Origin of the sequence: Robiginitalea aestuariiviva, from assembly GCF_029537735.1 — a bacterium.
Classification (GTDB): domain Bacteria; phylum Bacteroidota; class Bacteroidia; order Flavobacteriales; family Flavobacteriaceae; genus Robiginitalea; species Robiginitalea aestuariiviva.
Window position 1 is genome coordinate 1137949 of the sequence record NZ_JARPUQ010000002.1, and the last position, 115343, is coordinate 1253291.

The 115343-nt window shown below is 55.5% G+C and carries 106 protein-coding genes and 1 other RNA gene (2 of these 107 only partly in view); 54 read left to right on the top strand and 53 right to left on the bottom strand.

The annotated features are described in order from the left end of the window. The 3 genes in view from OZ410_RS11880 to OZ410_RS11890 are tightly spaced (at most 3 nt apart) and all read left to right on the top strand, a layout consistent with a single transcriptional unit that may run on beyond the window. Positions 1-689 carry the 3' portion of a dihydroorotase gene (locus OZ410_RS11880; protein WP_277708187.1) on the top strand. The gene continues 568 nt to the left of window position 1, outside the view, so only the last 689 of its 1257 coding nucleotides appear in the window; its start codon lies off the left edge, out of view; the stop codon is at positions 687-689. Then, positions 686-1015, top strand: coding sequence for a DUF4870 domain-containing protein (locus tag OZ410_RS11885; protein WP_277708188.1), 330 nt, complete (start codon positions 686-688; stop codon positions 1013-1015). Before OZ410_RS11880 ends, OZ410_RS11885 begins: the two co-directional genes overlap by 4 nt. A gap of 3 nt (positions 1016-1018) precedes the next feature. Continuing rightward, positions 1019-1678, top strand: coding sequence for an alpha/beta hydrolase (locus OZ410_RS11890; RefSeq protein ID WP_277708189.1), 660 nt, complete (start codon positions 1019-1021; stop codon positions 1676-1678). A gap of 1 nt (position 1679) precedes the next feature. Here OZ410_RS11890 and OZ410_RS11895 read toward each other — a convergent pair whose 3' ends face one another. Together OZ410_RS11895 and OZ410_RS11900 are read right to left on the bottom strand one after the other, a co-directional pair. After that, complete coding sequence (locus tag OZ410_RS11895; protein ID WP_420917758.1) at positions 1680-2087, bottom strand: hydrolase; 408 nt, start codon at positions 2085-2087, stop codon at positions 1680-1682. A gap of 84 nt (positions 2088-2171) precedes the next feature. Further along, positions 2172-2936 (bottom strand): MBL fold metallo-hydrolase, encoded by a 765-nt coding sequence (locus tag OZ410_RS11900; protein WP_277708191.1) that lies wholly within the window; start codon positions 2934-2936, stop codon positions 2172-2174. An 88-nt stretch (positions 2937-3024) separates the two neighbouring features. Here OZ410_RS11900 and OZ410_RS11905 point away from each other — a divergent pair, with 88 nt between their 5' ends. Continuing rightward, a complete protein-coding gene (locus OZ410_RS11905; RefSeq protein WP_277708192.1) occupies positions 3025-4485 on the top strand; it encodes a TonB-dependent receptor in 1461 nt (486 codons plus the stop codon). A gap of 45 nt (positions 4486-4530) precedes the next feature. Here the strand turns inward: OZ410_RS11905 and bcp are convergent, their stop codons facing one another. Further along, on the bottom strand, positions 4531-4986 hold the full coding sequence (gene bcp / locus OZ410_RS11910) for a thioredoxin-dependent thiol peroxidase (protein WP_277708193.1): 456 nt from the start codon (positions 4984-4986) through the stop codon (positions 4531-4533). Positions 4987-5030: 44 nt separating this feature from the next. Between bcp and nth the strand changes: the two genes are divergently transcribed. Continuing rightward, positions 5031-5696: an endonuclease III gene (nth, locus tag OZ410_RS11915; protein ID WP_277708194.1), complete on the top strand. Its 666-nt coding sequence runs from the start codon at positions 5031-5033 to the stop codon at positions 5694-5696. A gap of 15 nt (positions 5697-5711) precedes the next feature. On the opposite strand, the gene OZ410_RS11920 is transcribed toward nth, so the two are convergent. The 4 genes from OZ410_RS11920 to OZ410_RS11935 all read right to left on the bottom strand — a co-directional run bounded on the left by OZ410_RS11920 (position 5712) and on the right by OZ410_RS11935 (position 7583). Continuing rightward, positions 5712-5855, bottom strand: coding sequence for a hypothetical protein (locus OZ410_RS11920; protein ID WP_277708195.1), 144 nt, complete (start codon positions 5853-5855; stop codon positions 5712-5714). A gap of 63 nt (positions 5856-5918) precedes the next feature. Then, the gene (locus OZ410_RS11925; RefSeq protein ID WP_277708196.1) at positions 5919-6503 is read right to left on the bottom strand and encodes a sigma-70 family RNA polymerase sigma factor; all 585 of its coding nucleotides are present in this window, start codon (positions 6501-6503) and stop codon (positions 5919-5921) included. A gap of 279 nt (positions 6504-6782) precedes the next feature. Beyond that, positions 6783-6926 (bottom strand): hypothetical protein, encoded by a 144-nt coding sequence (locus OZ410_RS11930; protein WP_277708197.1) that lies wholly within the window; start codon positions 6924-6926, stop codon positions 6783-6785. A 72-nt stretch (positions 6927-6998) separates the two neighbouring features. Then, complete coding sequence (locus OZ410_RS11935; RefSeq protein WP_277708198.1) at positions 6999-7583, bottom strand: RNA polymerase sigma factor; 585 nt, start codon at positions 7581-7583, stop codon at positions 6999-7001. A 245-nt stretch (positions 7584-7828) separates the two neighbouring features. Between OZ410_RS11935 and uvrA the strand changes: the two genes are divergently transcribed. Both uvrA and OZ410_RS11945 read left to right on the top strand, forming a co-directional pair. Then, positions 7829-10615, top strand: a complete 2787-nt coding sequence (gene uvrA, locus OZ410_RS11940; RefSeq protein WP_277708199.1) for an excinuclease ABC subunit UvrA — start codon at positions 7829-7831, stop codon at positions 10613-10615. Positions 10616-10784: 169 nt separating this feature from the next. Next, positions 10785-12005, top strand: a complete 1221-nt coding sequence (locus OZ410_RS11945; protein ID WP_277708200.1) for a hypothetical protein — start codon at positions 10785-10787, stop codon at positions 12003-12005. Positions 12006-12052: 47 nt separating this feature from the next. Here OZ410_RS11945 and OZ410_RS11950 read toward each other — a convergent pair whose 3' ends face one another. The 4 genes from OZ410_RS11950 to OZ410_RS11965 are packed head-to-tail and all read right to left on the bottom strand — an operon-like array spanning position 12053 to position 17508. Then, positions 12053-13522, bottom strand: a complete 1470-nt coding sequence (locus OZ410_RS11950; RefSeq protein ID WP_277708201.1) for a lipopolysaccharide biosynthesis protein — start codon at positions 13520-13522, stop codon at positions 12053-12055. Next, positions 13507-14793 carry a glycosyltransferase family 4 protein gene (locus OZ410_RS11955; RefSeq protein WP_277708202.1) on the bottom strand — a complete coding sequence of 429 codons (1287 nt, stop codon included), beginning with the start codon at positions 14791-14793 and terminating at the stop codon, positions 13507-13509. Before OZ410_RS11955 ends, OZ410_RS11950 begins: the two co-directional genes overlap by 16 nt. Beyond that, on the bottom strand, positions 14793-17231 hold the full coding sequence (locus OZ410_RS11960) for a glycosyltransferase family protein (RefSeq protein WP_277708203.1): 2439 nt from the start codon (positions 17229-17231) through the stop codon (positions 14793-14795). Before OZ410_RS11960 ends, OZ410_RS11955 begins: the two co-directional genes overlap by 1 nt. Before the next feature lie 19 nt (positions 17232-17250). Continuing rightward, on the bottom strand, positions 17251-17508 hold the full coding sequence (locus OZ410_RS11965) for a DUF4834 domain-containing protein (RefSeq protein WP_277708204.1): 258 nt from the start codon (positions 17506-17508) through the stop codon (positions 17251-17253). A 78-nt stretch (positions 17509-17586) separates the two neighbouring features. Here OZ410_RS11965 and OZ410_RS11970 point away from each other — a divergent pair, with 78 nt between their 5' ends. Together OZ410_RS11970 and OZ410_RS11975 are read left to right on the top strand one after the other, a co-directional pair. Beyond that, complete coding sequence (locus OZ410_RS11970; protein ID WP_277708205.1) at positions 17587-18636, top strand: transporter; 1050 nt, start codon at positions 17587-17589, stop codon at positions 18634-18636. 70 nt (positions 18637-18706) lie between these two features. Continuing rightward, on the top strand, positions 18707-19825 hold the full coding sequence (locus OZ410_RS11975; protein WP_277708206.1) for a GTP cyclohydrolase: 1119 nt from the start codon (positions 18707-18709) through the stop codon (positions 19823-19825). A gap of 56 nt (positions 19826-19881) precedes the next feature. Here OZ410_RS11975 and capB read toward each other — a convergent pair whose 3' ends face one another. From capB to OZ410_RS11990, 3 genes are all read right to left on the bottom strand, one after another. Continuing rightward, the gene (capB, locus tag OZ410_RS11980; RefSeq protein ID WP_277708207.1) at positions 19882-21141 is read right to left on the bottom strand and encodes a cysteate-C-fatty acyltransferase; all 1260 of its coding nucleotides are present in this window, start codon (positions 21139-21141) and stop codon (positions 19882-19884) included. Positions 21142-21297: 156 nt separating this feature from the next. Further along, the gene (gene capA / locus OZ410_RS11985) at positions 21298-22338 is read right to left on the bottom strand and encodes a cysteate synthase (RefSeq protein ID WP_277708208.1); all 1041 of its coding nucleotides are present in this window, start codon (positions 22336-22338) and stop codon (positions 21298-21300) included. Between the two features lie 56 nt (positions 22339-22394). Next, complete coding sequence (locus OZ410_RS11990; RefSeq protein WP_277708209.1) at positions 22395-24470, bottom strand: S9 family peptidase; 2076 nt, start codon at positions 24468-24470, stop codon at positions 22395-22397. A 129-nt stretch (positions 24471-24599) separates the two neighbouring features. Here OZ410_RS11990 and OZ410_RS11995 point away from each other — a divergent pair, with 129 nt between their 5' ends. Both OZ410_RS11995 and OZ410_RS12000 read left to right on the top strand, forming a co-directional pair. Then, positions 24600-24926, top strand: coding sequence for a YbaB/EbfC family nucleoid-associated protein (locus tag OZ410_RS11995; RefSeq protein WP_277708210.1), 327 nt, complete (start codon positions 24600-24602; stop codon positions 24924-24926). Between the two features lie 3 nt (positions 24927-24929). Continuing rightward, entirely contained in the window at positions 24930-25247 is a 318-nt protein-coding gene (locus OZ410_RS12000; protein ID WP_277708211.1) for a YegP family protein, read from the top strand. Here the strand turns inward: OZ410_RS12000 and OZ410_RS12005 are convergent. Continuing rightward, positions 25236-26264 carry a threonine aldolase family protein gene (locus OZ410_RS12005; RefSeq protein ID WP_277708212.1) on the bottom strand — a complete coding sequence of 343 codons (1029 nt, stop codon included), beginning with the start codon at positions 26262-26264 and terminating at the stop codon, positions 25236-25238. The two genes, OZ410_RS12000 and OZ410_RS12005, sit on opposite strands and share 12 nt — an antisense overlap. Further along, on the bottom strand, positions 26255-28675 hold the full coding sequence (locus tag OZ410_RS12010; RefSeq protein ID WP_277708213.1) for a zinc-dependent metalloprotease: 2421 nt from the start codon (positions 28673-28675) through the stop codon (positions 26255-26257). Before OZ410_RS12010 ends, OZ410_RS12005 begins: the two co-directional genes overlap by 10 nt. 178 nt (positions 28676-28853) lie before the next feature. On the opposite strand from OZ410_RS12010, the gene OZ410_RS12015 reads away from it, so the two are divergent. The 7 genes from OZ410_RS12015 (at position 28854) to OZ410_RS12045 (ending at position 36747) form a co-directional block, all read left to right on the top strand. Beyond that, a complete protein-coding gene (locus OZ410_RS12015) occupies positions 28854-30335 on the top strand; it encodes a circularly permuted type 2 ATP-grasp protein (protein ID WP_277708214.1) in 1482 nt (493 codons plus the stop codon). Next, positions 30325-31269, top strand: coding sequence for an alpha-E domain-containing protein (locus tag OZ410_RS12020; RefSeq protein ID WP_277708215.1), 945 nt, complete (start codon positions 30325-30327; stop codon positions 31267-31269). The genes OZ410_RS12015 and OZ410_RS12020 overlap by 11 nt, the downstream gene beginning before the upstream one ends. Before the next feature lie 50 nt (positions 31270-31319). Beyond that, positions 31320-32168, top strand: a complete 849-nt coding sequence (locus OZ410_RS12025) for a transglutaminase-like domain-containing protein (protein ID WP_277708216.1) — start codon at positions 31320-31322, stop codon at positions 32166-32168. 70 nt (positions 32169-32238) lie between these two features. Further along, a protein-coding gene (gene prfB / locus OZ410_RS12030) for a peptide chain release factor 2 (RefSeq protein WP_277708217.1) occupies positions 32239-33334 on the top strand; the annotation gives its coding sequence in 2 pieces (ribosomal slippage) (positions 32239-32292 and positions 32294-33334; 1095 coding nt in all). Between the two features lie 10 nt (positions 33335-33344). After that, positions 33345-33692, top strand: a complete 348-nt coding sequence (gene arsC, locus OZ410_RS12035; RefSeq protein ID WP_277708218.1) for an arsenate reductase (glutaredoxin) — start codon at positions 33345-33347, stop codon at positions 33690-33692. Positions 33693-33791: 99 nt separating this feature from the next. Then, complete coding sequence (locus OZ410_RS12040; protein ID WP_277708219.1) at positions 33792-34262, top strand: hypothetical protein; 471 nt, start codon at positions 33792-33794, stop codon at positions 34260-34262. A gap of 4 nt (positions 34263-34266) precedes the next feature. Next, a complete protein-coding gene (locus tag OZ410_RS12045; protein WP_277708220.1) occupies positions 34267-36747 on the top strand; it encodes a TonB-dependent receptor in 2481 nt (826 codons plus the stop codon). A gap of 67 nt (positions 36748-36814) precedes the next feature. On the opposite strand, the gene OZ410_RS12050 is transcribed toward OZ410_RS12045, so the two are convergent. Then, positions 36815-36982 carry a hypothetical protein gene (locus OZ410_RS12050; RefSeq protein ID WP_277708221.1) on the bottom strand — a complete coding sequence of 56 codons (168 nt, stop codon included), beginning with the start codon at positions 36980-36982 and terminating at the stop codon, positions 36815-36817. Between the two features lie 139 nt (positions 36983-37121). Here OZ410_RS12050 and fumC point away from each other — a divergent pair, with 139 nt between their 5' ends. Beyond that, positions 37122-38519, top strand: a complete 1398-nt coding sequence (gene fumC, locus OZ410_RS12055) for a class II fumarate hydratase (protein WP_277708222.1) — start codon at positions 37122-37124, stop codon at positions 38517-38519. 77 nt (positions 38520-38596) lie between these two features. Here fumC and OZ410_RS12060 read toward each other — a convergent pair whose 3' ends face one another. Further along, complete coding sequence (locus tag OZ410_RS12060) at positions 38597-39484, bottom strand: hypothetical protein (protein WP_277708223.1); 888 nt, start codon at positions 39482-39484, stop codon at positions 38597-38599. Between the two features lie 176 nt (positions 39485-39660). Between OZ410_RS12060 and OZ410_RS12065 the strand changes: the two genes are divergently transcribed. The 3 genes from OZ410_RS12065 to OZ410_RS12075 all read left to right on the top strand — a co-directional run bounded on the left by OZ410_RS12065 (position 39661) and on the right by OZ410_RS12075 (position 43349). Beyond that, positions 39661-40479 (top strand): MBL fold metallo-hydrolase, encoded by an 819-nt coding sequence (locus OZ410_RS12065; protein WP_277708224.1) that lies wholly within the window; start codon positions 39661-39663, stop codon positions 40477-40479. Between the two features lie 84 nt (positions 40480-40563). Continuing rightward, positions 40564-41958: a M16 family metallopeptidase gene (locus tag OZ410_RS12070; protein ID WP_277708225.1), complete on the top strand. Its 1395-nt coding sequence runs from the start codon at positions 40564-40566 to the stop codon at positions 41956-41958. Between the two features lie 2 nt (positions 41959-41960). Continuing rightward, positions 41961-43349, top strand: a complete 1389-nt coding sequence (locus OZ410_RS12075) for a M16 family metallopeptidase (protein WP_277708226.1) — start codon at positions 41961-41963, stop codon at positions 43347-43349. A 56-nt stretch (positions 43350-43405) separates the two neighbouring features. Here OZ410_RS12075 and ettA read toward each other — a convergent pair whose 3' ends face one another. From ettA to OZ410_RS12090, 3 genes are all read right to left on the bottom strand, one after another. After that, the gene (gene ettA, locus OZ410_RS12080; protein WP_277708227.1) at positions 43406-45097 is read right to left on the bottom strand and encodes an energy-dependent translational throttle protein EttA; all 1692 of its coding nucleotides are present in this window, start codon (positions 45095-45097) and stop codon (positions 43406-43408) included. Between the two features lie 24 nt (positions 45098-45121). Then, positions 45122-45307 (bottom strand): CAL67264 family membrane protein, encoded by a 186-nt coding sequence (locus tag OZ410_RS12085; RefSeq protein ID WP_277708228.1) that lies wholly within the window; start codon positions 45305-45307, stop codon positions 45122-45124. Positions 45308-45370: 63 nt separating this feature from the next. Further along, complete coding sequence (locus OZ410_RS12090; RefSeq protein WP_277708229.1) at positions 45371-46351, bottom strand: Gfo/Idh/MocA family protein; 981 nt, start codon at positions 46349-46351, stop codon at positions 45371-45373. Positions 46352-46428: 77 nt separating this feature from the next. On the opposite strand from OZ410_RS12090, the gene OZ410_RS12095 reads away from it, so the two are divergent. Beyond that, the gene (locus OZ410_RS12095) at positions 46429-48057 is read left to right on the top strand and encodes an acyl-CoA carboxylase subunit beta (RefSeq protein WP_277708230.1); all 1629 of its coding nucleotides are present in this window, start codon (positions 46429-46431) and stop codon (positions 48055-48057) included. Position 48058: 1 nt separating this feature from the next. Here the strand turns inward: OZ410_RS12095 and OZ410_RS12100 are convergent, their stop codons facing one another. The 8 genes from OZ410_RS12100 to OZ410_RS12135 form a co-directional block, all read right to left on the bottom strand. After that, positions 48059-49192, bottom strand: coding sequence for a carboxypeptidase-like regulatory domain-containing protein (locus OZ410_RS12100; protein ID WP_277708231.1), 1134 nt, complete (start codon positions 49190-49192; stop codon positions 48059-48061). A 2-nt stretch (positions 49193-49194) separates the two neighbouring features. Continuing rightward, positions 49195-50943, bottom strand: coding sequence for a carboxypeptidase-like regulatory domain-containing protein (locus OZ410_RS12105; RefSeq protein WP_277708232.1), 1749 nt, complete (start codon positions 50941-50943; stop codon positions 49195-49197). 195 nt (positions 50944-51138) lie between these two features. Beyond that, positions 51139-52881 (bottom strand): carboxypeptidase-like regulatory domain-containing protein, encoded by a 1743-nt coding sequence (locus tag OZ410_RS12110; RefSeq protein ID WP_277708233.1) that lies wholly within the window; start codon positions 52879-52881, stop codon positions 51139-51141. A 255-nt stretch (positions 52882-53136) separates the two neighbouring features. Next, positions 53137-54981: a carboxypeptidase-like regulatory domain-containing protein gene (locus OZ410_RS12115; RefSeq protein WP_277708234.1), complete on the bottom strand. Its 1845-nt coding sequence runs from the start codon at positions 54979-54981 to the stop codon at positions 53137-53139. A gap of 119 nt (positions 54982-55100) precedes the next feature. Beyond that, positions 55101-56456 (bottom strand): M24 family metallopeptidase, encoded by a 1356-nt coding sequence (locus OZ410_RS12120; protein WP_277708235.1) that lies wholly within the window; start codon positions 56454-56456, stop codon positions 55101-55103. 22 nt (positions 56457-56478) lie between these two features. Then, positions 56479-57561: an AMP-binding protein gene (locus OZ410_RS12125; protein ID WP_277708236.1), complete on the bottom strand. Its 1083-nt coding sequence runs from the start codon at positions 57559-57561 to the stop codon at positions 56479-56481. Next, entirely contained in the window at positions 57558-58490 is a 933-nt protein-coding gene (locus OZ410_RS12130) for a CPBP family intramembrane glutamic endopeptidase (protein WP_277708237.1), read from the bottom strand. The genes OZ410_RS12125 and OZ410_RS12130 overlap by 4 nt, the downstream gene beginning before the upstream one ends. After that, positions 58481-59530 (bottom strand): o-succinylbenzoate synthase, encoded by a 1050-nt coding sequence (locus tag OZ410_RS12135; protein ID WP_277708238.1) that lies wholly within the window; start codon positions 59528-59530, stop codon positions 58481-58483. Before OZ410_RS12135 ends, OZ410_RS12130 begins: the two co-directional genes overlap by 10 nt. Before the next feature lie 49 nt (positions 59531-59579). On the opposite strand from OZ410_RS12135, the gene OZ410_RS12140 reads away from it, so the two are divergent. Beyond that, positions 59580-60371, top strand: a complete 792-nt coding sequence (locus tag OZ410_RS12140) for an SDR family oxidoreductase (protein WP_277708239.1) — start codon at positions 59580-59582, stop codon at positions 60369-60371. On the opposite strand, the gene OZ410_RS12145 is transcribed toward OZ410_RS12140, so the two are convergent. From OZ410_RS12145 to OZ410_RS12190, 10 genes are all read right to left on the bottom strand, one after another. Next, on the bottom strand, positions 60372-61052 hold the full coding sequence (locus tag OZ410_RS12145; protein ID WP_277708240.1) for a metal-dependent hydrolase: 681 nt from the start codon (positions 61050-61052) through the stop codon (positions 60372-60374). A gap of 113 nt (positions 61053-61165) precedes the next feature. After that, the gene (locus OZ410_RS12150) at positions 61166-63130 is read right to left on the bottom strand and encodes a sensor histidine kinase (protein WP_277708241.1); all 1965 of its coding nucleotides are present in this window, start codon (positions 63128-63130) and stop codon (positions 61166-61168) included. 547 nt (positions 63131-63677) lie between these two features. Continuing rightward, positions 63678-64436 (bottom strand): LytR/AlgR family response regulator transcription factor, encoded by a 759-nt coding sequence (locus OZ410_RS12155; protein ID WP_277708242.1) that lies wholly within the window; start codon positions 64434-64436, stop codon positions 63678-63680. Between the two features lie 35 nt (positions 64437-64471). Then, positions 64472-65380 carry a 1,4-dihydroxy-2-naphthoate octaprenyltransferase gene (gene menA / locus OZ410_RS12160; RefSeq protein ID WP_277708243.1) on the bottom strand — a complete coding sequence of 303 codons (909 nt, stop codon included), beginning with the start codon at positions 65378-65380 and terminating at the stop codon, positions 64472-64474. A gap of 2 nt (positions 65381-65382) precedes the next feature. Then, complete coding sequence (locus tag OZ410_RS12165) at positions 65383-65982, bottom strand: SPOR domain-containing protein (protein ID WP_277708244.1); 600 nt, start codon at positions 65980-65982, stop codon at positions 65383-65385. Between the two features lie 101 nt (positions 65983-66083). After that, positions 66084-66923 carry a CvfB family protein gene (locus OZ410_RS12170; RefSeq protein ID WP_277708245.1) on the bottom strand — a complete coding sequence of 280 codons (840 nt, stop codon included), beginning with the start codon at positions 66921-66923 and terminating at the stop codon, positions 66084-66086. 58 nt (positions 66924-66981) lie between these two features. Beyond that, positions 66982-67323 (bottom strand): DUF2853 family protein, encoded by a 342-nt coding sequence (locus OZ410_RS12175; protein ID WP_277708246.1) that lies wholly within the window; start codon positions 67321-67323, stop codon positions 66982-66984. Positions 67324-67326: 3 nt separating this feature from the next. Then, positions 67327-69111 carry a 2-succinyl-5-enolpyruvyl-6-hydroxy-3-cyclohexene-1-carboxylate synthase gene (gene menD, locus OZ410_RS12180; protein ID WP_277708247.1) on the bottom strand — a complete coding sequence of 595 codons (1785 nt, stop codon included), beginning with the start codon at positions 69109-69111 and terminating at the stop codon, positions 67327-67329. 47 nt (positions 69112-69158) lie between these two features. Beyond that, entirely contained in the window at positions 69159-70229 is a 1071-nt protein-coding gene (locus OZ410_RS12185) for an isochorismate synthase (protein ID WP_277708248.1), read from the bottom strand. After that, on the bottom strand, positions 70207-70632 hold the full coding sequence (locus tag OZ410_RS12190; RefSeq protein ID WP_277708249.1) for a PaaI family thioesterase: 426 nt from the start codon (positions 70630-70632) through the stop codon (positions 70207-70209). Before OZ410_RS12190 ends, OZ410_RS12185 begins: the two co-directional genes overlap by 23 nt. 42 nt (positions 70633-70674) lie before the next feature. On the opposite strand from OZ410_RS12190, the gene OZ410_RS12195 reads away from it, so the two are divergent. After that, positions 70675-71352 carry an alpha/beta hydrolase gene (locus OZ410_RS12195; RefSeq protein ID WP_277708250.1) on the top strand — a complete coding sequence of 226 codons (678 nt, stop codon included), beginning with the start codon at positions 70675-70677 and terminating at the stop codon, positions 71350-71352. After that, positions 71339-71890, top strand: coding sequence for a GNAT family N-acetyltransferase (locus tag OZ410_RS12200; RefSeq protein WP_277708251.1), 552 nt, complete (start codon positions 71339-71341; stop codon positions 71888-71890). The genes OZ410_RS12195 and OZ410_RS12200 overlap by 14 nt, the downstream gene beginning before the upstream one ends. Here OZ410_RS12200 and OZ410_RS12205 read toward each other — a convergent pair. Continuing rightward, the gene (locus tag OZ410_RS12205) at positions 71880-72836 is read right to left on the bottom strand and encodes a hypothetical protein (RefSeq protein ID WP_277708252.1); all 957 of its coding nucleotides are present in this window, start codon (positions 72834-72836) and stop codon (positions 71880-71882) included. The genes OZ410_RS12200 and OZ410_RS12205 overlap by 11 nt on opposite strands. Before the next feature lie 108 nt (positions 72837-72944). Then, positions 72945-74852 (bottom strand): molecular chaperone DnaK, encoded by a 1908-nt coding sequence (gene dnaK, locus OZ410_RS12210; protein WP_277708253.1) that lies wholly within the window; start codon positions 74850-74852, stop codon positions 72945-72947. A gap of 181 nt (positions 74853-75033) precedes the next feature. On the opposite strand from dnaK, the gene OZ410_RS12215 reads away from it, so the two are divergent. Then, positions 75034-76458 (top strand): L-serine ammonia-lyase, encoded by a 1425-nt coding sequence (locus OZ410_RS12215; RefSeq protein WP_277708254.1) that lies wholly within the window; start codon positions 75034-75036, stop codon positions 76456-76458. A gap of 13 nt (positions 76459-76471) precedes the next feature. Here the strand turns inward: OZ410_RS12215 and OZ410_RS12220 are convergent, their stop codons facing one another. Continuing rightward, positions 76472-76945 carry a nuclear transport factor 2 family protein gene (locus OZ410_RS12220; protein WP_277708255.1) on the bottom strand — a complete coding sequence of 158 codons (474 nt, stop codon included), beginning with the start codon at positions 76943-76945 and terminating at the stop codon, positions 76472-76474. Between the two features lie 91 nt (positions 76946-77036). Here OZ410_RS12220 and panB point away from each other — a divergent pair, with 91 nt between their 5' ends. Genes panB through OZ410_RS12235 form a run of 3 tightly spaced genes read left to right on the top strand, consistent with a single transcriptional unit; the run spans position 77037 to position 79066 of the window. Continuing rightward, a complete protein-coding gene (gene panB / locus OZ410_RS12225) occupies positions 77037-77855 on the top strand; it encodes a 3-methyl-2-oxobutanoate hydroxymethyltransferase (RefSeq protein WP_277708256.1) in 819 nt (272 codons plus the stop codon). A gap of 12 nt (positions 77856-77867) precedes the next feature. Further along, the gene (gene lspA / locus OZ410_RS12230; protein WP_277708257.1) at positions 77868-78365 is read left to right on the top strand and encodes a signal peptidase II; all 498 of its coding nucleotides are present in this window, start codon (positions 77868-77870) and stop codon (positions 78363-78365) included. A gap of 2 nt (positions 78366-78367) precedes the next feature. Then, the gene (locus OZ410_RS12235; RefSeq protein ID WP_277708258.1) at positions 78368-79066 is read left to right on the top strand and encodes an RluA family pseudouridine synthase; all 699 of its coding nucleotides are present in this window, start codon (positions 78368-78370) and stop codon (positions 79064-79066) included. Positions 79067-79068: 2 nt separating this feature from the next. Here OZ410_RS12235 and OZ410_RS12240 read toward each other — a convergent pair whose 3' ends face one another. Then, positions 79069-80613, bottom strand: coding sequence for a hypothetical protein (locus OZ410_RS12240; RefSeq protein ID WP_277708259.1), 1545 nt, complete (start codon positions 80611-80613; stop codon positions 79069-79071). A gap of 147 nt (positions 80614-80760) precedes the next feature. Between OZ410_RS12240 and OZ410_RS12245 the strand changes: the two genes are divergently transcribed. From OZ410_RS12245 to pheT, 3 genes are all read left to right on the top strand, one after another. After that, positions 80761-81933, top strand: coding sequence for a 2-isopropylmalate synthase (locus OZ410_RS12245; protein ID WP_277708260.1), 1173 nt, complete (start codon positions 80761-80763; stop codon positions 81931-81933). Then, positions 81933-83051, top strand: a complete 1119-nt coding sequence (gene leuB / locus OZ410_RS12250) for a 3-isopropylmalate dehydrogenase (RefSeq protein WP_277708261.1) — start codon at positions 81933-81935, stop codon at positions 83049-83051. Before OZ410_RS12245 ends, leuB begins: the two co-directional genes overlap by 1 nt. 112 nt (positions 83052-83163) lie before the next feature. Beyond that, entirely contained in the window at positions 83164-85593 is a 2430-nt protein-coding gene (pheT, locus tag OZ410_RS12255; RefSeq protein WP_277708262.1) for a phenylalanine--tRNA ligase subunit beta, read from the top strand. Here the strand turns inward: pheT and OZ410_RS12260 are convergent. Next, complete coding sequence (locus OZ410_RS12260; RefSeq protein ID WP_277708263.1) at positions 85590-86096, bottom strand: fasciclin domain-containing protein; 507 nt, start codon at positions 86094-86096, stop codon at positions 85590-85592. The two genes, pheT and OZ410_RS12260, sit on opposite strands and share 4 nt — an antisense overlap. Positions 86097-86294: 198 nt before the next feature. Here OZ410_RS12260 and OZ410_RS12265 point away from each other — a divergent pair, with 198 nt between their 5' ends. Next, complete coding sequence (locus OZ410_RS12265) at positions 86295-86981, top strand: hypothetical protein (RefSeq protein ID WP_338156657.1); 687 nt, start codon at positions 86295-86297, stop codon at positions 86979-86981. Here the strand turns inward: OZ410_RS12265 and OZ410_RS12270 are convergent. Continuing rightward, positions 86978-88606 (bottom strand): ABC-F family ATP-binding cassette domain-containing protein, encoded by a 1629-nt coding sequence (locus tag OZ410_RS12270; protein ID WP_277708264.1) that lies wholly within the window; start codon positions 88604-88606, stop codon positions 86978-86980. The two genes, OZ410_RS12265 and OZ410_RS12270, sit on opposite strands and share 4 nt — an antisense overlap. Positions 88607-88777: 171 nt before the next feature. Here OZ410_RS12270 and OZ410_RS12275 point away from each other — a divergent pair, with 171 nt between their 5' ends. Further along, a complete protein-coding gene (locus OZ410_RS12275; protein ID WP_277708265.1) occupies positions 88778-90169 on the top strand; it encodes a transaldolase in 1392 nt (463 codons plus the stop codon). 36 nt (positions 90170-90205) lie between these two features. Here OZ410_RS12275 and fsa read toward each other — a convergent pair whose 3' ends face one another. The 3 genes from fsa to ffs form a co-directional block, all read right to left on the bottom strand. Continuing rightward, a complete protein-coding gene (gene fsa / locus OZ410_RS12280) occupies positions 90206-90865 on the bottom strand; it encodes a fructose-6-phosphate aldolase (RefSeq protein ID WP_277708266.1) in 660 nt (219 codons plus the stop codon). 50 nt (positions 90866-90915) lie between these two features. After that, entirely contained in the window at positions 90916-91728 is an 813-nt protein-coding gene (locus tag OZ410_RS12285) for an SDR family oxidoreductase (RefSeq protein WP_277708267.1), read from the bottom strand. A gap of 76 nt (positions 91729-91804) precedes the next feature. Then, positions 91805-91903: signal recognition particle sRNA small type (gene ffs, locus OZ410_RS12290), an RNA gene on the bottom strand. Between the two features lie 108 nt (positions 91904-92011). Here ffs and OZ410_RS12295 point away from each other — a divergent pair. From OZ410_RS12295 to OZ410_RS12325, 7 genes are all read left to right on the top strand, one after another. Next, positions 92012-93055 carry a glutaminyl-peptide cyclotransferase gene (locus OZ410_RS12295; RefSeq protein ID WP_277708268.1) on the top strand — a complete coding sequence of 348 codons (1044 nt, stop codon included), beginning with the start codon at positions 92012-92014 and terminating at the stop codon, positions 93053-93055. Next, positions 93052-93438: an acyl-CoA thioesterase gene (locus tag OZ410_RS12300; protein ID WP_277708269.1), complete on the top strand. Its 387-nt coding sequence runs from the start codon at positions 93052-93054 to the stop codon at positions 93436-93438. The genes OZ410_RS12295 and OZ410_RS12300 overlap by 4 nt, the downstream gene beginning before the upstream one ends. A 125-nt stretch (positions 93439-93563) precedes the next feature. Further along, a complete protein-coding gene (locus OZ410_RS12305) occupies positions 93564-94295 on the top strand; it encodes a LytR/AlgR family response regulator transcription factor (RefSeq protein WP_277708270.1) in 732 nt (243 codons plus the stop codon). A 148-nt stretch (positions 94296-94443) separates the two neighbouring features. Beyond that, the gene (locus tag OZ410_RS12310) at positions 94444-94695 is read left to right on the top strand and encodes a hypothetical protein (protein ID WP_277708271.1); all 252 of its coding nucleotides are present in this window, start codon (positions 94444-94446) and stop codon (positions 94693-94695) included. A 111-nt stretch (positions 94696-94806) separates the two neighbouring features. Further along, positions 94807-96858: an ATP-binding protein gene (locus OZ410_RS12315; protein ID WP_277708272.1), complete on the top strand. Its 2052-nt coding sequence runs from the start codon at positions 94807-94809 to the stop codon at positions 96856-96858. Positions 96859-96871: 13 nt separating this feature from the next. Then, the gene (locus tag OZ410_RS12320) at positions 96872-97555 is read left to right on the top strand and encodes a response regulator (RefSeq protein ID WP_277708273.1); all 684 of its coding nucleotides are present in this window, start codon (positions 96872-96874) and stop codon (positions 97553-97555) included. Between the two features lie 143 nt (positions 97556-97698). After that, positions 97699-98358 carry a hypothetical protein gene (locus tag OZ410_RS12325; RefSeq protein WP_277708274.1) on the top strand — a complete coding sequence of 220 codons (660 nt, stop codon included), beginning with the start codon at positions 97699-97701 and terminating at the stop codon, positions 98356-98358. Positions 98359-98382: 24 nt separating this feature from the next. Here the strand turns inward: OZ410_RS12325 and glyA are convergent, their stop codons facing one another. After that, entirely contained in the window at positions 98383-99657 is a 1275-nt protein-coding gene (gene glyA / locus OZ410_RS12330) for a serine hydroxymethyltransferase (protein WP_277708276.1), read from the bottom strand. A gap of 171 nt (positions 99658-99828) precedes the next feature. On the opposite strand from glyA, the gene fahA reads away from it, so the two are divergent. Then, positions 99829-101109 carry a fumarylacetoacetase gene (gene fahA, locus OZ410_RS12335; RefSeq protein ID WP_277708278.1) on the top strand — a complete coding sequence of 427 codons (1281 nt, stop codon included), beginning with the start codon at positions 99829-99831 and terminating at the stop codon, positions 101107-101109. A gap of 128 nt (positions 101110-101237) precedes the next feature. Continuing rightward, on the top strand, positions 101238-102425 hold the full coding sequence (locus tag OZ410_RS12340; RefSeq protein ID WP_277708279.1) for a hypothetical protein: 1188 nt from the start codon (positions 101238-101240) through the stop codon (positions 102423-102425). A 29-nt stretch (positions 102426-102454) separates the two neighbouring features. Here the strand turns inward: OZ410_RS12340 and ytxJ are convergent, their stop codons facing one another. Then, positions 102455-102853: a bacillithiol system redox-active protein YtxJ gene (gene ytxJ, locus OZ410_RS12345; protein WP_277708280.1), complete on the bottom strand. Its 399-nt coding sequence runs from the start codon at positions 102851-102853 to the stop codon at positions 102455-102457. A 110-nt stretch (positions 102854-102963) separates the two neighbouring features. Here ytxJ and clpB point away from each other — a divergent pair, with 110 nt between their 5' ends. Further along, positions 102964-105564: an ATP-dependent chaperone ClpB gene (gene clpB / locus OZ410_RS12350; RefSeq protein WP_277708281.1), complete on the top strand. Its 2601-nt coding sequence runs from the start codon at positions 102964-102966 to the stop codon at positions 105562-105564. A gap of 115 nt (positions 105565-105679) precedes the next feature. Further along, positions 105680-106279: a TetR/AcrR family transcriptional regulator gene (locus tag OZ410_RS12355; RefSeq protein ID WP_277708282.1), complete on the top strand. Its 600-nt coding sequence runs from the start codon at positions 105680-105682 to the stop codon at positions 106277-106279. A gap of 7 nt (positions 106280-106286) precedes the next feature. Here OZ410_RS12355 and OZ410_RS12360 read toward each other — a convergent pair whose 3' ends face one another. Beyond that, positions 106287-107684, bottom strand: coding sequence for a PorP/SprF family type IX secretion system membrane protein (locus OZ410_RS12360; protein ID WP_277708283.1), 1398 nt, complete (start codon positions 107682-107684; stop codon positions 106287-106289). Between the two features lie 96 nt (positions 107685-107780). On the opposite strand from OZ410_RS12360, the gene OZ410_RS12365 reads away from it, so the two are divergent. After that, positions 107781-108326 carry a SixA phosphatase family protein gene (locus OZ410_RS12365; RefSeq protein WP_277708284.1) on the top strand — a complete coding sequence of 182 codons (546 nt, stop codon included), beginning with the start codon at positions 107781-107783 and terminating at the stop codon, positions 108324-108326. Here the strand turns inward: OZ410_RS12365 and OZ410_RS12370 are convergent. Beyond that, on the bottom strand, positions 108304-109065 hold the full coding sequence (locus OZ410_RS12370; RefSeq protein ID WP_277708285.1) for a DUF6503 family protein: 762 nt from the start codon (positions 109063-109065) through the stop codon (positions 108304-108306). The genes OZ410_RS12365 and OZ410_RS12370 overlap by 23 nt on opposite strands. Positions 109066-109157: 92 nt before the next feature. Here OZ410_RS12370 and smpB point away from each other — a divergent pair, with 92 nt between their 5' ends. After that, a complete protein-coding gene (smpB, locus tag OZ410_RS12375) occupies positions 109158-109622 on the top strand; it encodes an SsrA-binding protein SmpB (protein ID WP_420917755.1) in 465 nt (154 codons plus the stop codon). On the opposite strand, the gene OZ410_RS12380 is transcribed toward smpB, so the two are convergent. After that, on the bottom strand, positions 109623-110264 hold the full coding sequence (locus tag OZ410_RS12380; RefSeq protein ID WP_277708287.1) for a protein-L-isoaspartate(D-aspartate) O-methyltransferase: 642 nt from the start codon (positions 110262-110264) through the stop codon (positions 109623-109625). It lies immediately after the preceding gene. A 166-nt stretch (positions 110265-110430) separates the two neighbouring features. Between OZ410_RS12380 and OZ410_RS12385 the strand changes: the two genes are divergently transcribed. The 6 genes from OZ410_RS12385 to miaA form a co-directional block, all read left to right on the top strand. Further along, a complete protein-coding gene (locus tag OZ410_RS12385; RefSeq protein ID WP_277708289.1) occupies positions 110431-111417 on the top strand; it encodes a Gfo/Idh/MocA family protein in 987 nt (328 codons plus the stop codon). Between the two features lie 8 nt (positions 111418-111425). After that, entirely contained in the window at positions 111426-112313 is an 888-nt protein-coding gene (locus tag OZ410_RS12390) for a 3-hydroxyacyl-CoA dehydrogenase family protein (RefSeq protein WP_277708291.1), read from the top strand. 6 nt (positions 112314-112319) lie between these two features. Continuing rightward, positions 112320-112979, top strand: a complete 660-nt coding sequence (locus OZ410_RS12395; RefSeq protein ID WP_277708292.1) for a YggS family pyridoxal phosphate-dependent enzyme — start codon at positions 112320-112322, stop codon at positions 112977-112979. An 11-nt stretch (positions 112980-112990) separates the two neighbouring features. Next, entirely contained in the window at positions 112991-114103 is a 1113-nt protein-coding gene (locus OZ410_RS12400; RefSeq protein WP_277708293.1) for an exonuclease domain-containing protein, read from the top strand. Positions 114104-114181: 78 nt separating this feature from the next. After that, a complete protein-coding gene (locus OZ410_RS12405; protein WP_420917759.1) occupies positions 114182-114958 on the top strand; it encodes an ion transporter in 777 nt (258 codons plus the stop codon). Further along, on the top strand, positions 114958-115343 hold the 5' end (the start) of the coding sequence (gene miaA / locus OZ410_RS12410) for a tRNA (adenosine(37)-N6)-dimethylallyltransferase MiaA (RefSeq protein ID WP_277708295.1). It continues 526 nt past the right edge of the window; 386 of the gene's 912 nt are visible here — the first part of the coding sequence; it begins with the start codon at positions 114958-114960; the stop codon falls past the right edge of the window. The genes OZ410_RS12405 and miaA overlap by 1 nt, the downstream gene beginning before the upstream one ends.

Here is a 115343-nt window from a genome sequence, read left to right on the forward strand (position 1 = left end):
AGGGACAGATGCACGAAGGAGAAACCTCCGTGCGCCTGGGCCTTAAAGGCATTCCGGCCCTGGCCGAAGAACTGCGCGTGGCACGGGACCTGCGTCTCTTGGAATACACCGGGGGCAAGTTGCATATCCCCACTATTTCAACTGCCCAGTCCGTGAGCCTTATAGCGGCAGCCCGGAAAAAAGGGATGGATGTAAGCTGCGGGGTGGCCCTGCACCACCTGTTTTTTACGGATGAAGAACTATCCGGTTTTGACAGCCGATTCAAAGTCCTGCCGCCCCTCAGGGGCAAAGCAGACGTAAAAGCCCTGCGCAAAGCCCTGGCGGAAGGCACCATAGATTTTGTAACCTCGGACCACAGCCCCAAGGATATTGAAGAAAAACGTTTGGAATTCGACCGGGCAGCATTCGGGTCCCTGGGCCTGGAATCTGCCTTTGGCATTCTCAGCCGGATTTATCCCCTGGAACTATGCGTGGAAATCCTGACCCGCGGGCGGGAACGTTTCGGATTGCCAGCCGTGGCGCTGGAAGAAGGCCAGCGGGCCAACCTGACCCTCTTTAACCCGGAAGGGACGAGAACGCTGCAGGAGGCAGACCTGGCCTCCACCTCCAAAAATTCCATGTATATCGGACAGGAACTTCAGGGCTCGGTGTACGGCGTGGTGGTGGGCGATAAAACCCAACTGGCATGAGCCGCCCCCCGGCCGAGGCCCGCACCATAGCCGTGGTGGCCTACCTGACCCTGATCGGATCCCTGATTTCCATGAGCATGAACGCCGAACCGCGCCACGATTTCGGGCGCTTCCATACCCGACAGGCCTTTGGGCTTCACCTGTCTTTTATTCTGGTTATGCTTTTTCTGAGTATCGTCTGGTTCCATCCCTACGCCTGGATCGGTTTCTATATCTGTTATTTTGTGCTCTGGATCTATGGCTTTATCGGCGCCTTGCAGGGTCGTAAATACCTGGTGCCTGGAATTGGCCCCTATTTTCAACAATGGTTCACCTTTATCCCCTGAGGCATGGAACCCAAAGCCCTTTCCTTCCACCACCTGATCCGCCCACCCAAAACAAAGGAAGGCAAGCCCCCTGCGCTGATCATGCTGCACGGGTATGGCAGTAACGAGGAAGACCTGTTCTCCTTTGCCCCCGAACTGCCTGATGACCTGTTTGTGATTTCGCTGCGGGCCCCATATTCCTTACAGCCTTTCGGACATGCCTGGTACGCCATACACTTTGAGGCGGAACAAGGAAAATGGAACGATACGGCGCAGGCTATCGACTCGCGTGAAGCGCTTAATGCTTTTCTGGAAGAAGCCGTTAATGCATATGATCTGGATGCAGAGCGCGTCAGCCTCCTTGGCTTTAGCCAGGGGAGTATCCTGGGTTATGCCCTGGCCCTTTCCTACCCGGAAAAGATCCGCTCCCTGGTTGCCCTTAGCGGATACCTGGACCCCGCCATGCTGGGAGAAGGATATCGGGAAAAGGACCATTCCCACCTGGAAATCTATGCCTCTCACGGCCAATTGGATATGGTGATCCCCCCCGCCTGGGCCCAGCAGGCGGCAGCCTTTTTAACCGAAATGGGAATTGAACACCGTTATGAGGAATTCCCGGTGGGGCACGGGGTTTCTCCCGAAAACTTCCATGCATTCCGCACCTGGCTCCGGGGCCGGTATTGAATCAGCGGGCGTAGAGCAAATGATCCATGGGTGTAAAATCCACGCCCAGGTCATCGCGTATTTCGTAGGCGATCAGTAACTCTCCCCAATACTTGCCATCGGAGTAATCTGCCAGGATCCATCGGTGGTTTAGAACCTTGATCTTGTTGATTTTAAAATTGCTCTCCATCCCTTCGTAGGGCACCAGGGGGTTATCGCCGGGGCGTTCATTGGTCTCCAGCAATTTGTCCCGCACATACCCGGCAGGGTCCTCCAGGTTCAAGTGGTCAAAATACACGAGGGCATCGTCATTGTTTTCAAGGCTGAAGTACTGCATGTCCAGCACGTCCAGGCGCGCCTGCGTAAGGGAGTCCTTCCACTGCTGTTCCCGCTCCTGATATCGGTCGATATCCCGCGTCAGTGTTGTCATCGTACGGCTGCTGCCCACAGCCAGGTAAAGCGCAATCAGTGCTGCAAAGACAAAGAGGTAAAGGAAAATGTTTTTCTGCATGGGTTAAATCGTTAGGGTAAGGTTGTCATAGGCCAGGTGCACATGGGCTGGAAGGCGTTCCTCTACCCGGGCGTGAAACCCAAGCTTATGGCTGATGTGGGTCAGGTATGCCGCCTCGGGGGCTACCCGGTCGATAAACGCCAGCGCTTCTTCCAGGTTCAGGTGGGAGTGGTGGGGTTCTTCCCTTAGGGCGTTAACCACCAATACCTTGAGGCCCTCCAGGTGCCTTTCCTCCTCCGGCTCTATGGTTTTCATATCTGTCAGGTAGGCGAAATCCCCTATCCGGAACCCGAAAACCTGCAGGCGGTTATGCCAGACTTCCACCGGGGTAATGAGCTGTTTTCCAATGCGGAAGGGGTGGCCCCGTTCCACTTCATGGATCCGCACGGCCGGAGCGCCGGGGTAACGGTTCTGGTCGGCAAAAATATAATCGAAGCGTTTTTGAAGGGAGGCCACTACCCGGGGATGCGCATAAATGGGGATGTCCCCCTGGCGAAAAAAAAACGGTCGGATATCATCTATGCCGGCGGTATGGTCTGCGTGTTCGTGGGTAAAAAGGATGGCATCCAGGCGGGGAATGGGGTTGGAAAGCATCTGTTGCCGGAAATCCGGCCCGCAGTCGATTACCAGGTTCTGCCCCTTCACCTGCACCAGCACCGAGACCCTCAGGCGCTTATCCCTGGGGTCTTCGCTAAGACAAACCGGATCGTCACTGCCGATAACCGGGACTCCCTGGGATGTGCCTGTGCCGAGAAAAGTAATCTTCAACCGCTTGTCTGTTTTATCCAAATTTATAACATATTTATTATTTGGATCGCCCCATCTTTTTATCTTTGTTTCGAGTAAAAATGCCGACATGCCCTCCGTTCAGAAGAATGAATTCGCTTTCGAAAACGTCCCCTCCATTAAGGCCAAAACCCTGCGGATCAACCTGAATCCGGATATCTACGGCACTTTTGCCGAAATTGGCGCCGGGCAGGAAACCGCCCGCCATTTTTTCCGGGCGGGGGGTGCCTCCGGAACTATTGCCAAGGCCATGAGCGCCTACGACAAGGACTTCAGCGATGCCATCTACGGCATGGAGGAAGATGGCCGGTATGTGACCCAGAGTCGTTTGCAGAAGATGCTCAACCACGAGATGAAGCTCATGGAGGAGCGGATCAGCCGGGAACATCACCCGGATCGCCTCTTTTTTTCCTATGCCAATACCGTAGCGACCATCGACTTTTCCAAGCGCTACAAAGGACATGGCTGGGTAGGGATCCGCTTCCAGCTGGATCCCCGCCAAAAGGAATTCGATGAGATTATCCTGCACATCCGTTTTAAGCAAAACGAGGCGCGATTACAACAGGAAACCCTGGGTATCGTGGGAGTAAACCTGATTTACGGGGCTTTCTACAAATATCACAAACCCCGCAAACTGCTTAAATACCTGTACGACCACATTGATCAGGACACCCTGGAGATCGATATGGTGAATTTCTCCGGGCCCAATTTTTCCCATGTGGACAACCGCCTGATGAGCCTGCAGCTCATCAAAAACGACATGACGGATGCTGTTATGTTTGGCCCGGACGGTAACAACCTGCTTCCGGCAGCGGTACTTTACAAGAAGAACATCCTGGCACTTCGGGGAAGTTTCCGACCCGCGACCAAGGTTAACATGGACATGTTCCAGAAGTCCTATGACATTTTTATCCGGGAACAGACCGTGGACCAGGAAAACGCCATCGTGATCTTTGAGATCACCCTGTCCAACCTGAAATCCAGCGGGGAAATTGACGAACAGGATTTTATGGACCGGGCAGAGCTCCTCTGCTCCCTGGGCCATATGGTGATGATTTCCAAGTTCTCGGAATACTACAAGCTGGTGGAGTATTTCAACAATTACACCAAGAACCGCATTGGCCTGACCATGGGGGTAAACAACCTGGTGGACATCTTTGATGAAAAATATTACCGCCACCTGAGCGGTGGTATCCTGGAGGCCTTTGGAAAACTATTCTTTAAAGACCTTAAGGTATACCTCTACCCCATGAAAGACCCGGAAACGGGTCAGATCATGACCAGCAACAACATCAAGGTCCACCCGAGGATGAAGGAGCTCTACAAATTCTTCAAATACAACGGGAAGGTGATGGACATCATCGATTACGACCCGGATATCCTCCATATATTCTCCAGGGATGTGCTTAAGAAAATCACCCAGGGAGAAGAAGGATGGGAAGAAATGCTGCCGGAAGGGATTGCGGAAGTCATCAGGGAAAAGAAACTCTTCCTGCCCAAAAAGAATCCGGCATCTCACCTGCTGGAATAAAAAAAGCCGGGATTTCCCCGGCTTTTTTTTGTTGATATTCCCGGATTAAAACGCCAGGATCTGTGCGGCGTGGTCTTTGGTGTTGACTTTGTCGATCACCCGGGTAACCACCCCATTTTCGTCCATGATAAAGGTTTTGCGGTGGATACCGTCAAATTCCCGGCCCATAAATTTCTTTGGGCCCCACACCCCGAAGGCTTCAATAACCTGCCGGTCTTCGTCGGCCAGCAAGGGAAAGGGAAATTCGAATTTATCGCGAAAATTGCTTTGTTTCTTCTGGGAATCCGCACTTACACCCAGCAATTCGTACCCGGCATTTTGTAGTTCGGCAAAATGGTCACGGAGATTGCAGGCTTCTGCCGTGCAGCCCGGGGTGTTTGCCTTGGGATAAAAGAAAACTACCCACTTTTTGCCCTGGTAATCTGCAGGGGTAATGGTATTTCCGTCTTGGTCGAAGGCTTTAAATTCCGGTACTTTGTCCCCGGGTTGGAGCGTATTCATATCTGAGGTTTTGTTTATTTTTAACTTTGCAAAATTAAACATTAATGACCAAAAAAGAAAAAGCGGCCTTTGTGATACAAACCCTGAACCGGTTGTACCCCGAAGTGCCTATCCCCCTGGACCACCAGGATCCCTATACGCTGTTGATTGCAGTGCTGCTGAGCGCACAAAGCACAGACGTTCGAGTAAACCAGACTACCCCTAAGCTGTTTAAACGGGCGAACAGTCCTGCGGAAATGGTACGCCTAAAGGTGGATGAAATCCGTGAAATCATAAGGCCTGTTGGCCTTTCGCCCACCAAAGCCAAAGCCATCCATGCGCTTTCCCAAATCCTGTTGGACCGTTACCAGGGCCAGGTACCGCCAGATCTCGAAGCCCTGGAAACCTTACCCGGCGTAGGGCACAAAACCGCCAGCGTGGTGGTTTCCCAGGCATTTGGGATCCCTGCATTCCCCGTAGACACGCATATCCACCGCCTGATGTACCGGTGGGGATTATCTACAGGCAAGAATGTGGTGCAAACGGAAAAAGACGCCAAACGGTTGTTCCCGGAAGCTTCCTGGAACAAATTGCACCTACAAATTATCTGGTATGGGAGGGAATACTGCCCGGCACGGGGCTGGAACCTGGAACGAGATGAAATAACCCGTACCATTGGCCGCAAGTCCGTACTACGGGAGGTAGCAGCCAAAAAAAAGGCCCGCTCGTAAAGCGGGCCCTGTTTCTTAATTCAAATTTGCCTCGAATGTGAAGTCCTTGTACTCCACCAGGTGCAGCGTTCTGGAGAACTGCAACAACCGGTCTACAGTCGCCTTCCCGGCTTGAATGACCTCACAGGTTTTGGCCTGTTCTGAGTAAACTTTTTCCATATGCTTCAGGTTCGTTACACTAGTATAACGCAACCCGAAGCGGAATATTGCTCGACTGAAATCTCAATAATTGGTCAGGACGATATTGTTCTTCTGGATGATTTTCCGAAGGTTGATCAGGGCATACCGCATACGGCCCAGGGCGGTGTTGATGCTAACGCCGGTGGACTCGGATATCTCCTTGAAGCTCATGTCTTTATAGATACGCATGATCAGTACTTCCCGTTGGTCGTCCGGGAGTTCGTCAATCAGCAGGTTCAGATCGCTGTCGATTTGGTCCTTGATCAGCTGGCGTTCAATGTTGGGGCGATCGTCTCCGATTACGGAGAAAATATTGAAGTCTTCTCCCCCTTCGAATTTGGGCATCCGCTTGTTTTTGCGGAAGTAATCGATAATCAGGTTGTGGGCGATGCGCATCACCCAGGGAAGGAATTTCCCCTCCTCGCTGTAATTTCCTTTTTTCAGGGTTTTGATCACCTTAATAAAGGTATCCTGAAAAATGTCCTCGGCCGCGTCCCGGTCCATGACCTTGGAGTAAATAAAGCTGGTAATGCGTTGGTTGTGGCGGTGGATCAGGGTTTCGAGCGCGCGCTCGTCCCCGCTGATGTAGTCCTGTACCAAGGCTGAGTCGTCGATCTGTAATTCCATAGAGCGTAAATTTTGGTTCAGTTAAGCCTAGTTGGCAAATTTAGATTGGGGTTAAGTGCCTGTTGTTTCAAACACATTCTAAAAGTAGCCAAAGGCCATGCCCGTGGAAAAAGTATGTTGTAAAAGGGTGGATTCTTGATGTAAAAGCCGGGAATTAGCTTTTTAACCCTTTGAGCGAAGGCAACGAAAAGTCTCAGGAAGTATTGTGTAGCCCTGCAAAATGCGCCCCGTCAGGGTATCAACGCCTGCGGAACAAGCACTTACCTTAAAAAACCGGAATCAGTTCAGGTTATTCTCTATGGTCATGCCGTCGGCTTCCACAATGGAAAGGGACTTAGAGTAATCCAGCAGGAACCGGACCGTTTCCTCGGAAGCGGTCACCAGTTTGCATTGGGGGGAAGTTTTGGTGTAAAGTTGCTCCATAGCGCTGCGTTATCATTTTCAAAATAACGCAACCCATCTGGAAACCTGTTATTTGCTTCGACCTAACGCCTATTAATTCGTTAAAACAATGCTGTGCTCCTCGATAAGGCGTCTCAGGTTGATCAGGGCGTAGCGCATGCGGCCCAGGGCGGTATTGATGCTGACGCCGGTGCGTTCGGCGATTTCTTTAAAGCTCATTTCCTGGTACATCCGCATCTGCAGCACCTTCTGCTGGTCTTCGGGAAGTTGGCGGATCAGGCTGGCCAGGTCTTCGGTAATCTGGTCCTGTATCAGTTGGTGCTCCGCATTGAGGCTGCCATCCTGCATGATGGAAAATAGGCTATACTCCTCCCCCATTTCGTACCGGGGCATGCGATTGCTTTTACGGAAATGGTCAATAATAAGGTTATGGGCAATACGGATAACCCAGGGGAGGAACTTGCCCTCTTCATTGTATTTCCCCCGTTTCAGGGTTCGAATCACCTTAACAAAGGTATCCTGGAAGATGTCTTCGGTGATCTCCTTGTCAAAAACCTTGGAATAGATAAAGGAAGAAAGCCGGGTGTTATACCGGTTGATCAATACTTCCAGCGCGCGCTCGTCGCCTTGGGTGTATTTCTGGATAAGGGTGGCATCTTTGGCCTGCAGTAGTTCCATACAACTTACTTTTTTGAAGGCTGCGCCGTTTTGGAAACCAGGGTTCCCGGGGAGCAGATTTGGGGTTTGTCAATTCAAAAAAGTAATGTTGTCCTATAGGCCAGGGCTTTGTGATGTACCTTCCAAATATAGATAAAAAAAAGAAATGTCAAGAAAATCTTAACCTTTCGGGCCTGGGAAACGCCATGCAAGCCCATGGGAGAAGCCTTGCAGTTGTCGTATCTTTACGCCAATTTTCAAAGGTTATGCCCGCACTATCCCATACCGACGCCAAATCCCACATCAGCATTCAGGGTGCCCGCCTGCACAACCTGAAGAATATTAGCGTGGATATCCCCCGCAACCGCCTGGTCGTCATTACCGGGATGTCCGGGTCCGGGAAGTCTTCCCTGGCGTTTGATACCCTGTATGCAGAAGGGCAGCGGCGCTACGTGGAAAGCCTCTCTTCCTATGCCCGCCAGTTTCTGGGCAAGCTGGATAAACCCAAGGTAGACCACATCCGCGGCATTGCCCCGGCCATTGCCATTGAGCAAAAGGTAAATTCCACCAACCCCCGTTCTACGGTGGGGACCACCACGGAAATCTACGATTACCTGAAACTGCTCTTTGCCCGAGTGGGCAGGACCTATTCCCCGGTATCGGGGGAAGAGGTGAAAAAACACACGGTGTCCGACGTGGTCGATTTTGTAAACGGCCACCCGGAGGGCGAGCGCCTGCTCCTGTTGGCGCCGGTATCCGTACCCGAGGGGCGCGAAACCAAAGGCTTTCTGCAAATGCTTTCCAAACAGGGGTATGCGCGTATCCGCGTGGGGGAAGAAGTGATGCGTATCCGGGAAGACCTGGAACCCGATGCCCGCGCCTTTGAACTGGTGGTGGACCGTATCGTTTGCAGGCCCGGCGATGAGGATTTTTTAAACCGCCTGGCGGATGCCGTGGATACCGCATTCTTTGAGGGCAAAGGCACCTGCTCTGTCCTGGCCCTGAAAGATGGTAACCGCACGGATTTCAGCAACCGCTTTGAACTGGACGGCATGGCCTTCCCCGAGCCCAATGTGCACCTCTTCAGTTTTAACAATCCCTACGGGGCATGCCCCAAATGCGAGGGGTACGGGGATGTTATCGGGATAGACGAAGACCTGGTGGTCCCCAATACGGCCCTTTCGGTCTACGATAATGCCATATTTCCCTGGAGGGGCGAGAGCATGGGGTGGTACAGGGACCAGTTGGTGAACCACGCCTATAAATTCGACTTCCCCATTCATAAACCCTGGTTCGAACTCAGTCCGCAGCAGCAGCAATTGGTCTGGGAAGGAAACGAATTCATTACCGGGTTGAATGACTTCTTCTTACAACTGGAGGAAAAGAGCTATAAAATCCAAAACCGGGTAATGCTTTCCCGGTACCGGGGCAAGACCAAATGCCCGGTCTGCCAGGGCAAGCGCCTGCGCCCCGAGGCCCAGTACGTGCGCATCTATGGCAAGTCTATTTCAGAACTGGTCGAAGAACCCATCTACCGCCTCCACGATTTTTTTGAAACCCTGGAGCTGGGCCAGCACGACCAGCAAATTGCCCGTCGCCTGCTTACCGAGGTGCGCAATCGCCTTTCCTACCTCATGCAGGTGGGGCTGGGCTACCTGACCCTGAATCGGAAATCGAATACCCTTTCCGGGGGCGAAAGCCAGCGGATTAACCTGGCTACCTCTTTGGGCAGCAGCCTGGTGGGCTCCATGTACATCCTGGACGAGCCCAGCATTGGCCTGCATCCCCGGGATACGGAAAACCTGATTGGGGTACTGGAATCCCTGCGCAACCTGGGCAATACGGTTATTGTAGTGGAACACGACGAAGACATGATGCGTGCGGCCGACTACATTATAGATATAGGTCCGGAAGCCGGCAGTCTGGGAGGCGAAGTTGTAGCCCAGGGTACCCTGGAGGACATCCTGGCCTCGGATAGCTTTACCGCCCGTTACCTGAATGGGACCCTGGAAATTCCTGTACCTGCCAGGCGCCGGGCCGGCAAAGGGTATATTGAGATCCTGGGGGCGCGGCAAAATAACCTGCAAAATATCGACGTACGCTTCCCCCTTCAATGCCTGACCGTGGTGACCGGGGTATCGGGAAGCGGAAAAAGCACCCTGGTGCGCAAAATCCTCTACCCGGTCTTGCAAAAGGCCCTGGGAGGTTACGGCGACAAGGCCGGGCAACACAGCGCGGTGGAAGGGGAATTCAAATTCCTCAGCTATGTGGAGTTTGTGGACCAGAACCCCATCGGGCGGTCTTCCCGGTCCAACCCCGTGACTTACCTGAAGGCTTACGACGAAATCCGAAACCTGTACGCCTCCCAGAAACTCAGTAAAATCAGGGGGTATAAGGCCAAGCATTTTTCCTTTAATATCGATGGCGGGCGCTGCGACAAGTGTAAGGGGGAAGGCGAGATTACCGTAGAGATGCAATTTATGGCCGATGTACACCTGGAATGCGACCAGTGCGGTGGAAAACGGTTTAAGAAGGAAGTGCTTGAGGTGGTATTTGAAGGCGCAAACATCGACGACATCCTGACCATGACTGTGGACGATGCCGTTGCTTTTTTCCGCGGGCACAAGCAGGAAAAGATTGCCCAGAAACTCCAACCCCTGCAGGATGTAGGGCTGGGTTATGTTACCCTGGGGCAGCCCTCCTCTACCCTATCCGGGGGCGAAGCCCAACGCGTGAAGCTGGCTTCCTTCCTGGGCAAAGGGCAATCCCGGGAGAAAGGCCTGTTTATTTTTGACGAACCCACCACCGGCCTGCACTTCCACGACATCCACAAGCTGCTGAAATCCTTTGAGGCCCTTATTGCCAAAGGACATTCGATTATTGTGGTGGAACACAATCTGGACCTGATCAAATGCGCGGACCACCTCATTGACCTGGGTCCAGAAGGCGGGGACAAAGGTGGATGCCTGCTTGGGGCGGGCACCCCGGAATCCCTGGCGGAAAATCCGGAATCGCGAACAGGTCAGTACCTGCGGGAAAAATTGAATTCCTGAGTCGCCTTCAGGTTATTTGGTGAGCAGCATCCTGGAGCCTTTGTCCTTGTATCTCTTTATATATCTCATATACAGGATTTTAGGTATATTCTCTTTTTTTTGGCACGCTAATTGTTTCATACAGGGTGGAATGTGGATAATCCCATTCGGAACTTTAAAACCTTATGTCATGAAACAGTTGGTACTTTTATTTGCGGCCATGGTGATGGGAACATCCCTGCAGGCCACTCCGGAAGATAAGGTTGTAACTCGCAATGCGTTCCGTTACGGCAATTCTTTCATCTTTGTGGAGAACGGTGTAACCTTTTCCGTTTACCCGGATGGAGAATTCGACTTCTATATCGATAACTACGCCGGGGTTAATGCCCATATTGGCGCGGGGCCGGTTGGGATTACCTTTAATTCCGGGTTTAACTACAACCCTTACGTCCAATACGACGACTATGGCGCCGTAATCCAGGTGGAAAACATCCCCATCTATTACGACTATTACGGACGCGTAAACCGTATTGGAGGCATCGATATCTGGTATCGCAACGGTCGCGCCTTCCGGATTGGCGGGATGCGGGTCTTCTACAATAACAGAGGGTTCTACGATTACCATGTCGGATACATCAACGTATATAACCGCAGGTATATCTACCGTCCGTTCCACCGCTACTTTGCCCGTCCGGCCGTAGGATTCTGCATGGTGTACAACCGTCCTTACCGCAGGTTTTATCAGCCGGTGCGCTACACCTACTATGCGCCTTACCGCTACAACCATCGCCGGGCCTTTGCCCATGTGGGTAAGACCTACCGGTATAAGGACCGTGCAGACCGCAGCCGCGTGTATCGGAACGACCGCCGGGTAGCTGCCCGTGAGCCCTACCGCCGGGATGTAAACCGGATGGGGACCCGCCACCAGGATGTGCGCTCCAACGCCCGCAGCGCGGAAGTGCGCCGCAGTCAGCCCAATCGGGCCGAGGCCAACCGCCGGCCGGTCACCCGCAGCAACCGTCAGGCCACTCAGGCGCCCCAGCGACGCGCGGTACAAAACAACCGCAGACCCCAGGTGGAATCCCGCGGGCACAAAGCCCAGGGCGTAACGCGAACCACTACGGTTACCCGGCGCAGCACCGAGGTAAACCGCAGCCCGCAACGGGCACAGCAGGGCCGCAGCCAGGCCCGTACTACGGTTACCCGACGCAGCACGGAGGTAAGCCGTAGCCCCCAACGGGCACAACAGGGTCGCACCGTGGTTACCCGCCGGAGTACCGAGGTGAGCCGCAGCCCCCAGCGGGCACAGCAAAGCCGGGGACAAAAAAGCCGGACTGCGAAGGCCGCCCCCGGAAGGAGCCGTCAGGTTCAGGCGCGAAGCAATGCACGCAGCGGACGCTCCGGCCAGTGAAAGATTAGTTTTTAGGTTGGTTAGTTGTGAGGACCCCGAGGTGTATATTATGCACCCGGGGTCCTTTTTTGGAAGAAACGGGAAACCGCGGCATTCAGGTCCTCCGAAAGCCGTAGCCGCAAAGCGGCCCCCAGATACAGCAGGCACACCAGCAAACTCTTCAGGGCAATATTCACCAGGGGGTGGAAATAAAACTCCAGGCGGAAAAACAGAGCCCAGGTAAATACCCCTAGCAGGAAAACCCGTAGGGTTCCCGTACTAAAAGGCCACATCCGGTATTTGCGGTACACAAACCACAACTTGACCAGACTGTAAAGGGCTACGGCCAGGAAGGTGGCCAGGGCTGCCCCGAAGATACCCCATATAGGAATAAAGTACATATTCAGCACCACAGTGCCAGTCGCCAGCAACACCCCCATCCACAGCAGGGTGCGGTAATAGGGAGAATTATAGAGGATAGCGCTGTTGATACTCAGCAGGGATTCCAGCAGCTTGGCCCCGCCAATCAGCAAAACGATTTGGAAACCGCCCCGGTAATTCTCCGGGAGCATGGCATAAAGGTCGTCCAGGTTTAGGAGGATCAGCAAATAGATAAGCCCGGAAACCAGGAATAACCCCAGGGAACTCCGTTTATACAAGGCGGACAGGGCCTTCAGGTCCCCTTCGTGAACCATACGGGACGTAAGGGGATAGGTAATCTGATGCATGGCCCGGAGCGGCACAATGATTACCGTGGCGATAAAAATCGATACGGTGTAATAGGCTACGTTTTCGATCCGGATGTACTGGTTGATCATGAACCGGTCAATTTCCAGCAACAAGACAGAAACCGAGCCCCCGATAAGGATCAGGGCACTGTAGCGGATCATGTCGCGGGAGCCATCAGGGATTTGCAGGCGCAGGCGCACCGGCTGCAGGCGCAGGGCGTAGGTAGCCATCCAGAACGTCCGCAGCAGATACAGCCCCACCAGGGATAGCAAAAAGACTTCCACCCCTATCGCGTCCAGATACAGGGCCAGCAGCAGCAAGGTAACCCCAAGGCGGGCAAATACCTCCTTGAGGAAGGTGCCCCAGGCCGATTTCAAACAGGCCTTGCTCCAGGCAAAGAATACTTCGAAATAGCCCATGGCCAGCCCAATGGCAAAGATATGCCAGACATACCCCCCTACCACCGTATTCTCGCGCGACAGGAAGGCGGCCACCACTTCCCGGGCCAGGCCCAGGCAAAGCCCAAGCGGCACCACGGTAAGCAAGGGCAACAGCAACATCAGGGTGAGAAACCCATTGGCCTGGGGGGTGCCCTGGTAGGCGGGGAAATAGCGGATGAGGGTATTGGGGATCCCGAACGCCAGGACGGGCATTAGCAGGGCCGCTGTGGAAAGGATAACCCCAACCAGCCCAAACTGCACCTCCGTGAGCAGGCGCGTATACAGGAAAAGGGTATTGAGCGCGCCCAATGCAAACCCGGCATAGGTGAGCAGGGTGTTGATGATGGATTGCCTCAGGACGATACCCATAATACTTCATTTACGAGTTTCTCGGTAAGGGCCTTGCGGTGATACCCCTCAATTCGCGGCGGATCTCCTCTCAGGGCCCCGGCCTTATAGGCCTGGTACCACTTCCTTAGGTGAGCTTTCAGGGTTGCCCTTTCCTGGTAGGTAAAAGCCACCCCACAGCCGGTTTCTTCCACCAGCTGGGCGGCCTCCCAACCATCTGGCCCGATAGCCAGGATGGGGCGGGCGGCTGCCATGTATTCAAAGAGTTTGCCGGGCAGGATTTCCCGGGTTTGCGCACTGTCGATCTCCGGCAATAGCAGCACCTGGGCTTCCCGCATTTGGGCCATCGCCTGCTTATGGGGAACATAGGGGTGGAAATTGCTGTAGGCATTAAGCCCGGCTGTTTCCAGGGACTGCCGCACTTCTGCACTGACCAGGCCGGTGAACTCCAGGCGCAGGTCCCGGACAAGCCCGGCCTCCTCCTGCAACAGCTCCTGCAGGACGGCCCACAGGTTTTCGGGATTCCTGCCGCCCAGCAGGGAGCCCGTGTGCACAATACGGAACGGGCCCTCCGGCTGGTCTCCGGAGGCCGGGGTATGGTTATAGCCATTGGTCACCACATGTACGGGAACCGCAGTCTGCTCCCGGAAGGATTCTGCCGTTTTGCGGCTGGTGGTGATCACCACGTTGGCATGCTGAAGGACCTGCCGTTCAAAATCCCGGTGCCTGCGGCGGGCGCGGCTGCCCGGAAACATAAAATCATGGTATCCAATCCCCGTCCAGGGATCGCGGAAATCCGCAGCCCATCGGATATCCAACCTTTTTTTCAACCCCAACCCGATCAGGTGCAGGCTGTGGGGTGGCCCGGTGGTAATCACCCAGTCCGGCCGTTCCTTTTCCAGGATGGCGGGGAGTTTTTGCAGGGCCGGTCTGATCCAGAAGCGCCGTGCATCCGGGATAAAGAAATTCCCGCGGATCCAGCGCATCAGGCGTTCGGCCCATCCTGGGTCTTTTTTGTCAATCATCCCGGCACTTACCCTATGGGTTGTTTTGCGCCCCAACAGGGCAGCCAGGCGATAGGGCTCCCAAAAGCTGCTGCGGTAAACAGATATCCCTTCCGGCACCAGGGCTTCCAGTTCAGGATCCTGCAAGGGGTAATGCGGGTGCTCTGGGAGGAATAATACCGGCTGTATTCCCATTCCGGCCAGGTAGCGGACAAAATACAGCCAGCGCTGTACCCCGGGCCCGCCTGCCGGCGGCCAGTAATAGGTAATGATCAGGACCTTTCGCATTACGATACTTCCTTACGGGGCCTGCGGCCCAGCCACGAGTATACCAGGGCGGCCAGGAATACCAGGCCAAGCCCCAGGGATCCGGCCAGGGAAAGCGTTGCCCCTTTGCGCACCACCCCGGGCCGGAACCGGAATTCGATGGTGTGTTCCCCTGCAGGGACTTCCATGGCCCTCAGGGTATAGTTCACCCGGAAATGCGGGCGCGGTTGCCCGTCCAGGTAGGCCTGCCAGCCTTCTGGGTAGTACATTTCTGAAAACACAGCTAGTCCCGGGTGGGAGTTGGTGGATTTATAAACCAACGTATTGGGGGCATAGGATTCCAGATGGATACCAGCAGTGGAATCTACGGCAAAATCTGCCTTTCGCTGCCCGGGAAAATCCAGTCGGTTAACCACAGCCTCCCGTGCCACATTTAGGGTGTCCAGGGCCAGTATGGCCTGGTCCGCGTTATCCACGGGTGTCAGGCGCGAAACAAACCAGGCATTGCCCAGGGCATCAGGGTTCAGGGCCACGCTGGGTGTGCCTTCCTCGTCCGGCTGGATCAGGTACTTGGTATTGAGCATGTTGAGCACCCCCCGGTGGTCCTTGTAGATATGGAACTCAAAAAGGTCCTGTAGGCGTTGGGGCTTGGCGGCGTGATACCCGCCCAGGGAGTGGTGAAAATATGAGGTCCGGGCACCGTTCAAGCCTTCGGAAACGTTCAAAACCCTGTAGACTGTGGTGTCCTGCAGGATTAACTGGTCTACCTGGCTACGGGAAATAGGCGCATTCATGCGCCGGGCCGGCACAAAATCCAGGGTATTCACATACCTGCGGTCTACCCCTACCAGGTCTGCCACAAGCAACAGGCCCAGGCCCACGGCCAGGGCATTTTGCCGTAATTTCCCTTTCATGGAGAGCCACAGCAAAAGGGCGGTCAGGGCTATATATACCCAGGAACGGAAGGTGTCTTGCAGGTATACCGCCCGCCGGTCTGCCCGGATCAGATCTACCAGTTCCCCCGAAAAATACCGCTTCAGGATTTCGTCGTTCCCCGCGGCAAAATCAAACCCGGAGCGCAGGGCTACCAGGGCAAGGGAAAGGCCGGTAAGGGTCAGGAAGGCAATAGCCAGGTTTTGCTTCTTAGTCGCCTCCGGCACCTTGACGCTCACCCACTGCCGTACCGCCAGCACGGCCAGAATGGGAGCGCAGAGTTCCAGGATCACCTGTATGGAAGACACTGCCCTGAACTTGTTGTACAGCGGGAAATAGTCAATCATGGCATTGGTCAGGGCCGGGAAATTCTTCCCCCAGGAAAGCACGAGGGAAAGGAGAAACCCGCCAACCAGCCACCAGCGGGCGCGGCCCCGCACCAGCAGGATGCCCAAAAAGAACAGGAATAGCACCACGGCCCCTACGTAGGCCGGGGCGGCCACTCCGGGTTGCTGCCCCCAGTACATGGGCAGGGATTCGGTGAACTCCAGAGCCTGGGATCGGGGTACGCCCTGCTCCACCAAAAAGGCATAGGTCTTGGAATCTGCGCCCAGGCGCTCTACCGAGGCGCCCCCGAAAAGCCTGGGGACCAGCAAATTGAGCGACTCGGAAATCCCGTAACTGTACTGGGTGATGTATTCCCTGTCCAGGCCGTCTGTAGCGACCTTCGGGCTGCCATCCGGGTTTACCGTAAGGGAAGACGGGCCCCGTGTACTCCATTGGGCGTATTCCCGCGTAGCCATCAGGGCAGTGGCATTGGATAAAATCCCAAGAGAGACCGCCAGGACTAACAGGCCTACCGAGGCGAAAAAATGGCCGAGACGCCGCTTGCGTACCGCATCTATTATATATACCAGGCCCAGCACCAGTACCAGTAGCATAAAGTAATACGTCATCTGGTAGTGGTTGGCCTGCACTTCAAGGGCCATGGCGATAGCAGTGAGCACAAAGCCCCAAAGGTATTTCCCGCGGAAGACCAGGATTATGCCCCCCAGCAATGCCGGCAGATAGCCCAGGGCATGGGCTTTGGCATTATGCCCAACCCCCAGGATAATGATCATGTAGGTGGAAAACCCATAAGCCAGGGCGCCCAACACGGCCCAGCGGGTGTCTACCTTCATGCAGCACATCAGGATGTAAAAGCCCAGGAAATACAGGAATAGGTAATCTGCCGGGCGCGGCAAAAATCGAATCAGCCGGTCCAGCTGCTTCACATAGTCGTGGGGGTAACGGGCCCCAAGCTGATAGGTGGGCATGCCCCCAAAGGCGCTGTTGGTCCAGTAGGGCTCTTCCCCGGTGCGGTCCCGGAAATCCGTCTGCTCCTTGGCCATACCCCGGTATTGCACAATATCCGATTGGTAAATGACCTTGCCCTGCAATACCGGATGGAAATAAGCCAGGGCGGCCAGGGCAAAAAATACGAGAACAAAGAAATGGGTGATCAGCTGCTGGAAACGACGGTTCATCGGCGGGTTATGGCGGGTTTTAATCGATTTCTTCGTACGCGATGTATTCCCCAACTTTTTCGGTGCTTCTGGGTTTTCGATCCGGTTTCTGCTGCACAGTAACCTTGCCCACCGGCTCGGTATCTTCCCCGGAGGGCTGGTTTCCAAAGGCCTGTCCAAAATACGCTTCGGCCTTTTTTCGGGCATAGGCCCGAAGCCAGGGCCTCAGGATCCGCCCCAGTAAAACCAGGGCATAGTACACCAGGAATACGATCAGTACGGTCTGCAAAATACCCATTTTCTGGACGCTTTGTATATCAAAAGTACAATTCCGTCGTTGTAATAGGCGTAGAAAAGTCCTAAATTAAATTTAAATATGGCGCGTTTCCAGCGATCCCGTTTCCCGGTTTCCCTCCTGCTGCTGTTTGTCTTCATGGCTGCCTTTCACGGGCTGCAGGCCCAGTACACCGATGTGATCAACTCCAACCGGCCCGGTAAGGCCAACGGGGCGTATGCGGTGGGCCGCGGGGTGATACAGGCCGAGGCCGGCCTGCTGATCGAACAGCAGGACCACTCCCTGCTGGACACGGAATCCGGCATTTTGGGCCTGGACGTTGCCCTGCGCTACGGATTGTTGTTCGAGTCCCTGGAACTCCAGTGGGAAGGGATTTTCCAGAGCCAGAACATCACCTTTAACAACACGGGGACCAGCGAACGCTTCACGGATTTTTACCGAAACCGCGTAGGCCTGAAGTACCTGCTTTACGACCGCTACAAGGATCCGGAACGCAATAAGCCCAACCTATACAGCTGGAGGGCCAACAACGTATTTCGCCTGAAAAACCTGATTCCTTCGGTAGCCGTATATGCCGGGGCCAATTTTGTGCTGGGGGATAATCCGTTTTACCCGGGAGAACCCACGTTTTCCCCCAGGGCTATGGTCTCTACGCAGAGTCGGCTTTCGCCCCGCTTTGTCCTGATCACCAACATCGCCTACGACCGTATTGGGACGGATTTTCCGGAATGGAGCTATATCATCTCCCTGTCCCATGCTTTCCGAAACCCCAAGTGGAGTACCTTTCTGGAAAACCAGGGCATACAGAGCGACCGCTACTCGGACGCACTGTTGCGGGGCGGGATAGCCTACCTGATCGGCCCCAACTTCCAGGCCGATTTCCTGCTGGGCGCCAGCTTTAAAAGCACCCCCAGCCGGATCTTCTTCGGATCGGGCATTTCCTACCGTATCGACAACCACAAGGACCCCCTGATCAACAACGGGGATTCGGACAATATCGGACGGGGCGCCATGCGGCGTTCGGCTAAATTGTCCAAGAGCGAACGCCGCAGCCAGAAACGCGCTGCCAAGCGCAACAAAAAGCGCAAAAAGTCGCAACCAGACACCGATTGGGATTTCCAGGCGCCTTAGGCGAGTTTCTGCTCCCGGCCCTTTATTCTGTGCCCAAAGTTTCCTAATATTGAGGCGGTAAAACCCGTCTATGATCCAAATCAGAGAGGCCCGGTCCAATCAGGACATGAAAGCCTTTGTCCGTTTTCCCTTTAGGCTGTATGCCGGGTCCCCGTACTGGGTACCCCCTATCATCCGGGATGAACTGCAAACGCTTGACGCCAAGGTCAATCCGGTCTTTGAACAGGCCGAGGCCCGGTATTTCCTGGCTTACCGGGGCAAACGGGTGGTAGGCCGCGTAGCGGCCATCATAAATTGGACCGAAGTGCGCTCCATGGGGCTGCCCAAAATGCGGTTCGGATGGTTTGATTTCGAGGACGACCCGGAAATCAGCAAGGCCCTGCTGGAAGAAGTAGCCCGTATCGGGAAGCAGCACGGTTTGGAGTACATGGAAGGGCCCGTCGGGTTTTCAAACCTGGACAAGGTAGGGGTGTTAACCGAAGGGTTTGACCATATCGGCACCATGGTAACCTGGTACAACCATGCCTATTATCCCGCCCATCTGGAAGCCCTGGGCTTTACCCCCGAAAAGGAATTTGTGGAGAGCAAGTTTCCAGCCGCCAATGCAGACCCCAAGCTATTTGACCGCCTGGAGGGGCTGATTCGCAAGCGCTATAACCTTAGGCCGTTAAACTTTACCCGCACTGAGGAGATTATGCCCTGGGTAGATCAGATGTTTGAGCTGTTTAACAGTACCTACGCGCGCCTCTCCTCCTTCGTGCCGATCTCGGAGGCCCAGAAGGAATATTTCAAGAAGAAATACCTGAATTTCATCAACCCGGAATACATCAAATTCATTGTGGACGCCCAGGACCGGCTGGTGGCCTTTGCCGTGGTAATGCCCAGTTTCTCCAGGGCACTGCAAAAGGCAAGGGGCAAGCTATTCCCTATGGGGATCTTCCACCTGCTTCGGGCGAGAAAACACAACCGGGATGCCATTTTCTACCTGATCGGGATCCTGCCCGAATACCAGAACAAGGGGCTTACCTCCATTATTTTTAACGAGTACTACCAGGTCTTTCAGAAAAGAAAGGTGGAAATGTGCTACCGTACCCCGGAACTGGCGGACAACATCGCCATCCAACAGATGTGGAAGCACTTTGACCCCGTGGTATACAAAAGGCGGAAAACCTATCGGAAACCCCTCTAAACCCATACCATAAAAAAGCCCGGCCAATGCCGGGCTTTGAATTTGTTATCGGGCGGTTACTCCCCCATGGCTGCTGCCACGGCAGCAGACAGGCGCTTGTAGGTCCCGTTCTCCAGCCGCTCGCGGATGGAAGAGAAGGCCTCCAGGGTTTCCTCTATATCTTCGGCCGTATGTGTGGCGGTCGGGATCATCCGCAGCAGGATCAGGCCTTTGGGGATGACCGGGTAAACCACAATGGAACAGAAGATCCCGTAATTTTCGCGCAGGTCCTTCACCAGGGCCATGGCCTCGGGGATACTGCCGTTCAGGTATACCGGGGTTACACAGCTGCTGGTGTTCCCGATGTCGAAACCGCGTTCCTTGAGTCCGTTTTGCAGGGCATTTACATTTTCCCACAACTTGGCCTTGAGCTCCGGCATAGTGCGGAGCATCTCCAGGCGTTTCAGGGCCCCCTTCACATAGATCATGGGCAGGGACTTCGCAAACATCTGGGAGCGCAGGTTGTATTTCAGGTAATCGATGATTTCCTTGTCTGCCGCCAGGAAGGCGCCTATGCCCGCCATGGATTTGGCAAAGGTGGCAAAGTACACGTCAATGTCATCCTGCACCCCTTGCTCTTCCCCGGCACCGGCACCAGTCTTACCCAAAGTCCCGAAGCCGTGGGCATCGTCTACCAGCAAGCGGAAATTGAACTTTTGCTTCAGGGCCACAATCTCCTTGAGTTTGCCCTGCTCACCCCGCATACCGAATACGCCTTCGGAGATCACCAGAATCCCGCCACCGGTCTGTTCTGCCATTTTGGTGGCCCGGTCCAGGTTCTTCTCCAGGGATTCGATATCGTTATGTTTAAAGGTAAAACGCTTGCCCATGTGCAGACGCACCCCGTCAATAATGCAGGCATGGGAGTCTACGTCGTAGACAATGATGTCGTCTTTAGATACCAGGGCATCGATAGCCGACATAATGCCCTGATAACCGAAATTCAGCAAATAGGCAGATTCCTTATTGACAAATTCGGCCAGTTCCCGTTCCAGTTGTTCGTGGTGCACGGTATGACCACTCATCATCCGGGCGCCCATCGGATAGGCCGCTCCGAATTCCAGGGCGGCATCGGCATCTACCTTTTTGATTTCCGGGCGGTTGGCCAGCCCCAGGTAGTCGTTAATACTCCAGGTGATAACCTCTTTCCCCTGGAATTTCATGCGGTTGGAAATGGGCCCTTCCAGTTTCGGGAATACAAAATACCCTTCAGCCTGGGATGCCCAGCGGCCCAGCGGGCCTTTATTTTCGATAATCCGATCGAATAAATCTCTCATGTAGCTTAGCTTGGTAACTCGGACCCCTGCCGGAAAAGCCGTTCAAAAACGATTCGGGCCCTCCGGGTAAATCCACGGGCAAAAGTACAGAAAAATGGGTAGGAATCACAAAAAATCCCAATGGAAAAGCTATAGGTCAGACCCTTTGGGCCATACCTATTTCACAAACTGGATCTTGCGCGCTTCGGCAACGTTTTTGCTGTCGAAAAAGCCCTGATCCTCCATCCACTGGTCGCTGTAGACCTTGCTCATGTAACGGGATCCGTGGTCCGGGAAGATCACAACCACCTTGCTATCCGGGGCAAATTCCCCGGCTTCGCTCAGCTGCTTCACGGCCTGCATGGCCGCACCGCTGGTGTATCCGGCAAAAATGCCTTCTGTTTTGCACAGGTGGCGGGACATATGGGCACTTTCTTCGTCGGTAACCTTGATGAACTCGTCAATGCTCTTAAAGTCAGTCGCATCGGGAATCAGGTTTTTGCCCAGCCCCTCAATGCGGTACGGGTAAATTTCCTCCGTATCGAGTTCGCCGGTTTCGTGGTATTTCTTCAGCACGGAACCATAGGCGTCCACCCCAATGATGCGGATGTCCGGATTTTGCTCCTTCAGGAAACGGGCCGTACCGGAAATGGTACCCCCGGTGCCGCTGCAGGCCACCAGATGGGTGATCTGCCCCCCGGTTTGTTCCCAGATCTCCGGGCCGGTGGTACGGTAGTGCGCCTCAATATTAAAAGCGTTGAAGTATTGGTTGATGTAGATGGAACCCTTGGTTTCCTCGTGCAGCCGCCTGGCCACCTGGTAGTAGGACCTGGGGTCGTCCGCGCTTACGTGGGCGGGACAAACGTATACGGTGGCCCCCATAGACCGCAACATATCGATTTTGTCCTTGGAGGATTTGGAACTCACCGCAAGGATGCATTCGTACCCTTTGATGATGCTCACCATCGCCAGGCTGAAGCCCGTATTTCCCGAGGTGGTTTCGATAATGGTGCTCCCGGGGTGGAGCAGCCCGCTGCGCTCGGCTTCTTCAATGATGAAGTGCGCAATACGGTCCTTGGCCGAATGCCCGGGATTAAAGGCTTCCAGTTTCGCGAAAAATTCCCCCTCAAAGTCCTCGGTCATCCGGTTCAAGCGAACCAGGGGGGTTTTGCCAATAAGTTCCAGGATATTGTTGTAGGCCTTGATCTCTCGTTCCATAGTGTTTGGTTAGGCTCGGAAGACATGAAACATGTCCGGCTACGGGGTCAAAAGTACTACTTTTTTTCGGACCGTGGGGTTTTTCCCTCCAAATCCAGGAGGAAGGCATATTCCATAGCCGTCTCTTTCAGGGCCTCAAAACGACCGGAAGCGCCCCCGTGCCCCGCATCCAGGTTGGTATAGAGATACAACAGGTTTTCGTCCCTCTTTATATCCCGGAGTTTAGCCACCCATTTGGCCGGTTCCCAGTATTGTACCTGAGAGTCATGCAGCCCGGTAGTCACCAGCATATGGGGGTATGCCTGTGCTTTTACATTGTCGTAAGGCGAATACGATAGCATGCAGGCATAGGCTTCGGGATCGGATGGATTCCCCCACTCGTCGTATTCGCCCGTGGTCAGGGGGATGGTATCGTCCAGCATGGTGGTTACCACGTCCACAAAGGGCACTGCCGCCACGATCCCATGGTAGAGTTCCGGGGCCAGGTTAACCACAGCGCCCATTAGCAGCCCCCCGGCGGAACCCCCGTACGCATACAGGTGCGCTGCCGAAGTATACCGAGATGCGATTAAAAATCGGGAACAATCAATAAAATCGGTGAAGGAGTTCATCTTATGCTGCAAACGGCCGGCTTCATACCAGGGTCGCCCCAGGTATTCCCCACCCCTGATGTGTGCTATGGCATAGATAAAACCCCGGTCCAGCAGGCTCAGGCGCACCGTGGAAAAATAGGGGTCCGTGGTACTGCCGTATGCGCCGTAACCATACTGCAGCAAAGGGCTGCTGCCGTCCAGGGGCGTATCCTTATGGTATACCAGGGAAATGGGGATGCGCGTCCCGTCGGCAGCAGGGGCCCATACCCGTTGAGAACGGTAGTTTTCTTTATGGAAGGTCCCCCCAAGGACTTCCTGTTCCTTCACCACCTTCCATTCACGGGACTGCATATCGTAGTCCACGATGCTGTATGGGGTGGTCATGGCATTGTAGACCATCCTCAGGGTGGTGGTGTCGTAATCCAGATTAATGTAGGGATAGGCCACATAGGTCTCGCTTTCAAAGGGGATGTAATAGGATCCCGCACCATCCCAGCGGTTTATCTGCAGGCGGTTCAGGCCGTTGTCCCGTTCACAGACCACATAATACTCCCGGAATATTTCCAGGTCTTCCAGCAGCACGGATTTCCGGTGGGGGATAAACTCCTGCCAGTACCGGCTTTCCGTCTGGTGCTCGGGGGTTTTCATCACCTTGAAGTTGGTGGCCCCGTCCTTGTTGGTCAGGATGTAAAAGGTACCATCGTAATGGTAAATGGAATATTCCACTCCCCGTTCGCGGGGCGAAAAAACCCGGAATTCCGCTTCGGGTTGATTGGCCGGCAGGATGCGGTACTCCGAGGTCAGGGTACTGAAGGCCCCGATAATGACATACTGCTGGCTCTTGGATTTGTAGACATAGGTGTTGAACGTGGGGTCTTCTTCCTGGTACACCAGTACATCCTCGGATACCGGGGTGCCCAGCACATGCTTGTAAATCCGGTCCGAACGCAGGGTTTGCGGGTCTTTCCGGGTATAGAAGAGGGTTTTGTTGTCTGCGGCCCATACCGAACTCCCGGTGGTGTTTTCCAGGGCTTCGGGGTAGCACTCCCCCGTCTCCAGGTTCTTAATGCGGATGGTGTATTGCCTGCGGGATACCGTATCCACCCCAAAGGCGGCCAGGCGGTTGTCCGGGCTTACGGATATCCCCCGCAGGTTGAAGTAGGCATGCCCTTCTGCCATGGTATTGGCGTTAAACATGATTTCCTCCGGGGCCTCCAGGTATTCCTTGTGCCGGGTATAGATCGGGTATTCCATCCCGGTTGCATACCGGGTAATGTACCAGTACCCCTGATAGCGGTAGGGCACAGACTGGTCGTCCTCCTTAATACGCCCTTTCATCTCTTCAAAAAGTTCCTGCTGGAACGCTGCCGTATGAGCCGTACAGGCCTTGTAATAATCATTTTCGGCCTCCAGGTAGGCCAATACCCCGGGATCTTCCCGCTGGTTCAGCCAGAAGTAGTTATCGGTGCGGACATCCCCATGGCACTCCAGGGTGTGGGGTCTTTTCTCCGCCCGCGGGGGCTGACGTTTTTCGGTCATGGAAGCAGGAATTAGCAGTCAGGGGGCAAAAATAGCACTTAAATGGAAACTGGAGACAGGCGTTCCCCAGCCCGGCACGGCGTTCAACCTGCCAGAGAATTTTGTAACTTCAACCCCAAAAGCGCACCTATGTTCGGAGATATGATGGGGATGATGGGGAAACTCAAGGAAACCCGGAAGAAAATCGAGGAGACCAAAAAGCGGCTGGACCAGGTACTGGTAACAGAATCGGCTGGCAATGGGGCGGTTACCGTAGTCATTACCGCCAACCGGGAGGTTCGGGAAATCACCCTGGACGACCGCCTGCTGAAAGACAGGGAAGAACTTACAGATACTCTGATACTGGCCCTCAATAAGGCCATCACACGGGCCGGGGAAGTGCAGGAAGCCGAACTGGGCGCCGTGGCCCGGGAGGGCATGCCCCAAATCCCGGGGATGGACGGGTTGTTTAAATAAGTTATGCTGGAAATCAAAAAAGACCAGGCTGGCCACTACAGCTTTGTGGTAAAAAGCCCGCAGGGGCACCCCCTGTTGGAAAGCGTGCCCTTTCCCGATCCGGAAGCGGTACAGCAACAGGTAGCCCAGCTCCGCCCACAGGTGCAAAACCCGGCCATTGTAGAGCGCACCACCGGGCACGACGGCAAATTCCGCTTTGCCCTGAAAAATGCCGAGGGCGCCGTCCTGGGCCACAGCCAGGCCTACAGCTCGGAAGCCGGAATGGAAAACGGTATCAAGAACACCCTGAACGGGCTTGCAGACCTCCCTTCAAAATTCTAAACCGTCCAGTACTTCCAGGACGTAGGCGTGCATGGCCGGGGTATAATCCCTGTGGGTGACCATACGGAGCTTGCCCTGCCCCATCCCGATCAGGCGGATGCCCTGTTCGCCCAGGAGCGCACTTAAGGCCGTATCTGTTACCCGATCCTGAAAAACCTCAAAAATCACGATGTTGGTCTCCACCGGGGCCACGTAGCTCACAAAGGCCTTATCTTCCAGCAGCGCCCCAATTTCCCTTGCTTTGCGATGGTCTTCGGCCAGATCTTCCACCTGGTGGTCCAGGGCGTAGATACCAGCAGCAGCCAGATAGCCTGCCTGCCGCATGCCACCGCCCAGGATTTTCCGGATTCGCAGTGCCTGGTCCATATCGGCCTTACTCCCTAACAGGAGGGACCCCACCGGGCAACCCAAGCCTTTGGACAAACACACGCTAATGGTATCGAAAAGGGCCCCGTACTGTTCCGGTTTAGTCCCCGTTGCCACCAGGGCATTCCAGATCCGGGCACCATCCAGGTGGTAGGCCAGCCCGTGTCGGTTGCAGACCTCCCGGATCCGCTCCAGTTCTTCCATGTCCCAGCAGGCCCCTCCCCCTTTGTTGGTGGTGTTCTCGATGCAGACTAACCGCGTGCGCGGGCTGTGGTAGAAATCGGGTGGGTTTACAGCCGCCTCTACCTGGGGCGCTTCCATCATGCCCCGGTCTCCATCTACGAGTTTACAGGAAACCCCGCTATTGAAGCTAACCCCGCCCCCTTCATAATTGTATACGTGGGCGTATTTATCGCAAATAAGCTGGTCTCCGGGCTGGGTGTGCAGTTTAATCCCGGTCTGGTTGGCCATGGTCCCGCTGGGGAAAAACAGGGCCGCCTCCTTCCCGAACATTTGGGCGGCTTTTTCTTCCAGGGCGTTCACGGTGGGGTCTTCCTTAAAGACGTCGTCCCCTACCCTGGCCTGCATCATGGCATCCAGCATGCCGGGGGAAGGACAGGTAACCGTATCGCTGATCAGGTTTACTTCCATGGGGTTTCGGTTTCGTCAGCACAACTCATCCCGATGGGCGAACCGTCCGGGATTTGGGGTACTGCAGGGATTTCAAGTTTTTCAGGGTAGGCCATAAAGGCATCAATACGGCGTACCAGTTCCCGGTCTTCCGCTGTAGCGTCCTTCCGCAACAGGGTACCCTTCAGGTCCCGCAGCTTTGCATAGGCCAGCGCATTAACCTGGGGGTGCACCTCCTTCTGGGCGGCCAGTTGCAACAGGTGCCAGAGGGTGCGGAAACGCACTACCTGGCGTACCCCCTGTAGGTAGGGATCTTTATCCGTGGTCCCGAAAACCGTATGGGTGAGGGCATCCAGTACTTCGTCCAACCCAAGCTGCCCGGGCTCGAGGCTCTTTTGCTGGATCAGGCGGGAGGCCCGCTGGGGGTGCAGCAACAACCCCAGGGTCATGTCCGAAGCGGTTTCCGCTGCCGCCAGAGCATCGAAGGCGGTACCGGTGCGGTTCTTAAAGGATTCCCGTGTGGCCGGGTACCCCATTGCCCGGGGCGGAAACCACTGCAACAGGGATTGGGGGATGGCCAGGGTGGATGGGCTCAGGGTGGTAAGCACCGCGTCCAGGGCTTCCTGCTGCCGGGGGCGTTCCAGCATTTCCCAGGGCTTGCCCGCTTCGCCTTTTACGGCATAGGAATAAACCATGCCGCCAATGCTTTTTACAGCAGCCTCAGTCTGGTAGCGGTGGTAAAAATACAGGGGAACAAAAACATCTTCCATGACCGAATAAGGTTCCCCGCTGCGGATGTTATCCGGGGAAAAATGGGTTATGGCAGCCTTGCGCACCTGCAAAACGCGCTGCAGTTCCCCAGAGGCGCTGGCCCCGTTATCCCAGAGGTGGGCATAGGCATGGGAGCCCCCTGCTGCCCGGGCATCCTGATCGGAAATGTACCGAAGGCCATCCCGGGAGGCCTGGTCCAGAATAGCTTTCAGGGCCCCGGATTCCTCGGTGCCCTCGGGAAAATCCGAATAGGCATAGGCTACCGTTACTTTATCCCATTCGCCAATACCCGTATCGTAGGCCTGAGAAAAATCGGGCTGTCCATCCTGCAGGGCCACATAGGGATGGGGATAGTCCATTACCGAAGCTCGGTTGTTGGTACTGGCGGCAAAATTGTGCGCAAACCCCAGGGTATGGCCAATTTCGTGGGCAGATAACTGCCGGATCCGGGCCAGCGCCATCTCCAGCATGGGGGATGTATTGGCGTCTGAAGACGCAAAGGGTGCCTGGGCCAGCGCCTGGGCAATCATATAGTCCTGGCGGATGCGCAGGCTCCCCAGGCTTACATGGCCTTTGATAATCTCGCCCGTTCTCGGGTCCTGCACACTGCTGCCGTAGCTCCAGCCCCGGGTAGAGCGGTGTACCCACTGGATTACATTGTAACGCACATCCATGGGGTCGGCATCATCCGGGAGCATTTTTACCTGAAAGGCATCTTTAAAGCCAGCGGCCTCGAAGGCCTGGTTCCACCAGCGCCCTCCTTCCAGCAGGGCCGAGCGCACCGGTTCGGGCGTGCCGTTATCCAGGTAATAAATTATGGGCTCCACAGCCTCACTTACCGCGGCTTCGGGATCTTTCTTCTCCAGGCGGTGACGGGGGATAAACCGCTTGACCAGGGGCTCTTCCACCGGCGTGGCATAATCGTAATAGGTAAAGGGATAGGCCCCGCTCCGGGGGTCGAAGGCACGCATCTCAAACCCGGGCTCCGGCAATTCGATAAAGGAATGGTGCTGGGCCACGGTTACGGCCCGGGCATCCGGGGTTACCGAGCGGATGAGCCTTCCCTGGGGTTCTCCTTTAAACGTGAGCAGTACATCCAGCTCCGTATTCTTCGGGAAAGCCTTGGTGCGCTCCAGGTTCAGGGCGCTGCGGCTGGGGTCCAGGCTGTAATTACCCTGTTTCTGGGCCTTGAGCCTGGCCGCCACCCCATGGGCATCCTGCATCAGGTAAGGGGTCAGGTCTATGATGTAGTGGTCCCCTATGGTCTCCACAATGGGAAAGCCAAAGCGCACGGACCGGGCAAAGGCCTGTTCTACGGACTTCCGCTCCAGGGCATTGTCCGTATTGGCCCGGTATTGCATATTGGGCTGCATCAGCAGGATTTTGTTCCCGGCCTTTTGGAAATACACCACTTGCTCATTTCCCAACTGGCCGCGGTCCAGCCCGATATCATTGCTGCCGATCCCGCTACTGAGGGAGTATACATAGAGGAATTCCTGGTTCAACTTGTCGATTTCCAGGTAAATCTTGTCCTGGGATGCATCGTAATAAAAGTTAAAGTAGCCTTCAAATTTCTGGTAGGAATCCTTTTTCTCGGAGAACTGGGCCCAGAGGCCCGCCTGGGACAGGAGCAGCCCCAGCAGGAGGAATTTTATTTTCATGTGTCGGTTTTGCGCTAAAATTAGCCAAAATGCGCCTTCTATAAAACGCGGATGCGCTAAAAATCCGGTGGCGGGACCGGGCAAAGCAGAGATCCGCGCCTGCAGGCATTGCGGAGTTCGGAAAAATACGGGACAGGATTTTTCTTTTTCCCTTCCAGCCCTTATTTTAAGCCTTCCTATGGCAGCAAAGACCAAAAACATCTTTACCGACTACGATCGGAACCCGAAACTGTTCGACGAAATCTACAACCAGCAGGGGAAGGTTACCAAGGTATACCGCAAGCTCCTGAAGCTTTACGGCAAACATTCTATTAACGACTATTACGACCTCAATAGCCGGGCCAAGGCCTCTTTCTACAACCAGGGGATCACCTTCCGGGTATACGGGGATGACAAAACCAACGAAAAAATCTTCCCCTTCGACCTGTTCCCGCGCATAATCGGGGCGGAGGAATGGGACCACATTGAGAAAGGGGTTATCCAGCGCTGCAAGGCCCTGAATGCCTTTCTTTGGGATCTGTACCACGAACAGCATATCCTAAAAGAAGGGATTGTGCCTGTAGATTTGATTACCAGTTCGGCGAACTACCTGGACCAAATGAAAGGCCTGGACCCGCCAGGGGGCATTTACAACCACATTTCCGGGACGGACCTGATCCGGCATACGGACGGGCATTTTTACGTGCTGGAGGACAATATCCGGTGTCCTTCCGGGGTCAGTTACGTGCTGAGCAACCGCACCGCCCTGAAGCGCGCCCTGTTTGGGGTGTTTAACCACTACAACGCGCATACCGTGACCAATTATGCGGAAAACCTGCTGGACCTGCTGGAAACAGTCAAGCCCCATGGTGTAGATGCGCCTACCACCGTGGTGTTAACCCCGGGCATGTACAACTCCGCCTTTTACGAGCATTCCTACCTGGCCAAGACCATGGGCGTGGAACTGGTGGAAGGCCGGGACCTCTTTGTGGAAAACGACTTTGTATATATGAAGACCATCCACGGGCCGGAGAAGGTGGATGTGATCTACCGCCGTATAGACGACCTGTTTATGGACCCGCTGGAATTCCGGAAGGATTCCGCCCTGGGGGTGCCCGGGCTGTTTGCGGCTTACCGCAAGGGGAACGTCACGATCGCCAATGCCCCCGGCACCGGGGTGGCGGACGACAAGGCCGTCTACACGTATATGCCGGAAATCATCCGCTATTATCTGGGGGAAGATCCCATTCTGCGTAACGTGCCCACCTACCACTGCAGCCGGCCGGAAGAACTGGAGTATGTATTGGAACACGTACGGGAACTGGTGATCAAACCCGTGGACGAAGCCGGGGGATACGGGATTTCCATTGGCAATACCCTGAGCGATGCCGAGGTGGAAACCGTGCGGAACACGGTAAAGGAACACCCCAGGAAATATGTGGCCCAGCCCATCATGTCCCTGTCCGTTCACCCCACCTATATTGAAGAGACCCAAAGTTTTGAACAACGCCATGTAGACCTGAGAACCTTTACGGTACTGGGGCCGGACCGGGAATTTGTCCTTAAAGGGGGCCTGACCCGGGTAGCCCTCCGCCGGGGGAACCTGGTGGTAAACTCCTCCCAGGGCGGCGGTTCCAAGGATACCTGGGTACTCAAAAAAGACGACGACCATGCTGGCTAGAGTTGCAGATAACCTATTCTGGATGGGCCGCTATATAGAGCGCGCGGAGCACATGGCCCGGTATATGAACGTGAATTATTTTTCCTCCCTGGACGCGCCCAATTCCCGCTCCCAGACCCGCGATTTTGTGATGCGCAGCATCCTGTTCATGGCCGGGGAACCCGCCGCGGATGATGCCAAACTGGACGAACAGGCCGTGCTCTACCGCGTAGGGCTGGACCCTGAATTCCCGTCCTCGGTGCGCAATTCCATCCTCTATGCGCGGGAAAATGGCCATTCCGCCCGGGACCTGATTTCCACGGAGCTCTATGAGAGCATCAACAAGTTCTACCATTTTGCCGTGGAGTACCCCAAGGGCAAATTCGTCAAGACCGGGCTTTTTGATTTCACCACCCAGGTTACGGAAATGACGGCCGTGCTGCGCGGGAAAATCAGGGGTACCTTGCTGCACGACGATATTTATGCCATCATCATGATGGGGGTAAATATGGAACGGGCGGTGCAGGTCACGCGGATGATCAATGCCAAGTACAACGACGCCAAAAAATCCCTGGGATCGTACGGCGACCGCTTCCGCAACAGTTACGAATGGACCACCCTGCTTAAATGCGCGGAGTCTTACGACATGATGCGGCGGTTATACAAAAAGACGCCCACCAGCCTGACCACCCTGGAATTTCTGATTTTGAACCCCAAATGCCCCCGCTCTGTGATGAACAGCCTGAACCAGGTATACCGACACGTGCTTACCCTGGATCCCCTGCGGGCCAAGGACAAAGCCTCCACGGCCTTTCTGGTGGGCAAGGTGCGGGCCGAATACGAGTTTAAGCGCATCGAGGACCTGGAGGGCGACGTACAGGCGTTCATTGACCATATCCTGAGCGAATTGTCGGCCATCGGCAGCCAGATGGAAAAAGAGTTTTTCCACTACTGATTTCTGGGATTTTGGTCTACCTTCACCCCTTTTGAGCCCCAACCCGATTTATGGCGGAAACCTATACCATCAGATACCAGGCGGAAAACACCTACGAGCACCCCGTTATTGAGGCCACCTGGCAGTTTTTGATCGTCCCGGAAGAGAATGAGACTCAGACCGGGGTGGAAATCCGGTTTGAAAACAGCGCTGGGGCACCCTGGGAACTTTCCACCAATGGGTTCGGGTTTGCCGCCCTGAGGGTCCGCAACCGCTATGCGCTGCAACAAATCCGTTTTGAAGCCTCCTTCCGCCTCACCAAAACGCCGGTAAACCCTTTTGATTTCCAGGGCCAGCCCCCGCCCCTTTTTGACCCCGAAACCCTGGGCGAACTGCCCTTCCGCATTGCTTTTGCCACCTTCCTGAAAGAAACGCCCCTGACGTGCCTGCCTAAGGACGCGGAGGCCTTCTGCCTGCAGCCAGGGGCCGGGTTACTGGAAAACCTGCAGGCTCTGAACACCTGGGTGTACCAGACCCTGCAGTACACTCCCGGGGTCACCCATGTGGGTACCACCCTAAAGGAAATCCTGGATATGCGCAAGGGCGTTTGCCAGGATTTTTCACACCTCTTTATCGGGATAGCCCGCCGGTATGGGGTGCCAGCGCGCTATGTGTCCGGCTACCTGCACCAGGGGCGCGGCTTTTTCGGGGATGCCCAGATGCATGCCTGGGCCGAGGCCTGGTTGCCCGGGCTGGGATGGGTGGGCTTTGACCCGACCAACAACCTGCTGGCCGCCACCGACCACATCAAAGTGGCCCACGGACGTGACTATGAAGACTGTGCCCCCATCAAGGGTATTCTCTTCGGGCCGGGTTCTAATGAGAGCCGCCACGCGGTGGAGGTGCAATCCCAACAATAGCCCAGGGCCGCGTGGGTAATTCCGCAAAAACGCGTTACTTTTACAGCCGAATTCAAATCAGCGCACGAAGATGGAGAGATTCAAGTCGCTTATGGAACGCCTTGGCGCGTTAAGGAGGTATCTTTGACATAGATGCCAAGCGTATCGAAATCCAAAACGAAGAAGAAAAAACCCTGGAACCCGGCTTTTGGGATGATCCGGTAAAGGCGCAGGCCTTTATGAAGGAGCTCAAGACCCAAAAGAACTGGGTGAAGGACTTTGAGGCTGCCGAATCCCTGATCGGGGAATGCGAGGTCTTTGTGGAATTCCTGCAGGCCGGGGAAGTGAGCGCGGAAGAAACCGAAAGCGCCCTGGATAAAGCCGAAAGGGCCATTGAGGATCTGGAGTTCCGCAACATGCTTTCCGAGGAAGGGGACGACCTGACGGCCGTGCTACAGATTACCGCGGGTGCCGGGGGAACTGAAAGCTGCGATTGGGCCTCGATGCTCATGCGGATGTACATCATGTGGGCGGAGAAAAACGGCTATAAGGTTAAGGAACTCAACTACCAGGAAGGGGATGTGGCCGGGATCAAAACTGTAACCCTTGAGATTGAGGGCGACTATGCCTTTGGCTGGTTGAAGGGGGAAAACGGGGTCCACCGACTGGTGCGCATTTCGCCTTTTGACAGCAATGCCAAGCGGCACACCTCTTTTGCCTCGGTCTATGTTTACCCCCTGGTGGACGATACCATCGAAATCGAAATTAACCCCTCCGACATAGAGATCACCACGGCTCGTTCCAGCGGTGCCGGGGGTCAGAACGTGAACAAGGTGGAGACCAAGGTACAGCTGGTGCACAAGCCCACGGGCATACAGATCAGTTGTTCGGATTCCCGCAGCCAGCACGACAACCGGGCCACGGCCATGAAAATGCTGCGGTCCCAGCTCTACGAGATTGAGCTGCGCAAAAAGCAGGAAGCCCGTGATGCCATTGAATCTTCCAAAAAGAAAATTGAATGGGGCTCCCAGATCCGCAACTATGTCATGCATCCCTATAAGCTGGTGAAAGACGTCCGCACAGGCGAGGAAACCGGCAATGTGGACGCCGTGATGGATGGAGACCTCAATAGCTTCCTGAAGGCCTACCTGATGATGATGGGCCAGCAGACCACCGATACCCCTTAAACCTGTACGGATGATCACTGTATACCACAACCCCAGATGCCGGAAATCCCGGGAAGCCCTGCAATGGCTGGAAGGCCGTGGCATTCCCTTCGAAACCGTGGAATACCTGAAACACCCGCTCTCGGCTGCGGAGCTTTCTGAATTGCTGGGTAAACTCGGCATGGAACCCGATGCCCTGGTGCGGAAAAATGAAGCCATCTGGAAAGAAGCATTCCGGGGCCGGGACCTGAGCCCCGAGGAAGTGGTCCGTGCCATGGCCCAGCACCCGAAACTCATGGAACGCCCCGTGGTGGTTTCAGGTAAACGGGCCGTTGTGGCGCGCCCTGCGGATGTCATTTCGAAACTTATTGACCAATAAGCACTTACACCTGCCGCAATCCATTGCGGTTGAATTAACAAAGTTTTAACCAAACCCGGTTAAACCCCCTGTGGGTTAAACCATCTAAACAAACGCAAGATGAGATCGAGACTAATCGTTTTGTTTGCCCTTTTGGGCGGAATTTTTGGAGCCGAGGCCCAATACGGTTACGGATATGGGGGGTACGGAAACGGCGGATATTATGGCCGGAATGCCATCCCCCAGGCCGAAACCCCGGCCAAAAAGCCCGAGCCTAAAACCGCGGAGGAAATTGTTGAGGATGCTATGCCCCAGATTATCGAGGCAGCCGCATTAAACGACTTTGAAGCCGCAGTAGTCTCTGCAACCCTGACCAAGTACGTACAACAGCGCATTGAACTTCGAATCCTTGAATTGACCCCTGAACAAACCCGGGAGGCCCTCGAAAACATCGAGCAGGCCGAACGGGCCGAATTGGAACAAGGCCTGCCGCCCGAAAAATTCGAGGCAATGATGGCCCTTAAGGAAAATGGTTACGATGCAAAACGGTTTAAAAAGAAGGAAAAACGAAAGAAAAAATCGAAATCCTAAACGAATGAAACACTTCCTGTTACTGCTCCTGGCAGTATCTTCCCTGGGCCTGCAGGCCCAACGCCCAGGCGGCGGCCCCGCCGAAAACATCAAACTCACCGGCACGGTGCTGGATCAGGAAACAGGAAGGCCTCTGGAATACGCCACCATTGTGCTGCAGGACGCAGCAGACCCCACCAAAGTAACCGGTGGGATCACGGACCTGGACGGTAAATTTGAAGTGGAAGCCGCCCGCGGGGTCTACAACATCCGGGTTGAATACATCTCCTACAACACCTATTCACAAGACAACCAGCGCCTGTTCCAATCCCGGGACCTCGGAGTAATCCGCATGTCGGTTAATGCCACCCAACTGGAAGCTGTAGAGGTAGTGGGCGAACGCACCACGGTGGAAGTGCGGCTGGACAAGAAAATCTACAACATCGGGAAGGACCTCACCAACAGCGGGGCCACCATTGCAGACGCCCTGAACAACGTACCCTCCGTGGACGTGGATGTGGAAGGGGGCATTAGCCTGAGGGGCAATGAGAATGTGCGCATCCTGATCAACGGGCGGCCCTCCGCCCTGGCCGGGTTCGGTTCCACTGACGCCTTGCAGCAACTGCCCGCAGATGCCATTGAACGGGTGGAGGTCATTACCAGCCCCAGCGCGCGATACGATGCAGAAGGCACGGCAGGGATCCTGAATATTGTCCTGAAAAAGGAAAAGACCCTGGGCTTTAACGGCTCCGTGAACACCTTTGTGGGCGACCCCCTGAATGCCGGGGTAACCGCCAACGGAAACCTGCGCACGGACGGCTTTAACCTGTTCAGCACCATTGGTTACCGCTACCGGGAAGGGCCGGGTAAAGGTTACTTTGATAACACCTACAACGGCGGCGCTTTCGACCGCATTACCGAAGACCGGCGCACCGACCGCCTGAACCGGGGCGTAAATGCCAACGTGGGGATGGAAGTCTTCTTAAGCGAACAATCCAGTGTTACGGGAAGTTTCTTCTTCCGGGGCGGCTCGGACAAGGACCGTACCACCAACAACACGGAGCGCTTTAACGACGGCACCGCAGACAGCCGCACCCTGCGCGAAGAGGTGCAGAAGGAGGTCGACCGCAGCTACCAGTGGGCCCTGAACTACATCAACAATTTTAACGACGACGGCCACAAACTTACCGCAGATGTGCAGATTGGCCGGGATATGGAAGACCAGAACTCCGTGATCGAGGAGCGGACCACCTTCCCTCAGGACGACCTGATTGCCCTGGAGAATGTGCTTGCAGACGAAAAATCCATGGAGTATCTCATCCAGGCGGATTATGTACTGCCCATGGAGGATTCCCAGTTTGAAGCCGGCTTCCGCATTGACCTGGAAGAGGAGATCACGGATTACCGCCTGGATTCCCTGGACCAGGCCAGCGGACAGTTTGTGGTGAACCAGAACCTTACCAACAAATTCACCTATAACGAAGACATTTACGCTGTCTACAGCCAGTATGGCAATAAATTCGGGAAGTTTTCCTTCCTGATGGGGCTGCGCCTGGAAAACACCCAATTAAGGGGAGCCATTGAATCCGAGTACGATCCGGCCCAGCTGGAAGCCGAACTGGGGGTGGATGTAGACCTGAATTTCGACAAGAACTACCTGGGGCTGTTCCCCACCGTGAACCTGATCTACGAGATCGCCGAACGGGAAAACATCACCCTGGGGTACAACCGCCGAATCAACCGGCCGCGGGGGTGGTTTATCAACCCCTTCCCTTCCCGGAGTTCGCGGACCAACATCTTCCAGGGAAACCCGGACCTGGACCCGGCCTTCTCCCATACCTTCGATGTGGGTTACCTGAAGCGCTGGCAGAAAATCACCCTGAGTTCTTCCATCTATTATTCCCGGGAGACCAACGCCTTTTCCCGCGTACAGGAAGAGACCGGCCAAACCACCACGGACGGGATTGAGATTGTCCGTTCCATCCCGATCAACCTGGCCACCAACCAGCGCATCGGGGGGGAAGCCAGCCTGCTGTATAACCCGTCGCGCAAGATGCGCCTGAATGCCAGCGTGAACATCTTCCAGTTCGATACGGAAGGCTTCTTTAACGGGGTGGATTACGGGGCCAAAAACACCAGCTGGTTTGCACGCCTGGGCTCCAAGATAACCCTGCCCGGGGCCGTGGAATGGCAGACCAATGCCTTCTACCGCGGGCCGAATGAAAACGCCCAGACCCGTACCAAGGGCCTGTTCTCCCTGAACCTGGCCTTTAGCAAGGATGTGCTTAAAAACAATGGCACCCTGACCCTGAACGTCCAGGACCTGCTGAATTCCCGCAAGCGGCAGTCCTTTACCCAGACGCCTTTCTTTACCTCGGAAAGCGAGTTCCAGTGGCGGGTGCGCCAGGTGAACCTGGCCTTTGTATACCGCTTTAACGAAGCCAAGAAACGCGAGGGTCGTGGCGATCGTGACTTTGGGGAGGACGAAGGCGAATTCGGCCGCTAACCCAAAACCCACCACAAAAGAAAAGCGGGGCAAATGCCCCGCTTTTTAATTTTTTACTTTCCGTGCCTTATTTACGTTCCCGTTTGGCGGCACGGCGCTCCTTCCAGAGTTCCATCAGGTTTCCGCCCAACCAGTAAGGCACCACAAACATGATGAGGAATATCATCAGCCAGAACCCAATGGTCAGGATGGTCAGGAAGGCTAAAAATCCGAGATACTGGTCAAACTCAAACATGGTGATCTTCTTTGGATCACAAAGATAGTAGGATTCCCTGTAATCCTGCAAATCAAATTCCAAAAATCGGGCGATCCCCCCTTCCAGGCCCATCCGAAATCGGGGGGTAATCCGTACCTTTACGCCAAAATCAGAACCCATGAAATACCGCATCGAAAAGGATACAATGGGCGAGGTAAAAGTGCCCGCGGACAAGTATTGGGGCGCCCAGACCGAACGCTCCCGGAACAACTTTAAAATAGGTCCGGCGGCCTCCATGCCGCTGGATATCATCTACGGTTTTGCCTACCTGAAAAAAGCAGCGGCCTATGCCAACTGCGAACTGGGGGTGCTGCCGCAGGCCAAGCGGGACCTGATCGGGGCCGTCTGCGACGAAATCCTGGCCGGGAAACACGACGACCAGTTCCCCCTGGTGATCTGGCAGACCGGTTCCGGAACCCAGAGTAACATGAACGTGAACGAAGTGGTGGCCAACCGGGCGCACGAACTGGCCGGGAACACCATTGGCGAAGGCGACAAAACCCTGCAGCCCAACGACGATGTAAACAAGTCCCAGTCTTCCAATGACACCTTCCCCACCGGGATGCACATTGCCGCCTATAAAAAAGTGGTGGAGGTTACCCTGCCGGGGGTCCGGCAACTCCGGGACACCCTGAAGGCCAAATCCGAGGCGTTCCGGGATGTGGTTAAGATTGGGCGCACCCACCTGATGGATGCCACTCCCCTTACCCTGGGGCAGGAATTCTCCGGATACGTAAGCCAGCTTGACCACGGGATCCGAGCCCTGGAAAACACCCTGGACCACCTGGGGGAACTGGCCCTGGGCGGCACTGCCGTGGGGACAGGCCTGAATACCCCTGCCGGATACGACGTTACCGTAGCCCGCTACATTGCCGAATTTACCGGCCTGCCGTTCCGCACGGCAGAAAACAAATTTGAGGCCCTGGCGGCCCACGATGCCCTGGTCGAAACCCATGGCGCTCTGAAGCAGCTTGCGGTTTCCCTCAACAAGATCGCCAACGACATCCGCTTGCTGGCCTCCGGGCCCCGTTCCGGGATCGGGGAGATTAACATCCCCGCCAACGAGCCGGGAAGCTCCATTATGCCCGGGAAGGTAAATCCCACCCAGTGCGAAGCCCTCACCATGGTATGCGCCCAGGTGATGGGGAACGATGTGGCCGTAAGCGTAGGCGGCACCCAGGGGCATTACGAGCTCAATGTCTTTAAACCCCTGATGGCGGCCAACGTACTGCAGTCGGCCCAGTTGCTGGGAGACGCCTGCGTGAGTTTTGAAGAGCACTGCGCCAGCGGCATAGAGCCTAACCGGGCCAATATCCAGCGGCTGCTGAACAACTCCCTGATGCTGGTGACCGCCCTGAATACCAAAATCGGATATTACAAAGCCGCGGAAATTGCCAATGCCGCCCACGCCAATGGCACGACCCTGAAAGAAGAGGCCGTGCGCCTGGGTTATGTGACCGCGGAAGAATACGACCAATGGGTAAAACCGGAGGATATGGTTGGCAGTATGGGATAAGGCATCAGGCCCGACCCCAAAAAGAAAAGACCGCCCGGTTGCCCGGGCGGTCTTTTTTTGTGTCGCAGTGATGCGGTTTACTTCAGCTCGAACTCGTTGGTTCCCATCAGGGTGAGCCGGTCGTCGTACACGTTTACCATGTATTTCCCTTCGGCAAAGGCCCCGGAATAGGTGCTCACATAATCGCAAACATCCAGGTCGTTGTTTTCGTAGTAGAAATTGGTGGCCTTGGTAAAGGTAATGGTGGGGCCGTCTTCCAGAGACTTGGTATTACCGGCACCCATCACGTTGCCCTGGGGATCCAGGACCTCGATGTAGAACTCGCGGTCTCCGGCCTCGGCAATCACGTTATCGGCCACGGTGAAGCAAATCTTCAGGCGGTCGGTACGCCCGGCCCGGGAAGTGGATACCAGTTTCCCGCTGCTGCGCTCACGCACGGCGTCTACGGTGAACTTGGTCAGGCTCAGGGCAGATCCGCGTGCCACGGCATCCGCCAGCTGGGTGTTCTGTACCACCAGGGAATCATTGAATACGGTTTGCTTCTCCAGTTCCGCAAAGGTGCTGTCGCGCTGCATGGCGATCATGGAATTGGACTCCTTCAGGGAGTCTACCTGCCGCAGCAATTGCTCGCGCTCGGCTTTCAGGACGTTCACCTGACGGCGGTAGCGCGACAGGGTAGAGAGATCTGCCTTCATGGCCTTTACAGAGTCGATATACTTGGCGATATTATCCCGGGCAGCGACCAGCTCTTCGTTGGTGGCATTGCTTTCCAGGATGGCCTTATCGTATTCCGATTTCAGGCTGTTCAGGTCTTCCACTACCAGTTCTTTTTCCTGGGTAAGGACCGCTTCGTTCTTCACTTTCTCCTGATACAGGCTAACCGTATAGATAATGGTGCCCAAAAGGATTACACCGAGAATCCCGGCCAACACCTTTAATCCGTTATTGTTTTTTTCTTCTGCCATAAGTCTTAATGTTTAAGTACTCGATACAAGTATTTAAGGTTTACGGTCTATATACGGCTCAGGTACCGGGATTGGATTTCGGGATGTTAAAAAAAAATATAAGCCTTATTCCGGCCCTGACGGGATTCGTATCTTTAAGGGTTTTTTGAAACCACCCTAAAAACAATAGAATCGCTATGAAAAAAGTAGTTAGCCGCCCTACGGTATTTTTAACGACCCTGTCCGTGATGCTCGTCTTATCCGGATGCAAGGGCGAGAAAAAGGCAGATGCCACCCCGGCTGAAGAAACCGCCCCGAATACCGCTATGGAACAGCAGGCCCCACAGGGTCCCGAGCTCTCCCCCATTTCCCACGCCACGGCTGTACTCGCCTGGGGTGGTACCGTGATCTACATAGATCCTGTGGGCGGGGCCGAAGCCTTTGCCGGCCAGCCTGAGCCGGACCTGATTCTGATCACCGATGTTCACGGTGACCATTACAGCGCAGAAACCCTGGAAGCCCTGCCTGGGGCCGGGGCAAAGATCGTTGCCCCGGAGGCCGTGGCCAAAATGTTGCCGGCTGCCCTGGAGGGCCGGGTAACTGTCCTGGCTAACGGGGACACCCAAACCGAAATGGGCATTGCCATTACCGGCATCCCCATGTATAACCTGCGGGAGGAAGCCCTTAAATTCCACGAAAAAGGCCGGGGGAATGGCTATGTACTGGAAAAGGACGGCACCCGCGTCTACATCTCCGGAGACACTGAAGACATCCCCGAAATGCGGGCCCTGCAGGACATCGACATGGCGCTGGTTTGCATGAACCTGCCCTATACCATGACCGTGGATCGGGCTGCAGATGCCGTACTGGAGTTCCGGCCCGCCCGCGTGTACCCTTATCACTACCGCGGCAACCCGGAGGTAAGCGATGTAAGCCAGTTCAAAGCCCTGGTGGAGGCCGGCAACCCCGAAATTGAGGTGGTGCAGCTGGACTGGTACCCCAATGCGGCATATTAATCCTGATAATTTGTAACAGAACGGCGCCTTTGGCGTCTGTTAAGGGGGTATTACACCCGCTGACGAACTGTTAAATCCAATCCTATGAAACCACTGCTACAGCGGCTTGCCGCTTTAGGAGTCGTGTTGCTGTTGCTGCAATCCTGCGCTGGCGAGGCCGACTCCAAAAAATCCGGTTCCGAATTTGAGGTCCCGGTAACGTATTACACCCTGGACAACGGGCTTAAGGTAATCCTGTCCGAAGACCACACCTCCCCCACCGCCATTGTGGCTGTATACTACAACATCGGCTTCCGGATTGAACCCCGGGACCGCACGGGCTTTGCGCACCTGTTTGAGCATATGATGTTCCAGGGCTCGCAGAACCTGGGGAAAATGGAATTCATCAAGCTGGTGCAACAAAACGGCGGGGTCCTGAACGGTTCCACCCGCTTCGATTTCACCAACTATTTTGAAATTGTACCTTCCCACAAGCTGGAAACCATGCTCTGGGCCGAAGCGGACCGCATGCGCGGCCTGGCCATTACCCAGGACAATCTCACCAACCAACAGGGGGTGGTTAAAAACGAAGTGAAGGTGAATGTGCTAAACCAGCCCTATGGAGGCTTTCCCTGGCTGGACATGCCCCAGTACGCCAACGAGAACTGGTTTAACGCCCACAATTTCTACGGGGACCTGAACGACCTGGATGCGGCCACCCTGGAAGATGTGAGCAGTTTCTTTAAGACGTTCTACGCCCCAAACAATGCCGCCATCTCGGTGGTCGGGGATTTTGAACCGGAACAGGTCAAGGCCTGGATTGCCGAATATTTCGGGGACATTGCCCCGGCCGAACAGCCTGCCCAGCCGGATATTTCCGAACCCCGGCAGGAAGCTGAGAAATCCTTTGTAAAAAACGATTCTCTGGCCAACAAGCCGGCTTTGGCTGTGGCCTACCACATGCCGGAACGCAACACGCCGGAATACTACGCCATGGGCCTGCTGGACCAGATTCTGGTACAGGGGGATAACAGCCTGCTGGTGCAGAAGCTGGAAAATGAGAAGGGCTATTCTTCCGACGTAAGCGGGGGCATCAACTACCTGGGCAATATGTTCAACTACAAGGGGCCCATGCTGTGGATGTACGACCTCACCTACGACAACGAAACCTCCCAGGAGGAGGTCATGGCCGCGATCGGGGAAGTTATGACCGGCCTGCGCGACAACATTACACAGGAGATGCTGGACCAGGCAATCGTGAAGATCCGCTCCCAGCTCTACGACGACCTGGGCGGCTTCTTTGGCCTGGGCCGGGCCGACCTGCTCTGCAGTTTTGCGCTCTTTGACGACAACCCGGGGCGCATCAATTCCCTGGAATCCGAGTTCCGCAACATTGACCTGGAAACCGTAAAACGCACCATAGACGAATACTTGCGGCCCACCAACCGCACCGTACTGGTCACCAACCCCCTGCTGGCCGCTAACGCAAAAACCGAATAGCCATGAAACAGACTGTAATATTCCTGCTGGCGGCCCTGATTGGCATGGCCCCACTAACTGCCCAGGAAAAAGAAATGCCTCCCCAGGGCGGCACGCCAAAGAACTTTAAACTGCCCGAGAAGGAAATCGTGACGTTCGAAAACGGGCTCACCCTGGTGATGATCCCCTACGGCACCATTCCGAAGGCGAGCATCCGCTTTAACCTGAAAACCGGGAACATCAATGAAACCGAAGACCAGGTATGGCTGGCCGACCTGATGGCCGACCTCCTGGAAGAAGGCAGCACCACCCGCAGCGCCCGGCAGCTTGCCGATGAAATGGCGGGCATGGGGGGCAACCTCAATATTGGGGTAGGCCTGCACAACTCCGCCCTTTCGGCATCCGTCCTTTACGAATTTGCCCCGGATGCCATCCGTTTAATGGCTGATGTACTTCGGAACCCGGCCTGGCCCCAGGGCGAGTTGGACCGCCTCAAAAGCGACATGAAGCGGAACCTGGCCGTGCAGTTGTCCCGCCCCAGGGCCCAGGCCCAGCGGGATTTCTACGCCGCCATCTACCCGGACCACCCATATGGAAGGGTCTTCCCTACCGAAGCTCAAATAGACGGGTACACCGTGGAGGACATCCGAGCTTTTTACGAGGCCCAGCTGGGCGCACAACGCACTACCATCTATGTGGCCGGGAATTTTGATAAAGAGGCCGTAACCAATGCGGTGCGCGAAGCCCTGGCCGACTGGCGTGAAGGCGAACCGGCCAATTATCCGGTGGCCCGGGCGGCTACCTCGCCAGAGGTAAAGATCATCGACCGCCCCGGGGCGCCCCAGTCCACGATTTTCTACGGCCTGCCCGTACCGGGCCCGTCGGATCCAGACTACCTGGCTCTGGACGTGACCAATTCCATCCTTGGAGGTTCCTTTGCCTCCCGGATTACCAGCAACATCCGGGAAGATAAGGGGTACACCTACTCCCCTACCAGTATCCTGGCAGACAATTACCAGACCGGGCTCTGGTTTGAGCGGGCAGATGTAACCACAGAACACACCGGTGCCTCCCTTTCGGAAATCAAAAAGGAAATCGAAAAGTTGCAGGCAGAACCCCCTTCGGAAGAAGAACTGGAAGGCATCATCAATTATGAGTCCGGGATTTTCGTGCTCCAGAATTCCAGCCCCAATGGGATTATCGGGCAGCTGATCTTTTTGGATACCCACGACCTGGATGAATCCTTCCTTTCCAATAAGGTGGCCAACATGCATGCCGTAACCCCGGAACAGGTTTCCGAACTGACGCGCAAATATATTCGGCCGGAAGATATGATCCTGATTGTGGTTGGGGATAAGGCCAAGATCGAAGGCCAGCTCCAGCAAACCCTGGAGATGCCCCTGAAACAATAAATCCCCTAACAAGGATAAAAATAACTCCCGCCAAACCAGCGGGAGTTTTTTTATGATCAGCGGACCAGTTTCTTGTATTTAATCCGTTTGGGCATCACATCGGCGCCCAGGCGCTTTTTCTTATTTTCCTCATAGTCCGAGAAGGAACCTTCAAAGAAGTATACCTGGGAATCCCCCTCAAAGGCCAGGATATGCGTACAGATCCGGTCCAGGAACCAGCGGTCGTGGGAAATCACCACGGCGCAGCCGGCAAAATTCTCCAGGCCTTCTTCCAGGGCCCGCAGCGTATTTACGTCCAGGTCGTTGGTAGGCTCGTCCAGCAGCAGCACGTTCCCCTCTTCCTTCAGGGTCATGGCCAGGTGCAGGCGGTTGCGTTCCCCCCCGGAGAGCATGTGCACTTTTTTGTTCTGTTCACTGCCCGAAAAATTAAAACGGCTCAGGTAGGCCCGGGAATTCACCTGTCGCCCGCCCATGTTGATCAGCTCCTGCCCGTCGCTGAAATTTTCCCAGATGGACTTCTGGGGGTCGATTTTGGCATGGCTCTGGTCCACATAGGCGATTTTGACGGTATCCCCTACCTCAAAGGTACCCTTATCCGGGGTTTCCTCGCCCATAATCATACGGAAGATGGTGGTCTTCCCGGCCCCGTTGGGCCCGATTACCCCTACAATCCCGGCCTGGGGCAGGCGAAAGTTCAGGTCTTCATATAAGAGTTTCTCCCCGAAGGCCTTGCTCACCCCTTTGGCTTCGATCACGTTGGTGCCCAGGCGCGGCCCATTGGGGATATAGATCTCCAGTTTTTCGTCCAGTTGCTTCTGGTCCTGGCTCATGAGCTTGTCGTAATTGTTCAGGCGGGCCTTCTGCTTGGCATGCCGTCCCTTGGGACTCTGGCGCACCCATTCCAACTCCCGCTCCAGGGTCTTTTGCCGTTTGCTGGCCTGCTTCTGTTCCTGCGCCAGGCGCTTGGCCTTTTGCTCCAGCCAGCTGGAATAATTCCCTTTCCACGGAATGCCTTCGCCCCGGTCCAGTTCCAGGATCCACCCGGCCACGTTATCCAGGAAATAGCGGTCGTGGGTTACGGCAATGACCGTGCCTTTATACTGGGCCAGGTGGTGCTCCAGCCAATGGACGGATTCGGCATCCAGGTGGTTGGTTGGCTCGTCCAGCAACAGCACGTCCGGTTCCTGCAACAGCAGGCGGCAAAGGGCCACCCGGCGCCGTTCCCCTCCGGAAAGCACGCCGATCTTCTGCCCGGGGTCGGGCGTACGCAGGGCGTCCATGGCCAGTTCCAGTTTGGAATCCAGTTCCCAGGCCCCCAGGGCGTCTATCTGGTCCTGCAACTTGGCCTGCTTATCCATGAGCTGCTGCATCTTGTCCGCATCCTCGTAGACCTCCGGCAGGCCAAACATATCGTTGATCTTGTTGTACTCGTCCAGGACGGCCACGGTTTCGGCCACGCCCTCCCGCACCGTCTCCAGCACGGTCTTCTCGTCGTCCAGTTCGGGTTCCTGTTCCAGCATTCCCACTTTATAACCCGGAGAAAACACCACGTTCCCCTGGTGGTTGGTGTCCTTCCCGGCAATAATGCGGAGCAGGGTGGATTTTCCGGCCCCGTTCAGGCCCAGGATTCCAATTTTCGCACCATAAAAGAAACTCAGGTAAATGTCCTTCAATACCGGGGTATTGGCATTCTTGTAGGTCTTGGTGACCCCGGACATGGAAAAAATGACCTTCTTGTCGTCTGACATGTTCGCAGTGTATAAATTAAGGGGTTATACCCGGCCTTTAAGGGCGTTGAACACCCAGGCAATGGCAAAGAAACCTACCCCGACCGCGGCAAAGCCCCAGCCGGCAATCTCGTTGTATCGGAAGGCCCCCAGGGCAATGAGCCCCATGCCTACAAAAATCATAATAAAGGTGGCCCAGGCCAGGACCGTGTTTTTATCTTTTAATCCCATAAGTTTTGAGTTGGTTTGGCAGAAGACAAATATCGGTTTTTTTGCCATACGGCACCAGGCCCCTTAGCCCTCAGAGGGAAAGCGGATACCCGCCTCCCTGCGGATGTCCTGTAAAAGGCCGTGCAGGGCCAGACTGTCCTGGTGGGACCAAAGCGGGCTTTCCAGCAGTCCTTCCCTGAGGCAACGGTGTACTTCCTCCACCTCGTGGGTATATCCTTTTCCCCGTTTGGGGAAAACGCGATGGTCCGGATGCTCGCCAATGACGGTATACCCCTCGGTCTCATGCCATCGGGGGTCTATGGTGAGGGTGCCCCTGGTGCAGGAGATTTCGGCCCGCATTTCACTGTGTGAACTGAGGCCACTGTATAACAGAGCTGTGGCCCCGGGGTATTCAAACAACAACCCGATGTGCTTTTCTACGCCTGTGCTGTGGAAGTGGGCCGCAACCTTGAAGGTGTCCGGCAGCCCCAGCAACCAGTAGGCCAGGAATACCGGGTAGATGCCGATGTCGAGCAGGGAGCCCCCGGCCAGGTTGGGGTTGAGCAGGCGGCCGGAAGGGTCGCGGTCCAGAGCCGGGAAGGCGAAATCCGCCTTCAGGTATACCGGATGGCCTATGGCCCCGGATTGGGCCAGGCCTACCGCATCCCTGAGGGCCGGGTTAAAACGGCTCCACAGGGCCTCCATATAGAAAACGTTTTTGCGCCGGGCCGTATCGATTTGTTTTTGTACTTCCTGCAGGGTAATCCCCATGGGCTTTTCGCATAATACATGCTTACCCGCTTCCATAACCATCAGGCTGTGTGGCAGGTGGTGGGTATGGGGGGTGGCAATATAGACGATGTCCACCTCCGGGTCTTCCAGCAATTCGGAATAGGAGCCATAGGCCTGTTTTGCCCCGAATTCACTAGCAAAGGCGCGGGCTTTTTCCGGGTCGCGGGAGGCCACGGCGGCCAGCTGGGCGTCTGGTACCAGGGCCAGGTCTGAGGCAAAGGTCTGGGCGATCTTCCCAAGCCCCAGGATGCCCCAACGTATCGGTTCTGACATGGGTATGCGTTTAGGGTGAGACCCAAATGTAATGATAAATCCTCCGTATCTTTAGCCTTCAGGAAGAAACCAGAACTATGGACGTTACCTTCAATAAAAACGAAGACCAGAATAAAATGCTGCGCACCGCCCTGCGTAAGGCCTATGCCCAAGTCAAAAAAGGAGGCGGGCAGGCCCGGATTGATAAATTGCACGCCGAAGGCAAAATGACCGCCCGCGAGCGCATCGACTACCTGCTGGACCAACCGGACCAGGCCCTGGAGATTGGGGCCTTTGCCGGGCATGAAATGTACGCGGACCATGGGGGCTGTCCTTCCGGGGGCGTGGTGGTTAAAATCGGGAAAGTATCCGGCCGGTTGTGTGTGGTCGTTGCCAACGACGCCACGGTAAAGGCCGGGGCCTGGTTCCCCATCACCGGGAAGAAAAACCTCAGAGCTCAGGAAATAGCCATGGAAAACCGCCTGCCTATCATCTACCTGGTAGACAGCGCCGGGGTCTACCTCCCCATGCAGGACGAAATATTCCCGGACAAGGAGCATTTTGGCCGCATCTTCCGCAACAATGCCCAAATGAGCAGTATGGGTATCCCGCAGATTGCCGCGGTTATGGGCAGCTGCGTGGCCGGGGGGGCCTACCTCCCCATCATGAGCGACGAAGCCCTGATTGTAGACAAAACCGGGAGTATTTTCCTGGCCGGGAGCTACCTGGTAAAGGCGGCTATCGGGGAGTCCGTAGACAACGAAACCCTGGGCGGGGCCACCACCCATAGCGAAATTTCCGGGGTTACCGACTACAAGGCGGCCAACGACCAGGATGCTTTGGACCGCATCCGTAGCCTGATGGACAAAATGGGGGCCCGGCCACAGGCCGGGTTCGATCGCAAAAAAGCCATCGCTCCGGGCAAAGATCCGGAAGACATCTTTGGCATCCTGCCCGGTTCCCGTTCGGAGCCCTACAACATGCTGGAACTGATCGAGCGCCTGGTGGACGCGGATTCCTTTGAACAATACAAGGAAGGTTATGGCAAGACCCTGCTTACCGGGTATGCGCGTATAGACGGCTGGGCCGTGGGGATTGTGGCCAACCAGCGCAAGGTGGTCAAAACCAAAAAAGGAGAAATGCAATTTGGAGGGGTTATCTACTCCGATTCCGCGGACAAGGCCACCCGCTTTATCGCCAATTGCAATCAGAAGCGCATTCCCCTGGTGTTCCTGCAGGATGTGACCGGGTTTATGGTAGGCAGTAAGAGCGAGCACGGGGGCATCATAAAGGACGGGGCCAAAATGGTGAATGCCGTAAGCAATTCGGTAGTCCCCAAATTTACCGTGGTGATCGGGAACAGCTACGGAGCCGGAAACTACGCCATGTGCGGCAAGGCCTACGACCCCCGCCTGATGGTGGCATGGCCCAGCGCAGAGCTGGCGGTGATGAGCGGGAATTCCGCTGCCAAGGTGTTGCTGCAGATTGAAACGGCCCGTCTTAAAAAACAAGGGGAGCGCCTTTCCGAAGCCAAGGAGAAGGCGCTGTACGAACAGATCAAGAATCGATACGACAATCAGGTTTCCCCCTATTATGCCGCCGCCCGCCTCTGGACGGATGCCATTATTGACCCCCTGGAAACCCGCCATTGGATCTCCACCGGTATTGAAGCCGCCAACCACGCGCCCATTGAAAAGGCGTTCAATATGGGCGTGCTCCAGGTGTAACTTACTGCCCCCTGAGGTTTACGGTAAGCGTGCCGGGCTTCTCAAGGCGCAGGATTAGCGGGGGCCTACCCTGACGGGTAAAGCGCAGCAAATCGCCAGCGGCTGCTAGGATCCGGTACCGGCCGCGGGCATCCGTACGGGTTTCTTTCCGGGTATTGAGGTTTTCTACCCGCACTTCCGGCAACCCCTGCCGGCCGTAAAATACAAACCCGCTTACGGGGGCCTGGTTCCGGGCCCGAAAGCGTTCCACTGAACGGTTGCGCACCTTTCTGGGGTTATCCGAATACAGAGTGGTCTGCAGGTAGAACCCCAGGGTATGAGCGCCAATCCGCTCCCATTTGCCCTGGCTGGCATAGCGGCGGTAGGTATCCCCCCCGATTTCCTGAGAGGCCGGAAGGGCCAATGCAATGGTAGGAGAGCCGTAGACGGCCAGCAATTCCAGGCTCAGGTAAAAATCGTCTTCCACCCAGATTGCGTAGGGTTCCAGGTCTACCACCACCTCCCGGGCACCTCCGGGAAGCATATGGCGTATCCCCATCCCGCTGGTATTAAGGTGTTGCCCGGGGCTGTCTTTGGCTTCCGGGCGGTAAATGTTGATTCGGAGCAGGACGCTATCCGCAGCGTTCTCTCGCACATTGAAAAACAGGGTGTTGAGTCGCCGCATCCCGCGGTTCACCGGTACCCGGGCAGCCAGTTCGGCCCCCAGGGCCAGGCTGTCCTTCCAATACGCCAGGTCCCAGGTGTCCTGCAGGGGATACCCTACCATTTCCTCCAGGGTATATTGCGGGAGGCGGGAAACCACAACCTCATCGAGGGCTATAGCCTCGGGCTCCAGGGCCACAGACCACCTGCCATCGGCCGGCAACTGGTCCCAGGGCAGGGAAACCGGGCGGTACCCCAGGCTGGATATCCGCAACAGGTCGGCAGGTTCTACCTGCCCCGGACGCACCCAGAGCTCGTACTGGCCATCGGCATCCGTAACCGTGCCCAGAGCCTTCCCCACTACCCCAATGTTCACATAGGGTACGGGGCGGCCCGTAGCGGCATCCGTGAGGCGCCCCTGTAAAAGGGACTGGGCGGAAGCGCCCAGCGCCCCGCCCAGTATACAGAAAAACAGTAATACCCTTCCGGTCATGGTTACCGAACCACACTAACGCCCGGGTTTACCAGGGTTAACAGTTCCTGGTTAACGCCTTTAAGCTGCAGGCGGAAAGTGCGCACCTGCTGCTGTTGCCCCCGCTGCCCGTAACGGGTGTAGGTGGTGATCTTCACGTAGGTGGGGGTCAGGCTCTTGTTCCCGTGATAGACCGCATTCACCTTCCAGGTGCCCGGCAGGTTTTCGTCTATCACAAACTCCGCGACCGAATACCCATTGTCCTTTTCGTCCAGAATCAGGGCCTCATTGTCCGCATAGGTATGCTTCCAGGTGGTGTACTGCCCTTCCGGGTTTACAAACTGCAGGTCGAATTCGGCCTCGCTGTCGTTCCATTCCACCACCACCCGGGTGCTGCCGTCCACATAGGGGTCCGTCTGTACCTTCCGGGGGTCTGCCCCAAGGCTGCGGCCTTCCAAAGCCAGCAGGTTATCGCTCTCGTGCTGTATGATCTTGCCGAATTCCTCCGAAGCGGTCAGGTACCCCTCGTCCAGCAGGTATTTGTAGCGGGCGTACATGGCGGCCGCCTTTCCGGCTTCCCCTGCCGCCCGGTAAGCCCGGGCAAGGTCCAGGTAAGACTGGCTGTAGTGCGGCCTCAGGATAAAAATATCCTTATATAAATCCAGGGCTTCATCGGGCATACCCAATTCCTGATAGCGATAGGCCAACACCTTGAGCAGGGTGGCATTCTGGCTCCATTTTTTACGTTGGGCAGTCCCTATTTCTTCTGCCACTGCAATACCCCCGGAACGTTCACTAAAATGTAGGAAGGCGTCCAGGTAAAAGTATGGGGAGGCATTATAAGAGGCCTCATATTCATAATATGCCTTTTGAGCCTCCTCCAGGGTAGGAGCATTTTCGAGGGCTTTGAGGTACGCGGGGGCACCTTGGGCCACCTCGGTCCCGGAGAGTACTTTCCCGGTTACATAATTGTTTTTCAAGCGGGCCTGGTCCTGTTGTTTGGCTGCTACCGCGGCCTGTCCGTTAACCGTGTTGATAATGATAACCCCACCACTGTTTTCTGCAGATGCCCCATACCTAACATTAAAGGCTAAAGATGATACGATGGCCATGCGTTTAATGGAATTAACATCTAACCAAAGTGGCACATCCGAGAAAATCTGACCATCCACGTCGTACATCGCTACCCTCGCTCTGGAAATCGATCCAGGTCCCCTGATGACAATATATCCTCCGCGCATACAGTCACCTACAGCCCAAACTCCTGCAAACCGGTTACGAATTACATCCAGAACACATAACCCTATGGGGGCAATCTGTTCATCTGTCATGATCCTAATTTTTCCCGGAGCCGTAGTGGCATCAATAATCCCATATGCAGTCTGGATCAGGTTTGGATTCGTCCGATATTCAGCAGCCAGATCCGCCTGTGATTTCCGATTGCTTTTGGTTACGGTAACTTCATCCAGTTCCTGGATATCCGGTATCATAATCAGGTTCAAAAAACGGGTCACGTCCTCCACCCGCACCCGGTATTCCTTCATCCCCGTGTAGGAGTACATCAGCAGGTCCCCTGGTGAAGCCGCGACCTGGTATTTACCCTGGGCGTCTGTGAAGACCTGGGTGTCCGAACCTTCTACGGAAATACGGACATCCTGCAAGGCCTGGCTGCCATCTGTAATGGTCCCCGAAATCACCTGCTCCTCTTGGGCCCACAAGCCCTGGGCCACCAGCAGGAGGGCGGCTCCAATCCATACGCGTAGATGCATCATAATAAACGGTTTTTTGTCAGGTTGCTGAAAGAGTAAGCGGAATCGCTTTGTAGGGGAATTCTCTAAAATACATTAAATTTAAATAGGTTTTGCATTGCTTTAAATCTTTCCGGGTGTACACTTTGCTTATCATGGCGCTACGCAGTGTACCTTAGGCCCATCAGAGTAAGAAATGTGTATTTTTTTTAAATGAATTTATTTTTTTGAAGCGAAATTCGCCGGGTTATTCAAAGTAACCAGTTCATAATTCAGATTTTTGACCTGTAAGCGATGTACCTCAATTTCCATATGCTGCCTGGAGGTACCGTAGTGCTCATACCGGGTAATCTTCAGATAGGTTGGGGTGAGGGACTTATTGCCCAAATAGGTGACGTTAATGCGCCACCGTCCCGGAAGTGACCGGTCCAGAATAAATTCCTTGGAACTGAACCCGACGATCTTCTCCTGCATGATGGCTTCAGCATCTTCAAAGACCGAATGCCTCCAGGTATAGTACTGCCCTGAGGGATTGACAAATTGCAACTCAAAGTCGGCATCCGAATGGTTCCACTCCACAACAATGCGCATTGTACCTCGCGTTTCATCGTCTGGGTCTATATACACCGTATTATAGGATTTGGCGCTCAGCAACTCGCGCTTGTGCAGATTATATAGGTTATTAATTTCCCGTTCCAAAAATGGAGAGGCGTTCAGGGTATCCGAAGGCAGTTTTTCCTGGTTTACCAGATTACGGTATTGCTGTAAGAGCATATGGGCTCGCAGGGGTTCCCCCTGCATCCTTTTAATCCGCACCATATCCAGATAAGATTGCAAGTACTTCGGTCGAAGCCGGAAGATGGCTTCATAGGCATCCTCCGCCTTGTTGAGCCTGCCCTGGGATTCGTAATAGTACGCCAGGGCTTTTAGGGCCACCGGATGGTCTGCCAGCATTTGAGCATGTTCTTCAATCAAAGCATCTGCAACGGTAAAGTCCTCAAATTGCTCTGAAAAAACGCGGTAGGCGTCAACTACGAAATACGGAGAGCTCTTAATGCGCTCATTCAGGCTGTCATACCGGACCCTAGCTTCCTGAAGATTCTTACTGCCCTGTAAGAGGCTAAGGTGCCCGGGTAAATCCTTTATCAGGTCTGCTCGCGTAGGTACAGGGTTTTCCAGGTAATTATTTCGCAATCGTGCTAAATCGAATTCCTTTGTCTTTTTTGGCGAAAAACTTCTTGTATTTATCACTATTACACCGCCAGCCTGCCCGTAACGCGCCGTAAATCCAAGGCCCGCCACAATGGCGATTCGTTTGATGTTATCTAGGGGGATCCAAATGGGGGCCTCCCTGAAGATCATTCCATCTACATCCCAAAAAGGTGACAACGTTTGAGTAATGGAGCCTACGCCCCCACGGAGGGTTACCGTACCTCCCCCATAGCAATCACCCAAAACACGGATACCGGGTATCCTATTTCTGAGAAAATCCAGGATACAAACCCCTACAGGAAGAATCTCTTCTTCGGATATTACCCGGACCGAGTTGGCCATGGTACTTGCATCTATAAACCCAAAAGCGGTTTGAAACAAATTATTATTGTACGGATATTCCAGACGTAAATCCTCCTGAGTTTTTCGGATTCTTTTTTGAACAACCACTTCGTCCAACTCAATAATTTCGGGGAGCAGGACCGGGTTGTGAAATCGTGCAATGTCTTCTACAAGGTACCTGTAGGTCTTATAGCCAACTGCGGAAAAAACAAGCGTATCCCGGGTTTGAACCACAATCCGGTATTTCCCTTCGCCATTGGTAAAGGTTCCCGTATCGGTACCGGCTACGCGGATTGAAACATCTGCCAAGGGCAACCGGCCATCACTTACCGTTCCAGAAAGTTCACGTTGTTGCCCTGCTGTGAGTATAGGTAAGACAAGGAACATCAAAACGATACAACGCTGCATAGTCAATTGTTAATGGTCTTTCCTAAAATAATAAACAAATTTAAATGATTGGTGTAACGATCACACCTAATGCCTTGTTTTACTGATAGCTATACTATTAATTTCGGGATGGCGCATGTACTAAAACCCCGGAATTCCGGGTTTGAAATACTGTTCCGCCCGTAAGGTTAAAGTATCGTTAAAGTGGATAAATTGACGCAGGATAAAGAAAATGCCGGGGAAAAACCCGGCATTTTTCGCTGTAGCGCAGGGCTCCTAATTCATCGCCACCCGCACGCTCTTGGCAAGGCTAAAGAGGCGTTGGGGTACATCCTTGAGCTTGAGCTGGAATACACGGGTCTCCTTCCGCTGCGCCCGCGTCCCATACTGGTCGTAGATGGTCACCTTCAGGTAGGTGGGCGTCAGGCTTTTGTTGCCCTGGTAAGTCACATTGACCTCCCAGTTGCCCGGCAGGGATTCGTCAATCAGGAATTCCTGGGCGCTGTACCCCAGGCGTTTTTCCTGGCGGATGACCTCTTCGCTGGCGGCCATACTGTGGTTCCAGTTAAAATACTGCCCTTCCGGGTTCACAAATTGCAGGTCGAATTCGGCTTCCCCGTCATTCCACTCAAATACCAGGCGGGTACCCTTGAAATCGTTCTCTTCTGCCACGTAGAGGTCTGAACGCTTATCCGCCCCTACAATACTCGCCCGGTGCAGGTACAGCAGGTTGTTGTTTTCCCGCTCCAGGATAGGCCCGAAATGCAGGCTGTCCTGGGGCATCATCCCGTTTTGGGTCAGGTAGGCGTAGCGCTGGTAGATGCCGGCGGCCTTATCGTACTCCCCCAGTTCCCGGTAGCTGTTGGCTAAATCCATATAGGACTGCCCGTACTGGGCCCGCAGGCCCATCACTTCCTTGTACAGGGTGTTGGCCCGGGTATAGCGCCCCTGGGCCTGGTACACATAAGCCAGTGCCTTCAGCAAGACCGGGTTGCCTGCAAAGAGTCGCTGATGCTCCTCCAGCAAGGCATCTGCAAAGGCCTCCTCTTTCCGCACTTCGAAAAAGTGGCGGTACGCATCCAGAAAGAAAAAGGGAGAGCCGGAATATTTACCGGCGTAGGTTTCATAAACTTCCCGGGCCTGCACAGTAGAACCGGCATTTCGCAACTCCATGAGATAGGTAGGGGCATTGGCCGCCACCTGCTCCGGGCTCAGTACATCTCCCCGTACGTAATTGTTGCGCAGGCGGGCCATGTCCGTCAGGGCATTTCGGCGGGGGCTGCCGCTCATGGTATTGATCACGATAACGCCGCCGGCCCCTACATTCCCGTATTGGGTGGTCGTGGCAAAATTGTTCAGGATGGCCAGGCGCTTGATCTGTTTTACGTCCAGCCATACCGGGGCGGTATAGAAAATCTGCCCGTCAACGTCAAAAATCGCAGAACGTTGGTTAAAGATGGAGGAAGCCCCACGGATAAAGACCCGCCCGCCTTCCGGGTTGTCAAAACCCTGAAAGTTCCCGGCATCACTCTCGATTCCCTGGCCTGCTGTCAGGTTGGTCAGCTGATCGTTTACCCCGGCCCGGATCCCACCGGCACCAATACAGTCGCCCTGCACGCGTACGCCTGGGAACTGGTTGCGAAGAAGGTCCAGGATACACAGGGTTACCGGATTGATATCTTCTTCGTTCATAAACTGCACCTTTCCCGGAGCGGTATCGGCATTAAGAATGCCATAGGCCGTACGGATCAGCCGGTTGTTTACCGGGTATTCATAGGCCAGTTCCTTCTGGGTTTTCCGGTTGCTGCCCACCACCACAACTTCGTCCAGTTGGGCCACGTCCATCACCAGGGTGGGGTTCAAAATACGGGTCACATCTTCTACCCGGATGCTCAGGGGTTTCATCCCCTGGTAGGTAAAAGAAATATCATCCCCGGGGCTGGCCGCTATGGTATAGCGACCCGCGGCGTCGGTAAAGGTGCTGGTCTGCGAACCTTCTACCTGCACCGCTACGTTCTCCAGGGCAGTCCGGCCATCGGTAACCCGGCCGGTGATGGTACGTTGCTGGGCCATGAGCCCGGCGCCCGCCATCAGGGCAATCAATACCAAGATCTTTTTCATAACCAAGTGTTTTTTAGTCCTTAAAAGATACGGAATAAAGCAATGCGCCAAAAATACAACCGGGCCCTTTCCCTTTCAGGAAGATGCTCCATTGCCTTTGGGGTTGCGCCGGAATGCCGCTACTCAGTGTTGTTGGCGGAAGGCCTGGGGATAAGGTACAATTCCGTCTGCCGCCCGTCCACATAGCGGAAGCCTTCCGGGCCAAAATACCCGGGTTCCTCCAGCATGACGCGGATATCCCGTTGCCACTGGGGGAGGTTAACGGTAGTGTTGAGTTCTATGGCATAGACCGTCCCTGCATGGAGTCCGTAGGAGGCCCCGTCCGCGCCGGGTATCCCCTGCTGGGCATCCCACATCCCGATCGTGGTACCGGCCGAATGGCCGTAGGTGCCCAGGGGGTGGGTATAAATGGCCGGTTGCAGCCCTTGTTGGCGAGCCGCTTCAAGGGCAGCTTTCAGGATGTCGTTCCCGGTACGGCCCTCCCGCATCTGGGAGGTAAGGGCATCCTGCACGCGGTTGCCATCCATCAGCGCCTCCCGAAGAAATGCCGGGGCTTCCCGCTCTCCCGGGCGCAGCACGTAGGCCAGCTGCTGGCAATCCGTATTAAGCCGCAGGTACGTAATCCCAAAATCACAATGCAACAGGTCTCCGGGCATTATAGCCTGGGCCTCGGGGCGGTCCGAGAAGGAATACAGGTGGTCCTGCAGGGCCTCGGAGGTGCGCTGTATGTCTACGGTGGGGTGGAACCAGGTGTCCAGGCCCAGGTCTGTTACTTTCTGGCGCATCCACCATTCCACTTCTGCGGTGGTAGTGCGCCCGGGCATGATCACCGCTTCGGAAAAGGCCTCTGCTATAATCTGGTGGGTGATGCGTGCCAGATGAGCATACAGGGCCATCTCCCGGGGCGTCCGGGTTTCGATCCAGCCCACCGCCAGGTTTTCGGCCGAAACCACCCGGTTATGATACCGGCGCGGAAGGGCTTCCATAAACAGGTCGTAGTCCGTTTTGTCCAGCCCGTCGGCAATGTTGTGGTCTTTGGAAAAATTCAGGGCAATTTTATCCGGGTTGCGGGCCTCAATCAGCTCCACCAGCCGCTGCCACTGGTCCGGCTGTTTTTCCTTGTCCCAGGCGGACACAATGCTTTTGCCAATGTTGTAGCGGGCCACGGCCAGTTTTTCGGTAACCCCTGCAGCTTTATCCCGGTTAAAAAGCAGCATGGTCCGGCGGCGTGCACTAAGCCAGGTGGCCGGGAGAAAGGTCTTCAAAACAGGATCTTCATTATACTCCCGTGAAATCAGGATCCACATATCGATCCCCTCCCGGTCCATCAGGGCCGGCAATACGGTCTGCAGCCGTTCTTCCAGCAAGGCATCCACAACTTCGGCGCGATCGCGCTCGGGTAAAATGACCTGCCCGCTCAGCAAGGGGAAACAAAACCCCTGCATCAGGGCCGCTATCAAAACAATACGCTTCATGGTTCGGGTTTAAGGATAATAACTAAGTTCGTTTGGCCCGCAACTGCTTCAGGGTACTGGGCCGGTCTATTTTACCGCTGCGCGTTTCCGCAAAGGCTTCTGTCCAGTACACCGCCCTGGGCCAGTGGTTTTTCTCGAGGGCAACCTTTTCTTTGAGGCTGGCCAGCAAGGCCTCCCCATCCCCGGTGCCTTCCACCACCATCACCAGGCGCTCCCCCAACTGCGGGTCCTTTTCCCCGGCCAGGAAAAAACGGTGGTCCATAAACTCGGACAGCTTGGTTTCCAGGGTTTCCGGGAAGAGTTTAATCCCACCGGAATTTACTACCCGGTCTGCACGGCCCAGCCAGCGAAAAGTGGTCTCGGACAACAATTCCACCTGGTCGTTGGTCACCACGGGTTCTTCCCCCAAATAGGGGGCATATACCACCAGGCAACCCCGCGCATCCTGTTCAAAGCGGATGTCCGGCAGGGCCTGAAACGGGCCATCCGGGCTGATTGCCCTGGGCCCGCTTATGGGTTTTACCGCCACGTGGGTAATGGTCTCGGTCATCCCGTAGGTCTCGTAGATCTCGGCCGAGAAGTTCTTCAGGGTGCGCAACAGGGCGCGGGAAACGGGGGCGCCCCCGATAATCAGCCGGCCTACCTTGGGCAGGGATTTCAGGGAACTCCGGACCTGGGCCGGAGTAAGGGCAGTAAAATCGATCGGTTTCCCCAACTCCTTCAGCGGATTCAGGGAGGGTTTTACATAGTACAGGGACCATCCCAGCACCATGGCGCGTACCCACATCATTTTTCCGGCTATAGTAGATGCCGGCAGGCACAAAAGGGCGCGTGTCCCAGCTCCCAGCCCAAAATAGGCGCCGGTAGCCCGCGCACTGGCTACCATTTTTTCCTTTTCCAGCAGGATGGGTTTGGGCGGGCCGGTAGAACCAGAGGTTTGCTGCACAATATGGGGGCTATCCGATATCCAGTCTAACAGGAAATCTCCTATCTCCTTTTCGAAGGGCTCCCCTTCTTTGATCAGGCTATAGGCAATCTCCGCAATATCCTCATAGGAATACGGGATCCGGTTCAGGCAAAAGGCGGCGTGGTGAACGTGTTTCATGCGTCTTGGGTTTCAAAGGCTGCACGGGCAGCCTCGGCCGAAGCCACAGGGCCCGCCAGGCGGGATTTCCAGTTTTTCCACCCGTATTTGCGACCGAAAATCCACAGCAGCAGGGGGAAAACCACAAAAATCGGGATAAAGGCATCCCAGCTCAGGGCGGGGCTGGATACATCCCGGTACAGGGAATCGGTCTGGAAGGCGGTCCAGTCTGCCGTGACCAGCAAGGCAGTAACCAGGTTGTTGGCGGCGTGGAAGCCCAGGGCCAGTTCCAGGCCTTCGTCCATCAGGGTGATGATGCCCAGGAAAAATCCGGTGCCGATATAATAGACCATACTCCAGTAGCCCAGTTTTTCCACCTCGGGGTTCCCCAGGTGCATGAGCCCGAACAGGACAGAGGTCACCACCAGGGGTACCCATCGGTTGCCGGCCATAATTCCCAGGCCCTGCATCATGTGGCCCCGGAAGAGGTATTCCTCAAAACTGGTCTGCAGGGGAATCAAAAGCAGGGCAATGACTGCCAGCTTCCAGAAGGCATCCCACCGGAAATTCCAGACGTAATGGTCCGGGGAGAGCCAGATATCCACCCCGGTAATGAGCACCGTGAGCAGGCCCCAGAGGCCGAAGGCAAAAAAGATGCGTTTCCAGTCTACCCGGCGGCGGGAGGTGGTCAGGCTCCGGATGGACTGCGGATGTACCAGACGGGTCCAGCCCAGGACCACAAAGAGCCCAAAGGCCAGGGGCACCAGAAGGATAACCAGGGTGCCGTTGCGCCCGAATTGCCGGATCATATCGGCCATCATGGTTTCTACCGGTACGGGCGAAGCCAGGGTTGCCAGATAATTCAGTACCATCAGGGCGATAAAACCCAGGGGCAGTATCAGGTATTTCCAAATTCCGAGGTTACCCCGGTAGCCTTGTTCTATATACATAAGTTCATCAATTGATCCATATTCCAGCCCTGCGATCCGTCGTAGTGCAGGCTGCCGCCCCCGGTACGCAGGGGGCTGTCTAAATTGTTGGTGAAAAGGGAGCCGGTGCCCAACCCCTGAGGCATATCTGTCTTAAGAGTGGCCGTCCACTGCGCAATGGCATTCAGGCCAATGTTGCTCTCCAGGGCGCTGGTCACCCACCAGCCGATCCCGCGGGCTTCGGCCTGGCGGATCCAGGCCTCGGAGGCCGCCCAACCGCCCACCAGGCTGGGCTTTAAAATAATGTATTGTGGGCGTATTTCGTCCAGCAGGGCCTCCTGCCGGGTCAAATCCCACACCCCGATCAGTTCTTCATCCAGGGCAATGGGCAGGGGCGTTTCCCGGCACAGGGCCGCCATGGCAGCCCATTGTCCGGCCCGGATGGGCTGTTCAATGGAGTGCAGCCCCAGGGCCGCCAGTTGCTCCAGCCGGCCGGGAGCTTGTTCCGGCGTAAAAGCACCGTTCGCATCTACCCGCAATTCCAGTAGTTCCTCCGGAAAGCGTTGGCGCAATCCTTGCAGCAACCGGAATTCGGTGTCGAAATCCAGGGCCCCGATCTTGAGTTTCAGGCAGCGATACCCCTCGGCCAGACGCGCCTCGATCTGGGATTGCATGAAGGCCGGTTCCCCCATCCAGATCAGCCCGTTAATCGGTACCGGTGTTCCAGAAAGAAAGGCCGAAGAATAGAGCTCCATGGGGTGTTGGGCCTGCAGCGACCTGAGGGCCTGTTCCAGACCAAACCGGATACTGGGCCACTCCCGCAGCCCTTCTAAAAGCGATTCAGGATCTGTGGCAGCCTCCCGGCACACCTGCGCCAGGCGCTGCTCAAACCCAGGGCGGTCGTCGGCACTCAGCCCGCGAAACAACCCGCATTCCCCGATGCCGAAAGCCTCGCCCCTGCTCAGGGTAATAAAATGCGTTTCCTTCTGGGTAAGCACGCCCCGGGAAGTCCCGCCGGGACGCTTAAAGCTGAGGATGTGACTGCAGTATCGGGCTTTCATACCAGTGACCCAAATTTACGTATATTTTGGGACCTTAATCGCATAAATCATGTACGGAACCGATACTGTGGTATGGATTACCGGTGCGTCCTCCGGGATTGGAGAAGCCCTGAGTTACCACCTGAGCGAACTGGGCTGCTGGCTGATCCTTTCCGCCCGCCGGGAAGAACGGCTCCGGGAGGTTCGGAACGCCTGCGCCTCCCCGGAGCGGGTAGCCCTGGTTCCCCTGGACCTGGGCGTGCCCGATACCCTGCCCGAAAGGGCAGCAGCGGCCCTGGCCTGTTACGGGCGGGTAGACGTGCTGGTAAACAATGCCGGGCTAAGCCAGCGTTCCAAAATCCTGGACACCGAAATGGCCGTTTATGAACGTTTGATGCAGGTAAACTATTTGGGGACAGTGGCCCTGAGTAAGGCATTACTACCGGCATTCCTCGAACAAGGCAGCGGGCATTACGCCACGGTAACCAGCCTGATGGGCAAATTCGGCTCCCCCTTGCGTTCCGGGTATTGCGGGGCCAAACACGCCCTGCACGGTTTTTTTGACGTGCTGCGGATGGAACACGGCCACCAGGGCATACAGGTGAGCATGATCTGCCCGGGATTTGTGCAAACGGACGTGGCCCGCAATGCCCTTACGGCTACCGGCGCGCCCCAGCAAAAACAGGACCAGGCCACGGCCGCCGGTATGGCACCGGACCGCTTTGCCCGAAAAATGTGGCGGGCCATCTGCAAAGGGAAATGGGAAACCTATATTGGCGGGCAGGAAGTAATGGGCATTTACCTGAAACGGTTCTTTCCCCGACTGCTGCACCGGGTCGTACTCCGCAGCCAGGTGGTCTGATCAGAGGGTTACCCCCTCCCCTATTTCGGGCAGCAACAACTCTACTCCCAGTTTCTGGAATTCCGCCTGGGCGGCTTCCTTGTCGATCTCGATGTATCCGAAGGTGTCGTAGTGCACCCCCATGGCGCGGGGACATTCCACAAAGCGGGCGGCCTGGGCCGCATCCTTGGCTCCCATGGTAAAGTTATCCCCAATGGGCAGCACAGCCAGGTCTACAGGCCCGTCCATCGGAATCAGTTTCATGTCCATGTGCAGGGCCGTATCGCCCGCAATATACACGGTCTTGCCCCCGCTATTAAGGACAAAGCCGCCAGGTTGCCCGCCGTAACTGCCATCCGGGAAGGAAGAGGTGTGAACGGCGTTCACATATTTGAGCCACCCAAAGGGAAAATCCCGCGCTCCCCCATGGTTCATGGGGTGCCCGTCAAGACCTTTTCCCTGATAATGGGTAATGATCTCGTAGTTGCTGATAAGCGTGGCACCACTGGCTTTGGCCAGGGCCTCTACATCCAAAATATGATCCTGGTGGGCATGGGTAAGTAAGATAAAATCCGGATGCAACTGGTTCAGGCTAACCTTGCCCTTAGCCAGCTCGTTGGCCGTAATAAAAGGATCTACTACCAGCTCGTGGTCTGCTGTGCGGATTTGCAGGGAGCCATGACCGAGAAAAACGATTTCCATAGGTGTGGTTTTTCTCAAAGTTAGGGAACTGGTCGGGTTAATCCCAGGAATTGCCACAGGTGATTTTGGCACAGCATGTGCCAAAAATGCCAGGGGTGGCAGGGTCCAGTTAGTTATTTGAAGTTAAACCAGAACCGAACCCCCTGCTCCAGCTTGTCGATATTCAGGGTGGATTGCAATTGGTTTACCAGGCGGCGCATCAGGCGAATGCCCATGGAGTTCTCGGCCCGTTCCTCGGATTCCTCGGACATCCCCACCCCATTATCCGTGTATTCAAAGAAACCGCCCCCTCCGTTTTTGCGGATATGGATGTAGATCATCCCCTCCTGCTCGGGATCCGGGAAGGCGTATTTGAAGGAATTCGAAACAAGTTCATTCAGGATGAGGCCTATGGGAATGGCCCGGTCTATATCCAGTTCCACCCCTTCCGCATCGATGGTGATGTTGATGTTGTGCCCGCCCTTTTTGAAGACGGACTGCACACTGTTGATCAGGCTTTCGATGTAGCCTTGCATTTCAATGACGGAAAGGTCGTCGTTCTGGTAGAGTTTCTGGTGGATCAGGGCCATAGCCTTCACCCGGGTCTTGCCTTCCTCCAAGGCCTCAATAGCCGCCCGGCTCCGGGTGTTCTTGGCCTGCAGGCTCAGCAGGCTGGAAACCATCTGCAGGTTGTTTTTTACCCGGTGGTGGATCTCCTTCAACAGGGAATCTTTTTCCACCAGCGACTTTTCAATAAAGTGCTTTTGTTCCGCCATCAGGCGCTGGTTCTTGATATTTTTCAGGTAGGCGTACACCAGCCCGGCAAAACCCAGCAGGGTAAAGACCAGGGAAATAAATACAAGGTTAATCTGGGTGTCCTGGGCCTGCAGGAGCGCATCCCGACTTTCCAGGGTGAGCTGCAACCTGCTGTTGGCCTTATTGGTACTTTCCAGTTCTTCCTGGGAAACCAGGGCCAGCAACTGTTGTTTTTCCAGGGCATCCATGGTCCATTCCAGGGAATCCCGAATGCGGGCATTCTTTTTGAGGCTGCGGACTTGTGCCTGTAAATCTTCTTTCTGTTCGTAGTAGTCCGCCCAAAGCCGGTTGAATTTTAACCGGAGGGGAATAAGTTCCGGTTCTTCCTGTTGGCGCAGGTATTCCACAGCCTTGTCCGGGTTACTCATCTGCAGGTAGGCCTCGGCCAGGGCCAGCCGGTTCTCTGCTACAATGGCCAGGTCTTTATCGCTGCTTGCCCCCCGCATGGAGGCAATACTGTTTTCCAGGAAAGGAAGGGATTCCGAGAATTGGTTCAGCTGTACGTGAGACCGCCCCATATTGCCTTCGATAATAGCTTTCAGCCGTCGGGCTTCCTCCAGATCCTCCCCGGATTCTATGCGCTCGGGTTCATTGAGATAGATGTTCACATACCCAAGTGCTTTGATCATGTAACTCTGGCCGGTTGCTGCTGATTTATCCCGAATCAGAAACAGCCCCACGTCATTCTGGTACCTGGCTTGTCCAATCAGGTCCGCAGGATCCAGCTGGCTTTTCCGCTCCGCGATATAGAGGTTCATCGCCTTGCGGTAATTCCCCAGGGCTTCGTATATGTCGTAGAAGGAAATCTTGTCGGTGATGCCCAGGTCCTGCATCATTTTTCGCACCTCCAGTTGTTTTTCATACAACTTCAGGCTTTTAAAATTGCGTTCCTGCAGCTCCAGGAGAATGGCCTGAAGATTGGAATCCTGAGCTTCAACCAGGTCGGTCAACAACTCGTTGACCAGGGAAACGCTCCGGTCGTAGCTGCGCAGGTCGTGAAAGAGTTCGGCCTGCATTATTTCGTAGAGGCGGGTGGCAGCTGTATCGCCTTCCTGAGAAGCCTGGTTATAGCGCTGGGTAACCACATCGAGCCAGTCGTAAGGCGACTGGTCACTGTAGCGGTCTGCCTGTTGATAGAAAAATTCGAATTGTCCCCTGGCTGTGGGCAACTGCCCGAACTCCTGCAGGTTGCTCGGTTCTTCGTCCCGCATATCCTGCCCCTGTACGGTGCCATACAGGCACAGCAGCAAAGTTAAAGCAACCTTGAGGTGTAGCGATTTCATGATTTTGCCCTATACCCCTTTTATACCCCGGGGTGGGGGTTAATGTCGTCTTTCAAACTTACGGCAAATCGCCGGCTTTCCGTAGCTTTTGTTGTCAACCCCAAACATTCTGTGGTCAGCTAACGCGTGGGGATTCCATAGCCCTGGCCTGGAATGGAAAAAGGCCGTGTCCGCAGACACAGCCTTTTCCTGTTGAAAGTAAGATTTGGGGATCTTCAATCGTTTATGCCCCAAATGTAAGGCGCACTTGCGTACGCTTTTTGAAATTGTTGTGTACCCCGTTAGAATTGTGGTAAAAATACTTGATAAGGTTGGCTCATCGACGAACGGTAAACCCCGGAGTTGCGGGGGGCCTTAAAAGAGAAAGAGCCCTGTCGGTTTGCGGCAGGACTCTTTCACGAGAACACTATATGAAAATGAAAAACTTAATCTCTTAAGAACACTGCTAAAATACGCCGGGAAGGTACGGGCCGCCAACTTTTTGTTGTGAATCGGCCCTAAAGTGTGGTGAAAACACCGAAAGGGTTAAAATGCCCGTAAAAACGGGTCAGGAATTCATGGAGGAGATAATAAATTCCTTGAAATCCTTGGAAATCGGGATCAGGTTGTTGTTGATCATGATATCCTTGGAGTTGATGGCATCAATATGGTCTACATTCACGATGTAGGACTTGTGCGCCCGGTAAAATTTGTTCCGGGGTAATTTTTCCAGGTAATCTTTCAGGGGGGAGCGCACCAGGAATTTCTTGTCCTTGGTATTGACCTCCAAATAAACGTTGTCCGCCTTGATGAACTGTATGTCGTCAAACTGTATGCGATAGTAAAGGTGTTGCTTTTTGACGAAAATGGAATCCTTCAGCACGGAACTGGTATTGACACCTTCACTTGCCTCTTCGTCTGACCCGCCGTGGGTGGCCGGCTTCTGCCCTTTGCTATAATTGGACAGGGCAATCTCGATGGAGGTATAGAGGTCCTGCTGCTCAAATGGCTTGACCAGGTATCCGTTGGGTTTTACCGTTTTGGCATTTTCAACGGTGGCCCGGTCGGAGTTTGAAGTCACAAAGATGAAAGGGATATCGTATTGGGCCCGGATGTGTTTCCCCAGGTCAATCCCGGTTTTGTCGGATGCCAGGATGATGTCGATCAGCACCAGGTCCACTTCCTGCGATTTCAGCACTTCCACCGCCTGCTCGTATACAATCACATTGTCGACGATCTCGTAACCGATTTCCTCGAGCATGGATTGCATGTCGTCTGCGATAATCACATTGTCTTCAACAATGAGGATTTTGATGGGCTGTTCCAAAATCGCTTGGGTTTAGAAGGTTATCGCTTTCAAAATTACAAAAAATAATGATTCAACAGGTAGAGCAACAAGCCCAGGGCAAAGGTGCTCAGGGCCACCTTCTTCAATTCCGGGTCCAGGGCCCGGGCTTCCCTGGCCCGTACAAAGCAAACCAGGTGCCAGGCCAGGCCCAGGAAGGGGAGCAGCACCAGGGCGGCCATTGCCGGCCGCGGCTGTATAAAGACGTAGGCCACCATAGCGGTAAAGCCGGTCAGGCATAGCACCCAATGGTACACCCGCCCCCATCTGGGCCCCAGGCGAACAGCCAGGGTGATTTTCCCTGCAGCCCGGTCCGGCTCCAGGTCCCGGAGGTTGTTCAGGTTCAGGACAGCGGCAGAGAGGGCCCCAATGGCAATGGCGGGCAGCCAGGCTTCCGCCAGCAGGGTCTGGGTATACAGGAACTGACACCCCTGTACACTAAGTAACCCAAAAAAAAGGAAGACAAAAAGATCGCCCAGGCCTTTGTAGCCATAGGCGGTATTGCCCACCGTATAACGGATGGAGGCCCAGATGGCACATAACCCGAGTAACCCGAATAACAGGAAGTACCACAGTTGCCCGGCCCCGAAAGCCCGCAAAAGGGTAGCCAGGGTAAGGGCAGCACTGATGGCGATCATTACCCAGATGCCCCGTTTCAGGGCAGCCCGGCTAATGGCCCCGCTTTGCAGGGCCCGGGCGGGACCTATGCGGCTGGCATTATCGGTACCCTTTACCCCGTCCCCGTAATCGTTGGCAAAATTGGAGGTAATCTGATAGGCCAGGGTGGTGGCCAGGGTAAGGGTAAAAAGCAAGGTGTCTTCAAGGCCCTGGGCACGGGCCATGGCCGTTCCGGCCAGGATGCCGGCTATCGAGAGGGGCAGGGTCCGCAATCGCGCGGCACCCAACCAGGTTTTCAGGGCAGCCAAGGCTACTTCGGGTCTTCGATTTTTACACGTTTACCATCCCGGTAAGACGCCACAAAGGCATCCTTAAAGCCCATATCCACCAATTCACTGCGAAAGCGCTGGGCCTCTTCCAGGGTTTCGAAATTCCCTATAGAATAGGCGTAAAACGGATTTGCCTTCACAAAAAGGGTGTTGCTCAGGGATTCGGAGGCCAGGCTCAGGTTGTTATCCACAAAGGCCTTTACCTGTACGGAATAGATGGTCTCTTTTTCCAGGAATTGCTTGGCCAGGTAGAAGTCCTTGACCAGGCTGAGCTCCTCATTTTGCTGCTTGAGGTTGCTGAGGCGGCTGCGAAAGACCTCCAGGCTGTCTATGGAGACATTCAGGTACTCCGCATTGTTTTGTTTGGCACTGGAGGTAAGCCCGACCGTGAAAGAAGCAATGGCCAGGGTGCCGATCAAAAACAGGGCCGTTACCCCGCCAAATAGATTGCGCTGCAGGCGGGCGCGTTTCAATTCCTTGTTCTTGTACTTGATCTGGTCCAGCAGGCGCTCGTTAATGATCTGCGCCTTATCGATATCCTTGTGCAATTCGAGCAGATCGCTCTCTTCTATAAAGGGCATAGGTTTGGCTTTGTTGGAAACTCCGCTAAATGTAACCAAAATGGGGGGATTCAACAAACCTTGGCCGGCCGTATTTGCAAGGCGCATCGGCTAATCAGGAGTCAGGATTGCCGGAGTAGGCGCACCCCGTCCGGGGCAAGTTCAATTTTGCGTGCCTTATACAGGATTCCCAAGCCTTTTTTAAAGCGCTTTTTGCTCATCTTCAGCACCTCCTGAATCCGGCCCGGGTCCGAGCCGTCATGCAGGTCCAGAAACCCGCCTGATGCCTCCAGGGCCTCCAGGATACGGGCAGCAGCCGGCTCCAGACCGGTGTGCCCAAGGGGCTCCAGCACCACGTCCAGCTTTCGGTCCGGGCGTACGGTTTTCACATACCCCTTAATGGCGTCCCCAGGTTCCAGGGCGCGGAAGACCTGATCGTGGAATACGAGCCCTTTGTGGGCCTGGTTCACCACCACTTCAAATCCAAGGTCGGTTTTACGGTAGACCAGCAGGGATACCTCCTCCCCGGCCTTCAGGGTCATGTCCTCATTGCTCAGGAAGCGTTCCAGGCGGCCTGACGCCACCAGGCGACCGCTTTTGGGGTCCAGGTAGCAGTACACCGGGTAGTGCCGGCCTTCTTCCATGGGGGTGGGTTGTTCCCGGTATGGCACCAGCAGGTGTTTCTCCAGGCCCCAGTCCATAAAGGCCCCGAAACGGGTTACCTCTGCCACCCTGAGGCTGCCGAAGGCATCGCGGGTTATGGCCGGTTCCAGCGTGGTGGCCACAGGCCGCTCTTCGTGGTCCAGGTAACAGAATACCCGCAACATATCTCCTTCCTGCGTCCCTTCCGGCACATATTTTCGGGGCAGGAGGATCTCCTGCCCTTCCCCGTCGGTCAGGAACAAACCCACAGAGGTATCCCGGGCCACGCCCAGAGTGTTGTATGCGCCAATCGCTATCATAGGAAAGAATGCTTAGATGCCGCAAAGAAACGCCTTTTGGGCGGATCCGGGCCCTTCTTTAACCGTAAATCGAGGTTTTGCCAAACCGCCGGGCCAGCATGTAATAAATGACCGCGCGGTATTTGTTGCGTTCAGATCGGCCGTACCGGTCCATTTCGGCTGTGATAGCCTCCATAAGCTCCGGCCCGTCGGGGAGGCCCAGCTTCCCGATCAGAAAGTTGGTGCGCACCCGTTCCAGTTCCGAAGGGTCGGAGCCGGAAACTTTTGAAGCGTCGGATTTGTAGATGGATGGCCCCAGGCCAATGGTCACCTTGGTGAGCAGGTCCATATCCGGGGTTTCCCCGAATTTCTCGCGTATATCCTCGGCGTAATGGGCAATCCAGGTCTCTCTTTTGTTCATAGGTCAGGGTTTTGCCAGCTGCGGCAGCTCCGAAGTTAGGTAATCGAAATATTCCAGCAAAACGCGGTTATTGGTGGTTCTGGGGGTAAAAACCTCCAGCAGACGCGGGCCCGGGCTGGTTTCATAAAAGCCATCCAGGGCCTCCAGGAGTTCGCCCTCCGAGGCGGCACTGCGGTACTCCAGTCCATGGGCCTGGCATAGGTGGCGGGCATCCAGGCCATGTCGCGTTTCAAAATAGGTTTCAAAGGCCTCGGTCTCCTCCATCCCGGGCAGGATGCGGAAGATCCCGCCCCCGGAATTATTCAGGACGATCACGCGGAAATCCGGGCGCAGGGCTGCATTCCAAAGCCCGTTGCGGTCGTACAGGAAGCTCAGGTCCCCGCTAATGAGCAGGGTGGGTCCATCGTATCCCGCAGCCGCCCCCACGGCCGTGGAGGTACTGCCTTCAATCCCGCTGGTGCCCCGGTTGCAAAAAACGGCGAGGTCCTGATGCATTTCGAAGAGCTGGGAATACCGAACCGTAGAACTGTTGGCCAGGTGTACCAGCATGCGGCCCGGCAGGTGCTCCAGGATATGGCCGAAAGCCTGGAAATCCGAGAACGGGATTTGCTCCATATAGGCCGCGCGGCGGCGGCGGCAAGCCTCCTGGTAGCCGTCCCATGCGGAGCGGTACGAAGCCGCCAGCCGCGGCGGGTCCGGATCCAGAATGCCATCCAGGAAGGCATCGGGATGTAAAGGGATATGCTGTTCCAGGCAGTAATAGGTATCCATGGCCTGGAATGGGTCTGCGTGCCAGTGTGCTGCAGGCGGAAAAGCCCGGAGGAATTGTTTGATTTTCTTGGAAACCACCATACCCCCAAAGGTGAGCAGCACTTCCGGCTGTAACTGCCGGAACCGCTCCTGCACCGCTTCGGAGCGTTCCAGGGGCGCCATCAGGGCATCAATGCTCGGAAAGAAGGCGGGATGATGCAGGTTGGAAGTTGTTTCCGTGAGCACCATAACCGATGGGTCGGCCGCCAGCAGTTCCAGGCGTTCCTGTGCAATCGCACCCGGGGGAAGAGTCCCCACCAGTACCATTTTTCGGCGGGCCTCCTTCCAGCGCTTGCGGAACGGCCCAAGATCCGGGGCCGGGGTTTTCGGAATTCCGGCCGGAGGCAAGGCAACTGCCACAGGGGGTTCTTCCTGCGTCCCGTAAAGGGGTTCTTCAAAAGGGAGGTTCAGGTGCACCGGTAGCCGCTGCCCGGAGGCAACATCCAGGGCCCGGGCCAGTTCATCCTGGTTAAATGCCTGCACCTGCTGTTGAAGTTCCACCTGTTGCACGGCATTTGCAGGGGGTCCCTCCCCGCCCCAGCGGATTGCCGCAGTGGCGTGGGTCAGGTCCTGCCGCAATTGGGTTTCGTACCCGATATGCCGGCTGAATACCCCATCCTGCCGGATGGTCTGCCCGTCCCCTATATCGATGCGGTAGGGCGGGCGGTCCGCACTGAGCACCACCAGGGGGATACGGCTGTAAAAGGCCTCGCAAACGGCGGGGTAATAATTGAGCAGGGCGCTTCCGGAAGTGCAAACCAGGGCTGTGGGAAGACCGCTTTGCTGGGACAGGCCCAGGGCAAAAAACGCAGCACTGCGTTCATCCACCACCGAGAAACATTCAAAATAGGGGTTGCCGGTAAATGCCTGAATCAGGGGGGCATTGCGGGAGCCCGGGGAGATGACCACCTGCCGGATTTCCCGGAGCAGGCAACTCTGGACCACGGTATGTGCCAGGGGAATATTGCTGTACCTCATAGCTGTATACAAAGGTACGAATCGGGCGGTTCACAAGCCAGCCCGTTTCAGGAATTCTGAAGCACCGAAAGCATGGTGGTGCTCTTCTGGCAGGTTTCCTCCCATTCCTGCACCGGGTCCGAGGCGTCAGTGATGCCCCCGCCCACATAGACCAGGGCCGCGCCTTCCCAGAATTGCATGCACCGCAGGTTCACATAGAGGCTAAGGGTATCCATGCCCGTAATACCCACCGGGCCCAGGTAACCCGTATAAAATTCGCGACGGAAATTCTCGTGCTGCCCTATAAATTCCCGCGCCGCTTGCAAGGGAATGCCACATACCGCAGGGGTTGGGTGCAACTGGCCGACCAGGGCCATGGCCTGGCTACGGGTAGCCCTGGCCGCGAGTTCGGTTTTCAGGTGCCATACCCGGCCTGCCCTAACAGGGCGTACGGGCTGGATATCCGGCTCAAGGCCAAGGGTTGCCATAGCCTGCTGTATGTATTGGGTCACCAACTCCTGTTCACGTACCTCTTTGGCCCTGAACTCCGGGGTCTCCCCCGAGGCGGACACCCGCGTACCGGCCAGGGAAACCGTGCGCAACATCTGGTCCCGGTAATCCAGCAAGAGCTCCGGGCTGGCCCCCATCCAACTTCCCATGTCGGGATGATACCAGAAGTAACAAAAGGCATTGGGATAGGCCGCCAGCAGCCGTTTATAAACCTCCCAGTGGGTTCCCGTAATTTGGGCCGTGAATCGCCGCGCCAGCACTACCTTTTCCAGGTTTCCCTGCCCTATGGCGCGGAGGGCTTCCTCTACCAAACGCACATGGACGTCCTGCCCCATCGGGTCCGGCAGGGGGCTGGCCCCAGCAGGCACCTCGGCAGCCGGGGGGAAAGGTGTGGTGCAAATCCGGTCGGCCCGGATCCAAAGGGCCTGCAGGCCGGGTTCAAAAGGCATGGCCAGGAACCCGGAGCTGTCGTCCTGAGGGACGGCTGCAATCCCGGCTTCGTCCTGAAAAACCGTCCAAAGCTCCTGCTGCCCAGGTTTGCGAAAAACCGCAAAAGGCAGGCATGCTTCCTGCTGGGCGTGAATCGCTTGGCGTATGCGTTTGAATTTAACCGTTTTTGGGGAGGGCAATGGTGGTCAGTTTACAATGTGAAATCAGCTGGTCCTCGGCATTGGTAATCCGAATTTCCCAGAGTTGGGTAGTCCTGCCCTTGTGCAGCAACGTGGCCCGGGCCCATACGGCCCCCTCGGCAATGCTGCGCACATGGTTGGCTGAAATCTCAATGCCCCGGACCGCGTATTTCCGCGCATCCAGAAAAATAAAGGTAGCCGCGGAAGCCACACTTTCCGCCAGGGCCACGCTGGCGCCGCCATGCAGGATACCGTCCGGCTGGTGTACCCGGGAATCCACCGGCATACGGGCCGTCAGAAAATCCTCCCCCACATCCGTAAATTCGATAGAAAGGGTTTCCATCAGCGTGTTTTTGCACGCCTCATTGCAGATCTGAAGGATTTTTTCTTTGTATTGCTCCATGCATTTTTGATTTTTGCAAAGGTACGCAATCCCTGCAGAATCATGTCTGAATCCATCCCGAAGCCCAATGCAGAAAAATGGGTGTCCTACGCCGCCCGGGCCCCATACACCACTCTGAATGCCCGGGGGGAAGCCACCCGGAGAACCTGGGTAGTTTTTCACGGCATCGGGTATCTATCCCGGTATTTCCTGCGTCACTTTTCGGGCCTGGACCCCCAGGTGCATTACCTGATAGCCCCACAGGCCCCATCCCTGTATTACCTGTCGGACACCTATACCCACGTGGGTGCCAGCTGGCTTACCCGGGAACATACCCAGGGCCACATGGACAACCTGATGGAGTACCTGGATAGCGTGCTGCAGGAAGAAGGCATTCAACCCCAGGATGACCTGGATTATTTTGCCTATTCCCAGGGGGTCTCCGTGTTGTGCCGCTGGCTGGCGCGCCGGCCGGTTGGCGGGGGACGCATTTTCCTGTACGCCGGAAAACCCCCGGCGGAGCTTCGGCCGGAAGCTTTCAGCCACCTCCCCGAAACCATGCCGGTGGTAGTGGTTTTCGGCAATCAGGACCCCTTTCTGAAACCTGAAGACCGGCCGGGGCTGCTGGCCCGGTATCGCGAACTGTTCGGGGACCGCTTGCAGGTGGTGGCCTTTGACGGCGGGCACGAACTGCGCAACGACCTGATTGTACAACTGGCTGCCGAGTATGGAAACACTTGAAAACGCACGCGCCCGCCTGATCCCCCTGGATGCGAAAAATCAGCACCTCCTGCAGGAGGTAGCCCGGGAGCCCGGCCTGATCCGGTACTCCCCGGGGATACTACATACGCCGGAAGGCTTCTCGACCTATATGGGAAAAGCCATGGCGGAAGCCGCGCAGGGGCAGAGTATTCCCTTCCTGATCTGGGATAAAAAAACAGATACCCCTGCCGGCAGCACCCGCTTTATGCGCATTGACCGGGTCAATAAGGTCGTGGAAATCGGCTCCACCTGGATCGGAAAAGCCTATTGGGGTACAGGCCTGAACACGGCCGTAAAACAGCTGATGCTGGCCCAGGCATTCGGCCCCCTGGGCTTTGAAAAGGTCACCTTCCGGATCGATTCGCGCAACCTGCGTTCACGGGGGGCAGTAGAAAAACTCGGGGCTATCCTGGAAGGGACGCTCCGAGAGGATGTATACCTCGCAGACGGGTTCAAACGGGATACCTGCGTTTATGGCCTGCTGCGCCGGGAATGGCCGGGCCTGCCTAATGCCTGAGGCTGTCTGCCACTGCCCCTGCAGGTACTTCTTCGTAATAGGTAATGGCGCGTACCACGTACTGGTTTTCCGGGGTCACGATCTGGCGTACCCAATTGGAGGGGTTGGCCCCATCCATATGGTAGAGGTATTTGCGGACGATGGGTTCGCTCCGCCCTCCCCCTGCCGGGTGTTCTACCAGGGTTTCCGTTTCGGGGAAGGATTCCGGGTTATACGTCCATTTGCGGGTTTCCCGGGGCACAAAACTTTCCTTTTGGGTATCATAGGCGAAGCGGACTTCCTTCAGGCGGCGGCCCTGCATATCCAGGGTTTCCTCCACGGCCTCCCGGGGCAGCCCGTCCGAGTACTCCTTGGTGAGCACCACCCGAACCGGGATGCTGCCCATCCGGCTCCCGGACCGCCTTACGGAGCGCTGTAATTCCCCATTGCGCACATAAGAGATGGTTTCCTCTCCCTGGTAGGTATCGTAGGTAAGCCGGGTATCGTCCACCCCTTCCGGAGTTACCCGCACCATTCGCTGCAGGATACCGCGGTCGTTGTAACGGTAATCCACCTTTTCCTGGATGGAACGGTCGTAGGAAAGGATGGTTTCCGTTTGCACCGGGCCGGTGGCGCTGTCGCGCTCGTAGATATGGGCAATGGACGTCCGGGGATCAAAATCCCCGCTGCGGTACACCTCGTCCCGCCGTTCATAAAGGATGCTGTCGCGGTAGCGGTAGTAGGTGATATCATAATCTTCAGGGCCATAACGCGTCAGGGATTTACGCAGGCGCCCTTCCCGGTCGAACTCAAAACGTTCTTCCCCGTACTGGGCCTTGACCACACAAACCTTTACCGGGCCGCGCATCTGGAAATCCGACAGGGTGAATGCCTCCGGCTGCTGGCCGTAACCTGCAAGCACCCAAAGTCCGAAGCAGCATAAAAACAAGGGGTAGTGTTTCCTCATAGGATAAAAGTAAGGGTTCCGCATGGAATCGGGAACAAAAGCCATACCAAAAAAAAGGGGGCAGATGTGGTATCTGCCCCCCTTGGATTCATCCGGTTTCCCGGTACCTTATTTCACTTCCTCGAAGTCTACGTCTTCAACGTTGTCGCCCTCCTTGGCATCCTGTCCGGAAGTGGCATCGCCGGCTCCGGCACCGCCGCCCTGCTGGGCTTCGGCCTGAGCCTTGTAGAGTTCTTCGGAGGCCGCCTTCCAGGCTTCGTTGATACCATCCAGGGCAGGCTGGATCTGCTCCAGCTCCTTGGTCTCATAGGCCTTTTTCAGGGCTTCGAGGGCGGTCTCAATCTGGGCTTTCTTATCTGCGGAGAGCTTATCCCCGAATTCGGAAAGCTGTTTTTCGGTCTGGAAGATCATACCGTCTGCCTCGTTCAGCTTATCTGCCTTCTCCTTGGCCATTTTATCGGCTTCGGCATTGGCTTCGGCTTCGGATTTCATGCGTTGGATCTCATCTTCGGTCAGGCCGGAAGAAGCTTCAATCCGGATGTCCTGTGACTTGCCGGTGGCCTTGTCCGTTGCCGAAACCTTAATGATTCCGTTGGCATCGATATCGAAGGTTACCTCAATCTGAGGCGTTCCCCGGGGTGCGGGCGGAATGCCGTCCAGGTGGAAGCGGCCAATGGTCTTGTTGTCCGCCGCCATGGGGCGTTCCCCCTGCAGAACGTGGATCTCTACCGAAGGCTGGTTGTCTGCAGCCGTAGAGAAGATCTGCGATTTCTTGGTGGGGATGGTGGTGTTGGACTCGATCAGTTTGGTCATCACCCCGCCCATGGTCTCGATGCCCAGGGACAAAGGGGTTACATCCAGCAGGAGTACGTCTTTCACATCTCCGGTCAGGACCCCGCCCTGAATAGCGGCACCAATAGCCACCACTTCGTCCGGGTTTACGCCTTTGGAAGGTTTCTTCCCGAAGAATTTTTCCACGGCTTCCTGTACGGCAGGGATCCGGGTGGAGCCCCCTACCAGGATAATCTCGTCAATATCACTCTTGCTGAGCCCGGCTGTTTTCAGGGCAGATTCGCAAGGGGCAATGGTGCGTTTCACCAGATCCTGGATCAGCTGCTCGAACTTGGCGCGCGACAAGGTGCGCACCAGGTGTTTGGGGCCGCTGGCTGTGGCGGTGATGTACGGCAGGTTGATTTCGGTCTGGGAGGAGGAGGACAATTCGATCTTGGCCTTCTCGGCAGCTTCCCGCAGGCGTTGCAGGGCCATGGGATCCTGCCGCAGGTCCATAGACTCCTCGGCCTTGAATTCCTCGGCCAGCCAGTCGATGATCTTCTGGTCCACGTCGTCTCCACCCAGGTGGGTGTCCCCGTCGGTGGAGAGCACTTCAAAGACGCCGTCCCCGAGTTCCAGGATGGATACGTCGTGGGTACCACCCCCGAAGTCAAAAACCACGATTTTCTGGTCCTGATCCTTTTTGTCCAGGCCATACGCCAGGGAGGCTGCGGTCGGCTCGTTGATGATCCGCTCTACCTTCAGGCCGGCAATTTCCCCGGCTTCCTTGGTAGCCTGCCGCTGGGAATCGTTAAAATAGGCCGGAACGGTAATGACCGCGCGGCTTACGCTCTGGCCCAGGTAATCTTCGGCCGTTTTCTTCATTTTCTGCAGGATCATGGCAGACAATTCCTGGGGGGTGTACAAACGCCCGTCAATATCCACCCGCGGGGTGTCATTGTCGCCTTTCTCCACTTTATAAGGTACGCGCTCTGCCTCTCTCTGGGACTCCGAATACTTATTGCCCATAAACCGTTTGATAGAATAGATGGTTTTATGGGGGTTGGTCACGGCCTGACGCTTGGCAGGATCGCCCACCTTGATCTCTCCCCCTTCCACAAAGGCAATGACGGACGGCGTGGTCCGTTTACCCTCGGCATTGGGGATCACCACAGGCTCATTCCCCTCCATTACGGAGACGCAGGAGTTGGTGGTACCTAAGTCAATTCCGATAATCTTGCTCATTCTGAAAATCTTATAATTAGTGTTTCGCTTTCAATGGCTCGCCTATCCTATGACAAACAATATGCCACAGCCTAAAAACTGACATACTGTCATTTTGCTCCCGGGAGGATTTTTTCCCGGGGCCTACTTTATTCCTTCAAAAGGGTTTGTACCTTAGCCGGCAGCTTTAAGCCCTGTTCCCATGGAATGTATCAGTGTTTTCGACATGTTGAAAATTGGGGTTGGGCCTTCCAGCTCCCATACCCTGGGCCCCTGGAAGGCAGCCCTGAAGTTCCTGAAGGCTTTGGAAAACGACGGACAATTGCAACAGGTCCGCAAAATACAGGTGGCCCTTTACGGCTCCCTCTCCCTGACCGGAAAAGGACATGCCACCGATATTGCCGTTTTGATGGGGCTTACGGGCGCAGACCCGGAAACGGTTCCCGTGGCAGGCATCGAACCCACCCTGCAGGACATCCGAACCACACATACCCTTTGCCTGAACGGGGTGCACACCATCCCCTTCAACCCGGAAACCCACCTATCCTTCCGCAAAAAATTCCTGCCCTTCCACGCCAACGGCATCACCTTCACGGCGGACCTGCCCGATAAGGCCCGGCGCACCGAAACGTATTATTCCATCGGGGGCGGCTTTGTGGTGCAGGAGGAAGGGAAGAGTGCAATCCGGAAGGAAGCCGCCTTCCTGCAGTTCCCCTACCCCATACAGACGGGTGCCGAGTTACTGGCCTACTGTCAGGAGCACCAGATGCAGGTTTCAGCCCTGGTACTGGAAAACGAACGCTCCCTGCGGACCGATGCCCAGATTGAAGCCGGGCTAAGGCGCATCTGGGATACCATGCTGGAATCCGTGTACGAGGGTTGCCACACCGGAGGGATACTCCCCGGGGGGCTGCAGGTCAAGCGCCGGGCCCCGGAGACGTACGCCAAACTCAAAGGAGATAAGCCGTACACCGGGCCCGCGGACTGGCCTGCATCCATCCGTAAAACCCGGGTGCGCTTCCGGGAAATCCTGAAATGGGTGAGTTGTTTTGCCCTGAGTGTAAACGAAGTAAATGCCAGCCTGGGCCGGATCGTGACCGCCCCCACCAACGGCAGTGCCGGGGTGATTCCGGCTGTGCTCATGTATTATCTGGTTATCGAAAACCACAAGGCCGGCTTTGAGGACATCAAGAAATTCCTCCTGGTAGCCAGTGAAATCGGGAGCCTGTTCAAGAAGGGAGCTACTATATCCGCAGCCATGGGCGGGTGCCAGGCGGAGATCGGGGTCTCTTCGGCCATGGCCGCCGGGGCCCTTACCGAACTGCTGGGGGGCACGCCCCAACAAGTGCTGGTGGCTGCGGAAATTGCCATGGAGCACCACCTGGGCCTTACCTGCGACCCCATTGGCGGCCTGGTGCAGGTGCCCTGCATTGAACGGAATTCCATGGGGGCCATCAAGGCCATCAATGCGGCCGAACTGGCCCTGGAATGCGACCCGGCGTCTGCCAAAGTCCCCTTCGACAAGGTGGTGCAAACCATGTGGGACACCGCCCGCGACATGAATGCCAAATACAAGGAAACCTCCCGCGGCGGCCTGGCCGTGGGGGTAAACCTCAGCGACTGCTAAGGGAGCAGCGCCCTTATTCTTCGCATCCCTCCCGCCTGCGGGTATCGATCAGGTAAATGATCTGCCAGGCCTTTCCGTCGTGAAAGAGCTGAAACGAATTGACCCCGCAATGGTGGAAGGCTCCCTGCAGGTAGAAGGCATAGGGGGTCCAGGCATTGGCCATATTCCCGTCGACACTGATCTGGTAATCCAGCAGGTTTTCACGGAATTGAACAGAATCGGGAATCCGCACCACGTGCTTCACCAGGTCGTCCATGGAGCCTGTGGCCAGGAAAGGGTTTCCCTCCAGGTTGGTGCCCACGGTCTGCACCACCACCCCCGGCCGTATCACGGCAAGCATGGTGGCCGTATCCCGGGCGTGGTAGCCCTCAAAAAACTGGTCAATGGTGCGGCGTACAGCCCGTTGCTGTTCCGACTGGGCCTGGGTGCTGAAGGTCAGCAGCCCCAGAAGCAGCAGGGCTGCGATATGCTTGAATGTTGCTTTCATGTGCCTAAAATACATATTATGAGCCAGCTTTTCCCGGAAAAGGGCACACGCCAAAATTCCGTACTTTAGAGGCCTCTAAAAACCTTCGGGAATGTCTTCAGCCAAAAAAGAGTTTAAACGCGTCACGGTGAAATCCCTCATCGAGATGAAACAGCAGGGGGAAAAGATCTCCATGCTCACCGCCTATGATTACTCCATGGCAAGGATTGTGGATGCCGCCGGGGTCGATGTAATCCTGGTAGGCGATTCGGCCAGCAATACCATGGCCGGGCATGAGACTACCCTGCCCATCACCCTGGATCAGATGATCTATCATGCGAGTTCCGTGATACGGGCCGTACAACGGGCCCTGGTGGTGGTGGACCTGCCCTTCGGTTCTTACCAGAGCGACCCGAAGGAAGCCCTGCGCTCGGCCATCCGCATCATGAAGGAAAGCGGGGCCCACGCCGTGAAGATGGAGGGCGGGGCAGAAATCAAGGATTCGGTCAAACGCATCCTCAATGCGGGTATTCCGGTAATGGGCCACCTGGGGCTCACCCCCCAGAGTATTTATAAGTTTGGCACCTATACCGTTCGTGCCCGGGAAGAGGAGGAGGCCAAAAAGTTACTGGAAGATGCCCAGCTGCTGGAGCAGTTGGGATGTTTCGGGCTGGTGCTGGAGAAAATCCCGGCCGCCCTTACAAAAAAGGTATCCGATACCCTGAACATCCCCACCATCGGGATCGGGGCCGGGGTGCATGCAGACGGGCAGGTGCTGGTCATCCACGACCTTTTGGGCATGACCCACGAATTCAACCCCCGTTTCCTGCGGCGCTACATGAACCTCTACGAGGAAATGAGCCAGGCCATTGGCCAGTACGTAAGCGATGTTAAAGCCCGGGATTTCCCCAACGAAAACGAGCAGTACTAAGCCGGGACCCCTATGCCAGCCCATACCCGAACCAAAGTTTTGTTGCTGCTGCTTATTACCTTCAATGTCCTGGTGGACCAATGGAGCAAGGATGCCGTGCGTACCCATGTGGCTCCGGATTCCTATACCGAACTGGCCGGACCCGCCCTTATCCTTACCCGGGTGGAAAATACCGGGGCCTTTCTGGGCATGGGGCAGGACTGGAACCCCCTGGCCAAACGGGTTTTTCTGCAAGGCCTGCCACTGGCCCTGATGCTGTTCCTGATGTACCGCCTGCTGCGGCAGCCCGGGGATAACCGGACCATGGCCATTGGCCTGAGTTGTATTATCGGCGGGGGGTTGGGCAACCTGTGGGACCGCTTCTACCTGGGTTCCGTGACGGACTTCTTCCAGATGAGGGCCGGCCCCCTGCATACCGGGATTTTCAATATGGCGGACGTTTCTGTTAGCCTGGGCCTGGTACTGGTGCTGCTGGCCTATGGCGCACAGCGCAAAAAACAAAATTCCTGACCATGCCCGGCCCACGGTCTACCCCCGAGAACCTGGAGGTCCTCTTTGAGGATAACCACCTGATTGTAGTCAACAAAAAAGCCGGGGACCTGGCCCAGGGCGACAAGACCGGCGACGCCCCTTTGAGCGAAGTGGTCAAGGCCTACCTCAAGGTGAAATACGACAAGCCCGGAGCGGTATTCCTCGGGGTGGTCCACCGCCTGGACCGGCCTACTACCGGGGCGCTTATTTTTGCCCGCACCTCCAAGGCGCTCAGCCGCCTGAATGCCATGTTTGCCGGCACCGAGGTGCAAAAAACCTACTGGGCCGTGACCCAAAACCCGCCCCCTCAGGCCCAGGGGCGGCTGGAACACTGGCTTTCCCGGAATTCCAAACAAAATAAATCCTACGCCATGCCGGGGCCCGGGCCCGACCGTAAACGGGCGGCCCTCTCCTACCGCTACCTGAAGAAATTGCAGCGCTACCACTTGCTGGAAATTCGCCTGGAAACCGGCAGGCACCACCAGATCCGCGCACAGCTGGCGGCCATTGGGTGCCCTATTAAAGGGGATTTGAAATACGGGGCTGCCCGCAGCAACCCGGACGGCAGTATCCACCTGCATGCGCGACACCTGGAGTTTGTGCACCCGGTACGCAAAACCCCGGTACAGCTTACCGCCCCCCTGCCGCCGGACCCGGTCTGGGATGCCTGTCTGGATTAAGGCTATCGGGTAAGCGCCAGTGCCTTTTCCCGGATAATTTCGGCCACCGGGCGACCTTCCAGGTGGCTTTCCAGCCAGGATAGGATATCCAGATACAGGAAGGCCCGTTTTTCGTACGGGTGGTCCTCGAAGGTTTTCAGGCGGTCGTAGAGTTCCTGGAAGGCGGCTTTCAGGTCCTGCGGATACATGCCGCCCAGCTTCCGCAAAAAGGTGATCATCTCCCGCTGCACCCCATGTAACTCATTCATTTTCAACAGGAACTTATAGGTGCTCTTCAGCTGGACCTCCAGGTGGTAGTCCATCCCGGCCTCGTAGTGGGCCACCAGGCTTAGCACCCGCGCAAAGCACATGAGGTCTTCCCGCACCTTCAGGCTCTTGTTCTGTATGATTTTCTTCAGGTACTGTATGCAGGCCTTATGGTTCCCCACCCCGAAATACAGGCAGGCGATCTTGTAGTAAAACAGCATGATGTGGTGCTGGTCCAGGCGGTCGCGGTGTTTGCCAATGCCGTACTCCACAATCTTCACCAGGTAGAGCCCTTTTTCGAAGGTGCCCTCCAGAAAATGCAGGTTAATTTTGTTGGCATTCACATAGAGGAAGCTCAGGGAAGCCACGTTGTCGTTTTTCGGGAAATCCTTTTTGGCCAGGACTTTTTCCAGCCGGTCCAGGGTCTGGCGGAACTGGCTGCTGTACTTCACAAAGAACAGGGATTCCAGCAAATAGTTGTTGCCCTTCAGGTAAAACACCGGGTTCAGGGAGATTTGCTGGGGATTTTCGTAAAAGAGGTCCACCCACTTGCTGGCGTATTTGTAGGACGACAGGAAATCCTGGATCAGGAAGCTATACCAGAGGTGGGCTTTGAATAACCAGAGTTTTTCCCGGAAGCCCAGGTCTTCCATGCGATAGTCCGGGAGGTGGGTGTCGAAATAGTCCCGTACCCGCCTGAAATCCTCGTCGTTGCGGACATACCCCACCTTCAGCATCATGCTGTAAAGCTGCAGGGAGAGGTTGGACAGTTTGCTGGCAATGCTGTTGAGCTCGGTCAGGTGCTGGCTCTCCCCGGAGAGTTCCCCCGCCCGGTCCGGCAGGCTGCGGGTAATGTACTGGGTTTCGATAATCTTTTCCAGTTCCACAATCTCATAGGCGATGTTTTTCTCCTCGTGCTCTATGGCAACGGCCTTGGCCTTATCCAGCAATTTCAGGCTCTGTTTGTACAGCCCCTTCTGATAGAGGATGGTCGCGAAATCCAGTTGTTCCCGGATCTGTACCCGGATGTTCTGGTTAACCGGGTTCAGGCGCAGGCTAATGAGGATTTGCTTGTAGAGGTGGGCTTTCAGGTTGGAGAGCTGGGATTTCTTGACAATGCCACTTTCCAGGATGGCCTCTTCCTGGTAGGTGCGCATCTTGTCCATGAGGTTAAAGAGGGCCAGGAATTTGGCATCTACATTTACCCCCAGGCGGCCCACATAGAGTTTGAACTGCCGCTTTTCCGATTTGGAAAGGGATTTGACCAGGATAAACAAGGCGTCCTTGTGGGCATTTGTCATCGTAAAAAAAATGATTTATATTACTGATATACAGCGCTATAACTATACTAAAAATGAACTTAACGTTGTAATGGACACCGGGCCCGCCCTTTGGGCCAGAAAGCCCTTGGGTATATTCGTATAAGGCGACTAAAAGTAAGAAATATAATGAGTAAAGAGAAGGTACAGATTTTTGACACCACCCTTAGGGACGGAGAACAGGTTCCAGGCTGCAAACTGGACACCTCGGAGAAACTGGTGATTGCCGAAAGGCTGGACCTGCTGGGGGTAGACGTGATTGAAGCTGGCTTCCCGATTTCCAGCCCAGGGGACTTCCGTTCCGTAAGCGAAATTGCACGGATTGTAAAGCACGCCACGGTTTGTGGCCTGACCCGGGCGGTAAAGAAGGACATTGAAGTGGCGGCAGAGGCCCTGAAGCCCGCCAGACGCCCGCGCATCCATACCGGGATCGGCACCTCCGATTCCCACATCAAGCACAAATTTAACGCCAGCCGGGAAGAAATCCTGGAACGGGCGGTTGCGGCCGTAAAATACGCCAAATCCTTTGTGGAGGATGTGGAGTTCTACGCAGAAGATGCGGGCCGTACAGACAACGAATACCTGGCACGGGTTTGCGAAGCCGTTATTGCGGCCGGGGCTACCGTGCTGAACATCCCCGATACCACCGGCTACTGCCTGCCCGAGGAGTACGGGGCCAAAATGCAGTACCTCAAGGAAAACGTGAAAGGTATCGACAAGGCCATCCTCTCCTGCCACTGCCACAACGACCTGGGGCTGGCCACCGCCAACTCCATCTCCGGGGTCATCCACGGGGCGCGGCAAATTGAATGCACCATTAACGGCATAGGCGAACGGGCCGGGAACACTTCCCTGGAGGAAGTGGTGATGATCCTGCGCCAGCACCCCTACCTGGAACTGGACACCAACATCAACGCCAAGCTGCTGTACAGCACCAGCCAGATGGTCTCCCAGAAAATGGGCATGCCTGTACAACCCAACAAGGCTATTGTGGGCTCCAATGCCTTTGCCCACAGCTCCGGCATCCACCAGGACGGGGTGATCAAAAACCGGGAAACCTATGAAATTATCAACCCTGAGGACGTGGGGGTTAACGAATCCTCCATTGTCCTGACCGCACGCAGCGGCCGGGCTGCCCTGGCTTACCGGGCCAAGAAAGTGGGGTATATGCTCACCAAGGTGCAGCTGGATACCGTTTACGAGGAATTCCTGAAATTCGCGGACCGCAAGAAAGAAATCGAGGATGCGGACATCCACCAGATTGTGGAAGCCGCCAACATCAACATTGAAAGCATCGCTTAATGAAACTCAAGATCGCATTACTGCCCGGAGACGGGATCGGGCCGGAAGTTGCCGCCCAGGCCGTAGCCTGCCTCCAGGCTGTGGAAGAGGCCTTTGGCCACCAGTTCACCTTTACCCCGGCCTCAGTGGGTGCCACCGCCATCGACAAGACGGGCGACCCCCTGCCGGAAGAAACCCTGGACCTATGCAAGGCTTCGGATGCCGTGTTGTTCGGGGCTATAGGCGATCCGAAATACGATAATGACCCCTCTGCCAAGGTGCGCCCGGAACAGGGCCTGCTGCGGCTGCGGAAGGAACTGGGCCTGTTCAGCAACATCCGCCCGGTAAAGGTATTCCCTACCCTGATCGAGAAATCGCCCTTGCGGGAAGAGCGCATCAGCGGCACGGATCTGGTGATCTATCGTGAACTGACCGGGGGCATCTATTTCGGGGAAAAGTACCTGTCCGAAGACGGCTCTGTCGCTTCCGACCTCTGTATTTATTCGGAGGAAGAAATCAGCCGGATTGCCCACCTTGCCTTTAAGGCGGCCAAGTCCCGTCGCGGCAAGCTCACCCTGGTGGACAAGGCTAATGTCCTGGAATCCTCCCGCCTCTGGCGCCGGGTGGTCACCAAAATTGGTGAAAGCTATCCGGAAGTGACCCTGGATTATCTCTTTGTGGACAATGCCGCCATGCAAATGATCCTGAACCCCAGCCAGTTCGACGTGATCCTGACCGAAAACATGTTCGGCGACATCATTTCCGACGAGGGCAGTGTGATCGGGGGGTCCATCGGGTTGTTGCCCTCGGCTTCCGTGGGTGAGCAAAGCGCCATGTTCGAGCCTATCCACGGGTCTTATCCCCAGGCAGCCGGGAAGAATATCGCCAACCCCATTGCCTCCATCCTCTCTGCAGCCATGCTGCTGGACCATTTTGGCCTGAATGAGGAAGCAGCCGCCGTGGTACGTTCGGTAAACCAGGCATTGAAAAAGGGGATTGTCACCCAGGACCTGGATACCAAGAGCCAGTACGGCACAGACGACGTAGGGCACTTTATCGCCACGCACATCTCGGACTCGGACGACTTCCGGGGGCTGAACAAGGAAAATATCGGATTGGGCAAGTCTACCATCATCTGACCATCATCCGACCCCCTAACCACCGAAACCTCCGGCAACTGCCCGGAGGTTTTGTTTTCCGGGGTGCAAATCACGAAGCATTGTTTTATCTTTGGTGCCTTAAAACCGACCGATGAAGATCTCCTATAACTGGCTGAAGCAATTCCTCGAAATCGACTGGCCGGCGGAGCAGACGGCAGAGCTGCTGACCGACCTGGGCCTGGAAGTGGAAGGCGTTGCCCCCTTTGAATCCGTAAAGGGCGGCTTGGAAGGGATAGTGGTTGGACGGGTACTCACTTGCGGCAAACACCCCAATGCGGACCGCCTGAGCCTGTGCACGGTGGATATCGGTCAGGGGGAACCTGTACAAATCGTCTGCGGGGCACCCAATGTGGCCCAGGGCCAATTGGTACCTGTTGCCCCGGTGGGGACCACCCTGTACGATGCGGAAGGCGAACCCTGGAAAATCAAAAAAGGGAAGATTCGGGGCGAAGCCAGCCAGGGCATGATCTGTGCAGAGGACGAACTGGGCCTTGGGGCGGACCATTCAGGGATCATGGTACTGGAAACGGAGGCCGATCCCGGCACTCCCCTGGCCAGCCTGCTGAAGGTGGAAACCGACCAGGTCTTTGAAATCGGGCTGACCCCAAACCGGGCAGACGCCATGAGCCATTATGGGGTGGCGCGGGACCTGCGGGCAGGCCTGAAACAGAAAAAAATCAGTAAGGAACTCATCACGCCCTCGGTGAGCACCTTTAATGTAGACAACCGCAGCCTGCGCATAGACGTTTCGGTAGCGGATAACAAAATGGCCCCGCGCTATTGCGGGGTAACCATCAGCAACCTGATTGTTCAGGAGAGCCCGGACTGGCTCAAAAACCGCTTGAAAGCCATAGGGCTGAACCCCATCAACAATGTGGTCGATGCCACCAACTATGTTTTACACGAACTGGGGCAACCCCTGCACGCCTTTGATGCCGACCGGATTTTTGGACGGAAGATCGAGGTGCGCACTGTGGAGGCCGGCACCCGCTTTATGACCCTTGACGGGGAGGAACGCACCCTTCACGAGGAAGACCTGATGATCTGCGACGCAGAGAAACCCATGTGTATTGCCGGGGTTTTCGGGGGCATCAATACCGGGGTAACCGAAGACACGCGCAACATCTTCCTGGAGAGCGCCTATTTTGACCCGGTTGCCATCCGCAAAACCGCCAAGCGCCATGGCCTGAGCACAGACGCCTCCTTCCGTTTTGAACGCGGCATCGACATCAATAACGTGGAATACGCCCTGGTGCGGGCCGCCGTCCTGATCCGGGACATTGCCGGGGGGGACATTTCCTCCGACGTGGTAGACCTCTACCCCAACAAAATGCCGGATTATAATGTATTCCTGAGTTACGAGAAAATCCACAACCTGATCGGAGTAGAAATCCCGCGGGATACCATACTTTCCATCCTGGCCTCTCTGGACATACAGGTGCGCAGCAATACCGAATCCGGGCTTGGGCTGGTCATCCCTTTTTACCGGGTCGATGTGCGGCGGGAAGTGGATGTGATCGAGGAATTGTTGCGGGTATACGGGTACAACAACATCCCGGACAAAACCAAATTTACGGCCTCCATCCTGCCACCGGCCGTAGTAGAGCCCCACGACCTGCAACGCCGGGTAGGCAACCAACTGGCAGACCTTGGTTTTTACGAGATTCTGGGTAACAGTCTTTGTAACCCGGACCACAATGCCCGCCTGCAGGATACGGCCGGGAAAGCCGTAAGCCTGCTGAACCCGTTAAGCCGCGAACTCTCCGAACTGCGCCAGGATATGCTTTTTACCGGGCTGGGCGCGGTGGCCTATAACCTGAACCGCCGCCAGCAGGACCTGCGCCTATTTGAATTCGGGAAGATCTACCGGCATGGCAAGGGCCAGGCCTTTGAGGAGGAAGACCGCCTTTCCGTGGTGGTTAGCGGCAATCTGCACGGAGACCACTGGGCCTCCCCTACCCAGGCTGCCGGATTCTTTTTTCTGAAATCGGCCGTACTGGGCATCTTTGAACGCCTGGGCATTGGCCGTTGCGAAGAACTGCCATACACGGATGCCCGTATCTGCGAAGGCCTGCAACTCACTTCCCAGGGGGTGGTCCTGGCTCAACTCGGAGTGGTACATCCGGATTTCCTGAAGCCCTTTGAGATCAAACAGGAGGTGCTGTTTGCAGACATCCGGTGGGCAGCCTTACTGGAGCGCAAAGCCACCCCGGAACAAACCCGCTACAAGGCCCTCCCGAAGTTTCCGGAGGTGCGAAGGGATTTTGCCCTGCTCCTGGACCAGGGGAAACACTTTGAGGAAGTGTACCGCCTGGCCTTTGAGACCGAGCGCAACCTCTTGCAGGATGTGAACCTTTTTGATGTCTACACCGGCGATAAACTTCCGAAAGGCAAGAAATCTTATGCGGTAAGCTTTACGTTACAGGATCAGGACAAAACCCTGACGGACAAGAAAATAGACGGGGTGATGCAGCGCTTGCGCCAGCGGTTTGAAAAAGAACTGGGGGCCGAACTGCGCTAAGGCCGGGAGGTTGGGAGAATAACCGAATCGATGCGGTGAAATACCAGGTTCTGGTCGTGGTTATCGGCCTGGACTATGCGCGCCCGGTTTCCCGAACAATCCATCAGCACAATGTCCGTCCCTTCCAGGGTTGCCAGGAGTTCCTCCCCCTGGACGGTGGTAAAGCGGGCTACCCCTTCTCCCCGGCAAAGCCGCTGCAAAATACCGGCCGCCGTAATTTCCCCGGCAACGATATGGTAACTGAGCAGGGCCCGAAGCTCGGACTTCCGGGATGGGTCTTCCAGGATTTCTTTACGGGAGGCCATAAAGGATGTAAGGGCCTGGTCGGAAGGCGCAAAGACGGTAAAGGGACCGCTGTTTTCAATCACCTTGTCCAGGTCTGCCGATGCCAGGGCTTCATCCCAGGATACGTCCATGTCCCCATCTGCCTGTTGCGCACACAAAGCAGACGAAGTAAGGCACAAAATCAGCAGGCCCAGGTAGGCCAGAATAGGACTTTTCATGGTGTTCTCAGGTCTCGGGGCAGATACCGTTTATCGATAAACGGTGTCATTTCATCGACAAGATAAGACATTCCACCCACTTCCTCCAAATCTCCATTTTCATTTTAATGTTTTAACATACTTTTAACATTTAAGAGTAGGTTAAGGGAATTGACATGCCTTTTGTCATTGTTTATTTTTGAACGAATTTGTATTGCTATGATTCTGGAACGAACCAATATTGAGGCGCGCCTGCAAGCGGAGCGCCAAAAGTCTGTTCAGGATACCCCCCTGGACGCCCTCCTACAGGAATTTCGGATTGCGGCCCCCGAAGCGCAGCAGTTACCGGCTAACACCTTCAATTTTGACCTGCTGGATACCGGCCGGATCTATCACGAACGGCATATAAGGCAAATCTGTATTGATTACCGGCTGCGGTTTCTGGACCTGAAGTATTTCAAACCAGCCCTGCCGGAAGAGGCACAGGCTGCCATTTCAAAGCTTGAAAACACCCACAATACCCGCCTGGAAGGCCTTAAGGTTATGGCGCCCTCCCGCCTTTTCAAGCTGGAAGACAAGGACGACCCCCTGCTGATGGCACCCATGGGCAACGGTTACTACTACCTGGTGCACAAGTGGGGCAATGACCTGCACCCTTTACGGAAATGGCTGGTATGGCCTTTCCGGAATGTGATCAACCTGTCGCTGCTCGTTTTGTTGATGAGCTACCTGCTGACCCTGTTGGTGCCGGACGGCCTGTTCTCCAAACAGGGCGGGATGGCAGAGTTCTGGATCATCTTCTTCTTTATGTTCAAATCCCTGGCCGCCGTGGTGATTTTCTACGGCTTTGCCCTGGGCAAGAACTTCAACCCCGCCATCTGGAATAGTAAATACTACAACGCCTAAGCCGGAACGCCATAGAGTTTCTGGCGCTGTTCCCGGATGCCCGGGTCTGTCATATAGTCGTCAAAGCTCAGGTAACGGTCAATGGTATGGGTGGGCGTAAGTTCCACAATCCGGTTAGCCACAGTTTGTGCGAACTGGTGGTCGTGGGTAGTAAAGATCAGTGTTCCCTTGAATTGGCTCAGGGAATTGTTGAACGCCGTAATGGATTCCAGGTCCAGGTGGTTGGTGGGTTCGTCCAACAACAGCACATTGGCCCGGAGCATCATCATCCGGCTGATCATACACCGAACTTTCTCCCCTCCGGAAAGGACCGTACATTTTTTTAGGGCTTCCTCCCCGCTAAAGAGCATCTTACCAAGGAATCCCCGCAGGTGCACCTCTTCCTTTTCCTCCTGGGTCTTGGCCCATTGCCGCATCCAGTCCACCAGGTTCAGGTCCTCCTTGAAAAAATCGGAGTTATCTGCCGGCAGGTAAGCCCGGGTGGTAGTCACCCCCCAGGAAAAGTTGCCGGTCTCCGGCTTGCGGTTCCCCGCGATGATTTCGTAGAAAGCCGTGGTGGCCCGGGAGTCCCGTGAAATCAGCGCTACCTTATCCCCTTTGGCCAGGTTCAGCTCCCCTTTGCGGAACAGCCAATCCCCTTCTTCGCTTCGGGCAGAAAGATTTTCCACGTGTAAGATTTGGTCCCCTGCTTCCCGTTCGCGATCGAAAATAATAGCCGGATAGCGGCGGCTGGAGGGCCTGATATCTTCTACCCGCAGCTTTTCGAGCATCTTTTTCCGGGACGTCGCCTGTTTACTCTTGGCTACGTTGGCCGAAAAACGCTGGATAAATTCCTGCAATTCCTTGGCCTTTTCTTCTGCCTTCCGGTTTTGCTGGGCCCGCTGGCGCGCCGCCAGCTGGCTGCTCTCGTACCAGAAGGTGTAGTTGCCGCTGTAGAGGTTAATCTTTCCGAAATCGATGTCTGCCACGTGGGTACAGACCGCATCCAGGAAGTGGCGGTCGTGGGAAACCACAATCACCAGGTTTTCGTAATTCGCCAGGAATTGTTCCAGCCATTGGATGGTATCGAAGTCCAGGTCGTTGGTAGGCTCGTCCATTACCAGCACGTCCGGGTTCCCGAACAGGGCCTGAGCCAGCAGCACCCGCACCTTCATCTTGGCCTCCAGGTCTGCCATGGGGCTGTAGTGCAATTCCTCGTGGATCCCCAACGTAGACAAGAGTGCTGCTGCGTCGCTTTCCGCATTCCATCCATTCATCTCCTCAAAGGCCACCTGCAGTTCCCCGATACGTTCGGCATTGGCATCGTCGTAATCCGCATACAGGGCATCCATTTCGGTTTTGATCTTATACAGGGGCTTATTTCCCATCAATACGGCTTCCAGCACCTGCTGCCCGTCGTAGGCATTGTGGTTCTGTTCCAGTACGGACATCCGCTTGCCCGGCTCCAGGTGCACCTGCCCGCTGGTGGGGTCATTATCCCCGGCCAGGATTTTCAGGAAGGTCGATTTCCCGGCGCCGTTGGCCCCGATAACCCCATAGCAGTTGCCGGGGGTAAAGGTTACATTGACCTCGTCAAAAAGGACGCGTTTGCCAAATTGGACCGAGAGGTTGGATACAGAAAGCATGGGGTTCCCTTTAAAATTTTGGCAAAAGTAATGTAAAGCCAGGGAATAGCCCAGCGATTTCCGGGCCATTCACAAGCCTTTTAAGGAATCCGAAAAGGATTTTAACGGCCCCTTAACAACGGTGGTTAGGGGCTTTGCTTAGATTTGTTCACTGCTATGCAGCGGAAAGCGATGCGTCATTTTTACCATGTCATAGTACTCTCGGGCCTGTTGGCTTCATGCGGCGGGCATCCCTCTGAGGACCCTTCCTTTTACTTTGGCGGCCAGATTGTAAATCCCACTTCGGATTACGTGGTGCTGTATAAAGGGGATCAGGCCCTGGATTCTGCGCGCCTGGATGCCAACGGCACCTTTGGCATGCGCCTGGACTCCCTGCCCAGCGGCCTTTACAATTTTTCTCACCGTCCGGAATTCCAGTATCTATATCTGGAACCCGGAGACAGCCTGCAAATCCGGCTGAATACGGTCGCCTTTGACGAATCCCTGGTCTATGCCGGGAAAGGGGAAGGCGTGAATAACACCCTGATGGACCTCTTTCTGGAAGCCGAAGCCGAAGACCAGGTGATCCGGGAATCCTTCGCAGCCCTGGAACCGGCGGCCTTCCGCACCCGCCTGGATTCCCTTCTGCAGCGTAAAATGCAGCGCGTGGAAGGCATGCAGGCCGAAGAGCCCCTCTCCGAAGGTGCCCGCAAAGTAGTAGCCTCCACGATTCGATACCGGAATTATTTCTACCGGGAAGGCTACCCGGTGTGGCACCGCAGGCTCAGTGAAGATCGCACCCTGCACCCCCTGCCCGGGGATTTTTACGATTACCGTAAAGACATAGCCTACAACGATTCGGACCTCACCTTCCTGAGGCCCTATTACGACTTTATGAAATTCCACATCGCCAACATGGCGTATATGGGCTGTAAAAAAGCCTGCGACAGCGATGTGGTCCAGGGCCGAAACGCCCTACATTTCAACCGCCACCAGCTGGCGATCATCGACAGCCTCGTACCCCAGCAGGTGCTGCGGGACAACCTGTTCCGGGCAGTGGCCTTCGAATACCTGCTCAAACACGATACCGAAGCCCACTTCGAAATATTTATGGAAGACCTGGAGCTGCGTGCGGCGCGCAACCGCCACCTGGGGGAGATCCAGGAACTGCGGGAAGGCATCCGCAACCTGAGGCCCAATCGGGAACTGCCGGAACTCTATGTGCAAAACCAGGAGGGGGATACCTTATCCCTGGCCAATCTGGCCGGAAACAATCGGCAAACCGTTTTCTACTTCTGGTCAGGGCCTGAAATCAGGCACCTGCGCAACATCAGCCAGCGGGTGCGCAGCCTGCAGGTTCAATATCCCCAACACCGTTTCGTGGGGATCTGCCTGAGGACGGAAAAGGACCGCTGGAAGGAAATTGTGGATAGCTACGGCCTGGACCCCGCCAACCAGTACTGGACTTCGGATTTCCAGGGCTTTGCGCACAAACTTATTGTGTACAACAGCTCCTTTAAAAGCGTTATCGCCCAGAACGGCCGGGTGGTAGACGGCTTTGCCAACCTCAATTCTTCCTTCTAGGAGAGGCTTACTTTTACAAAAATAATTATCGGAAAATCAGCCGTTGCCCTTGCGGTAATCGGACAGGAATTTCTCGAGGCCGATATCGGTCAGGGGGTGCTTAAGCAGGCCTTCAATGGCCGAGAGCGGGCCGGTCATAACATCCGCCCCGATTTTGGCGCATTCAATCACGTGCATGGTGTGACGGATGGAGGCCGCAAGGATTTCGGTCCCGAACCCGTAGTTGTCATAGATTTCGCGGATTTCAGAAATCAGATTTAGGCCATCCGTGGAAATATCGTCCAGGCGCCCGATAAAGGGGGACACATAAGAGGCCCCGGCCTTGGCGGCCAGCAAGGCCTGCCCGGGGGAAAAAACCAGGGTACAATTGGTTCGGATCCCTTTATCCGAAAAATAATTCAGGGCTTTCACCCCATCGCGGATCATGGGTACCTTCACGACAATCTGTTCGTGGAGTTCGGCCAGCTCCTCCCCTTCGCGAACCATTCCCTCAAAATCCGTAGCAATAACCTCCGCAGAGACATCGCCCCCGTCTACAATGTGGCAGATATCCACATAGTGTTTGAGGATATTGTTTTTTCCGGTAATGCCTTCCTTGGCCATCAGGGACGGATTGGTGGTTACCCCGTCCAGTACCCCAAGGGCTTGGGCTTCGCGAATTTGGTCCAGGTTTGCGGTGTCGATAAAGAATTTCATGTGTCCTTTTTAGTTTCGGTTTTACGGGTGCCTGTGCTCCCTTCGCAAAACTACAATTTATAATGATTCCGGAGCAGGCGTTCGTACCAGGTATCCGGTAAAATACGCTTAAGAACCAGCGAAAACCGCTGCAGGGGACTGCCCACGGTATAATGTACCTTCGGTGTCCTTTTTTGCAGGATGCGGTATACCGCACGAGCCACCTCCGCCGGGTCCCCGCCCTGGTCCACATGGGCGTCCATCAGCTCCAGGGATTTTCCATAGGTATCCCGGTAAGGCGAAGTTTCCGAAAGCGGGGTATGGTAGCGCCCCGAGGCAATATTGGTCGCATAATCCCCGGGGGCCAGGGTGGCTACCCGGATCCCGAAAGGCCTCAGCTCCATGCGGTAGGCTTCCGTAGCGACCTGCAGGGCACCTTTACTGGCCGAGTAGACCCCCCGGAAGGGAAGCCCCATATACCCCGCAATAGACGTGATATTTACAATGAATCCACTACCCTGCTTTCGCATCTGGGGGGCAACTGCACCCATTACCCGTAGCGGGCCGTGAAAATTGGTTTCCAAAGCCTCGCACACCTCCGAATAGGGGGTCTCTTCCATAGGACCGGTAATCCCAACCCCGGCGTTGTTGATCAGCACATCAATCCGGCCTTCCTGTTCCAGCAGCCGGGCAACCGCAGCGCGAACCGATTCCGGCTGGCACACATCCATGGCCAGTAAGGGAAAGTCCTCAAAGTCGGGATATCGACCCGGGTTCCGGGCCGTTCCGTATACCCGGTAACCCCGGGAAGCCAGGAATTGCCCTGTGGCTTTTCCCAGGCCGCTTGAGGCTCCCGTGATCAATACAACTGCAGGGTCTGGCATGGTGGGAAATTACGAATTAAATTCCTTGGGCAGGCCTCAATAGGCACATGACGCGCCCAGAATTTAGGGCATAAAAAAACGGCAAGCTACCTACATCGCACCGCTACGACCACATACCCTTGCTGCGTTCCCGCCCTGGGGGATTCTGCAGGAGCTGGTCGTGTAGGACTTGCCGCGTGCAAATATACGACCTTTTCGCATTTGGGACAAAGCCCGGGGCGCCTTAACTTAGCAAAACTTCAAGGGCTGCCCCGAGTAGCCCGGCAAAGCATGACTTAAGAATATGAATATGTGGAAATTGGGTAGTATCGGAATATTCCTCGGTCTTTTTCTGGGCTGCGGGGGGCAGGCCCTGGACAAACAGCTGCAGCTACAGTTTGAAGGGAAGGGGAAGAGCTGGAAACAGGGCGCCCGCGTTGGGGTTTCCGTGGCAAACCGCTCGGACGTGCCCCTGGATTCCGTGCGCTATTTCCTGGACGGAAAAGCGCTGGAGTATACCGACGGCACTGTAGTCCTTTCGCCCGAAAAACTCGGCACCCATACCCTGGAAGCCCGGGCCTACCTGCAAGGGCAAACGGTACCCCTGCAGGAGGAAGTGGTGGTGCTGGCCCCCGCTCCGCCGGAGCTGTACACCTACGAAATTGTCAATACCTATCCCCACGATATCGAAGCCTTTACCCAGGGCCTGGAATTCCGGGGCGACACCCTCTATGAGAGCACAGGACAGCGGGGGGCATCCAGTTTGCGCAAGGTAGATTTCCGCACCGGCGAAATCCTGGAACAGACCGCTCTGGAACGCACCTATTTTGGCGAGGGCATCACCCTCCTGGGGGAGCGCCTGTACATGCTTACCTGGCAAAGCAAGGTCGGGTTTCTCTACAACCCGAATACCCTGGAGCGCACCGGGACCTTCCAGTATGGAGAAAGCCGGGAAGGCTGGGGGTTGTGTAACGACGGGACGCGCATCTATAAAAGCGACGGCAGCCAGCGCATCTGGATCCTGGACCCGGAAACCCTGCAGGAAACCGGGCATCTGGAGACCGTCACGGACCGCTCGGTCTTCAACAAGGCCAATGAACTGGAATACGTGGATGGCCTGATCTATGCCAACGTTTGGCAAAAACCCAGTATGATGATCATCGATGCCGCCTCCGGAGCCATCACCGGGGTGGTGAATTTCGGGGGGCTGGAGCGCAGCGTAACCCAGCACGACCGCCTGGATGTACTCAACGGGGTGGCTTACCACAAAGAAAGGGGGACCTTTTTTGTAACCGGGAAACGCTGGGATAAACTCTTTGAAGTCCGGATCCTCAAAAAGACCCCATGAAACGCTTTATCCTCCACAAGGTAGTGGCACAGCAAGACCTGGATGCCCTGGACCACGTAAACAACGTGCGCTATGTGCAATGGGTGCAGGATGTGGCCCAGGCCCATTGGGAAACCCTGACGGAGCCCGAATGGGATAAACGCTACCTGTGGGTGGTGCGAAGCCACCACATCCGCTATGCCAAACCCGCCTTGCTGGGGCAGCGGCTGGAACTGGAAACCTATGTGCGCCAGGCCCGGGGGCCCATTTCGGAACGCTGTGTGGACATCCGCCTGGCAGATTCCGGCGAGGCCATTGCCAGTTGCGTCACCGAATGGTGCCTGCTCGAAGCCAAAACCCTCAAGCCGGTACGGATGCCGGAGGCCATGCGGGATAAATTCTGATAGTCGATGTAGGCCTTCCTACAAGCCAAACGCATTGATTTATAAGGGCTAACCATAAGAAAACTATGGTTTTTCTATAGTTCCATTTTGGGGCAGGTTTCTATCTTGTACAAGGATAATAAGCTGTGGATTATACCTTTGGCATCATCGACCCGGACGCCGCCTCTTACCTCCAGTTGCAACACCTGCTGGAAGGGTTTGAAGGCTTTACCCCGGTATGGCATGAGGTTAACCCCACCGACGGGCTGAACAGTATCCTGAAAGGTTCGTCAGATGTGGTATTCCTGAACCTGAACGAAGGGGCCCCGGACCTCTTTGAACTGGTGCGCGAATTGCACCAGTTCACCGATACGCCCCCGGTCTTTATCGGGATGGCATCGGACCCATCCCATGCCTACCAGGCCCTGAAGCACCAGTTTTTCGATTACTGGATCACCCCCTACTCCGAGCTGGAAATGCGCAAGACGCTCATGAAATTCGGCAAGCGCTTCCCCAGGACTACCCCGGCACCCACCCTCTGCCTGCAATCCTATAAGGACTACCAGTACCTCAATACGGACGAGATCCTCTACCTGCAGGCAGACAACAACACCACAGACTTTATCATGAAGGACGGCACCCGCATTTCCGCCTTTAAAACGCTGAAGAGTTTCGAGCAAAAACTGCCGGCCAATTTTGTGCGCATCCACCAGAGTTTTATCCTGAACCGCAACTACATATCCCGCATCAATTACGGGAAAAACCGCTGCAGCCTGCGTATTGGCCACACCGAGCTCCCCTTCTCCCGGGGGTACAAACAAAATGTGGATGCCCTGAAGGAATTGCTTACCCAGGCGTCCATCTCCGGCCGCTCCTGACCGGATTCTCCCAGAAACGGGTCAAATCCTCACAGACCCGCCACACTTACTAGATACCCTTGCGGAATTATACGATACGGGGTTTAGGGTTAATATCTTGGTCCTTAGAACGCAAAAGCAAATTAACCCCTAATAACCACTTGTGATCATGAAAAAAGTATTCTCCCTTATCGCCATCGCCCTTTTGTTTGCCGCCACCACCGCCTGCGAAGCCGATAATGCTTCCGCGGAGCAGCTCTATGACGCCCTGTGTACTACCTGTGATGACGTTGATCCGGAAGGAGAATGTACCACATGCGACGATGTTGATCCCGAAGGCGCCTGCACTACTTGCGACGATGTTGATCCAGAAGGTGAATGTACCACCTGCGATGATATTCCGGACGACAACGGGAATTAAGAACGAAATTCTTTTCAGAATTCTTTTAAGGGCCTTGCAAACCGTAAGGCCCTTTTTTAATTTGGTGTTATGGTTAATAACCCACAGGGCAAGATATTTACATTTACCTTAATGCTTCTGCTGCTGGGCGGTTGGGGGTGCAACCGTGGTGTGGATGCCCGCACCCGGGCCGAACGGCAGGCCGAGATCTCTGCACGCATTGCTGCCCTGTCGGACCCCAACCTACCCGAAAGCGCCTGGGAGGTAGCCCGGGAAACACTGGAAAAGGAATTACTGGACACAGACGGAGATAGCATACAGGCCTACGGGTTGGTAAAGCTCCTGGAGACGTATCGGGACCAGAAAGAGGACCCGGAATACCGCGCTCTGGCCAATCGTGCCCTGAGCCTGGCTCAGGACCGACGGGATACCCTGGCCATCGGGCAACTTTTCTCTGAAATCGGGATGTTTCATTACCGTCGCAATCACCAGGACAGCGCCTATTCCAATTTTACCACGGCCTACGACCTTTTTATCCGCCTGGACTCCCTTTATTTAGCCGGCCATGCCAAAAGAAGCATTGCCGCCACCAAGTATTTTACCGGGGATTACCTGAGTGCGGACGAAAATGTAGTGCAGGCCATTGACCTTTTTGAGGCGGCCGGGGACCACCCTGACAGCCGCTTCCAGATTGCAAGATGCTACAGCTTTATGGGGAGTATCTCCTCGGCCATGAACCAATATGACAAGGCCTTAGAAGCCCAGGAAAAGGCCCTGGAATTGTTAGCCGTCTTCCCAGATCAGCACGGCATGCGCCATACCCTCTACAATAATATGAGTAATGCATATCTGCAAAAAGAAGATTATTTGCGGGCCTTGCGATACCTCAACCTAATCTTAAACGCTCCCCCGGAAGAAAATATAAGCCTTCGTACCCTGGCGCTTGCCCTAATCAACCAGGGGCGGGCCTATTTCGGGTTAAAAAATTATGGGGCCGCAGAAAAAAGCTACCGGGAAGCCCTGGAGTATATTCAGCAATCTGCCGACCTGAACAACCGGCTGCCCCGGAACTATTACTATATGGCAGAACTCTTCCTGGCCCAGGAAGATACCGCCCGGGCCAGCGCCTATATTCAACTTGGGCGGGAATGGGCGGAACAATTAAAGGAAATGGACGGCCTTAAAGATATCCTGGTTTTGCAATCCAGAATTTCCCCTGCCCTGGCGCCGGCCAATATTGAGCGCCTGGATATGCTGCGGGACAGCCTGCTGAACCTGGAACGGGACAACCGCAACAAGATGGCCCGCCTGGAGATGCAGACAGACCAGTACATAGAACGGAACGAAGAGCTGGCCCGCCGGCAGATCCTGTGGATTGGCCTGGCCATGGGGGTATTGCTGCTGGGGGCATCCATCCTGATCATCATCACCCAGCGGGTGCGCAACCAGAAACTGCGCTTCCAGCAACAGCAACAGGAAGCTAACCAGGAGATCTTTAACCTGATGCTCTCCCAGAACGAGAAGGTGGAGGAAGGCAAGCACGAAGTGCAGAAACGCATCTCCGAAGACCTGCATGACGGGGTGCTGGGGGAAATGAACGGCATCCGTATGGTGCTGCTGGGCCTCAATGGAAAAACGGATGAAAAATCTGTAGCCCTGCGCGCCCAGGCCATTGAAAAACTAAAGTCCATACAGGAGGAAATCCGGGGGATTTCACACGAATTAAGTGACGCCGCTTACCGAAAATTCCATAACTTTATTTTGTCTATTGAAGATCTGGTAACCGATTATTGCGATTCGGCGGGGCTGGAACACCACCTGGAATACAGCAAGGAGGTAGACTGGGACGACCTGCGGGGCGAGACCAAGATTAACCTGTATCGCATCATCCAGGAGTGCCTGCAGAATACCATCAAGCACGCCGGGGCCACCCGGGTGGAGGTTGAACTCGGGGCAGAAGGATCTGATATTACCGTTTTGGTACGGGATAACGGAGTCGGTTTCCTGGTCAAACGGGGCAAAAAGGGAATTGGCCATAAAAACATTGCCTCCCGGGTGTCAAAGATCAAGGGCCGGTGGGACCTGAAAAGCAGCCCGGGGGCCGGGACCGAAATCACTATTGCGGTGCCCTATCACGACATGACCAGCCCCGCAGTGGATGTGGAAGCGTTCATAAGCGTTTAACTGGAAAAGAAGTATGACAATGCAGGAGCCTGAAACCATACGCATCCTGGCGGTGGACGACCACGAAATGACCACCCTGGGGTACAAATTTATCTTGGAGGACTATTCCTTCGACGGGCATACCATCCATATGGATACTGCCAAAACCTTTGCAGAGGGAGAGCATTTAATCCGGGATTCCGTCCGCAAACTCCCTTACCATATCCTGTTATTGGACATTCAGCTTTCCAACAGCCGCAACGGGCCGGTAGAGACCGGGGAGGACCTCGGAATCATCGCCAGGGAAGTAAGCCCGGGTACCCGAGTGGTGTTTATGTCTTCCTTTAGCGACAATTACCGCATTAACAGCATTATGCAAACGGTGGATCCTGAAGGCTATATGGTGAAGTCCGAGATTGACGAAGGCTCCCTGCGGGCCATGGTCAAAACGGTCATGACCCAACCCCCGTACTACACCCAAAAGGCGCTGATGGCCATCCGCAAAAAAATGGCCAACCGAATTAACCTGGACGAAAACGACAAACAGATCCTGTATCACCTGTCCATCGGGACCAAAACCAAGGATATGGTAAACCACATATCCCTTTCCCTGCCCAGCATCGAAAACCGCAAACGACAGATCAAGTCGTTATTCGGGATTGAGAAACAAAATGACCAGGCCCTGATTGCCGAAGCCCGGGAACGGGGCTTTCTCTGATTTCCCAGGGAAAACATCCATCCAGTCAACATTGAAAACTATATAACAAAACCATAAATATTTTATGGTTTTTTTATACTTCTATCTCTCGCCTTCTCAATACTTTTGAGGATAAGGGACATTATTTAGCGATTGACAGATATATGATGACTTGGAATTATCCCTTTGACCTGACCAGAGAAATACAAACCAGAGCGTTTATCCAGGGGGTAGATGCTTTTGAGAAGGGCCTCGAGCGGCTCTTTTTTGCTTCTGTTCAAATTCAGCGCAGCACCCCTGAAAATGGGAAAGAACAGCTGGTGCTGGAACTCAAATGTCCGCTGCCTTTTGTGGAAGCCCTCTATCATTTCCGGCAGGGAACCTGGGGCGGCAGTCTGGCAGGGCCCGATGTACAGGTACATCCCCCATCGGTGAGTACCCTGATCGAAGATCTCAACCTGTGCAATGAGGAGGCTTTGAACCTTTCTGAAATCCTCCTGGAGTTCACAGATCTCACTTTGGTCATTCAACATAGCGGCGCGCAACCCCTGGACCGGATGCTGCCCCTGCTTTTTGAAAACCTGTCACGGGAATACGTCTCCATCAGCCACGGCTCCCAGGCCCTCCCTAACGAAATCTACATCCCCGTCCAGGCCGATGAGACCACGGGGTACCTGGCGGAACACCCGGACGGCAAATCGCCCTATCGCTATTGGGGCCTGTACTTCGAAAATGAGATAGAAGGCAAAGTCTATGACAGCCATATCGGCGATTGGAATGCCCCCGGCATTGACCTGTTGCCGCCTCCCGGCTTAGGCTTATAAGCTTACCCCAAAATGTTTAAGCAATCAGGATGCGAATAAGGGACGGTGTCCCATCCATTCCCGAACCTCCTGGCGCACGGCTGCACGGATCTCCTCGGATTCCGGGGCGGCAAGCACGCGGTCAATAAAGTCCACCACCTTTTCCATATCGGACTCTTTTAAACCCCGGGAGGTTATGGCCGCGGTGCCAAAACGGATCCCCGAGGTAACAAAGGGGGACTGGTCGTCAAAGGGCACCATGTTCTTGTTGGCTGTGATATCGGCCATTTCCAATGCCTTTTCCGCATCTTTCCCGGTAATGCCTTTGTTGCGCAGGTCTATGAGCATCATATGGTTGTCCGTCCCGCCCGAAATCAGGTGATAATCGCGGGCTACAAAAGCCTTGGCCATGGCCTGGGCGTTCTTTTGCACCTGCAGGGCATAATACAGGAATTCATCGGTCAGGGCCTCGCCAAAGGCCACCGCTTTGGCTGCAATAATATGCTCCAGGGGCCCGCCTTGGTTCCCCGGAAATACAGCCAGGTCAATCAGGGAAGACATGCTGCGTACCTTCCCGCTCTTCAGGGTCAGGCCAAAGGGGTTGTCAAAGTCCTGGCCCATCATGATCATCCCGCCCCGCGGGCCCCGCAGGGTTTTGTGGGTGGTTGTGGTTACAAAATGGCAATGGGGCACGGGGTCATTCAGGATGCCCTTGGCAATGAGCCCGGCCGGGTGCGAAATGTCCGCCAGCAGGAATGCTCCAACGGAATCGGCAATTTCCCGGAACCGCTTAAAGTCCATATCCCGGGAGTAAGCGGAGGCCCCGGCAATAATAAGCTTGGGTTTCTCGGCGGTGGCAATTTCCGCGATTTTGTCGTAATCCAGGCGCCCGGTTTCCCGGTCGACCCCATAAAACACCGGACGGTAAAGTTTCCCGGAGAAGTTCACCGGCGAACCGTGGGTCAGGTGCCCTCCATGGGAAAGATCAAAGCCCAGGATGGTATCGCCCGGCTTCAGGCAGGCCATATAGACTGCCGCATTGGCCTGGGAGCCCGAATGGGGCTGTACATTCACATAGGCGGCCCCAAAGAGGGCCTTCGCCCGCTCAATGGCCAGGGTCTCCACCTGGTCCACTACCTGGCACCCGCCGTAATAGCGCTTGCCCGGGTATCCCTCGGCATATTTATTGGTCAGCACCGACCCGGCTGCCTCCATCACCTGGGGGCTGGTAAAATTCTCCGAGGCAATCAGTTCTAAACCGTTTACCTGGCGGTCCTGCTCTGCGCGAATCAGGTCAAACACTTGCTGATCTCTTTCCATATGTCTGTAGGATAAGGGGTTAAGGTTGTTTATTAGCCGTTTTATTCCGGGGATTTACCCGGCATTTTCGGCCATCCCGTCAAAGGGGTAAAAGTACAAATTGGAGGACGGTAAACCAGATAAAATGATATCTTTGATTGGGAATTTATCAAACGAGAATTAACAATTGCTATGGCTATTTACGCAAACGACCCCAGGCGAAAATCCTGGATTAACGTCCCGGAACATTCCGATTTTCCAATCCAGAACATCCCCTTCGGCGTCTTTCTTACACGGGACGATGTCATTACCATCGGGACGCGTATAGGCGATACAGCCATAGACCTCGGGGCTATGCACCAACTCGGCTATTTCCGGGATATCCCCCTGACCGAAGACATCTTCCTGCAGGACAGCCTGAACGACTTTATTTCGGACGGAAAAAAAACCTGGCGACTGGTGCGCAACCGCATTGCCGAGGTATTTGACGTGAACACCCCGGACCTACAGGAAAACGAAGCCCATAAAAAAATCATCCTGTTTGGCCTGGATGAAATAGAAATGCAACTCCCGGTGCAGATTGGGGATTACACGGATTTCTATTCCAGCAAGGAACACGCCACCAATGTGGGCAGCATGTTCCGGGACCCGGAAAATGCCCTATTGCCCAATTGGCTGCACCTGCCGGTGGGCTATCATGGCCGCAGTTCCAGCATTATCCCCAGCGGCACCCCGGTGCGCCGACCCAACGGACAAACCCTGCCCCAAGGTGCGGACACCCCCGTTTTCGGGCCCTCCAAACGGGTGGATTTTGAACTGGAAATGGCCTTTGTCACTACCGATGCCAACACCCTAGGGGAGCCCATCCCCATAGCAGAAGCAGAGGATTACATCTTCGGGCTGGTCCTGTTTAACGACTGGAGCGCCCGCGACATCCAGAAGTGGGAGTACGTGCCCCTGGGGCCCTTCCTCGCCAAGAATTTTGCCTCCTCCATCTCCCCCTGGATTGTAACCATGGACGCCCTGGAGCCCTTCCGTACGGCAAGTCCGGCCCAACAACCCGCCCCCCTGCCCTACCTCCGGCAAGAACGCCCGGGCAGTTTTGACATCCACCTGGAAGTGGACCTAATCCCGGACGGCTCCGATGCCACTACCATTTGCCGGTCTAATTTCAAGTACATGTACTGGACCATGGCCCAGCAACTGGCCCACCATACGGTAAACGGCTGCAAGGTGAACAGCGGCGACATGATGGGCAGCGGCACCATTTCCGGGCCTACCCCGGATTCTTACGGCTCCATGCTGGAGCTGGCATGGGCCGGAAAAAAGCCCCTCACCCTGGAGGGTGGGCAAACCCGCACCTTTATTGAAGATGGGGATACGGTGGTTTTCCGCGGGTTTTGCGAGAAAAATGGGCTCCGGATCGGGTTTGGGGAAGTGAGCAGCCGCCTGTTGCCCGCCCTTCCGCTATAGGCCCAGCCCTGCTTTTTATTGGTGTTTTTGATCGGGATTATACGATCCCTGGCCGATTTGCGTTCTAAGGATGGTCGGTTTTGGCACAACCCTTGTATGGTGCCTGTATAACCCAAAATCAAACCGTCATGAAAAAAGCACTACTCTACGGACTCGCAATGACCCTGGCTTTTTCCTGCGGAGGCGTGAAAAAGACACAGGAAGCCCTGAACACCGGGAATTATGAACAGGCGATCTATCGCTCCATCAATACCCTGGTAGACAACAAGAGCAAAAAGGGGAATCAACCCTATGTAATCCTGCTGGAAGAGGCCTTTGCCAAGTTCTCGGCCCGGGAACTGGAAGAAATTGCCTTCCTGCAACAGGGCGGCAACCCTGCAGACCTGGAATCCATCTACCGCAAGTACAACCGGCTTAAGGAGATACAGAGTCGCATCCGGCCCCTGCTCCCGCTGCCCATCTATGAGGAGAACCGCGATGCCCGGTTCCGTTTCGGGAATTACGATGCTGACATCCTGGACACCCGGGATGCCCTGTCCGAATACCTGTATGCCAATGCCTCGGACCTGTTGAAGCAGGCCAGCACGAAATACGATTACCGGCAGGCCTTTGACGACTTCCGCTACCTGGAGGAAATCAACCCCGGCTATGCGGATGTGCGCCAGCAAATGGAGGAAGCGCACCGCAAGGGTATCGATTATGTAAAGGTGCGTATGATTAACGATACGCAGCAGATTATTCCGGAACGTCTGGAGAGCGAGCTGCTGAATTTCAATACCTACGGCCTGGACGACCTTTGGACGGCCTACCACACCAATCCGCTGGACGAAATCGACTACGATTACGAAATGCAGGTGGCCTTCCGCAACATCCTGATCTCTCCGGAGCAGGTAAATGAAAGGCAGGTCATCAAGGAACGGCAGGTGAAGGACGGTAAGAAATTGTTGCGGGACGAGGCCGGGAATGTGGTTAAAGACAGCCTGGGGAATGAAATCGAAGTAGACCGCATGCGTACCGTACGCTGTAACTTCTATCAGTTTACCCAGCAGAAAACGGCCCAGGTAGACGGTACGGTTCAGTTTATTGACCTGCGCACCCGCCAGGCCATCAACCAGTACCCCCTGGCCAGTCAGTTTGTCTTTGAGCATGTCTATGCCAACTACGATGGCGACCGCCGTGCCCTGGACAACGACCTGGTGGCTCTGCTGGACCTGGCTGCCGTACCCTTTCCATCGGACGAACAAATGGTGTACGACGCAGGGGAAGACCTGAAGGCCCGGTTAAAGAACATCCTGGTCAGTCAGAAATTCAATTAAAATAACAACCCCGGACTTCCGGGGTTTTTTTATGGGTTTTCTGAAAGAGAAAGGCCCAGGAGCCCGCTATGGGAAGCGGCTTCCCTTAATTTACCCGATTCAATGATCAGCAACTGTGGGGATTCGTGCCGCAGGGCATAGCGCTCCGCGATGGCCTGGGACAACCCCCGTTGCCCGATAACGTCCAGCAGGTGAAACCCAGCCTGGTCACGGGCCGGGGCCCACTGACGTTCGAAACGCCTCAGGGTCATCCCACTGAGCCCGCAACGGGTGGAGTGCTTAAAGATCAACTGGGGCCGGTGGTAACTTTCTGCTTCCAGGGTATTTAATTGTTCTTCCTGTTCCAGGGGGTTCCAGGATATGCTATCTCCGTTTTCGCGACCCCCGGGCGTGTCCCCGCCCAGCAGCCGACTTAAAAATGCGCTCATATTTCCTGTCGAAATGTCTGATTAACCAGGATTTAAGCCGCCATAATGACAGCTATTCCCGGATGGTAAGGTTCTTGAACGTATGGGTTCGAATTTAAGACTTACAACCCATGAACATAAATAATTTCACCATAAAATCCCAGGAAGCGCTCCAATTGGCACAACAGCTGGCCCAGGAGATGGGCCACCAGCAAGTGGAGAACGAACACCTCTTTAAAGCCCTTTTCCAGGTAGACGAGAACGTGATGCCCTTCCTGCTCAAAAAACTACAGGTGAACACCGCCTTGCTGCAGCAGATGCTGGACAAGGAACTGGAATCCTTTCCCAAGGTTTCGGGCGGGAACCTCATGTTTTCCCCGGAGGCCGGACGCACCCTGAATGCAGCCAGTTCCCTGGCCAAAAAAATGGAGGATGAATATATCTCCGTAGAACACCTGCTGCTGGCCATTCTGGATTCCAAATCCCGGATCGGGCGGATGCTCAAAGACCAGGGGGTTACCGAAAAGGACCTGAAAAAGGCCATTGAAGAACTGCGGAAGGGCGGAAAAGTTACCTCCCAGAGCGCCGAGGAAACCTACAACGCCCTCGATAAATATGCCCGAAACCTGAACGACCTGGCAGACAAGGGAAAACTGGACCCGGTAATCGGGAGGGACGAGGAAATCCGCCGCGTACTCCAGATCCTTTCCCGGCGTACCAAAAACAACCCCATGCTGGTGGGGGAACCCGGAACGGGAAAAACCGCCATTGCGGAAGGGCTGGCCCACCGGATTGTGCAGGGCGATGTGCCGGAGAACCTGAAAGATAAGGTGCTCTACTCCCTGGATATGGGGGCCCTAATTGCCGGTGCCAAATACAAAGGAGAATTTGAGGAACGCCTGAAGACCGTAATTAAGGAGGTTACGGGTTCGGACGGGCATATCATCCTGTTTATTGACGAGATCCATACCCTGGTAGGTGCCGGGGGCGGGCAGGGTGCCATGGATGCCGCCAACATCCTGAAACCGGCCCTGGCCCGGGGTGAATTGCGCGCCATCGGGGCCACAACCCTGGACGAATACCAGAAATATTTTGAAAAGGACAAGGCGCTGGAACGCCGGTTCCAGAAGGTGACCGTAAACGAACCGGACACCGAAAGCGCCATTTCCATCCTCAGGGGGCTGAAAGAAAAATACGAAACCCACCACAAGGTGCGGATTAAGGACGAGGCCGTGATAGCTGCCGTGGAGCTCTCCCAGCGGTATATCACGAACCGTTTCCTCCCGGACAAGGCCATAGACCTGATGGACGAAGCCGCCTCCAAACTCCGGATGGAAATCAATTCCAAGCCCGAAGAGCTGGACGCCATGGACCGCCGCATCATGCAACTGGAAATTGAAATCGAAGCCATTAAGCGGGAAGACGACCCCGCCAAGCTCAAAGCCCTGAATATAGACCTGGCCAACCTGAAGGAACAGCGGAACGAGATCTTTGCGCAGTGGGAAAGCGAGCGCGAGGTGGTGGATGCCATTCAGCGCACCAAACAGGATATCGAAGAATTCAAAGCCGAAGCCGAGCGCGCAGAGCGCAACGGCGATTACGGCCGGGTAGCCGAACTTCGCTATGGAAAAATCAAAGAAGCGCAGTCCAAACTGGACACCCTGCAGCAGGAACTGGAGCAGCAGCAGGCTCAAGGCACCCTGATCAAGGAGGAAGTTACCCAGGAGGACATTGCGGAAGTGGTGGCCAAGTGGACGGGCATCCCTGTACAGAAAATGCTGCAGAGCGAACGGGAAAAACTCCTGAAGCTCGAGGATGTGCTGCACAAGCGCGTGGTAGGTCAGGACGAAGCCATACAAGCGGTTTCCGATGCCATCCGCCGCAGCCGCGCCGGGTTGCAGGACAGCAAACGGCCCATTGGGTCCTTCCTGTTCCTCGGGACTACCGGGGTAGGTAAAACCGAGCTGGCCAAGACCCTGGCCGAATACCTCTTCGACAATGAGAACGCATTAACGCGTATCGACATGAGCGAATACCAGGAACGGCACGCCGTAAGCCGCCTGGTCGGAGCACCTCCCGGGTATGTTGGCTACGATGAGGGCGGGCAACTGACCGAGGCGGTTCGCCGCAGACCCTATTCGGTCATCCTGCTGGATGAAATCGAAAAGGCGCACCCGGATACCTTTAACATCCTGCTGCAGGTGCTGGACGAAGGCCGCCTGACGGACAACAAGGGCCGGGTAGCGGACTTCAAGAATACCATCATCATCATGACCAGCAATATGGGCAGCCATATTATTCAGGAAAAGTTTGAAGGCGCCCCGGACCTGTACAGTGCCACCGAAGCGGCCCGGGTGGAAGTGCTGGGATTGCTGCGCAAGACCATCCGCCCGGAATTCCTGAACCGGATAGACGACATCATCATGTTCACCCCCCTGAGCAAGGACGACATCCGCCAGGTGGTACGCCTGCAACTGGATCAGTTGCGGCGCATGCTGGATAAACAGCACATCAGCATAGATGCCACCCCGGACGCTGTGGAGTTCCTGGCTGAAAAGGGCTTTGATCCCCAATATGGGGCCCGCCCCATCAAGCGGACCATTCAGCGGGAAGTGCTCAATCGCCTTTCCAAGGCATTGCTGCAGGGGGACATCAAGGCAGACAGTGCGGTGTTGATCGATTGTTTTGACGACGACCTGGTGTTCAGAAGCCAGGACCAATTGGTTCAATAAGCTGGCATGCCCCATAAAAACAAGCCCCCCGGCCAGATACCGGGGGGTTTTTATTTTCCCGGGGGTAACATACCTTTCCGTATCAATTCATATATTCGTAACAAATAACCCCTAAATGACCACTAAGGCCCAGCGCACTACCGCCTACATCATCGAGACGGTTGCCCCTATTTTTAACAGGCAGGGCTACGTGGGCACCAGCATGAGCGACCTCACCCAGGCCACCGGCCTGACCAAAGGGGCGCTTTACGGGAATTTCGAAAACAAAGATGCCCTGGCCCTGGCAGCTTTTCAGCACAACAGCACCCGCCTGCTCAGCGGCCTGGACCAGGCAGTGCAGGAGGGGTCGGATGCACGCCAGCGCCTAGCTGCCCTCATGGATTTCTACCGGCACTACGACCGCTTTACGCACGATATGGGAGGGTGCCCGGTGTTGAATGTAGGCATAGATGCCCAGTTTAACCACAGGACCCTGGCCGCTGCGGCGCGGGAAACGGCCCAAACCATTGAAGGAAAGATCGCCCTGTTGCTGGAGGACGGAGTAAAAGCCGGCGAATTCAGGCTGGCCGTACCTCCCCTGCAATTTGCCAAACAGTTATACACCATGATCCAGGGCGCGGTTGCCATGGCCACCCTGGCCGCGGACCGCAAATACCTGCACAATACCATTACCTATCTGGAATTGCTCCTGAGCCGGGAGCTAAAGCCGGTCTGAGTTCCTTTTACCGGATCCTGAGGATCCACAGTTCCCCTTTATACCTGCCTCCCAACCCACTGTCGCGTGCCGCACGCGCCGCTTCCATGGTCGGAAACCGCCCGAGGTGTACGTAGTTGAACTGGTTGGCCTCCCTGAAGAAGGACTGGGGCTCCAGCCCCTGGGCTTGCAACTGGCGCATAAAGGCCTCAAAATACTTTTGGGTACCGAAGACATTGGCAATCAGGTAATATCCGGGTTGTAGCCCGGCCTCGGCCGCCACCTCCTGATACCGCTCGCCCTGCTGGGGCTGTACGGTAACGGCCCGGGCGGCCTCTACACGGGCCAGGGAATCCGCAAGACGCTCCGCGACAGCCTGGCGGGCCGCCTGCTGCAGGGAATCCCGCCGCTCTTGGGCCGCCTGCCGGGCAGCCTGTTCAGCAGCAATGGCATCCTGTCGGGCACGGGCTTCTTCGGCCTCCTGTAACAGGTCTCGCTCTGGCAATACCGGGGCCTGCCGCGCCCTGGGCTTTTCCTGGGTTAATTTAGGGCCCAGGTCCAGGGCAGCCATAATGCCATAGGTGAGGGCGTCATTATCGGGCTGAGGAGAATCGTATTCCACCACCCCGCCCAGGCTTAGGCGGTCCAGGAAACGGCCACCCAGCCCCAGGGATGCCCCATAGAAACTGTTGTAGCCTCCCTGGGCCCAGAACCTGGAGGCAGACCAAAGGACATTAAAACCATATTGGGTATCGTACCCGGGAAGTCGCCGGATATATACCTGCGGACGGATAAACCCGGGGCCCGGCCCCGGAACCGCCGTGAAATGCAGCATGCCCGTAAAAATTTTTTCCCCGGAATCGGTTACGGCCGTACTGCGCGTAATATTGTAATCCACAAGGTTTTCGGAACTCATGCCCAGGGCAAATTTTCCAATCCCTACCTGCAGGGCCGGAGCCAGCCGCATGACAAAGTCACTGCCCCCCGTAAAGGGGGCAATCCCCTGTTGCAGGAAAAACCGGTTGTCTGCCACCTCCTGCAGGTAACCAAAAAGGTTGGCCCCCACATCTATACGCACTTTAGGAGACAGGGTAAAGCGGTAGGCGGTATGGAGGAAGCCCCCGGTCTGCAGGAATACGCCGGTGTTGTGTTCCAGAAAGCCAGCCCCGTAGGCCATGCGCTTGCGGGCGCCTGTATAGGAAACCATAACAGAGGTGGGATCCAGGTCTATGGTCTGCCATTGCCAGCGGGACCATGCGGAAAACCGGTGGGTGTACTCCTGTTCCAGGCTCATGACAGGGTTAAACAACTGGGGGGCTACCAGCAACAGGTTCTGCTGGCGCAAATCCGAGGGGAGGTTGGGGTCCTGGGCAAAGATGCCCTGGAGCATCAGCAAGGAGAGTAAGACGCCAAATCGTTTTCCCATAACCCGTCTTTGGTATAAGGCGCCTTATACTAAATTTGATTATCTTCAGTTTTAGAACAGGCGCATGCCCATCAAATGTACATAAATCGGCTCGATATGAAAATTTTTCGGACGGCATTGGCAGGGCTTTCCCTGCTTGCCCTGGTTTCCTGTAAGAATACATCGGCGGATGCCGCAACCCCCGAAATTCAGGAGGTTTCCACCTTCTATTTTATCCGGCATGCCGAAAAGGACCGCAGCAACCCGGACAATCCGGACCCGGAACTGATACAGCGCGGCCTTGGGCGCGCCATGCACTGGGCAGAAATCCTGAACCACGTGCCCCTGGATGCCATCTACAGCACCGATTACGCCCGCACCACCATGACCGCGGCGCCTACCTCCGTTAAAAAGGATATTACGGTACAATACTACGACCCATCTACCCTGGATATCGAAAAATTAAAGGCAGACCACCTGGGTCAGCATGTGCTGGTTGTCGGGCATTCCAACACCACCCCGGACCTGGTCAATAAGATGCTGGGGGAACCCCGCTACGAGGCCATGGACGATGCCGACAACGGCAGCCTCTTTATCGTGACCCTGGTTGGCCGGCAGGCTACCGCTACCCGCCTGTACTTCAATTGTAACTGCCCGGAGTAACGGTTACCTCCTCGAGTTCAATCCGGGAAAGCTCTTCCAGCCCTCCTGCGTCATAAATGCTGTCCAGCCCTGCAACGGGCAAGCCTACTTCTGCTTTGTAATTGATGTAATCCTGGAAACGGATTCCGCCAATTCTACGGGTATTGTAGGCCTCCCGGAAGCGAAGCCCCCCGCCGTTGGTGTGGTATTCGTAGGCCAGGTAGTCCGGGTTAAAACTTTGGGTGTTGAACCAGTAGACAAAGACGTCCTCGAAGTCCTCGCCCCCGCCCTGCTGGTCGAAAGTGACCCGCACCTTGTAATACTCCTGCCCCTTAAGCGCCACTTTACCCAGGAGTTCCCTGTTTACGGCCGCATCATTAAGGCCGTAGGGCAGGTAGGCAAAATAATGGACGGAATTCACCGAATTTCCGTAGCGCTGCTGCAGGCTGTCCGGCAAGGCTACCGCCGTACTGTCAAAAAGCCGGGTAAATGCTCCCCCTTGGAGGATGTCTGTAATTACACCGGAATCGGTTTGGGTTTCCCGCTCATATACGCGCTGCCCTGCTTCCCGGTGGTAGCGGTAGGCGCGGTTCCTGAAACGAAAGGCAATGGCATTTTCCAGGTAGGCCTGCCCGCCGGCGGAATCTATAGAACGGATAACGATCTCGTCCGCAGTCAGGGGTTTTTCAGGGGCCTCCCCGCATTGGGACAGCATGGCCACCAGCCCGGCGGCGCACATAAGCATTACAGTTTTTTTCATATCAGAATTCGGTTTGCCATTGTGTCGCGGCAGCGGGCCACACCTTTCAGCACGTGCCGTTCTTTCCGCATAATTTATCTTATTTTTGCCGCATGTTGCAAAAGCGCATCGACATCCGGAACAAACGGGCCCGCTTCGATTACGAAATCCTGGAAACCTTCCAGGCCGGGATTGTATTGTCCGGCACGGAGATCAAGTCCATCCGCATGGGAAAGGCTTCCATCTCCGAAAGTTTCTGCGAATTTAATGAACGTGGGGAACTCTTCGTGATCAATATGAATGTAGAGGAGTATTCCCACGGCTCCCATTACAACCACCAGCCCAAGGCTTCCCGGAAATTATTGCTGAACAAACGGGAACTGCGCAAGTTGCACAAGGAGGTGAAAACCTCCGGGCAAACCATCGTGCCCCTAAACCTCTATCTGAACGATAAGGGCCTGGCCAAAATGAAGATTGCCCTTGCCCGGGGGAAAAAGCAATACGACAAACGGGAAACCATCAAGGCGCGGGAATCCAAGCGACAACTGGACCGCGTCAAAAAAGCCTACAACAACTAATTAATTTTTGTCGCCCAGCATGGGGACAAACCGGAAGGCACCGCAATCTTGTTTTTCAAATTCCTTTTCGGAGGTTCGCTGCACCAGCACCATGGTCTGGCTCTCTACCCCCACCGGGATCACCATCCGGCCACCAATGGCCAGCTGGGATAGCAGTGCTTTAGGGATTTCAGGGGCGCCAGCGGTTACGATTATCCCGTCGAAAGGGGCTTCCTCCGGCATGCCCTTATAGCCGTCGCCAAAGATGAACTTCTTAGGCCGGTACCCCATCTTCTTAAAAAAGAGATTGGTTTTCTTAAAGAGTTCCAGCTGGCGTTCTATGGTAAAGACCCTGGTCTTCAGGTGCAACAGCACCGCAGTCTGGTACCCGCTGCCCGTCCCGATTTCAAGGATTTTGTCACCCGGTTTGGGGTCCAGCAGCACGGTCTGAAAAGCCACCGTGTAGGGCTGGGAAATGGTTTGTTCGGCGGCTATCGGAAAGGCTTTGTCCTGATAGGCATGGTCTTCGAAACCACTGTCCATAAACAGGTGCCTGGGGATGGTACGAATGGCCTCCAGCACTCCCTGGTGGCGAATGCCCTTGGCTTCCAGGGTCCTGGCCAGCTGATTGCGTTTTCCCTTATGTTTCAGGGTGTCCCTCAAGATGGTTGGTTTTCTGCTAAATTAGAAAATCTCCGGCATTTTCCGGGCGGATGGCCGGGTTTTCGGCCGCCCCGGCCAGCGGTGGTTGGCGCCGGCCAAGCTTCCTGCTCGGGGGCCATACGCGTCTCACAAACTATGCCTATTTTTGCGGAAAAATAGAGCCGATATGATACGAGCCGGCGTACTGGGTGCAGGACACCTGGGCAAAATCCACCTCCGGTTGCTGAAAGAATCCTCCCGCTATAACCTGGTAGGCTTTTACGACCCCGACCAGATTCGCGGCAAAGAGGTTTCCCAGCAATTCGGGATCCCCTACTTCGACAACATCAATACCCTGATCGAAGCCTGCGACATGGTAGACATCGTAACCCCTACCCTCTCCCACTACGACTGTGCCCGCAAGGCCATCCTGGCCGGAAAACACGTCTTTATCGAGAAACCGGTGACCCACACCCTGGAAGAGGCCGAAGCCCTGCTGGACCTGGTCCGGGAAAATGGCGTACAGGCCCAGGTAGGGCATGTGGAGCGCTTTAATCCGGCCTTCACTGCCGTTGCGGGGCAGTTGGAGAACCCCATGTTTATCGAAACCCACCGCCTGGCCGAATTCAACCCCAGGGGGACCGATGTACCGGTGGTTCTGGATCTGATGATCCACGACATCGATATTATCCTGAGCGTGGTACCGGCCCCGGTTAAGGATATACAGGCCAGCGGGGTCTCCGTCATCAGCCAATCCCCGGACATTGCCAACGCCCGTATCGTCTTTGAAAACGGCTGTGTGGCGAACCTTACGGCCAGCCGGATCTCCCTGAAAAACATGCGCAAGTCCCGGTTTTTCCAGCGGGACGCCTATGTCTCCGTGGATTTCCTGGAGCGGAAAGTGGAGGTGGTCCGGATGAAGGACGCCCCGCAGACGCCCGGGGACTTTGACATGATCCTGCAAAACGCCGAGGGGGACCGCAAGCAGATTTATTTCGAGAACCCGGAAATCCACCCCAACAATGCCATCCTGGACGAACTGGAAAGCTTTGCTGACGCCATTGCCACAGGCGCAGAACCCCCGGTTACCCTGGAGCAGGGCACCCGTGCCCTGGATGTGGCCCTGCGGGTGATCGCAGCCTTTGACAACACCGAACACACCCCCCAAAACTGAAGACAGACATGAAAAACATTACAGTAATCGGGGCAGGTACCATGGGCAACGGCATTGCCCATGTCTTTGCCCAAAACGGCTTTGAGGTATCCCTGGTAGATATTTCAGAGGAACGCCTTGAAAATGCCCTGAAAACCATCGGAAAGAACCTGGAACGTCAGCAGGCCAAGGGACTGCTCACCGAGGCGGAAACCCAGGCCACCCTGAAGCGGATCCAGACCGGGACCGAACTACGGGCGGGGGTGCAGCAGGCAGACCTGGTGGTAGAGGCAGCAACGGAAAACGCCCACCTGAAAAAGGAAATATTCCGTGAAATGGACACCCACAGTCCTTCCGGTGCCATCCTGGCCACCAACACCTCTTCCATTTCCATCACCGAAATTGCCGCGGTTACCGGGCGCGCGCAGCAGGTAATCGGGATGCACTTTATGAACCCCGTGCCCGTCATGAAACTGGTGGAAGTGATCCGCGGATACAGCACCAGTAATGCCGTTACCCAAACGGTCCTGGAACTCTCCCGCCAACTGGGAAAAGTACCTACCGAGGTGAACGACTATCCCGGGTTCGTGGCCAACCGCATCCTGATGCCCATGATCAACGAGGCTATCGAAACCCTGTTTCACGGGGTGGCCGGAGTGACTGAGATCGACTCGGTGATGAAGCTGGGCATGGGCCACCCTATGGGCCCCCTGCAATTAGCAGATTTCATTGGCCTGGACGTGTGCCTGTCCATCCTGGAAGTGATGCACAAAGGGTTCCGGAACCCGAAATATGCACCCTGCCCCCTACTGGTCAAAATGGTTACGGCTGGTAAGCTTGGGGTAAAATCCGGGGAAGGCTTCTACGATTATTCCGAAAGCCGGAAAGCCGAGAAGGTCTCCCCTCAATTCCAATAATTCCCCATGAGCATTGCCCAGCAATTGAAGGAAATACGGGAAGAATTGCCCAAGGGCGTAACCCTGGTAGCCGTCTCCAAAACCAAGTCCGAAGCAGAAATCCTGGAGGCCTACCAGGCCGGCCAGCGCATCTTCGGGGAAAACAAGGTGCAGGAAATGGTCTCCAAATACGAGGCCCTACCCAAGGACATACAATGGCATATGATTGGCCACCTCCAACGCAACAAGGTCAAATACCTGGTGGATTTCGTAAGCCTGATCCACGGGGTAGACAGCCTGAAACTCCTCAAAGAGATCCAGAAGCGGGCGGCCGGGGCCAACCGGGTGGTAGATTGCCTGCTGCAGGTGCATATTGCCGAGGAAGCCACTAAATTTGGTTTTGATTCCGGCGAACTGGAAGCCTTACTGGGCAGCGGTGCCCTGGAAGCCTTCCCCAATGTGCGCCTGCGGGGTCTCATGGGGATGGCCACTTTTACCGACGATACAGCCCAGGTACGGCGGGAATTCCGCCATCTGAAAACCCTCTACGACCGGGCCCGGGAGGCCTGGCCCAATGCAGATACCCTGTCTATGGGGATGAGCGGGGATTATCCCACGGCCATTGAGGAAGGCAGCACCATGGTGCGTATTGGAAGTCGTATCTTTGGCTCCAGGAATTACGGATAATATTCACCATCGTGTACGCCATACTGGACATCGAAACCACCGGGGGGAAATTCAACGAGGAAGGGATTACGGAAATCGCCATCCACCGCTTTAACGGGCGGGAAGTAGAAGATACCTTCATTAGCCTGATCAACCCCGAACGGGACATCCAGCCCTACGTACAAAAACTCACCGGCATCCGGCCCGAAATGGTGCGTACCGCCCCCAAGTTCTTCCAGGTGGCCAAGCGCATTGTAGAAATCACCGAGGGTTGCATCCTAGTTGCGCACAACGCTCCCTTTGATTACCGCATCCTCAGAACGGAATTCCGCCGCCTGGGCTTCGAATTCGAACGTAAAACCCTCTGTACCGTAGACCTGGCCCAGCGCCTGATCCCTGAGGCCGAATCCCACAGTCTGGGCAAACTGGTAAAAGCCCTGGGTATTCCCTTAAGCAACCGCCACCGGGCCAACGGGGACGCCCTGGCCACCCTGAAGCTCTTCCAGGTACTGCTGGACCGGGACAATGGGAAGAGTATCCTGAAGGAAACCATCCGCCAGGAAACCCATGGCGAGCTCTCCGGGCGGCAATTGAGGCTGGTAGAGCAGGTGCCTGTGGAAACAGGCGTGTACTACCTCTACAGCAAGGAGGGGGACATCCTTTACCTGAACGCCTCCAACAATATGAAACGGGACGTAAACCGTCATTTTACAGGCGATGGAAAAATGCCCCGGGCCCTGAGCAAACTCACCCGGGAGGTCCGGTTTGAAGCTACGGGGAACGAATTGAGCGCCCGCCTGAAGGCCTACAACGAGCTGAAGGAAGTGCGCCCGCGGTTCAAGCCCCGGAACCTTCGCCCCAAGGGAGAGCCGCCCAGCAGCCTGAGTATAGGGGCGGAAACCTATTCCCTGCACGGGCGTGACTGGCTCCTGGTAGACCGGGGCCGCGATGCCGGGGAACGGGCCGCATTCTGGCTGAAGGGGCAGGAATTGAGGGGCTTCGGATATTATGGTTTAAACCACCAAATCAATAATATTCATATCTTAGAATCCCTGATCACCCCAATGCGGGATCCCGTGGGCGGCCTGGTTCTTTTGGCATCCTACCTAAAACGCAAGAGCGTGATGAAGGTCCTGGAAATCTGATAGCCTTTGGAGCAGCACCGCTCAAATAGTACCTGGAGAAGCAAACTGCACGAGATTATCTACGAGGCGGATACCCCCATGGGGAAATGGTTCGACCTGGTACTTTTCTTTATGATCATCGTGAGCGTGATCCTGGTCATGCTCGAAAGCGTAAAGGATTTTGACGCCCGTTACCACGACATTCTGCTGACCCTGGAATGGGCCATTACCATTTTCTTTACCATCGAATATATTGCCCGGATTATCTGCATCCGCAAGCCGGCCCATTACATCTTCAGTTTTTACGGCATTATCGATTTTATCTCGACCATCCCCCTGTACCTCTCCTACCTGGTGGCGGGGTCCCAGGTTTTTCTGGCAGTACGGGCCTTCCGCCTGCTGCGGATCTTCCGGATCCTGAAGCTGGTACAGTTTATAGGCGAAGCGTCACAGCTGAAGACGGCCCTGAAGGCCAGCCGGACCAAGATCCTGGTTTTTATCTATGTGGTCCTGATCCTGTCCGTCATTATGGGGACCATCATGTACCTGATCGAAAGCGACGAGGCAGGCTTTACCTCCATCCCCAGGAGTATTTACTGGACCATCGTTACCCTGACTACGGTAGGCTATGGGGATATTGCACCCCAAACCAACATCGGCCAGTTTATTGCCACGGTGATTATGATTCTCGGTTACGGGATCATTGCCGTCCCCACCGGAATCGTAACGGTCGAATTTGCCAAACACAGGGGCGGGGCCACAGATGCCACTTCGGACACGACCGTGCACCTGAACACCCAATCCTGCCCAACCTGTGCCGTGGAAGGGCACCGGGACGGGGCCAAGTACTGCTTTAACTGCGGTTCTGCCCTGTGATGAAGCCGGTCCTGCTCAGCATAAGCGGCCCTACTGCCATTGGAAAAACGGCCTGGGCTATCCGCCTGGCCCGGCATTTCGGGACGGAGATCCTCTCCGCCGATTCCCGCCAGTTTTATAGGGAAATGCGCATCGGCACGGCCGTGCCGGAGCCCGGGGAGCTGCTGGCCGCCCCCCACCATTTTATACAGCATCTATCCATACACGACCCCTATTCGGTCGGGGATTATGCCCGTGATGCCCTGGCCTGCCTGCGCCATGGGTTCCGGAACCACCCCCTGATGATCCTGGTCGGTGGCAGCGGGCTGTATACGGATGCGGTCACCAAAGGCCTGGACGCCTTCCCGGAAGTGGCCCCGGGGGTTCGGGAAGCGCTTACCCGGCT

Coding starts and splice junctions, on each gene's coding strand:
- fsa (WP_277708266.1), bottom strand. CDS start 90,865: ATGAAATTCTTTATCGACACCGCAAACCTGGACCAAATTCGCGAAGCC.
- OZ410_RS12395 (WP_277708292.1), top strand. CDS start 112,320: ATGAGCATTGCCCAGCAATTGAAGGAAATACGGGAAGAATTGCCCAAG.
- OZ410_RS12025 (WP_277708216.1), top strand. CDS start 31,320: ATGGCGGAAACCTATACCATCAGATACCAGGCGGAAAACACCTACGAG.
- panB (WP_277708256.1), top strand. CDS start 77,037: ATGTCTTCAGCCAAAAAAGAGTTTAAACGCGTCACGGTGAAATCCCTC.
- OZ410_RS12195 (WP_277708250.1), top strand. CDS start 70,675: ATGTCTGAATCCATCCCGAAGCCCAATGCAGAAAAATGGGTGTCCTAC.
- OZ410_RS12010 (WP_277708213.1), bottom strand. CDS start 28,675: ATGAAAATAAAATTCCTCCTGCTGGGGCTGCTCCTGTCCCAGGCGGGC.
- OZ410_RS12295 (WP_277708268.1), top strand. CDS start 92,012: ATGAATATGTGGAAATTGGGTAGTATCGGAATATTCCTCGGTCTTTTT.
- arsC (WP_277708218.1), top strand. CDS start 33,345: ATGATCACTGTATACCACAACCCCAGATGCCGGAAATCCCGGGAAGCC.
- OZ410_RS12365 (WP_277708284.1), top strand. CDS start 107,781: ATGAAAATTTTTCGGACGGCATTGGCAGGGCTTTCCCTGCTTGCCCTG.
- OZ410_RS12005 (WP_277708212.1), bottom strand. CDS start 26,264: ATGGAAGTAAACCTGATCAGCGATACGGTTACCTGTCCTTCCCCCGGC.
- pheT (WP_277708262.1), top strand. CDS start 83,164: ATGAAGATCTCCTATAACTGGCTGAAGCAATTCCTCGAAATCGACTGG.
- OZ410_RS11930 (WP_277708197.1), bottom strand. CDS start 6,926: ATGGAGCAACTTTACACCAAAACTTCCCCCCAATGCAAACTGGTGACC.
- clpB (WP_277708281.1), top strand. CDS start 102,964: ATGAACATAAATAATTTCACCATAAAATCCCAGGAAGCGCTCCAATTG.
- OZ410_RS12075 (WP_277708226.1), top strand. CDS start 41,961: ATGAAACAGACTGTAATATTCCTGCTGGCGGCCCTGATTGGCATGGCC.
- OZ410_RS12265 (WP_338156657.1), top strand. CDS start 86,295: ATGATTCTGGAACGAACCAATATTGAGGCGCGCCTGCAAGCGGAGCGC.
- OZ410_RS11975 (WP_277708206.1), top strand. CDS start 18,707: ATGATCCAAATCAGAGAGGCCCGGTCCAATCAGGACATGAAAGCCTTT.
- leuB (WP_277708261.1), top strand. CDS start 81,933: ATGAAACTCAAGATCGCATTACTGCCCGGAGACGGGATCGGGCCGGAA.
- OZ410_RS12100 (WP_277708231.1), bottom strand. CDS start 49,192: ATGACCGGAAGGGTATTACTGTTTTTCTGTATACTGGGCGGGGCGCTG.
- OZ410_RS12300 (WP_277708269.1), top strand. CDS start 93,052: ATGAAACGCTTTATCCTCCACAAGGTAGTGGCACAGCAAGACCTGGAT.
- OZ410_RS12320 (WP_277708273.1), top strand. CDS start 96,872: ATGACAATGCAGGAGCCTGAAACCATACGCATCCTGGCGGTGGACGAC.
- OZ410_RS12370 (WP_277708285.1), bottom strand. CDS start 109,065: ATGAAAAAAACTGTAATGCTTATGTGCGCCGCCGGGCTGGTGGCCATG.
- OZ410_RS12140 (WP_277708239.1), top strand. CDS start 59,580: ATGTACGGAACCGATACTGTGGTATGGATTACCGGTGCGTCCTCCGGG.
- OZ410_RS12200 (WP_277708251.1), top strand. CDS start 71,339: ATGGAAACACTTGAAAACGCACGCGCCCGCCTGATCCCCCTGGATGCG.
- OZ410_RS12135 (WP_277708238.1), bottom strand. CDS start 59,530: ATGAAAGCCCGATACTGCAGTCACATCCTCAGCTTTAAGCGTCCCGGC.
- OZ410_RS12340 (WP_277708279.1), top strand. CDS start 101,238: ATGAAAAAAGCACTACTCTACGGACTCGCAATGACCCTGGCTTTTTCC.
- capA (WP_277708208.1), bottom strand. CDS start 22,338: ATGGAACGAGAGATCAAGGCCTACAACAATATCCTGGAACTTATTGGC.
- OZ410_RS12050 (WP_277708221.1), bottom strand. CDS start 36,982: ATGTTTGAGTTTGACCAGTATCTCGGATTTTTAGCCTTCCTGACCATC.
- OZ410_RS11955 (WP_277708202.1), bottom strand. CDS start 14,793: ATGCGAAAGGTCCTGATCATTACCTATTACTGGCCGCCGGCAGGCGGG.
- OZ410_RS11965 (WP_277708204.1), bottom strand. CDS start 17,508: ATGGGTATTTTGCAGACCGTACTGATCGTATTCCTGGTGTACTATGCC.
- OZ410_RS11935 (WP_277708198.1), bottom strand. CDS start 7,583: ATGGAACTACTGCAGGCCAAAGATGCCACCCTTATCCAGAAATACACC.
- OZ410_RS12310 (WP_277708271.1), top strand. CDS start 94,444: ATGAAAAAAGTATTCTCCCTTATCGCCATCGCCCTTTTGTTTGCCGCC.
- OZ410_RS12405 (WP_420917759.1), top strand. CDS start 114,182: ATGGGGAAATGGTTCGACCTGGTACTTTTCTTTATGATCATCGTGAGC.
- OZ410_RS11885 (WP_277708188.1), top strand. CDS start 686: ATGAGCCGCCCCCCGGCCGAGGCCCGCACCATAGCCGTGGTGGCCTAC.
- OZ410_RS12000 (WP_277708211.1), top strand. CDS start 24,930: ATGCTGGAAATCAAAAAAGACCAGGCTGGCCACTACAGCTTTGTGGTA.
- OZ410_RS12110 (WP_277708233.1), bottom strand. CDS start 52,881: ATGCAGCGTTGTATCGTTTTGATGTTCCTTGTCTTACCTATACTCACA.
- OZ410_RS12150 (WP_277708241.1), bottom strand. CDS start 63,130: ATGAAATCGCTACACCTCAAGGTTGCTTTAACTTTGCTGCTGTGCCTG.
- OZ410_RS12125 (WP_277708236.1), bottom strand. CDS start 57,561: ATGAAACACGTTCACCACGCCGCCTTTTGCCTGAACCGGATCCCGTAT.
- uvrA (WP_277708199.1), top strand. CDS start 7,829: ATGCCCGCACTATCCCATACCGACGCCAAATCCCACATCAGCATTCAG.
- OZ410_RS11950 (WP_277708201.1), bottom strand. CDS start 13,522: ATGGGTATCGTCCTGAGGCAATCCATCATCAACACCCTGCTCACCTAT.
- smpB (WP_420917755.1), top strand. CDS start 109,158: ATGTTGCAAAAGCGCATCGACATCCGGAACAAACGGGCCCGCTTCGAT.
- OZ410_RS12390 (WP_277708291.1), top strand. CDS start 111,426: ATGAAAAACATTACAGTAATCGGGGCAGGTACCATGGGCAACGGCATT.
- OZ410_RS12105 (WP_277708232.1), bottom strand. CDS start 50,943: ATGATGCATCTACGCGTATGGATTGGAGCCGCCCTCCTGCTGGTGGCC.
- OZ410_RS12205 (WP_277708252.1), bottom strand. CDS start 72,836: ATGAGGAAACACTACCCCTTGTTTTTATGCTGCTTCGGACTTTGGGTG.
- OZ410_RS12070 (WP_277708225.1), top strand. CDS start 40,564: ATGAAACCACTGCTACAGCGGCTTGCCGCTTTAGGAGTCGTGTTGCTG.
- ettA (WP_277708227.1), bottom strand. CDS start 45,097: ATGTCAGACGACAAGAAGGTCATTTTTTCCATGTCCGGGGTCACCAAG.
- OZ410_RS11905 (WP_277708192.1), top strand. CDS start 3,025: ATGCCCTCCGTTCAGAAGAATGAATTCGCTTTCGAAAACGTCCCCTCC.
- OZ410_RS12120 (WP_277708235.1), bottom strand. CDS start 56,456: ATGAAGCGTATTGTTTTGATAGCGGCCCTGATGCAGGGGTTTTGTTTC.
- dnaK (WP_277708253.1), bottom strand. CDS start 74,852: ATGAGCAAGATTATCGGAATTGACTTAGGTACCACCAACTCCTGCGTC.
- OZ410_RS12215 (WP_277708254.1), top strand. CDS start 75,034: ATGGAATGTATCAGTGTTTTCGACATGTTGAAAATTGGGGTTGGGCCT.
- OZ410_RS11920 (WP_277708195.1), bottom strand. CDS start 5,855: ATGGAAAAAGTTTACTCAGAACAGGCCAAAACCTGTGAGGTCATTCAA.
- OZ410_RS12285 (WP_277708267.1), bottom strand. CDS start 91,728: ATGCCAGACCCTGCAGTTGTATTGATCACGGGAGCCTCAAGCGGCCTG.
- OZ410_RS12060 (WP_277708223.1), bottom strand. CDS start 39,484: ATGGCAGAAGAAAAAAACAATAACGGATTAAAGGTGTTGGCCGGGATT.
- OZ410_RS12275 (WP_277708265.1), top strand. CDS start 88,778: ATGCGTCATTTTTACCATGTCATAGTACTCTCGGGCCTGTTGGCTTCA.
- nth (WP_277708194.1), top strand. CDS start 5,031: ATGACCAAAAAAGAAAAAGCGGCCTTTGTGATACAAACCCTGAACCGG.
- OZ410_RS12130 (WP_277708237.1), bottom strand. CDS start 58,490: ATGTATATAGAACAAGGCTACCGGGGTAACCTCGGAATTTGGAAATAC.
- OZ410_RS12190 (WP_277708249.1), bottom strand. CDS start 70,632: ATGGAGCAATACAAAGAAAAAATCCTTCAGATCTGCAATGAGGCGTGC.
- OZ410_RS12115 (WP_277708234.1), bottom strand. CDS start 54,981: ATGAAAAAGATCTTGGTATTGATTGCCCTGATGGCGGGCGCCGGGCTC.
- OZ410_RS12325 (WP_277708274.1), top strand. CDS start 97,699: ATGATGACTTGGAATTATCCCTTTGACCTGACCAGAGAAATACAAACC.
- OZ410_RS12240 (WP_277708259.1), bottom strand. CDS start 80,613: ATGACAAATGCCCACAAGGACGCCTTGTTTATCCTGGTCAAATCCCTT.
- OZ410_RS12235 (WP_277708258.1), top strand. CDS start 78,368: ATGCCCGGCCCACGGTCTACCCCCGAGAACCTGGAGGTCCTCTTTGAG.
- OZ410_RS12090 (WP_277708229.1), bottom strand. CDS start 46,351: ATGTCAGAACCGATACGTTGGGGCATCCTGGGGCTTGGGAAGATCGCC.
- OZ410_RS11890 (WP_277708189.1), top strand. CDS start 1,019: ATGGAACCCAAAGCCCTTTCCTTCCACCACCTGATCCGCCCACCCAAA.
- OZ410_RS12260 (WP_277708263.1), bottom strand. CDS start 86,096: ATGAAAAGTCCTATTCTGGCCTACCTGGGCCTGCTGATTTTGTGCCTT.
- OZ410_RS12220 (WP_277708255.1), bottom strand. CDS start 76,945: ATGAAAGCAACATTCAAGCATATCGCAGCCCTGCTGCTTCTGGGGCTG.
- OZ410_RS11945 (WP_277708200.1), top strand. CDS start 10,785: ATGAAACAGTTGGTACTTTTATTTGCGGCCATGGTGATGGGAACATCC.
- OZ410_RS12015 (WP_277708214.1), top strand. CDS start 28,854: ATGGCAGCAAAGACCAAAAACATCTTTACCGACTACGATCGGAACCCG.
- fahA (WP_277708278.1), top strand. CDS start 99,829: ATGGCTATTTACGCAAACGACCCCAGGCGAAAATCCTGGATTAACGTC.
- OZ410_RS11960 (WP_277708203.1), bottom strand. CDS start 17,231: ATGAACCGTCGTTTCCAGCAGCTGATCACCCATTTCTTTGTTCTCGTA.
- OZ410_RS12085 (WP_277708228.1), bottom strand. CDS start 45,307: ATGGGATTAAAAGATAAAAACACGGTCCTGGCCTGGGCCACCTTTATT.
- glyA (WP_277708276.1), bottom strand. CDS start 99,657: ATGGAAAGAGATCAGCAAGTGTTTGACCTGATTCGCGCAGAGCAGGAC.
- capB (WP_277708207.1), bottom strand. CDS start 21,141: ATGAGAGATTTATTCGATCGGATTATCGAAAATAAAGGCCCGCTGGGC.
- OZ410_RS12165 (WP_277708244.1), bottom strand. CDS start 65,982: ATGCCCTTTATAGAAGAGAGCGATCTGCTCGAATTGCACAAGGATATC.
- OZ410_RS11970 (WP_277708205.1), top strand. CDS start 17,587: ATGGCGCGTTTCCAGCGATCCCGTTTCCCGGTTTCCCTCCTGCTGCTG.
- OZ410_RS12065 (WP_277708224.1), top strand. CDS start 39,661: ATGAAAAAAGTAGTTAGCCGCCCTACGGTATTTTTAACGACCCTGTCC.
- OZ410_RS12045 (WP_277708220.1), top strand. CDS start 34,267: ATGAAACACTTCCTGTTACTGCTCCTGGCAGTATCTTCCCTGGGCCTG.
- OZ410_RS12315 (WP_277708272.1), top strand. CDS start 94,807: ATGCTTCTGCTGCTGGGCGGTTGGGGGTGCAACCGTGGTGTGGATGCC.
- OZ410_RS11895 (WP_420917758.1), bottom strand. CDS start 2,087: ATGACAACACTGACGCGGGATATCGACCGATATCAGGAGCGGGAACAG.
- OZ410_RS12040 (WP_277708219.1), top strand. CDS start 33,792: ATGAGATCGAGACTAATCGTTTTGTTTGCCCTTTTGGGCGGAATTTTT.
- OZ410_RS12020 (WP_277708215.1), top strand. CDS start 30,325: ATGCTGGCTAGAGTTGCAGATAACCTATTCTGGATGGGCCGCTATATA.
- OZ410_RS12245 (WP_277708260.1), top strand. CDS start 80,761: ATGAGTAAAGAGAAGGTACAGATTTTTGACACCACCCTTAGGGACGGA.
- OZ410_RS11990 (WP_277708209.1), bottom strand. CDS start 24,470: ATGACCGAAAAACGTCAGCCCCCGCGGGCGGAGAAAAGACCCCACACC.
- OZ410_RS11925 (WP_277708196.1), bottom strand. CDS start 6,503: ATGGAATTACAGATCGACGACTCAGCCTTGGTACAGGACTACATCAGC.
- OZ410_RS12360 (WP_277708283.1), bottom strand. CDS start 107,684: ATGGGAAAACGATTTGGCGTCTTACTCTCCTTGCTGATGCTCCAGGGC.
- bcp (WP_277708193.1), bottom strand. CDS start 4,986: ATGAATACGCTCCAACCCGGGGACAAAGTACCGGAATTTAAAGCCTTC.
- OZ410_RS11995 (WP_277708210.1), top strand. CDS start 24,600: ATGTTCGGAGATATGATGGGGATGATGGGGAAACTCAAGGAAACCCGG.
- menD (WP_277708247.1), bottom strand. CDS start 69,111: ATGAGGTACAGCAATATTCCCCTGGCACATACCGTGGTCCAGAGTTGC.
- OZ410_RS12170 (WP_277708245.1), bottom strand. CDS start 66,923: ATGATAGCGATTGGCGCATACAACACTCTGGGCGTGGCCCGGGATACC.
- OZ410_RS12095 (WP_277708230.1), top strand. CDS start 46,429: ATGGACGTTACCTTCAATAAAAACGAAGACCAGAATAAAATGCTGCGC.
- OZ410_RS12175 (WP_277708246.1), bottom strand. CDS start 67,323: ATGAACAAAAGAGAGACCTGGATTGCCCATTACGCCGAGGATATACGC.
- ytxJ (WP_277708280.1), bottom strand. CDS start 102,853: ATGAGCGCATTTTTAAGTCGGCTGCTGGGCGGGGACACGCCCGGGGGT.
- OZ410_RS12355 (WP_277708282.1), top strand. CDS start 105,680: ATGACCACTAAGGCCCAGCGCACTACCGCCTACATCATCGAGACGGTT.
- fumC (WP_277708222.1), top strand. CDS start 37,122: ATGAAATACCGCATCGAAAAGGATACAATGGGCGAGGTAAAAGTGCCC.
- OZ410_RS12385 (WP_277708289.1), top strand. CDS start 110,431: ATGATACGAGCCGGCGTACTGGGTGCAGGACACCTGGGCAAAATCCAC.
- lspA (WP_277708257.1), top strand. CDS start 77,868: ATGCCAGCCCATACCCGAACCAAAGTTTTGTTGCTGCTGCTTATTACC.
- OZ410_RS12270 (WP_277708264.1), bottom strand. CDS start 88,606: ATGCTTTCTGTATCCAACCTCTCGGTCCAATTTGGCAAACGCGTCCTT.
- OZ410_RS12145 (WP_277708240.1), bottom strand. CDS start 61,052: ATGGAAATCGTTTTTCTCGGTCATGGCTCCCTGCAAATCCGCACAGCA.